We start from the raw sequence: 109,348 nt of genomic DNA on the forward strand, positions 1-109,348 counted from the left end.
ACCATCACTCGACGTACGGCGTGCTGACGTGCATACCGACGAACAGCCACTCGTCGCCGAGGCGTTCGAGCGTCCCGCTCCACCGGGTTTCGGGGGCGAATTCGTGGTCGGCCTCCCGATCCGTCCACGACATGAAGACCGCGTCGGAGAAGTACGCGAACCCGTCGCGCTCGGTGACACGCAGGTCCCGGCTTTCGACGGTCCAGTCCTCGGTCGTTCGGGTCTGCTCGCGCAGGCCCTCGGCGACGGCGTCGTAGCCGACGAGTCGTTCGCCGATTCCGAACTTCACCACGTCCGGACGCTCCGCGAAGTAGGGGTAGAGGGGTTCCCCGCGGCGAAGCGCCTCGTAGTACTCCTGGATGGTCCCGGTCGCGTCCATGCGCGGAGCCTCGCTCCGCCACCTGTTAACTCTTTCAGACCCGCGGGCGGTGGGACCGCTCACGTCACCGGTCGACCTCGCCCATGATCGTATCGAGGCTGCCGAGGGACGCGATCAGGTCCGGCACGTACTCGCCGTTGGCTATCTCCGGCAGTGCCTGCAGGTTGGAAAACGACGGCCCGCGGATCTTGAAGCGGGCGGGTTTCTCGGTGCCGTCGGCGCGCACGTAGATGCCGAGTTCACCCTTTGCGGCCTCGACGGCACGGTAGATTTCGGTGTCGTCGTCCGGGCGGACGGTCCGGGGGACGTTCGACTGGATGGTCCGCTCGTCTTCGGGCCAGTCCTCCAGCAGGTCGACGCACTGTTCGATGATCTTCGCGGACTCCTCGATCTCTCGGAGACGGACGAGCAGACGCGAGTAGTTGTCACAGCCGTCCTCGACGGCCACGTTCCAGTCGAGTTCGTCGTAGTAGCCGTACGGGTCGTCACGGCGCAGGTCGTAGTCGATCCCGGACCCGCGAGCGACCGGGCCGGTACAGCCGTACGACTTCGCCACTTCGGGGGGCAGAACGCCCGTGTCGACGGTTCGGGCCTGCAGGATCTCGTTGGCCGTGAGGAGGTCGTGATACTCCTCCAGACGCCGGGGCAGGTTGTCGAGGAACTCCCGAACCGTCCCGAAGAACTCCCCGCGGGGTTCGGGCAGGTCCCAGACGACCCCGCCAAGGCGGAAGTAGTTGAACATGAGTCGCTGGCCCGTGAGTTCCTCGAGGACGTTCTGGACCGTCTCACGGTCGGTGATGGCGTACATGAACGTCGCGGTGAAGTCACCGACCACGTCGAGGGCGTACGTCCCGACCGCGAGCAGGTGCGAGAGGATGCGCGAGAGTTCGGCGCCCATGGTCCGGATGACCTGTGCGTACTCGGGCACCGCGATGTCCGCGAGGTCCTCCGCGACCCGGGCGTACGCCCACTCGTTCAGTAGGCCGCCCCCGCCCCAGTCCCAGCGGTCGGGGTAGGGCATGATCTGGTAGCGATACGTTCCGCTCTGGGCCATCTGCTCCTCACACCGGTGGATATAGCCGATGTCGGGGTCGACGTCGACGACCTGCTCGCCGTCGAGGACGACTTCGAGGTGGAGGACACCGTGGGTGGCGGGATGGTGGGGACCGACGTTGAGAAACATCGTCTCCCCGTGCCGGTCGTCCTCGCCGATCGGGTTGGCGTGTTCGCGGAGGGGGACGATCTGGGGGCGGTCTTGGTCGTAGTCCCGGCCGAGAGGATGACCCTGCCAGGTTTCGGGGAGGAGGATGCGACGGAGATCGGGGTGGTCGTCGTACTCGATGCCGACCAAGTCGTAGGCCTCGCGTTCGTGCCAGTCGGCGGTGCGGTAGACGGGGTCGGCCGACTCGCTGACGGGGTCGTCGGTCGGCGTCGGCACCACCACGCTCACCTCGTCGGTGGGGTCGTCGTACTTTTTCAGGTGGTAGATGGATTCGTAGCGGTCTTCGTACTCCTGTGCCGTGACACAAGAGCAGTGATCGAAGCCCGCCTCGTCGCGTAGCGTGGACAATGCCGCATGCACCTCGTCGGGACGGATGACGAACGCGGGCGCGTTCAGGTGGTCGTCACGGCCGACCGCGTACGGGGAGAGCAGGTCGGCGAGCGACTCGTCGGTCGTGGTCGATTCGGGTCGTGGGTTCGGGTTTCGTACCGTCATGTGTGTGATCGTGGAGCGACGGCCTGACCGGCGTTCGGTGGCCGCCGGGGGTGGCGGGGCGTTCGACCTGCCGTCGTGAGGGCACGCAGGCCGGAAGTCGACCGCGACGGGGCGATCCGTTCGGCGCGGGCAGTCAGTGCGGCAGTTGGTCGTCCTCGACGTCGGAGAGCGTCCGGAGGCCGACGAACCGGGGGACCCGTGCCGCGTACCGCTCGTACTCCTCGCCGAACTCGGCGCGCAGGTGTGGCTCCTCGGCGCGGGGGAGGAGGAGTACCCAGCCGACGTGGGCGGCGGCGAGAACTGCCACGGCCGCCGAGTCGACCGCCAGCGCGAAGCCGCTCACGCCGACGATCATCCCCGCGTACTGCGGGTTGCGGGTGTAGGCGTAGGGCCCGTCTGTGTAGAGGGCGCCGGTCACGCCCATCGTTTCGGCCGAGCGCATGGTCCGGGCACCCCAGACGAAGACGGCGGTACCGAGGAGCGCGAGGACGCCGCCGGCGAACGCCACGGGGCGGGGCAGTCCCCACACACCCCAGTCGAGGGTGGCGGTGACCAAGAGCGCGACGTCGAAGACGCCAACGAGCGTCCAGTGACAGTAGTACGCGGGCGTTCGATCCCCCGGCGGCCACCACTCGTGATCCGTCAGCAACGTTCCGACGATCAGCACGTACACGCCGATGGCCGACAGCACGCCGGCCCCGAACGCGAGTCGTGTCGGTGTCATGCGACCGTCCCTACGTCCGGACGACAGGAGGCATCATTGCCTCACTGACGAGGCTTTTTCTTATATGGACCCGTGATACGGACGATGAAACACGCCCGACTCCGCATCCACCACGACTCGGGAACGCTCCACCCGATGCACGCCTTCGAGATGGCACACGAACGAATCCACCGGGCCGACCTCCTGCACTGGAACACCGTCCTCGACGGAACGAACACGTTCGTCTTCCGGGTCCGAGGGGATCCGGCGCCGTTCCGTGCGAAACTCGACGCGCGGGACGTGACGGTGTCCTACAGCCTCTCGTCCGCCGAAAACGGCGTCTTCTACTGCTGTGTCCGCGACCGGGCGACCGAGTCGGACGAGGGATATATCGACGCCTTCGCCCGGGGGACGCTCGTAGTCGTCCCGCCGATCCGGTTCAACCCCGACGGAACGACCGACCTGGCGCTCGTGGGGACGGCCGTCGATCTGGAGGCCGCCGTCGAGGGGTTACCGTCCGGGTTGCGAGCGACCGTGCGCTCGGTCGGCCCCTACCGACACCGCGCGAGTGCGCCGGCACCCCGGCTCACCGACCGACAGCGCGAGGCCGTCGCCGCCGCCGTGGCGTGTGGCTACTACGAGTCGCCACGCGAGGGATCGGTGACGGACGTGGCAGCCAGCCTCGATGTCGCCCCCGGTACGGCGGCGGAACATCTCCGGAAGGCCGAGGCGTCGGTGATGCGGTCGGTCGTCACCCCCGGTGGTGACGGAGAGAATCAGTACAGCAGTTCGTCGTCGTTCTCGACCATGTAGAGCGTGCGTGCAGCGACGTTGACGGCGTGATCGCCCACCCGCTCTAGGTCGCGGATCGTCAGCAGCAGTCGGGAGACGTCCTGCATGAGCGACTCGATGTCGTCGTCCTCGGCGAGGTAGTCGCTCTCGATCAGGTCGCGGACGACGAGTTCGCTCGCCGCCTCGCACATCGCGTCCACCTCCTCGTCGCGGTCCGCGACCGCGTAACACAGGTCGGTGTCGTCGTCCGCGTACGCGCTCATCGCTTGGTCGAGCATCTCCAGGGTCTCGCGGCCGATACGCTGCATATCCACGTCCGGGAAGAGGTCTCGTTCGGCATCGAGCGTGTAGCCCCCGAGGTTCACCGCGAGGTCGCCGATGCGTTCCAGATCCGTGATGATCTTGAACGAGGCGGCGATGAAGCGCAGGTCGCTCGCGACCGGTTGCTGGAGGGCGATCAGATCCACGCAAGTTCCCTCCAGGTCGAGATACATGTCGTTGATCTCGTCGTCGCCGTCGATCACCTCGCGGGCGAGTCGCTCGTCTTTCCGTTCGAGGGCGTCGAGTCCCGCCCGCAGTCGCTCCGCGACCACTTCGCTCATGTAGAGAACGTCGTCGCGGAGTTCCTCCAGCGACGACTGGTAGTCCGTTCGCGCCATACCACTACACTCGCCTCGACTCCCCTAAGCGTTATCCCCGGTCTACGGATCTCTATGGAGTGATCTATAGGGCTCGGGAGAGATATCTATAGTCGTCACCCGAACTTGCCGGTGATGTAGTCCTCGACGCGTTGGCTCTCGGGGTTCTCGAAGATCTTCTCGGTGTCGTCGAACTCGACGAGTTCGCCGCCGGTGAGGAAGACGGCCGTCTTGTTCGAGATGCGGGCCGCCTGTTGCATGTTGTGGGTGACGATGACGACCGTGTACTCCTCGGCGAGTTCGGAGATGAGATCTTCGATCTTGGAGGTGGCGACCGGGTCGAGCGCCGAGGCGGGTTCGTCCATCAGGATCACCTCGGGGTCGGGGGCGATGGCCCGGGCGATACAGAGGCGTTGCTGTTGGCCGCCCGAGAGGTCGAGTCCGGAGGTGTCGAGTTGGTCTTTGACCTCGTCCCACAGCGCCGCCCGTTTCAGGGACTCCTCGACGATCTCGTCGTAGTCGCCCTCCGTGTTCTGGATCTTCAGCCCGTAGGCGACGTTGTCGTAGATGCTCTTGGGGAAGGGGTTGGGCGACTGGAACACCATCCCCACGCGCCGCCGGAGCGCCACGGGGTCGACGTCGTCGTCGTAGACGTTCTTGCCGCGGAGGAAGAGGTCTCCCTCCACACGGGCGGCGTCGATCAGGTCGTTCATCCGGTTGATACACCGGAGGAACGTGGACTTGCCACAGCCCGAGGGACCGATCATGGCGGTCACCTGGTTCTCCGGGATCTCCAGACTGATGTCCTGTAACGCCTGGTCGTCGTTGTACCAGACGTCGACGTTCTCCGCGCGGACGACGGTGTTTTCCCGCATCGTCGGTTCCGACGGCGAGACGCTCTCGCTGACGTCGGTCTGGACGAGCATGTCGTCGGTCGTCGGGTCGTCGGTCGATTCCTCGGCGTACTCCTGTTGTCGGTCGTCGGTCATGGTTACTGATCAGCCTCGTATTTGTTCCGCAGTACGATCGCGATGGAGTTCATGCTCAACAGGACGACGAGCAAGACGACGACGCCCGCGGGAACGGCCGCCTGGTAGAAGGGTTCGCTGGCGAAGAGACTCGCCCAGGCGTACACCTGCAGGGGCATCGCGCTCACCTTCGAGGAGAGCGCGGTCGGCAGCGAGAAGAGGACGTTCGGCGCGCCGATCATGATGAGCGGCGCCGTCTCGCCGATTGCGCGGCCGAGCGCGAGGATGGTCCCCGTCAGGATGCCCGGGAACGCCCGCGGCAGGACGACGTTCTTGATCGTCTGCCACCGCGTCGCACCCATTCCGTAGGACGCCTGACGCATCTCGTCCGGGACGCTCCGGAGCGCCTCCCGCGAGGAGATGATGACGATGGGGAGGATGAGCAAGGCGAGCGTCGCACCGCCGATGAGGACGGTCCCGGTCGGCTGGCCGAGATACGCGACGAACACGCCGAGGCCGAGCAGCCCGTACACGACGGAGGGGACGCCCGCGAGGTTCGAGATGTTGACATCGATGAAGCGGGTGAGGCGGTTGTCGGGGGCGTACTCCTCCAGATACACCGCGGCACCGACCCCGAGGGGAAAGGAAAGCGCGGCGACGGTCACCATCAGGAGGATGGAACCGCCGATGGCCGGGTAGAGGCCGGCGTCCGATGCGGTTCCGCTGTGCGCGCTGGTGAGGAATCCCCAGTCGACCCAGGACTGTGGCCCGGCGAAGCCGAGCACCTCGGCGAGGACCGCGCCGACGACGGCGCCACCGAGGATGACCGCAGCGAAGCCCAGCCCGGGTCGGCGGCCCGGGTTGCGGCGGACGTGCCCGATGGCGTAACCGCCCGTGGGGACGACGGCGACGGCGAGCAGTACCGTCGCGGGGACCGACGTTACGCCGACGAGGGGACCGACGACGCCGCCGAGGCCGACAGCGACGAGCGCACCGGCGACCGCCAGTAGCCGCCGTCGACGACCGTCGTCGACGGAGACGTAGCGGCCGACGAGGAGCGCGACGGGGGCGCCGAGCGAGACGGTCAACAGGAGGTCGTCGGTCGGATAGACGGGCAACGACTGGACGAGTCCGGGGATGACGAACAGTGCGAGGAGGATGACCGCTCCGGCGCCGACGAAGCGAGCGGTGAAGGGGAGTCGGCGATCGAAGCGTTCGATGGCCACGACACCCGCCAGCGCGAGACAGAGCGCGAGTACGTAGGCGAACCAGGTGATCGGGGAGACGATGTCGACGAAGATCATCGCCGCACCGCCGGCGAACATGGTGCTGACGGCGAGAGTGCCGACGACGGTAGCTCCGAACCGCAGCGACGCCGGGTCCGTTCGAAGCAGGTAGCCGCTGGCGACGAGCGTCGGAAGCACGAGCGTCAGGAGGAAGGTGAGATGCCACCCCGGATCCGCGGTCAGCGGTCGGATCGCGTCGTTCGCGACGTAGATCAGGAGGATTGCCAGCGCGACGATGCCGAACAGCGTCGCCGCAAGCAGGAGATATCTGAAGGCGGTGTCCACCGTTCGGCTGACGTGGCCGAAGCCGTCGATGGTTCTCTCTTCGGTCGCCATCTCAGTACTCCTCCCGGTAGTGCTGGGCGACGAGGTCGCTGATGACGTTCATTGCGAGGGTGATGACGAACAGCGTGAGGCCGATGGCAAAGAGGCTCCGATAGGCGATACCGCCGCCGGTGATGTCGCCGGTGAGCAGGTTCACCATCGCGGCGGTCATCGGCAGCGCACCCTCCAGATACGCGGCCGGGTTCAGCGGGTTGAGGAGGTTCGCCTGCGACCCGGCGGCGACCGTGACGGCCATCGTCTCGCCGATGGCCCGCGAGAGTGCGAGGATGAACGAGGAGAAGATTCCGGAGAGGGAGGCGGGGACGACGATGCCGACCGAGACGTCGAACTTCGTCGCACCCATGCCGTAGCCGGCCTGTCGGAGCGAGTCCGGGACGGCCGACATCGCGTCCTCGCTGATCGAGGCCACCATCGGGATGATCATGATGCCGACGACGATGCTCGCAGAGAGCATGTTGAACGTGCCGAGTCCGGGGATGATCGTCTTGAGTGCGGGAGTGATGTAGACGACGGCAAAGAAGCCGTAGACGACCGTCGGGACGCCGGCGAGTACCTCGAGGGCGGGCTTGAGGAGTGACCGCGCACGCGGGCTCGCGTACTCGCTGAGATAGATGGCGGTGGCGACGCCGAGTGGCAAGGAGACGACGGCCGAGCCGATGGTGATGGCGAGCGTGGCCGACACCAGCGGCAGGACGCCGAACTGCTCGTTGTTGATGATCCACTCCGTCCCGGTGAGGAAGTCGACGACCGACGCGGTAGGTCCCTCGACGCCCATCAGCGGCGCGGTCACGCTGAAGAACTTCGCCGCCTCGGTGGTCAACAGGACGATGATGCTGATCGTGGTGACGATGGACAGCACCGCACACAGGAAGAAAAACGAGCGTGTCAGTAGTTCCTGTGGCGCGTTCTCCGTTCGGCGGGTGAGATCCCGTGCCAGGTCGTCCGTGCTCATCTACTGTGTGGTCGGTTTCGCGTTCGACTGAAAAAACCCTTCGTTCGGTCGCCTCTCAGCCCTGCGCGTTCTCGATGGCCGTTTCGAGGCGGTCCATCGCCTCGCTCTGGTCCTCGTCGTTCAGCGGGACGTAGCCGACTTCCTCGGCGACGATCTCCTGGCTCGTCGAGTTCTCGAGCCAGAAGCGGGCGAACTCGGCGACGTGGTCCTCGGCGAGCGACGCCTGTTTGGCGTAGGTGAACAGCGGTCGGGAGAGGGGGGTGTACTCACCGGAGCGGGCGGTTTCGAGCGACGGATCGACACAGCCGTCGCCGTCGTCGATGCCGAGTGCCCTCACCCGGTCCTGGTTCTGTGAGTAGTACGCGAACCCGAGGTAGCCGATGGCGCCCTCCGAACCCTCGACGCCCTGGATGATCGTTCGATCCTGCTCGGTCGCGGAGTAATCCTGGCGGTGGCCCGCTCCCTCCTCGCCGAGGATGGCCTCGATGAAGTAGTCGTAGGTCCCGGAGGCGTCGGTCGGACCGTAGAGTTCCAGTTCCCGGTCGGGCCAGTCGTCGTTCACGTCGCTCCACGTCGCCGGCGGCGACTCGGCCGACCAGATTTCCCGCAGTTGGTCGACCGTCAGGCAGTCCACCCAGTCGTTGTCGTTGTTGACCACGACCGTCAGGGCGTCCGTGGCGACGGTGAGTTCGACCGGTGTCACGTCGTTCGACGAGCACGCTTCCTCCTCCTCGGGCTGGATCGGACGCGAGGCGTTGTTGAAGTCGGTTCGGCCGGGGCAGAAGTGATTCGCGAACCCGCCGCCGGAGCCGGTAGACTGGAGATTGATGTCGACCTCCGAGTGCTGAGACTGGAACCGCTCGGCCATCGCCGTCGCCAGCGGGAACACCGTCGAACTGCCCGCGATGTCGATGGTTCCGGAGAGGTCGCCGTCGCCCCCGTTCCCGTCTCCGCCGCTCCCACTCTGCGTACAGCCGGCGAGGCCGACTGCTCCGATCGATCCGGTCGCCGTGAGGAACTTGCGCCGTGATACGGAGCTACCCGCGGGTTCGTCGGTCATCGCCCGAAAGTGGTCGACTGTGACGTAAGTACCCTTCTATGATAACTATATAGATATACATACGGGAACCGATGACGAGGGGTCGCCGCCGAGGGGCGACGGTCAGGCACACGTTTCGACTGTCGACCGAACACGGAACTCGAATATCGAAAATACTGGGCGACCAGACCCCGACAAATCGACGTTACCGAAATGATTGTGTCTCGATAGCTCGCGATAGGTGGGTCGGTCACGCCGTGGGTTTCGTGACAGACGGACCGGGATTGACAAGAGTATATAGATATGGATGGTTTTATTTCGCCGAGTCCGTTCTCTCCGTGTATGGTCGAGACCCGCAAGGTGCAGGTGACGGGCGGATCGACGTACACGGTGTCGATTCCGAAAGACTGGGCGACCGACAACGGCGTCTCCGCGGGGAGCGAGGTGGCGTTCTACCCCGAGGGCGACTCGCTGTTCATGACGCCTCGGACCGACGAGGACCGCACGGAGGGGACCCTCGACGTGGGCGATCTGGTCGGGGAGGAACTCATCCGTGCGGTGATGACGATGTACGTCAGCGGCTTCGACATCATCGCCCTGGAGAGTGCGCGGATCACGACCGAGCAGCGACGGACCATCAGGACGGCAACCCAGAGCCTCGTGGGGCTGGAGGTCCTCGAGGAGACGCGGGACCGGGTGGTCATCCGCGACCTGCTCGACTCCTCGGAACTGTCGATCAACAACGCGGTCACCCGGATGCGGCTGATCGCTCTCTCGATGCTCGAAGACGCGGTGACGGCACTGGTCGATCTGGACGCGGACTTGGCGCGGGACGTCATCCAGCGTGACGACGACGTCGACCGCCTCTGGATGGTCGTCTCGCGGATCTTCCGGGCGACGCTCCGGAGCCCCCGCGCCGCGGAGGAACTCGGCGTCACCCGCGAGGTGTGCTTCGACTACCAGTCGGCGGCCCGACAGCTCGAACGCATCGCCGACCACGCGACGAAGATCGCCCACCTCTCGCTCAACTTCGACGAGGAGATCCCCGAGGACGTCGCCGAGGCCCTGTCAGAACTGCACGACGACGCCGCGGCCGTGACGGACGTGGCGATGGACGCGCTCTTCATCGACGGCAGCGAGGAGGCGACCCATCGGGCGAACGAAGCCCGGGAGTCGGTCCAGGACATCGACAGCCACGCCCGCTCCATCGACGAACTCCTGCGTGATCTCGATCCGACCCGTGCACAGTTGCTGGGTCTCGTGGTCGACTCGCTCTCCCGCAGCGCCGACTACGGTGGCAACATCGCGGAGACGGCGCTCCAGAAGGCGGCCCCGACGCCCTGATCGACGTTACCGTTCCAGACCGTCGCCTGACGGGCGGTCGCCCGCGGCATCACGTGGCCGGCGTCCCGGCGTAGTCGAACGGAACACCGATATGGGAGACTCCCGAACCGCCTGCCGATGACGCTGTCCCCCGAGGAACGCGAGCGACTGGCGGATATCGTCCGCCTCCAGCCGACGAAGAACAAGGAACTACAGGAGCGCTGGGGGCTCGACAGCGGCAGCGAGGTCCACGGCTATCTGGAGAACCATCTGAGCGACTACTACTATCGCAACGACGACAGCTACATCTGTGCGACCCCGGAGGCGGCCGAACTCACCGGCGCGGACCCCGGGATGGAGGGCGACGAGGACGGACCGAACGTCATCCGCGTCCCGGAACTCGAAGCCCGGGTGTTCGAGGTCGTCGCGGGGCCGACGGACCGCTCGGAGAGCGTCGTGAGCGTCCTCCAGAAGGTCCGCGAGGCGTTCGACGCCGACCCGGAGGTCGACGCAGTGCGCGAGGCGCTCCAGAGCCTCCGGCGCAAGGGCGTCGTCGAGGTGGTCTACCGAACGGTGCCGACGTTCAAACTCGCGGTCGAGCGCGAGAGCGTCGACGTGGAAGTCGTCTGAGGTGGTGGTGGGGTCACGGGTCGACGTCGCGACGGCGGCGCCGGCGACGCGCCAGTAACCGCTGGATCGCCTTTCCCGGCCCGCCTTCGATGGGCCAGCCGCGGGTGCGCCACGCCGGCGGCTCCGGTTGGAAGTCGGCACACGACCCCGCACACTCGGCGGCCGTCTGGTGGCACTCCTTGGCCCCACACCAGGGGACGAAGGCTCCCGCCTCCCGCCGGAGTTCGAACCACCGGCAGTCGGGGCGCATCGTCTCGACGTAGGACCGCCAGCCCGACCCGTAGGCGCGCTCGGCGAGTTCGAGTCGCTTCGTCGCTTTCTCCGCCGGGGAAAGCGACGTCTCCACGTCCGGGTCGAGCGGGGCGGGATGCCACGCGACCTGTGCCGCGGGTGTCGACTCCTCGAAGTCGAGTGTCAACACGCCGGCCTCCACGGGCAGGTCTTCCAGCAGAGCGGGTTCGACCGTCTCGTCCGTGGCGGCGGTGGCGACCCACACCTCGTCGGCGAGGGCCGTCTCCACGTCGTGGGCGAGTTGCTCGCCGAGCGCGCGCGCCGCACTCGCCGAGAGGTCGGGCTTGTTCTCGACGGCGACGATCCGTCGCATCCAGTCGGGATAGGGGGCGATTCGGCGGATCTCGATCCGGTTGCCGGATCGCCGGGTCTCGACGACGCCGCGGTCCTCGGCACGGTGGACGTCGGCACGGACGTACCGCCAGGGGTAGCCGGGGTCGGGGAGCGCGTCCCGGTACCACGCCCACTCGGCCGGGGCGTTGCGAACCACGTGTAACAGATCGGAGTCGAGGGCGTCCCCACCGAACGCGGCCCGGGCGGCGAGTCCGTTCGGATCGGCCTCGACGACGACGGTGTCCCAGCGGCGGTTCCGGGTGCCGAGTTGCCGGGCGACGACCGGCACGGCGTCGGTCTCGCGGTCGAGCGGCCACGCGCGTTCGGCCCACCGGCAGGTGACGAGTTCGAAGCCGAACTCCGCGTCGCCGGGGTACCCGCTCACGGACGTTGCTGGGTGGCCGGGCGGCTAAGGCGTGTCGGTGGCGCCGTGACTACGGACGGCGAGGTCGGTGACGCCCCCGTCGCTGTTAGCCGACGTACGTCCGTTCGCCCTCCTCGGGGTCGGCTTCGGTCGCGAGGTCGTCGAGATAGTCGTGTGCCTCCTCGAGGATCTCGCGGGGACCGTCCTGGGTGATCGTGTTGATCGCCTGTTCGTAGTCCCGCCACTGGAGGTCGCGGTGTTCGGTCGAGAGTTCCGCACTCGCCTCGAACGAGTGGGCGATGAACAGATGGACCGTCTTGTGAATGGTGTTGCCGCCGGCCTCGAACACGTAGTCGTACTCCTCACGGAAGCCGTCGATGAGCCGGAAATCTTCGATTCCGGCTTCCTCGGTAACCTCTCGGATCGCAGTCTGCTGCAGTTCCTCGTCCCCCTCGACACCGCCTTTGGGGAACTCCCAGTCCCCCGGTCGACTCTTCAGGAGTAGGTACTCCCGGTGGCCGCGGGTGTCGCGGAAGAGGATGGCTCCAGCACTGGTCGCTTCGACCGTCATTACCGGCAGTAAACGGTCACGGGTTAATAGAATGTCGGACGGGACGAGCGGCGGACGGGTGTGTTTTTGAGTGTCGAGCGCACAGGAAGGGATACCGATGGCTTTCGTCACCAAACTCAGTTTTCAAAGTGGGGACCGCGAGGTGCTGGAATCGCTCGTGACGGATCTGAAGCGGATGGTCGAGCGGAAGGGCGCCGAGTGCAAGGGCCCCCACTCCTCGCCGCCGGAACGGCTCACCGTCCCGCAGTATCGGACGCTGGAGTCGGGCGAGCAGTTCGATCCTTGGGAGTACACGTGCTACTCCCGACGGCTGGAGATCCACGGGAGCGACGACGTGGCCCGCAAGGTCGGTCACATGGACTTCCCGGAGCGCGTTCACGTCGAAATCGAGGTCGATCGTAAGAAACCGCTGGGCTACCGAAACGGGTAACGATTACGTCCCCGTCTCGACGACGTCGAGGAGTTCGCCGGTGCCCGCGGCGTCGGCGGCGTCGAACTCGGTGACGCGAAGCCGGACTAGTCGGTCGCCGAGCCCACGCTCCGCGTCCGGCAGCGAGATGTTCGTATCGCCGATACGCACCTGCGCGACGCCGTTTTCGTAGCTCGTGACGAACGCGGTGAGTTCATCCCCCGTCGCGTACGTCGGTTTGTTCGTCCGGAACGTCCAGCCCTCGAAGAACTTGGAGAGGTTCATACGCGGGCCACCTCCTCGCTCTGACGGTCAGGAACGTACTCAAGCCCGTAGCCGGTCCAGGCTGCAGCGAGGAAGACGGCCACGAGGAACCAGCCATGGAAGACGTAGGGCCAGACCGCGGCGGGGTTGGCGAGCATCGCCTGGGTGAACCAGTCGAACTGCTGGGGCAACTGGATCATCGCCGCGTAGCCCGCGAGGACGCCCCCGCCCCACGGGAAGATGTATCCGAGTGCGGAGGTGTTGGCGTCGAGGATGTTGGCCCGGCGGTAGCCGTTGATGTTGAACCGCTGACCGAGCGTTCGGATGAACGGCGCGATGGCGATTTCCGCGGCCGTGTTGATCGTGATGGTGGCGTTGACGATGGCCGTCCCGATGACCATCGTGGTCTCGGCGCGGCGGACGGTCGTGGCGACGTTCTCCAGCAACCACTCCTCGATGGCGGCGAAGCCGCCGCCGGCCCGCATCACCTGTGCGGCACCGACGATCAGGAGGACGAGAACGATCAGCGGGAAGAATCCGAGCGCGCCGGTGTAGAGGCTCCCGCCGACCGCCGCCGACGCGTCGGGCGACACTTCGACGACGCTCCCGACGATCGGAAGGCCGTCGAGGGTCGCCGCGATCCCCGATTCGGCCGACGACCGGAAGACGAGCATCGCCGAGGCGGGCGCGAGGCCGAGCGCGAGGTTCAGCGCGATGGAGGCGATCAGCCCCCACGAGACCGCCTCGATGATGTGTCGGCCCTGCACCGCGGTGCCGATGACGACGAGAATCGAGAGCAGGTGGACGAGGCCGAGCGGCCCGGTACCGGCGCCGGCGCTGGCGGCCACGTCGAGCGGTTCGCCGGCCATCGCCTGCCCGGCGAGGACGTAACTCACCAGGGCGAGCACCGCGGCGACGAGAGCGTACTTGAACCGCGAAGCGACGACGCCCCCGATGTCGGCGTCCTGGGTTACCGCGCTCACGATGGTGGTGTCGGAGACTGGCGCGAGGTTGTCGCCGAAGACGGCCCCCGAGAGGATGGCGCCGAACAGGAGGACGGGATCGGCACCGAGCAAGACCCCAGCAGGGAAGACGAGGCTGGTGAAGGCGACGGCGGTGCCGTATCCGGTGCCGATGCCCGTCGCCAGCAGGGCGGCGAAGATGAACGTGAGCGCCGGGAAGAGCGCCGCGCCGACGTTGGCCGCGCTGGATGCCCACACGAGGCCGTCGACGAACCCGCCCGCCTGGATGGTGTCGGCGAACATGCCGGCCCAGAGCCAGGCGACGACGGCCGTCGCGGCCACCCGCTGGGTCATGCCGTCGAAGATGGTGTCCGCGTAGGTCTTCCAGTCACCTTTCACGAACAGCATGCCGACGACGAGGCCGACGAGCATGCCGATGACGAGCCCCGAGGTGTCGCCGATGCCGAGCAGTCCGCTCTGGACGATCGCCCAGACGATGAACACCGCGAGGGGGAGCGCGCTCATCGCCCGCCCGCCGTAGAACTCGACGCGTGATTCGTCCGCCGGTGGACCGTCAGGAGGGTCGGTTTCGCTCATTCCGTTCGGTGGTCGTCAAGCCCCCGGATTAAACACCGCGGTTCCGTTCCGGTTGGATCGAGATCGTTATAGTAGCCTTTGTAGGTCATCGCACACCCGATCGCACGCAGTCTGGCGATCAGGTGTACAAACAGTTCCACACGCTACCATCGCCGCTGCAACGGCCGAGGACTCCGGACGGACCGCCGAGTCGGCGCACCGCGGGGTCGTCCTGAGTCCGGCGAACCCGTGGACGGCTCCGGGACACAGTGCCGTGGTAACATTTAACACGAAACGAACCGTAGGCGACATCGATGCTGGAACGGTCGTCGTTCGAATGTGAGTCGTGTGACGAACGCGTGAGTCCGACGGCGTATCGAGCCACTTGTCCGGACTGTGGCGGGGCGCTCCGCCGACCGCGGGTTCACTGAACGATACGCTTTCCTCCACCGATCCCCTCGATCGACCGATGTCGGACGACGGATCCGCGGCTACCACCGATCCGACGGCCATCACCCGGATCGCGGTGACCGCCGACGACGTGGTGACCGCTCTCGAGACGAACTGGCGAAGCGACCGCCACACCGTCCTTCGGATCACCCCACCGTTCTCCGCCCGGATGCGTGCGCGACTCCACCGCCGGGTCCCGGACGACGACGGCGACGCCGTTCACGTCGAACCGTCGGCGCTCGTGGCGGCCCCACCGGCCTACCCGCACCCCGACGAGACGGCGGATCGACTCCGTGAGGCGGGCACGTACACGACCGAACGTCATCACGAACGCCACGCCGAGGCCGTCGAGGCCTGGCGCGAGGCGGTTCGGGACGCGTTCGTCGACGCCGTCGAACTGTCGACCCCGTCCGGATCTCACCGCGTCGGCGTCGCGTATCTCGGCTGAGGCGACGCGGACGGACCGCCCGACGACGGGCGTTCGGTGGTGGTTGCTACGGGCCGACGGGCGCCGACCGTCGCCCCGCGAGACTCCGAACCGGCATATTACCATTGGACATTTGCAAAGTATTTAGTATAACCAGAAAATATCCCATAACGAGCATGACACCCACACGGTCCCGGAGGCAGGCGACGGACGGACGGACGGCGTGGGCCCGTGGGGCGGTGGGTCGATGATGGCGACGAAGGCCGGACTCGCCGGACAGCTTGCGGTCGTCGCCGGCTTCGAGAACCCCCAGGCCGCCCTCGAACAGTATCCGACGCCGCCGGAACTGGCCGCACACGTGGTCCACGTGGCGGATCTCAATGACGACATCGAAGGGCGGACGGTCGTCGACCTCGGCGCGGGAACGGGGATGTTCACGCTCGGGGCGGCGCTGCGGGGTCCCGACCGTGCCGTGGGCGTGGAGATCGATCGCGACGCCCTCGATGTCGCCCGCGAGAACCAGCGTCGGGTCGGCACGCGTACGGAGATCCACTGGATCCAGGCCGACGCCACGCGCGTCCCGCTCCGTCCGGACGGCCCGACGACGGTCGTCATGAACCCGCCGTTCGGGGCACAGGCTGGGAACGAACACGCCGACCGTGCGTTTCTGGCGACCGCCGCCGAATTGGCGGACGTCTCCTATTCGGTTCACAACGCCGGCAGCCGGGAGTTCGTCGAGTCGTTCGCCGCCGACAACGCCGGCGAGGTGACCCACGCCTTCGCGGCGCAGTTCGACCTCGACCGGCAGTTCGACCACCACGCCGCCGACCGTCACGAGATCGACACGGAAGTGTTCCGGATCGAGTGGTCCTGACTCATACGGATTATTGTAACTGTTTACCGGTGGTTCGCCGGATCGTCTCGGTGAACCACCGGAACTGACTTACAATAACGTATCACTCGTAGGTCTCCCGGCGCGCCACCCGGACGCGCGTCGCGCCGCTGATCGCGTAGACCCGCCCCTCGACGTTGGTAAACTCGAGTCCGCCCACCGACGCCGTCTCGTTGACTTTCGGCATCGGCGCCCGAGCCGACCGGTTCCCCATCGAGACGTTGAGGCTGAACCCCGTCGGGGTCGCCTCGATGGAGACGTTTCGTCCGGCGACCACGGGGTCGGCCCGCGCCGGCGGCGACGTGTACGCCGTCAGATTTCGTCCGTCGTGGGACAACCGGACCCGGTAGGCGGTGGGGCCGCCGATCGCGTTCCACCCGGTCCGCGTGACCTGGATCGAGTCCCGCCAGCCGACGCCGCCGATGCGGACCCGGGTCGTCCCCGTGAAGTCGAGTCGTCCCTTCGAGACGGCGGTCATCCAGATTCCTCGGCCCCGGTTCCTGACGATCACTCCCGAAGTGTTGACCCGTGTCGTCTCGCCGAACGCGTCCACCTCGATCACCGACACCATGCCGTTCGGCACGTTCTCGGCGTACGTCACCTCGTAGCCCCGGACCGTTATCGGGTCGTTCTGGCCGCCCAAGTCACCGGACTCGGCCGTCATCAGGTTGATGGGGATCGCGGGACCGGCGATAGCGGCGGTACACAGGAGCAACACCGTCGCGCCGACCTGCCACCGCGGCACCGCCCGCAGCCTGCCCGACCGCCCGGGCGTCGCGACGAGCGGGCGGGACGACGCCGCCACCGTCCCGGCGACGAGCGTCGCGAGCAGAACTACCAAGGCGAGACCGGCCGCGCGATAGAGGACGTACGTCTCGCCACCACGGTACCAGTAGACCGCCCACAGCGACTGGGCGACGCCGAACAGCACGACGCCGGCGACGACCCGGGCGGCCGTCGGTCGATCCTCTGCCCGGTGCCGTACGATCCACACGCCGAGGAGGACGCCCGCGAGGAGGCCGATGGCGTGGCCCTGGATGGCGATGTCGGCCCACCAGGGAGAGGAGTAGGAGGGGCCGGCGCTCGCCGATACCGTCGGGGTTCGGAGCGCTCCGTAGATCGTTCGGGCGGCGTTGGCGGCGGTGACCGCAACGACAGTCGTGAGAGGATAGCGGACGAGTGCGACCCCCGCGAAAGCGAAGACGGCACCGGAGAAGCCGATGACTGGGCCCAGCGCGAAGGCCGCGGTGAACAGGCCGACTGCGACGACCGCGGCAGGAAACGCCACGAACGCCCGGACGTAGGGATCGGTCAGCGGCGACGTGAACGTCTGTGCGCCCCGTTCCCGAGGGAAATGCCCCCACGCGTACTCCGCGATCGGTGCCAGCACGACCGTTCCCACGAGGTTGCCCACGAGGTGACCCGGTCCGAAGTGTGCAAAGGCCGCGGTCAGCATCCCCAGCGGGTAGAAGTACGACCACGCCCGGAAGGGGATGGTGACCGGGCTGTACCAGTGGTTCCAGCCGTCCTGGACGAACAGATACACCGCGAGGACGACCCCGACGGTAACGAGCGTTCCCCACGGGACGCCGAGGAGGAACCGGGAGCGGAGGCGTGCGCCCCAACGGCCGCGGGGGCGGTCGAGGACGACGACGACGACGGCAGCGACGAGCAGAGAGAGGAGGACCGCCAGTCGAAAGAGCGTCGCCGAGTTCGGCACGCCGAGCATGTCCCTCGTTCACGCCGCGGCGGTAATGAATCCGACGGGCATCGTCGGCCGTCGCGTGCGCCATCCGGCGTCTGGCCCGGCGGGCGACGACCCTCCAGTTACAGTTTGTTCTCCGCGTCCTCGGCGAGTTCGGCCATCCGCTTGCCGACCCGCCCGGCGTCCGAGAACTCGTCTTCGCTCATCGCCGTCGCCAGGGCGTTACCGAGGACGAACACTGCATGTTTGTGTTCGCTCTTGGACTTGTGGACGTGTGAGGGATCGACGCTCAGGGATTCGTAGGGGTCGAAGATGCTCTCGTCGACGGACTCCTGGCTCCGGAAATAGTTCATGATCGTCACCATCTGTTCGTGCAGTTCGAGGAGTTCTTCCTTGTGCATACACCGGAGTACGGACGAAGGCCCGTTAAGGATTGTTGCGTCTGATTCTCATGCGATCGGGTCGGCGACCAGCGAGGTCCATCTCCCGCCCTTGGGGCCGCTCAGAACACGTACTCGTCTTCATGGCCCATCATACCCTCGTCCTCGAACCCGGGCTCTTCCTCTTCGATCGGTCCGCTGGTCTTGTACGCCCGGAGCCCCGTCGAGAGCAGTTCCTGGATGGCTTCCTCCCGGTTCACGAACTCGCCCTGCTCGATCAGCTGAGCGATCTGCATCTCAAGATGTTCCGGGACCGTTATTTCCACGTTCGGCATTTGAACGTTCGTCGCTTTGGAGGGGGCGTATTTAAATTCTGTGGGGGGTAATTCCGACTGCGAAAAGTAAAACTTTCACGATCCGAGTAAATTCGTCTCGAGCGCGAACTCGACTTCAGATTGGTGTAAGCACTCGCCTCGGCAGTCCCCCCCGACGGCGGCGTCGGTCGGTTCGCAAGCCGAGAGTATAGGTGTCTCGATCCGTCACGAAACGTATGGTCGAGGATCGAACGAAACTCTACCGGGAGTTCGGCGACGAACGCCTCCCCCCGGGACAACACCGGACCGAATCGTTTCCCGTCCTTTCGAAGGGATCGGTGCCCCGAGTGACCCGCGAGGAGTGGTCGCTCACGGTAAGCGGTTCCGTCGAGGAGTCGGTCACCCTCGACTGGGAGGCGTTCACCGATCTGGGCGTCGAAACGCAACGACAGGACTTCCACTGCGTGACCGGTTGGAGTCGCTTTGACTGCGAGTTTACGGGCGTGCCGTTCACAACCCTCGCCGACCACGTAGGTGTCGACGCCGACGCTGAACACGTCCTCTTTCACGCGGCGGACGGCTACACCACCGATCTCCCCCTCGACGCGTGTCGCCGTCCCGAGACGCTCGTTGCCTTCGAGTTCGACGGCGACCCCCTGCCGCGGGACCACGGCGGCCCCGTCCGGGTGGTCACACCCCACCGGTACGCGTACAAGGGCGCGAAGTGGGTGACTGGCGTCGAGTTCCTCACCGAACCGGAACGGGGGTTCTGGGAGCAGCGCGGCTACTCCGTGACGGCGAACCCCTGGAACGAGGAACGCTACGGATAGTTAGGTAAAAGGGTACGGCGGCCTCACGGATTTATAATGGGTGTCCCGCGAAGCGACGAGACGGGAACGCGTCTCGTCAGTCGGTCGGTTCGGACGTCGGTTCCCTCGCTGCGTGCCGCCCTCGACACGTTGCCGGCACCGCGGACGTTCTGGACGGCCCCCGACGAAGCGACGGTCGTTGCCGGCGGCGTCGCCGCCGCCATCACCGCCGACGGACACGACCGCTTCGGTGCGATCCGGACGGGAATCGACCGGGTGCTGCGGTCCGGTGACGTCCACGCCGGCACCGAGGCGGCCTGTCCACGCCTGTTCGGTGGGTTCGCCTTCCACGACGAGGGGGGCGAGGGCTCCGTGTGGGACGACTTCCCCGGCGCGCGCTTCGTCCTGCCGCGCGTCCAAGTGACCGAAACCAACCGCGGGACGTGGCTCACGGTCAACGCCGTCGGTCCCGACGCGACGGCGACGGCCGTCGAGGACCGACTCGACGCCGAGCGCGAGCGACTGGCGGCCCTCGACGACCCCGACCCGGCCACGCCGCCCGATATCGTCGCACGCGAGCGGACGACGCCGCGCGCCGCCTGGCGCGATTCCGTCGAGACCGCCGTCGAGCGCATCCGTGCCGGCGACCTGCAGAAAGTCGTCCTCGCACAGGCACTCGACGTAACGCTGGATCGGCCCCTCTCCGTGCCGGACGTACTCGCCCGCCTCGGATCGACGTATCCCGACTGCTATCGCTTTCTCGTCGAACCGACGGCCGACCCCGACCGCCCGAGTTTCTTCGGTGCCACGCCGGAACGTCTGGTCAGCAGACACGGACGGACGGTCACTACGGGGGCGCTCGCCGGCACGACCGGCCGTGGCGACACGCCCGCCGAGGACGACTGGCTGGCCGCGGAACTGCTCGACGACGAGAAGAACGTCCACGAACACGAACTCGTCGCGGAGACCATCCGGAAACAGCTCGCCCCGTTCGCGTCGTCGATCGGGACCGGCGAGCGCCGTGTCCGCCGCCTGGAGACGGTCCAGCACCTCTCGACGCCGATCACTGCGACCCTCGACCAAGACACACACGTCCTCGACTTGGTCGAGGCACTCCACCCGACGCCGGCGGTCGGAGGGCTGCCGCCCGAACGCGCACTCGCGACCATCCGGGAGACCGAGCCCTTCGACCGCGGGTGGTACGCTGCCCCCGTCGGGTGGGTCGACGCCGCCGGAAACGGAACCTTCGCCGTTGCCATCCGCTCCGCGCTCGCCAGAGACACCTCGGCCACCCTCTTTGCCGGCGTCGGCATCGTCGCCGACTCCGATCCCGACCGCGAGTGGGACGAAGTGCAGCTCAAATACCGCCCGATTCTCGACGAACTGGAGCGATGAGCGCACCCAACCGCAACGTCCTCTGGGGGCGGGCCGTGGTCGACGAACTCGTCCGCGCCGGCGTCGACGCTGCCGTCGTCTCTCCGGGCAGTCGCTCGACGCCGCTGGTCACCGCCGCTGCGGACGAGGACGACCTCCGGGTCTACTCGGTCCTCGACGAGCGGTCGGCGGCCTTCTTCGCGCTCGGCCGCGCGAGGCGAACGGGAGAGGTGACGCCCCTGATCTGCACCTCCGGTACCGCCGCCGCGAACTACCACCCCGCGGTGATCGAGGCCGACCGCGGGCGGGTCCCCCTGCTTCTCCTCACCGCCGACCGCCCGCCCGAACTCCACGACAGCGGCGCCAACCAGACCGTCGATCAGGAGAAGCTCTACGGCGACGCCGTCCGCTGGTACGCCGACCTGCCCGAACCCGAGGCCGACCCGCGAAAGCTCCGATCGCTGCGGACGACGGCCGCCCGTGCCCTCGCCGAGGCGACGGGAACGCCGTCGGGACCGGTCCACCTCAACTGCCGGTTCCGCAAGCCACTGGAGCCGACGCCCGTCGAGGGCGACGTGCCCGCGGACCTCGACACCCTCGCCGCCGCCGGCCGCGACGACGACCGACCATTCGTGACGACGACGGCGGGACCGCCCCGACTGGACCGGGCCGACCTCCGACCGCTCGTCGAGGGGCTGTCGGTGGGCCGGGGACTGATCGTCGCCGGGCCGACAGACCCCCCGGGAGTCGATCCCGAGGCGGTCACCGCGCTGGCCCACGCGACGGGCTTTCCGATCCTCGCCGACCCGCTCTCGGGGCTGCGCTTCGGCGGCCACACCCGCGTGACGACCACCGTCGGCGGCTACGACGGCTACCTCGACCCACGCGTGACCGGGGACTGGCCCGACCCCGAAGCGATCTTCCGGATCGGGGCTTCGCCTACCTCGAAGCGCCTCCGGAAGTACCTGGCACGGACCGGCGCCCGGCAGTTCGTCGTCGACGCCGCCGGCGCGTGGCGCGAGGCGGAGTTCCGCGCGACCGACCTGGTCGTCGCCGACCCCTCGCGACTGGCGGCGCGGCTGGCGGAACTCGTCGGCGGCCCGGACGCCCCGGCGTGGCGCGAGCGGTGGAGCGAGGCCGACCGCGTCCACCGGGAGACGGTCGGCAGCGTTACGGGCGACGGCATGGGGGGCTACTTCGAGGGGGCCGTCCTCGCGGACGTGGCCGACCTCGCGCCGGAACCGTCGACGCTCGTCGTCTCGAACTCGAACCCCGTCCGCGACGCCGACCGCTACGCCTTGCCGGCGGCGGCGAGCTACACCGTCCTCGGCAACCGCGGCGCCTCGGGCATCGACGGCGTCGTCTCCACCGCGCTGGGTGCGGGCAGCGCCACGACGGACGCTCTGACGCTCGTCGTCGGCGACCTGGCGTACTACCACGACGGCAACGGCCTGCTGTCCGCCCTCCGGTGTGACGTCGACGCGACGATCGTCCTGATCAACAACGACGGCGGCGGCATCTTCCACCGCCTCCCCATCGAGTCCTTCGACCCGCCATTCACCGAGGCGTTCAGGACGCCCCACGGCCGCGAGTTCGGCCCCACCGCCGACCTCTACGACCTGTCCCACGTGGCCGTCTCGGACCGCGAGGCGTTCAGGGAGGCCTACGCCGACTCGGTCGGGAGCGACGGTACCGACGTGATCGAGGTGCGGACGGACGCCGAGGCGAGCCAGCGGACGCGGGAGCGGCTGGTCGAGGCGACGGTGGACGCGCTCGACGAGTGAGCGGGCTTTATTTTCGTCGCCGACGCAGGGCATTCCGATGCCCTCCACGACTCGCCAGACGACGCTCCTCGCCGTCGCGGCCGCCGTCGTCGTCGCCGCCGTCGTCGCACAGCGCGCCCTGTTCGGCGTCTTCCTCGGTGCCGTCGTCTACACGGTCGGGTGGCTGATCGGTCGGCTGTCGCCCGGCAACCCGATCGACGACCTGACGCGACAGCGACTCCTCGCGACGGGCGCCGTCGTCCTGATCGTTCTCGCGTACGCGGTGGTCGTCGTGGCGAACCTCCTCCTCGGCGTCGTCGTCGCGCTGACGGTCGCGGTCGCCTCGTGGCTCACCAGCCCGTTCGGCCCCGTCGCGCGGTGGCTCGACCGGACGACGTGACGCCGCCGACCTGTATCTTTTTGCGCGCGCCGCCCCGCGTTCGGGGTATGGTTTCCGACCTCTTCGATCCCGACCGCTGGACGACCGTCACCGACGAGTTCAGCGACGTGACCTACCACCGGGCAGACGACGTCCCCGCGGTCCGGGTCGCTATCGACCGGCCCGAGGTACGCAACGCCTTCCGTCCCCGCACCGTCGACGAACTCTACGCGGCGCTGGATCACGCCCGCCAGCAGGCCGACGTCGGCTGTGTCCTCCTGACGGGCAACGGGCCGTCGCCGAAGGACGGCGGGTGGGCGTTCTCGGCGGGCGGCGATCAGGCGATCCGCGGGGAGTCCGGGTACGAGTACCGAGGGGACGACGCCGCGCCCGACGACGCCACCGCCGCGGCGACCGACGACGCCGAACTCGACGCCGACGCGCCAACGGTCGGCCGCCTCCACATCCTCGAAGTCCAGCGGCTGATCCGCTTTATGCCCAAACCTGTCGTCGCCGTGGTCCCTGGGTGGGCCGTCGGCGGTGGTCACTCCCTTCACGTCGTCTGTGATCTCACGCTCGCGAGCGAGGGTCACGCGAAGTTCCTCCAGACCGATCCGGACGTGGCCTCCTTCGACGGCGGCTTCGGCTCTGCCTACCTCGCCCGACAGATCGGACAAAAGAAGGCCCGAGAGGTGTTTTTCCTCGGCAAGACCTACGACGCCGCCGAGGCGGCCGAGATGGGCATGGTGAACGAGGCGGTGGCTCACGAGGATCTGGAGGACGTAGCACTATCGTGGGCCGAGACGATGACCGACAAGAGCCCGACGGCGATGCGTATGCTCAAGTACGCCTTCAACCTCGCCGACGACGGGTTGGTCGGCCAGCAGGTGTTCGCGGGCGAGGCGACCCGGCTTGCGTACATGACCGACGAGGCCAGCGAGGGACGGGACGCCTTCCTCGAGGGACGGCCACCGGACTTCTCGGACGTCCCGTGGCACTACTGACCGTCGGTACGCCGGCGAAAGCGAGAGGGTATATGTTCGAAGCCCACATTCCGGATAGTAACTGATGACCCCGAATCGTGTGGACTTCTTCGTCGATCTGGTATACGGACTGTTGATCCTTCTCGCGGCGGGCCTCATCCTCGTGGTCGGGACGAACGTCGGCGTCGCGTTCGGTATCGGTGCCCTCGTATCGTACGTAGTTCACGTCGTATGGAAGATGGCTCGTTTCGATCCCGAGTGGATGACCCAAGAGATGACCGAGAAAGTCGAAGAGACGCTCACCGAGGAGGTCACGGAGAGCGTCGAGCAGACCGTCGCCGAAGAGGTCACCGAGGAAGTGACCGAGGAAGTCACCGAGAAAGTCGAGCAGACGGTCACCGAGGAGGTAACCGAGAACGTCGAACGGACCATCTCGGACGAGGTCGACGACATCATCGAACAACTCGAACAGGTGAACCAGCGCGTCGACCGACGACCACGGACGGACCAGATCGACGAGATGACCAAAGAGGAAGGCGAGACTGGCGCCGAGAGTGGCTCTCGATGAACGGGCGACGACAGCTACATGGGCCCACACGACCGAACCCCTGGACCGGTAACGACGCATGATCGGTCCACTCCTCTTGATCGGCTTCGCGGTATCGCTGTTCGTCGGGTTCAACATCGGCGGCTCGAACACCGGGCCGGCGTTCGGCCCGGCGGTCGGTGCGGGCGTCATCTCGAAACTGTTCGCGGGTGCGCTCATGGCCGTCTTCTTCTCGGTCGGTGCGTGGACCATCGGCCGCCGGGTCGTGAACACGCTGGGTCGCGAACTGGTGACGGATCCCGGCGTCTTCACCGTCCAGTCGAGCATCGTCGTCCTCTTTTTCATCGGCGGCGCGCTGTTCGTCGGTAACTACGCCGGCGTCCCGGCCTCGACGTCGATGACGGCCGTGGGCGCCATCGCCGGCCTCGGCGTCGCCGCGGGCGAACTCGACTGGGCGGTCATGGGCGAGATCGCGGTCTGGTGGATCGTCGCCCCTCTCGTCGGCTTCTGGGTGTCGGGCGTCGTCGGCCGGTACTTTTACCCGACCATCAACCGCTGGGTCGCCATCGAGCGCAGCGACGGGGCGCTCCTTACGTTCGATCGCTCCGGTACCGTCCCGGTCCCGCGTTCGGGACCCAACACGACCCGTCGCGAAGTCGTCGGAACGGTCGTCGTCATCGGCATCGGTTGTCTGATGGCCTTCTCCTCGGGCACGTCGAACATCGCCAACGCCATCGCGCCGCTGTACGGTGCCGGCGTCGATCTGAACCTCCTGATCCTGCTTGGGTGTGGCGCCGTGGCCGTCGGGGCGCTCACCATCGCCCGCCGGACGCTCGATACCCTCGGCAACGACATCACCGACCTGCCGCTGACGGCGGCCATCGTCGTCGCCGTCATCTCCTCGGGCATCGTCATCGGGCTCTCGGCCATCGGTATCCCAGCCTCCTTCGTCATTATCGCCACCATGTCCATCGTCGGCCTCGGCTGGGGGCGTGCCACCCGGTCGATCACCGTCTCCGAAGGGGTGCGCGGCGAGAAGACTCCGAACGTCTCCGTGGGGGCGCTCACCACCGAGGACCTGGGCGAGGAGGCCCCCGACATCGGCGAGGAGGCACCCGAGGACACCCCGAGTGCCGCCGAACTGTTCAACCCCGAGACGACGGGTCGGGTGGTACTCATGCAGAACGTGGTGCCGCTCCTCTCGACCATCGGCGCGTACGCGACCTTCCGCCTGCTCTTTGCCGTCTGGTGGTAAGTCGGAAAAACGGCAGTCTTTACGCGCTCGGGTCCCACCGTCCGACGATGAGCACACAGGAGACCAGCCGACGTCGGGCGTGGGTGATGGCCGCACGGCCACAGACCCTCCCGGCGACCGCCGCGCCGGTCGCCGTCGGCACCGGCCTCGCGGTCGGGCGCGGTGTCGAACACCTCCTCGCGGCCGCTGCCGCCCTGATCGGTGCCGCCCTCATTCAGATCGGTACCAACTTCGCCAACGACTACTACGACGCCGTCAAGGGCGCCGACACCGACGACCGCGAGGGGTTCACCCGCGTCACGCAGTCGGGGCTCATCTCGCCCAAGGCAGTCAAACGTGCCAGTTACCTCACCTTCGGGGCCGCCGTCCTCGTGGGTACAGGACTCGTCTACGTCGGCGGCCTCCCCATCCTGATCGTCGGACTGCTGTCGGTTACAGCCGGCTACGCCTACACCGGCGGTCCCTACCCGCTCGGCTACCACGGCCTCGGCGACCTCTTCGTGTTCGTCTTCTTCGGCGTCGTCGCCGTCACGGGGACGTACTACGTCCAGGCGGCCGCCGTCCTCGCGTCGCCGTTTCCCCTCTCGATTCCGTCGGGGACGCTCCCCCCCGTGGCAGTCGTCGCCAGCCTCCCCGTCGCCGCGCTCTCGACGAACATCCTCGTCGTGAACAACGTCCGCGACATGGAGACGGACGCCCGGACCGGCAAGCGGACCCTCGCCGTCAGGCTGGGCTATCGCTGGAGCCGCGTCCAGTACGTCGCCTTGCTCGCGCTCGCGTACCTCGTCCCGCCCGCGATGTGGCTCGCCGGCCCCGCCTCCCCGGTCGTCTGTCTGCCGCTGCTTACCCTCCCGCTTGCCGCGGGCCTGGCGCGCACCGTCAGTACCCGGACCTCGGGCGAGGCACTCAACCCCGCCCTCGAACGGACCGGCAAACTGCTCGCGGCCCACGCTCTCCTGTTCGGCGTCGGTCTGGCGGTGGGAGTATGAACCGCCACGAGTTCTCCCTCGACCTCGTCGCTCCCCTGTCGACCGCTCGCGGCCGCATCGAGCGACGCGAGGGCGTCCTGGTCGGGATCGGCGCCGACGGCGTCCGCGGGGTCGGCGAGGCCACGCCGCTCCCCGGCTGGACGGAGTCGATCGACGACTGTCGGACGGCGCTCGACGCCGTCGCCGACGCGGACGCGATCGGCGGCCTCCGGGCCGTCGACGATCCGCGGGAGCCGTTGGCCGACGCGCCAGCGGCGATCACCGATCCGCTGGCCGACGCACCCGCGGCGAGACACGCCGTCGAGAGCGCCCTCCTCGACGCGACGGGTCGGCGTCGTGACCGTTCGCTCGCGGCCCTCCTCGCCGACCGGCCGGCAGCGACCGTCCCGGTGAACGCGACACTCGGCGACGCTCCGGCGGCGGAGACGGTCGCGGCCGCCATCGACGCGGTGGACGCGGGGGTCGCCTGTCTGAAGGTGAAAGTCGGCGTCGGTAGCCTCGACCGTGACGTGACCCGCCTCCGGTCGGTGAGAGCCGCCGTCGGGTCCGACGTGGCGCTCCGGGCGGACGCCAACGGTGCGTGGGACCGAGAGACGGCGAGGGAGGCAATCGAGGCGCTCGCGACGCTCGATCTGGCGTACCTCGAACAGCCCCTCCCCGCCACCGACCTGTCGGGTCACGCGGCGCTCCGGGGCCGCGGTGTCGACATCGCGCTCGACGAGACGCTGGCCGAGATGCCGCCGGCGGCGATCCTCGGCGCCGACGCGGCCGACGTGGTGGTGTTGAAGCCGATGGCACTCGGCGGTCCGGGACGGGCCGTCCGGACCGCGCGGTCCGCGCGCGCGGCGGGCGTCGACCCGGTGGTGACGACGACGGTCGACGCCGCGCCGGCCCGGACGGCAGCGGTCCACGTCGCCGCCGCCATCCCCGAGATCCGGCCCTGCGGGCTGGCGACTCGCGACACCCTCGCGACGGACCTCTGTCCCGATCCCGTCCCCGTCGAAGACGGGGCGGTCGCCGTTCCCGACGGCCCCGGCGTCGCCGGGTCGGCCTTCGACGACCTCGTCTGAACGCCGCCGGAGCTATACGAACCCGCACCGAACCACGGGGTATGACGACGGGCCGCCTGCTCTACGTACTCGGACTGTTCGCCGTCCTCGTGTTCTGTGCCGGCATCGCCGCCGTCTGGGCGCTGTCCTACGGGCCGCTGTGATCGCCGGTGTCGGTGTCGGTGGCGGCGGTCTCGCCGTGTGAGACCCCTTCGCGACGGTCGGCCTGCATCCGCCTGATGGCAGCCGCCGCGTTGCTCGCGTCGTAGCCGAAGTACACCGCGTCGGCGGAGGCTTCGGCGACCGCCGTCGCACCGACGAGGGCGTCGACGTCGACCTCGACGGCGTAGAGTTCGATCGCGAGGCGAGACTCCAGCCCTGCCAGCCGGCTCTCGAACCCCCTGGCGATGGTCTCCAGCCAGTACGTCGTGCCGTAGGCGGTGTCGTAGAGCGGAACGACGAACTCGTCGACCATCGGCGCCAGCGCCTCGATGTCGACACCACTCCGGGCGCGCAGGTGGCCGGCGTAGGGGTCCGGATAGAGCGTGAGATGGAGGTCGCCGGGGACGCGTTCGTGCACCGCGGACACGAAGTCGGTCACGACTGATGCGCGCCAGTCCGTGCGGTCGTCGAACTCGCTCCCGGCGAAGCGGCGGTCGCACCGCTCACAGCGGCAGTAGCCGTCGCGTGGGAAGCCGACGTCGTCGAGACGGAGGGCCGGTCCGGCCTCGACGCAGTCGTCGACGATCTCGAGCAACCCCTCGCGGTAGCGGTCGTGGGTTGGACAGACGTACGACCAGTCGAAGTAGGAGCGCTCCCGCGTCGCGGGGCGCCCCTCGGCGTCGACGGCCGCCATCGAGGGATCGTCACCGACGGCCGCGTTGTCGCCGAAGGCCGACACCATGTTGACGCCGGTCGAGAGCGGCGCGGCCGCGCGCCCGGTCACGTCCTTCACCTCGTAGAAGCCGGCGTCGAACGCCGACCACTCCAACTCCTCGGCGTTCCGCGTGACGACGCCGTACATACCTCTCGTAACGGGACCGTCGCTGGTAAGAATGTGGGTTATCGCCGCCGACCGGGGATCGAGAGATCTCCGGCCGGATCGGGCGACTCGATCCCCGCAACGACGGGGAGACGTACGCCCGCGTCCGGGGAGGAGGCTTACTCCTCGACGTCGACCTCGACAGGTTCCTTGTCGCCGGAGAGCAGGACGTAGCCGATTGCGATCAGTGCGAGCACCAGGATGAACTTCGTCTTTCCTGACATGGGTCTTCCTTGGACCACCGGTCACAAAGCGGTTTCGCCCGACTGGCGGGCGTCGATGTGCTCGGCCACGTCGCCTTCCCGGACGATGGTGTCACAGTACGAACAGCGGACGCCGTCGGACAGCACCTCGAACTCGGTCCGGATCGGTTCGTCCGCGTTCGTGATGCAGTTGTGGTTGGGGCAGACGAGGATGCCCGTCACCGATTCGGTTCGTTCGACCCGGTTTTTATCGACCACGTCGAAATCGCGGATGATGTTGATCGTCGCCTCGGGCGCGATCAGCGAGAGGACGTCCACCTCGGACTGGCTGAGTTCGCGTCCCTCGACCTTCACAACGTCCTTTCGGCCCAACTTGTCGCTGGGGACGTTCATGCCGATGCTGACGGTCTCGCCGCCGGTGCCGTCGATGCCGAGGATGGCGAGGACGTTGAGCGCCTGCCCGCCGGTGACGTGGTCGATGACGGTACCGTCACGGATCTTGCTGACGCGGAGTTCCTCGTCGGTCATCGACGGTCACCCTCTTCGTCGTCGCCGAGCAGACTGTCGAGCAGAGCCATCCGAACCGGGACGCCGTTGTGTGCCTGACCGAAGTACTTCGCGCGTGCCGTCCCGTCCACTTCCGGGGCGATCTCGTCGACCCGGGGGAGCGGATGCATCACGGTCAGGTCGTCCGACGCGTCGGCCAACACGTCGTTGTCGATGCGGTACTCGCCGGCGACGGCGCGGTACTCCCGCTCCTCGGGGAAACGCTCGCGCTGGATGCGGGTGACGTAGAGTACGTCCAGTTCCGGGAGCACCTCGTCGAGGTCGGTGTGTTCGCGCACCTGTGCGCCCGCCTCGTGGAGGTCGTAGCGGACGTTGCGGGGGAGGCGCAGGCTCTCCGGACTGACGAAGTGCTGTCGCACGTCGAAGTTCGTCAGTGCGTGGGCGAGCGAGTGGACCGTCCGACCGTACTTCAGGTCGCCCATGATCCCCACGGTGATGTCGTCGAGACCGGCGTTCTCGCGGATGGTGTAGAGGTCGAGCAGGGTCTGACTCGGGTGCTGTCCGGCCCCGTCGCCGGCGTTCACCAGCGGTACGTCGACGAACTCCGAGGCGAGTTTCGCCGATCCCTCGCTCGGATGTCGGAGGACGAGGGCGTCGGCGTACCCCTCGATCACCCGGACGGTGTCCGCGAGGCTCTCGCCTTTCTTGACCGACGACGACTCGACCGAGCCCATATCGATGGTCTCGCCGCCCAGGCGCTTCATCGCCGACTCGAAGCTCATCTTCGTCCGCGTACTCGGCTCGAAAAAACAGAGCGCGAGGACGCGCCCCTCGTGTCGGCCGCTGACCACCGACGGGTCGGCGTCGATGGCCGCCGCGTGGTCGAGCACCGCCTCGATGTCGTCCCGGGAGAGGTGGGCCGCGCTGATGAGGTGGTCCTGTAACATTACGTGTGTGAGTCACCCGGGGCGTCTTGAATCCCCCGGCACGCGATGACCTATGGCCAGTTGCCGTGGTCGTCGAACGCGTCCACGACCCGCTCGATGGCGACGACGTACGCCGCGGTCCGGAGGTTCGGCACGTCGACGGACTCGTAGGTGTCGACCAGGCGGTCGAACGCCTCGGTAATGACACGTTCGAGTTCGTCGTTCACCCGCTTTTCGGTCCACGCGAACCGCTGGCGGTTCTGCACCCACTCGAAGTAGGAGACGGTGACCCCGCCCGCGTTCGCCAGGATGTCGGGGAGCACGTAGACGTCACGCTCGGTGAGTACGTCGTCGGCGTCGGGGGTCAGCGGCCCGTTGGCCGCTTCGACGATCACGTCGGCCCGCACGTCGCGGGCGATGCTCTCGTCGACCGCGTTCTCCAGTGCCGCGGGCACCAGCAGATCCACGTCCGCGGTCAGCAGTTCCTCGTTGGTCAGTTCCTCGTCGGCGTCGGGATAGCCCACGACCGACCCGGTTTCGCGTTTGTGTTCTTTGACCGCCTCGGTGTCCAGGCCGTCGGCCGCGTACACCCCACCCCGGGAGTCGCTGACCGCGACCACGGTCGCCCCCTCGGCCTCCAACAGGGTCGCGGTGACCGATCCCGCGTTGCCGTAGCCCTGGACGGCGACCGTCGCGTCCTCGATGCCACGACCCAGGTAGTCGAAGGCCTCACGGGCGGTGAGCATCGTCGACCGGCCGGTCGCCTCGACGCGACCCGCACTGCCCCCGGAAGACAGCGCCTTCCCCGTCACGACGGCGGGTTCGGTGGTCCGCTCCAGCGTCTCGTAGGTGTCTTTGATCCAGTTCATCTCTCGCTGTCCGGTGTTGACGTCGGGTGCGGGGATGTCGCGGTCAGCGCCGATGATCGGCCGGAGTTCGGCCGCGAACGCGCGCGTGATGCGTTCGAGTTCGCGCTCGGAGTACTCCCGGGGATCGAACGCGATGCCACCCTTCGCCCCACCGTAGGGGATATCGACGACTGCGCATTTGTACGCCATCCACCCGGAGAGAGCCGTCACTTCATCCTGCGTGACGTTCGGGTGATAGCGAATCCCCCCCTTGTAGGGGCCGCGGTCGCCGTTGAACTGGACCCGGTAGGCGTGAAACTGCTCGGCGCTCCCGTCGTCCATGTCGACCGAGAGGGTGGTCTCCAAGACGCGTTCGGGCCGTTTGAGCCGCTCGATCACGTCGCCGTCCGCGTCCAGATAGGCCGCGGCGTCGTCGATCTGCTCCTGGAGGCTCTCGAACGGGTTGATTTCCGCCATCTGACCCGCCGGTTCGACCTCCTGTAATACAGTCCTTTCGACCTGCCGTTGGCGAGTCGTGTCACTCCGTCTCCGTCTCCGTCTCCGTCGCCCGATCGAGGATACGCTCGGCGCGGGCCAGCAGTGGCGCGTCGATCATCTCGCCGTCGACCTCGAAGACGCCCCGGTCGTCGTCGGCCGCTTCCCGCGCCGCGAGCACCCGCCGCGCCCACGCTACCTCCTCGGAGTCGGGGGCGAACGCCTCGGCGACGATCGGTACCTGATCCGGGTGGATGACCATCTTGCCGTCGTAGCCGAGCGTCGCGGCGAAGGTCGTCTCGGAGCGAAGCCCCTCGGCGTCGTCGAGATCGGTGTAGACGGTGTCGATGGGTTCGACGCCCGCGGCCCGCGCCGCCACGACGACGCGTTCGCGGGCGTACAACACCTCCGTCCCCTCGGCGGTGCGAGTGGCGCCGAGGTCGGCCGAGAGATCCTCGGCGCCGAACCCGAGGGCGTCGACGACGCCGAGCGCCGCCACCTCGGGTGCGTCGAGGATGCCGGTCGCCGTCTCGATCAGCGCGATGACCGGGACCGACAGATCGTGTGCCGAGAGCGCGTCGGCGACGGCCCTCACGCTCTCGACGGTCGCTTTCGGCATCATCACCGCATCGAGGCGGCGTAGGTCTCGGTCGGTCAGGGCGTCGAGGTCTGCCGTCGCGGCGTCGGCGGCGCCGATCCGGACGGCCACCTCGACGCCCGCGGGATCGAACTCCGGATCCGCGAGCAGGTCGGCGACGGCCGCCCGCGCCTCGGCCTTCCGAGCGGGAGCGACGGCGTCTTCGAGGTCGAACACGACCGTATCGGCGCCGGTGGCCGGTGCCTTGCGGCAGAGTTCGGGGCGGTCACCCGGCGAGAACAGGACGGTGCGGCGAGCCATACCGGGCCCTGGGCGGCCGTGGTGATGAATCCCCTAGATGACGACAGCCCCGACGGTGAATAGGTTGACGAGGGCGGCGACCGTCCAGGGGACTGCCAGTCCGGCTGGAACGAGCCCCCGGTAGTCGGCGGGCATCACGACCCACCCCGCGAGGCCGACGGTTATCGCACCGCCTTTCAGCACCGCTAGTGCGGGCAGCACGCCGATGTCGGCGATGAGGCCGGCAGCGACGGGGTTGAGTTCGGTCAGACCGAGGCGGATACCGACGGCCGTGAGCGAACCGTCGAGAAGCAGTACGACGACCACGAGCGCCCAGAGCCACCCCGCGTACGCCGTGGTTCGGGCGGCGATCCAGTTGGCGTACGCGCCACCGACGGGCGGCCCCACCGGCTCCGACGACCGGGAGCTGCCGGTTTCAGTCCGGTTCGTTGCCATATCTCACGGCTGGATCACCATCCCCGTGAGTATACGGCCCATACGCCGCGTAAATCATCGATTACCGCGCCGAACGCCCGGTCAAGGGGATCAGTCGAGCGCCGCTTCCAGTCGGTCGATCAGGGACGCGTTCCCGAGGTGGACCGGCGTCCGGTCGTGGAGTTCGTCGGGGTCGACGTCGAGCAGCGACCGGGTGCCGTCGGAACTCCGGCCGCCCGCCGACTCGATCACGTAGCCGACTGGGTTGCCCTCGAACTGGAGGCGGAGTTTGCCCGCCGGCGAGGACTCCAGGGCGGGGTAGCCGAACACGCCACCGTAGGTCAGAACCTGGTTCACGTCACCGATCATCGCCCCGCCGTAGCGGAGTTTGAGTTCCGATTCGATCTCTTCGACGTAGGCCGCGAAGTCGGCCGGCCAGTCGGGGACCCGCCCGCCGAAGCCGTAGACCGTCGGCTCGTCGGGGAGGGTCACGTCCTCGCGGAGTGGCGTCGGGACGCCGTCCTCGATCAGGTACTCGGTGACCGAGCCTTGGTGGGCGAAGGCCATGGTGGTGATCGGGCCGTAGAGGATGTAGCCCGCCGCGATCAGCTCGCGTCCGCGCGCTGGCAACGGCGCGTCGTAGACGCCGACGATGGTTCCCATGACGTTGTTGGGTTTGAGGTTCGAGGAGCCGTCGAGTGGGTCGACCGCGACCGAGAGGCCGGTCCCGGTGTCGACGACCGACTGTCGCTCCTCGCTGGCGTACGCGCCGACGCCGTCGAGGCCCCCGAGGCGCTCCTCGAACAGATCGTCGGCGTACTCGTCGGCCGCCAGCCGCCGATCGCCGGTGGGGTTCTCGGCATCCGACTTCTCGCGGCGACCGGGGAGTCCCGCCCGGATCTCCGGAGCCGCGGCGGCCACCGCCTCACGGATCGCGCCGACGGTGTCGTGGTGGGACATCACTCGTCGGCCGCGAGCCCGTCGCTCGTCGCGAGCGCCGCGTCGACGGACGCGTCCTCGAAGATGACGGCCTCCAGTCCGTCGAGGATGGCCTCGGGATTCTCCCGCTGGAAGACGTTGCGGCCGACGGCCAGCCCGTTCGCGCCGGCGTCCATCGCCTCGCGGACCGTCGAGAGGAAGGCCTCGTCGCTGGTCTTCGATCCGCCGCTCATGACGACCCGCATGTCGCCCGCGCTGTCGACCGCCCACTCCATCGCGTCGGCGGAGCCGGGATATTTCACCTTCGCGATGTCGGCGCCGAGTTCCAGCCCCAGCCGGGAGGCGTAGGCGATGGTGCCCGGGCTCGTGTCGTCTTTCAGCCCTTGCCCGCGCGGATAGGACCACATCACGACGCCCATATTGTGGTCGCGGGCGGCCTCCTGGGCTTCCCGGAACTCCTCGGCCATCTCGACTTCGTGGTTCGAGCCGCCGTACAGCGTGAAGCCGATCGCGTCCGCGCCGAGTTCGGCCGCGTAGTCGACCGACCAGTTGACCGACGAGTCGGGCTCGCCCATCCAGAGGTTGCTCGTGCCGTTGAGCTTTGCCAGGAGGCTCACGTCGTCCTCGTAGGAGGGGTAGTACGCCTCGGCGACGCCCTTCTGGACGGCGACGGCCGTCACGGCGTCGTGGGTCGCCACGTCGAACACCGTCGCCGGGTCGGTCGTCTCCGGCACCGGTTCGAAGTCGACCGGGCCGTGTTCGAGGCCGTGGTCGTACGCGAGGATCAGTGCCTTGCCGTCGCGGGTGATCGCGGAGTCAGCGCCGGGGATCATGTGTGTAGACGTACCGGCGAATTCACACATAAAGCGTGTGGTCGGCGGCCACGCAGCCTCGACCGACGGTCGCTCACCAGTCGAACGCCCGGTGAACCGCCCGCCCCTCGTCGTTCAGAACGGGGCCGACGACGTCGGTCACGCCGTCGAGGATCGCGGCCGAGCGGACGGTCGGCTCCCGGCCGGTGAACGCCACCACCTCCTCGCCACCCACGCCGTAGACGACTCGCCCGAACCCGGCAGTTCGCATCCCACCGGCGCACATCGGGCACGGTTCCGTGCTGGTGTACATCGCCATCTCGGCGCGTTCCTCGGGGTCGTACTCCCGACACGCACGATACGCGAGGTGGAGTTCCGGGTGGCGTCGGCAGTCGGCCGCGGTGTTGATGCGGTTCGACTCGGTCATGACGACGGTATCGTCGCGGACGAGCACGGACCCGAACGGCTCGTCCCCGCGGGCGGCGGCCTCGCGGGCGAGGTCGAAGGCCGCCCGCATGTGTGACGGGTGGTCGAAACTGTCGAACTCGGGACGTGGCACGGACCGACCGAACGGCCGAAGCGACATATCGGTTCGGGACGCCGGCGCTCCGGATCGCCACCGGGTCGCTATGCTTACAGTCCTGCCACGCCCAGGAGCGAGCATGCGAACCTTACAGGACATCGACACCGTCGGGGTCGTCGGCGCCGGGACGATGGGCAGCGGCATCGCACAGGTGGCCGCCACGGCGGGATACGACGTGGTGATGCGCGACATCGAGGACGACCTGGTCGCGGCCGGCTTCGACCGCATCGACGACAGCCTCTCGCGGTTCGTCGAGAAGGAGCAACTCACGCGCGAGGAGGCCGACGCCGCCGTCGAGCGCATCGCCGGGACGACCGATCTCGACGACCTCGCGACCTGTGATTACGTCATCGAGGCCGCCGTCGAGAACATGGAGATCAAACAGGACATCTTCGCGGACCTCGACGACGCGGTGGACGACGACGTGATCCTCGCGACCAACACCTCCACGCTCTCGATCACCACCATCGCGTCGGCGACGGAGCGTCCCGAACTCGTCGTCGGCCTCCACTTCATGAACCCCGCGCCGATCATGGAGGGGCTCGAACTCGTCGTCGGGGAGAAGACGGCCGACGACGTGGTCGACGTCTCGCATGCCCTCGCCGAGGACTTCGGCAAGACGACCTGGGAGTCCGACGACAAACCCGGGTTCGTCGTCAACCGGGTGCTGATGCCGTGGATCAACGAGGGCATCCGCGCCTACGACGAGGGCGTCGCCACGAAGGCGGACATGGACGCCGGACTGAAACTCGGGACGAACGTCCCGATGGGGCCGCTCGAACTCGCCGATCACATCGGCCTCGACGTCTGTCTCGATGCCAGCCAGACGCTCGCCGAGGAACTCGGCGACCGGTACAAGCCGCCCTACCTGCTCAAGCGGAAGGTCGACGCCGGCGACCTCGGCCGGAAGACGGGCGCGGGATTCTACGAGTACGACTAGCGCGGTCCTTTTTACCCCCGCGCTCCTCGGACCCGTCGATGGAAGTCGCCATCCTCACCGTGGGCGACGAGGTACTCGCTGGTGACATCGAGAACACGAACGCGACGTGGCTCGCGGAACGGTTGACCGACGCGGGTGCGACGGTCGTTCGCATCCTGACCGTCCCGGACGACCGAGCACTCATCGCCGAGACCGTCGACGACTGGTCGACGGCGTTCGACGCGGTGATCGTCACCGGGGGTCTCGGCGGAACCCACGACGATGTGACCGTCGACGCCATCGCCGACGCCTTCGGCCGCGACCTGGTCGTCCATCCGGCCGTCCGCGAGGACGTGATCGAGACCGTCGCCGCCTACCGGGACGAGAACCCCGACCTGGTCGATGCCCACGACCTCGACATCGACGTCGACGCGTGGGCGGCCCTCCCCGAGGGGAGTCGGCCGCTGGTCAACCCAGAGGGACTCTGCCCGGGGTGTGTCCTCGAGAACGTCTATGCCTTCCCGGGCGTCCCGGCCGAGGTGCGCGCACTCTTCGAACTGGTGGCCGGCGAGTTCGGCGGCGACGCCGTCTCGGCGACGCTGTTGACGCCCCAGCCCGAGGGGTCGATGGTCGAGGCGCTCGCCGGGGTTCGCGAGCAGTTCGACGTGACGGTCGGGAGTTACCCGAGCACCGGCGAGCGAAACCGGCTGAAGCTCACGGGCACCGACCACGAAACGGTCGCCGCGGCGGCAGCGTGGCTCCGCGAGCGGATCGACGTCGTCGACGAGTGAGAATCACGACTGATTCTGCGAGCCGTGCGTTTATTCCCCCGCCGCCCGAGGCTCCGATCGATGATCGAGGCCGACTCCCTCCGGAAGACCTACGGCGAGTTCCCCGCCGTCGTCGGCAGCACGTTCGAGGTGGACCGGGGCGAAATCTTCGGCATCGTCGGCCCGAACGGCGCCGGGAAGACGACGACACTGAAGATGATCGCCGGACTCGTCGAGCCCTCGGGTGGATCGGCGACCGTCGCCGGCTTCGACGCCGCCGACCCAGAGATGCGCCGGTCGCTCGGCTTTCTCCCCGAGGAGTCACCGCTCTACGAGGATATGACTGCTCGCTCGTATCTCGACTTCTTCGCCGACCTCTACGACGTGCCCGATGGCGAGGCGACCGCACGCATCGAGGACACGCTCGACCGCCTCGAACTCGACCACCGCGACCGCCGGCTCGGCGACGTCTCTAAGGGCATGAAACGCAAGGTTGCCATCGCCCGGTCGCTGGTGAACGATCCCGACGTACTCATCTACGACGAGCCCGCGAGCGGGCTCGATCCCCTGACGACCAACTACGTGCTGGAGTTCGTGCGTGAACTCAGCGACGCCGGCAAGACGGTCCTCTTCAGCGCACACAACCTCTATCACGTCGAGAGCGTCTCCGACCGGGTGGCGATCATGAACCGTGGCGAGATCGTCGCCCGCGGGACCGTCCCCGAGATCCGCGAGGCGTACGGCACCACCGAGTACCGGGTGTTCACGTCGGTCGCCCTGGCGGACCCCGCGACCGAACCTGCCGGCGACCGCCACGTCGTTACCGTCCCCGATATGGACGCCGTCGAACGGATACGCGAGGCGGCGGCCGAGGCGGGCGGCGAGGTGGTCGACATCCGCACCGAGGAACCGAGTCTGGAGGAAATCTTTCTGGATCTGGCGGCCGATACGGTCGACGGCCCGCGGGGGACGCGGTGACGGGCCCGCCGCAGTTTGCCGATCGAATCCGTGAGACTCTCCGAGCAGTCGTCCGGATCGCCCGCTGGGAGGTGGGCCGGAGCGTCGGCGTCGTCGATCGGCACACGGCCGCACTTGGCCTCGTCGCCCTCCTGCTTGCGGGCGCGGTCGGCGGCGCGGCCGTCGCCACCGGCGGCGTCGCCCTTGACCGCGACGTCTACCGGATCGGCGTCGCCCCCGACAGCCCCTACTACGAGGTGGTGCGGGAGAGCCCGGCGCTTGCAGCGCGGCCGCCAGACCTCGACTCTGTCGGTCGTAGCGTCGAGGTGGTCGTCAGTGACGGTCGGTTCTACGTCGCCGACTCCCGGAAGGCCGAGGCCGCCCTGTCGACCTTTCGGAGCGCCGTCCGGCGTCACAATCTCGAAGCCATGGGAGACGAGACGAACGCTTCGGCGGCGTTCCCGGTCGTCGTCACGCTCCAGTACGCCGACCGTGGTTCGGGACCGGGGGGGACAGCCGCGAACCCGGCCGACAGCGAGGGAACTACTGACGGCACTGTCGACGTCGGCGACGCCGGTACCGGGGACGCGGGCCACGGATCGACGGCGGGCGGGGGGAGTGCCGTCGACGCCGCGACGGCCGCCGACGCTGGGGCCGGGGCCGGCGGCGGGTCGCTCGGCGTCCCCTTCCTCGGTGGGAGTCTCCTCGGCGGCGGTACCTCCGGTTCCCCGGCCGACATCTCGCCGCCCTTCCCCTTCGGCGCACTCGTCCTCGCCTTCGTCTTTTTCATCCCGATGAACTTCGTCATCCAGCCCTACGGGAGCAGCATCCTCAACGAGCGCATCAACCGTCGAGGTGAACTACTTCTCGTCGCGCCCGTCTCGCCGGCGACCATCGTCGCCGGCAAGACGCTGCCGTATCTCGCGCTCCTCGTCGGTCTGACGGCGGCCATCGCCCTCGCCATCGGCGGCGGCGCGACGAGCATCGCCGCCGTCGCCCCCATCGCCGCGCTCTACCTCGCGGCCACGTTCGTCGGCGGCATGTTCGCCCGATCGTTCAAGGAACTCACGTTCGTCACGGTCACCGTCTCCGTCTTTCTCACATCCTATGCGTTCGTCCCGGCCATCTTCACGAACGTGACGCCGATCGCGCTCATCTCGCCGCTGACGCTCGTCGTCCACGACCTGCAGGGCACCGGCGTCACGGCCGCACAGTACGCCTTCTCGACCGGGCCGTTCTACGTCGGCTCGGCCGTCCTCTTTCTGCTCGGCGTGGGCGTCTACCGCGAGGAGGACATGTTCACCCAGCGGGCGGTGCCGCTGAAGTTCCTCGACGCACTCAACAGCCGGATCTCCGGCCGGCGCTCGATGGCCGTCCTGAGCGTTCTCTCGATCCCCTTCGTCTTCATCGCCGAACTCCTCGCCATCGCCGTCCTCTTCGTCCTCCCGGTGGACGTTTCGATCCCCCTCCTGTTGCTCGTCGTCGCCAGCGTCGAAGAGGTGGCCAAGAGCCTCCCCGTCTACGCGGGGTTTCGGGGAGCGTTCGCCGGCCGGCGTACGCTCCGGACCGCCGTCGTCCTCGGCTCGCTCTCGGGACTCGGGTTCTTCCTCGGCGAGAAACTGACCGCAATCGTCCAGTTCGTCGGCCTGCCTGACCTCGCGCTGGGTCAGGCGGCGTTCACGCCCGTCGGCGTCGGCTCGACGGTCGCCGTTGGCCTCCTGTTTGCCCCGCTCGCACTCCACGCGACGACGACGAGCGTCGCGGCGGTGGGGGCGAGTCGGTCCCGAAACTGGTATTTCGCGGCGCTCGTACCCGCGATACTGCTGCATGCGGCCTACAACCTCGCGGTGGTGAGCGCCCTTGGCTGATCCACGCCTGACGATCGCAAAGCGGGAGTTGGCGACCCTCCGCTCGGAGAAGACCATCGTCCTCGCGTTGCTCATCCAGCTTTTCATCGCCGCCTTCTCCTCGTTTCTCGTCGTCGGCCTGGTCTCGCTGTACGACCCCGGGAGCGTCGACGGGTTCGAGACCGAGGTGGCCGTCACGGGCGACGCGAGCGACGACCTGCTCCGGGTGGTCGACGACCGACCGTCGATCACGGGCACGGCCTATCCCTCACAGGCGACGGCGCGAGCGGCGTTCGAACGCGGAACGGTGGACGCCGTGCTCCTCGCGGACCGCCGGGCCGGACGGGTGTTCGTCACGGCGACGGTGCCCGACGGCAACGTGCGCACGACGGTTATCGTCGTCCAGTTGCGGGACACGCTGTCGACCTTCGAGCGGGTGGAGCGAACCGACCGCGCCGCGCTCCTCTCGGCGACGCCGCTCGAGCTCCCACCCCGAAGCGGCGCGTCGCCGTACTACGGGTTCAGCTACACGGTGTTGCTCCCCTTGCTCTGCTTTCTCCCCGTGTTCATCAGTGGCTCGATGACCGTCGACTCGCTGACCGAGGAGGTCGAACGTGGCACGCTCGAACTCCTGCGTGTCGCGCCCGTCTCCACCGTCGACATCGTCGACGGCAAGGTGTGGGCCGCGGCGGGACTCGCGCCCGTGCAGGCGGCGCTCTGGATCGCCCTCCTCGATCTCAACGGGACGAGCGTCCGCCACCCGCTCGCCGTCCTCGTCGTCGTCGGGGCGCTTGCGATTCTCGTCGTCACGCTCGGCGCGACCATCGCTCTGCTCTCGCCGGACCGCCGGGCGGCACAGTTCCTTTACTCCGTCGGCGTCCTCGTCGCCTTCGGCGGCGCGACGCTCCTGCCGGTGAACCCCGTGAACACCGTGGCCCGCCTCGCCGTCGACAGCGTCGCCCCGACCTACCCGCTTCTCGTCGCCGGCTACGTCGTCCTCGGTGGCGCCGCCTACTCGCTCCTGCGGCGTGCGGTACCGCGGATCGGCGTCGCTCGGTGAGTCCGCCCCGAAACACACTCAAGGCCCGCGTGAAAGGCATACGGTATGGGTCTTGGAAGTACGGCGAAGAAACTCCAGCAGGTCGCCGACATGGCCGAGGACGTGTACGCCCGTCTGAACCAGCTCAAAGAGCAGGTAACCGAGACGCGGGAGACGGTCGACGAGACGAAAGATCGGGTCGACGATCTGGATCGCGAACTGGCAGAACAGCGCGCCATCCTCGACGCCCTCGCCGAGCGCGAAGGGATCGACGTCGAGGCGCTCACCGCCGAAATCCACGTCGTCGACGCCGAGACGGTCGCCGGCGACGACGCGGCGTCCGCCGGGGACGAGGACGCGACCGGCGCCTGATCGGCTCACCCCTCAGCGACGGCGCTCGTGTTCGACCTTCAGACACCGATCCTGCACGACGAGCAGACCGGCATCGCGGGCACGGGCGGCCGCTTCGTCGTCGCGGATGCCCAGTTGGAGCCAGAGCCCCTCGACGTCACCGCGGGTGGCTGCGCGCTCGACGACGGCGTCGACGATCCCGGGGACCTCCTCGCTCGGCCGGAACACGTCGATCAGATCGACCCGTTCGGTCACCTCGTCGAGACGGTCGGCAGCCTGCCGGCCCAGAATATCCTCTCGGTTCGGGTTGATCGGGACGACGTCGTATCCCCGTACCTGGAGGTACGCCGGCACGTCGTGGGCGGCCTTTCCCGGCGTGCCCGAACAGCCGATCACAGCGATGGTGTCGGCGTCGAGCAGCGTCTCGATATCGGCGTCGCTGGTGTTCGCCATCGTCCGTGGTGAGGGTCCACTACCCCAAGAATCGTCCGCTAGCGTCCGGGTAAGGTCGCCGTCGGCTCGCCGTCCTCCGTGGTCTCGATCACGCCGTCGAACAACTGTTTGAGCGTGTTCATCGTCTTGTCGTCGTGCGCCGAGGAGTCGATGGCGTAGAGACCGAGGCCGTCGACGCTCTGTACCCGTCCCGTGAAGACGTGGAGGAAACGAAACACCGTCTGGAGATCCGAGTACATCAGGAGCGTCGACAGCGAATCCAGAAACACCCGGTTCCGTTCCACGCCCTGCGTCTCGTAGAACTCCTGGAGCAGTTCGGAGAATTTGATCCCGACGCCGGTCATGTCGACCGGTGACGAGGTGTACCGAACCTGTGCGTCGTCCCGAGCCTCGCTGACGCCCTGCTGTCGGGTCACACAGTCGACGACGGCGACGGGACGGTCGGTGTAGTCGGTGCGATCGCCGATCTCCTCGAACACGCGCTTGGCGCCGTCCGTGTTGCTGACCACGATGGCCCCGTCGCCGTTTCGGATGCCGGTCGCGAGCGCGTCGAACGCGAGTCCCTTCTTCCCGGTGAGCGCGGGACCGGAGAGGAGCAAGTTGGTCCCCTGCTCGACCTCGACATCGAGCGGCGGACCGAGATCATACATCTCGGACCCTCGCAGGGGACGATAGATGGGAGTCTCTCTTACTCTGCGGACGACACGACTCACCGGAGATCATGAGGTAGTATGAACATATAGTGAGCCGGTAATATTCTTTTTGATTGCGTAGAATCAAGGGATGTGACGCTGATACTGAAGAATCCTGCCGCTGTTGCGTGTCACTCTTCCGATAATGCTTGCTACCCTGACGTGCCGCTTCGAATCGCGTCATTTAACATCCGGCGCCGATTGCTACTCTGACGAGGGCGCTTAGCTCAGCCTGGACAGAGTGTCTGGCTTCGGACCAGATTGTCGCGGGTTCAAATCCTGCAGCGCCCATTCGTTTTCCGAACGATCCAAATCCGACAGACGGCGGTGGGTCACTTATAAAATGACCCCCGGCACGCGGGTTTGATTTCGTTCGGTTATCGAACGATTCTGAAACGCGGCGGTGCTGTCCTGCGGTTCGCTACATCTAAACGGGGCGAAGAAGGGCATAATCATTGGGCCGTTGAACCGAACAGTGGCTGTTGGTGCGGGATCTTGTTCGGGCGTCGTAGAACAACCAAAATAAGATCGAGGTGGAGAACGCGAATCTTTCACCCACGTTCTCACAGTGTCTCGAAATAGGCTGGTATAAGTGGTGGCCAACGAAGCAACCCCCGCTGGTCGGGTCTATCGGCAGGCGTCTTCCGCCAGCTACCACGCGCACAAAGGTGCCGCTCCGGTAGTTACAGACGGTCAATTAGGAGACGAGTGATCATACCACGCTACTATATTCGGTGTGTCGCGGGCTCTGTTGAGGCGAATACGGCCCCGTCAAGTCGAGAGCCCATCTGTTCTGACACCAATCGAGCTTTGGCGTTGACTTGCACCACCGTCGCCGAATCCTCAAACGCTGTCTCGAACCTTGTCCATCTTGCACTGAACGCAGAGATCGTCGAAGACACAACCAACACTATCGTACGGACAGACGTGCTCTTCAGTCTCGACCGAAAGTCGACGTTTTTGTTGTCGCCACTCTATCTCCCAGTCGTCGATCGACATCTCTGCCGAGGTAAACACGATATCACCCTCGCGGTTCTCGATCTTCGCGACGACTCCCGACTCGAGTTCGTCCTTCACGATCGCGATCGCTTCCTCGTACGACGAGCAGTCACGCCGCTCACGGCTATCATCTAACAGAACGACAGTGATCGACCTATCTGTCGTCTCGGTTGGGCCGAGTCCGGACATCACTACAAGAGATCGCGAAGGAAGTGAATATAAATTCGATGGGCTCTGTTGAACCTTCAGTTGGTGATACGTTTCAGAAGTCGTGCTGAATACAGAGCGCGAGTCGGTCAGCGCCATCAGCACCGTTTCACGATCAAACCATACTCGTCTCAGCGGCGGGTACGCGAATCCCCGCAGTATTTGAATATCGCGGGAGACGACACGCTTGGTGCCCTCCATGATCGATGAGATCGTGTTCGGCGAGCCCTCCAGAGGGGTTGGGCTGGTTTTCCTCTGTGGTGCACTTCTGCTGGCCGGGCAACAGGCGTACTACGTCATTGTAGAAGGGGCGACGCCGTTCTATGCTAGCCTGTTTCTGATCGCTGGGATGGCCCTCTCAGGCATTGCCGAGTCCTTGCCGAAATCTCGCCGACGGGCTGCTGGTGCCCTGCGACTTACGGCGATCGCTGTACTGGTGAGTCTTCTCGTAATCGGCTTCGTCACGCCCGAACTCCTCTCAGCGTAATCGAGCCGGTCGGATTGAGTTCACCGCTCTTGCTACGAGTTCATTCCCACGGAGACTCTTTTGGAGTGACCGAAAAGACAAGAGGTGAAGTTGCTACACGCAACCTCTGTATCGGTCACGCTCTTACTGACAGCTATCGGGCAGTTTGTTGATTCCGTGCTGAATAGAGAGTGCATATCTATCAGTAGGATACAGTACTTAAATTAATACGAACCCACAAATGTTGAAGTAAGCATCTCGTATATAAAGAGAACACACCCGTTATTGACTGAATGATTAGCTAGGGGCCCAATTCACTTCTTTAGCTCAGAATTTTCGTTTTCATGTTCCCGTATCTTGATCGTTTTGTAGACCAACGGATAGGAGATGTCGCTGCCAGTCTGAGAGTTAACGCTTTAGTATATTCGCATCTTCTCATCTATCGCAATCCATGCTGGAACTCTATCAGTCCGAAGGCTGTCCACACTGCGCGAAGGTTAGAGCGAAACTGTCGGAGCTCGGTGTCTCGTACGTCGCCCACAATCCCCGTCTCCCCGGCGACGAGGGCGGTGACGTGGCCAACGACGTCACTTACGATGAACTCACGGCAGGCGGCGAAGACCAGATCCCGTATCTTGTCGATACCGAGCGCGGCGTGACCATGTACGAGAGTGGCGACATCGTCGAATATCTCGAAGAACACTACGAATAACGGCTAATGTCGAAACATAGACCAGTACGTACATGATCGAAGGAGAACAGGAGGACCAGTCGGCTGTGTTCGAGGATATCCTAGAAACAACCGACGACGAGATCAAGGAATTGGCGACGTCCGGTGGTATCACGGCAGACACGCGAGGGGACCTGTCGGTCGATACGCTGTTACGCATCGCGCGGTGGCGGTCCGTCCAGAGCGCTGTCCTCTACAGTAACTGGGCCGACCAGCACCACGTTACGGGGCTGGACGCTGATGTCGCACTCGCCGCGGCGTGGAAGGCGGGCCGATCCGTCGATCAGTACGAGGCTGCGACCGATCACCTCAGAAGCCGCGGTGTCGATCCCGAACCCGCCGAATACGAGCTTCACGGCGAAACGTTACAGTTCATGGCCGACCTGACCGACCCGGTCGCCCGGCTCACCGCAGGGTTCGTCGTCGCTCCCAAACTTCGCGTCGTCAAGGACAAGCAGGCGACACTGGTCGCCACCGGTAACGCCGATCCACAAACAGCCAGCCTCTACCGAGATACCATCGTCCCACCCGAGGAAGACGCCATCGAACGTGGGAGACAGCTGCTTTCCCGGTATTTCGAAGCCGACGCCTCTGCCGTGACGACCGTCAAGGAGACCGCCGATGCGTTCCTCAATATCGCGTGGAAAGCCCAAGAACAGGCGATGGACGAGACCGGCGAGGTCGATCCGAAAACGATCTGTTAGCCGTTCTGTTCTGAGACGGCCGCGTCGTCGGCCATCTGGTCAAGCAACACGTCACGCATCGTGTTCATGCCCTCGATGATCCGCTCGTCGGCAATCGAGTAGTAATTATTGAGTCCTGCACCCCGCTTGGTTACGACGCCCTGATCGCGCATCTTCCGCAGGTGTTGGGAAACCGTTGGTTGGGAAACACCGGTCTCATCGCTGATCTCGCCCACACTGTATTCGCCGTCTTTCAGAAGATGGAGGATCCGCAGGCGCTTCGGATTCGAGAACATCTTACAGAACTCGGCGTGGCGCTCGTATAGGGCGTCGTCTGGATCGGTCATAGCTCTATATTCGACCCCACGAATATGTGCGTTCGCTTCTGCCCGTGGGGAATCCACACCCTTATTATATTCGCATATTCAAATATATTCTGTACAGGGACGACACCGTTCAGCGTCCCGTAGGAACTCCCCCTACACCCCGTTCACAAATATGATCTACATGGACCACGCCGCGACGACGTATCCCCACGAGGACGTTATCGAGGCGATGCAACCGTATCTGGAGACGCACACGTTCAACCCGTCGGCGAGCTACGTGAGCGAGGAGGCCGCTGCCGTTGCCAACGCGCGCGAATCCGTTGCCGACCTTCTGGGAGCCGACCCGGGCCACATCGTATTCACCGGCGGCGGTAGCGAAGCGGACAATCTCGCGATCAAAGGTGTCGTCGACACGGTGGATGGGGACCACGTCGTCACGACGACAATCGAACACTCGGCGGTCATCGAGACCGCTGACTGGCTCGAGAATCACGGTGTCAGCGTCACGAGAGTGTCACCAGGACCAGACGGCCGTGTCGACCCTGATGACATCGAGGACGCCATCCGGCTGGACACGGTGATTGTGTCCGTCATGCACGCCAACAACGAGACCGGAGTCATTCAGCCACTCGAAGCCATCGGCCAAATAACGGACGAGTACGATGTGTACTTCCATTCAGATACCGTCCAATCGGCCGGGAAGATTCCGGTCGACGTTGACGACCTCGGGCTGGACCTGGCAAGTCTGAGCGCTCACAAGTTCTATGGGCCGAACGGCGTCGGCGCGCTATACGTTCGCGACGGCGTCGATATCGAATCCCTCATTCACGGTGGGGGCCAGGAACACGGTCTCCGAAGCGGCACCGAGAATGTCGCCGGACTCGTCGGGATGGGGAAAGCCGCTGACCTTGCGAGAGCCGATATGGACGAGCGTCACAGCCGACTGTCGCGACTGCGTGACGAATTCGTCGCCACCGTTCGGGAGACGACGGATGCTGAGATGATTGGCCATCCTGAGCATCGACTCCCAGGTTACGCGATGCTTTGCTTCCCGGGACAATCCGGGGCGCAACTAATCGATGCCCTTGCGGACCACGACATCGCCGTCTCCGGTGGCTCGGCCTGTCACTCGGGCGGCCCGTCACCATCACGGGTCCTCATCGAGATGGGCGTCGACCCGGACTTGGCGATGGGTGCCGTCCGCTTCTCGATGGGCCGAGAGACGACCGACGAAGACGTTGCGTACGTCACCGAAAAGCTACAAGAAGTGCTTCACGAAGTCCCGGCATGAGCGACGTCGAGAGCTTCGTGCGGTTCTGTGAGAGCGAGTTCGGCTCGGCGGTGATGGACCGTGAGGCCGCATACATCGAGCAATATGTAGCTCCCGATGATCAGATCCTCGACGTCGGCTGTGGCATCGGCTCGCTCGAAGAGCGATTCACCGACTACGATATCGTCGGCATCGACATATCAGAGGCGATGGTACGGACGGCACGGCAGCGTACTCCTGCGCCGTTTCTGGTCGGCGATGCGCGAACACTTCCGGTACGAACTGATGCAGTGGACGCCGTCGTCTTCGTGGCGACGCTGGAGTTCATTTCGGAGGTCGATGTTGTTCTCCAGGAAGCAACTCGTGTGCTCCGACCGGGCGGCAGAATCGTCGCGCTGATACTAAATACGCGGTCCGAGTACGTCCAGTCCAATCTCCAGCGAGACGGATCGTACTTCCAGCAGATGGTTCATCGCGACTCCGAGGCGCTGGCCGACAGAGTGCTGGCCACCGTCGACGGAACACAGGAGTACTTCCTGGGCATCGCCGACGAAACCGTCGTCGAGAGCAGCGATCCAACCACCGCTGCGATTACTGCGATTGTGGGGTCTTCTATCGGAGATTCAAAATGACCTTTGCGACAGCATTCCACGGAGAACCTGATGGCTGATTCTGACGAGCGATCTGACTCGCCGCTTTTCGAGGCGAAGCGGTACGATGAACCATCGGTCTTTACCCCGGAATCCCTGATCCGAGAAGCGCGTCGCCAGAAAGACCTCCCTGAGCGATCCGTCCCCGACATCTGTGTCCTCGATCCCGATGGGGACATCGTCCGACACTTGGTATCGACTGGCCGTGCCGAAGCGGACACGACGTGGCCCGGCTATCACACGGAACTCTACAGGTTCGAGCTGAACGGCGAGGAGGTCGGAATAATCGGTTGTGCGGTCGGCGCGTCGTTCGCGGTCCTGGTCGCCGAACAGCTGTTCGCCGCCGGCTGTCAGTTTCTCGTGAGCGTGACTTCCTCCGGCCAAATCGTCCCGAAGGACAACCCACCGTATTTCGTGCTCATCGAAAGAGCACTACGCGACGAGGGGACTAGTCACCACTACCACTCCCCAGCCCGGTATGCAACCCTGGACGCCGATCTCCGTGATCGGGTCGCATCAGCCTGTCAGTCCGCCACCCGCCCAGTCTACACAGGCGCGACCTGGACGACGGACGCGCCGTTTCGAGAGACGGAAACGGCCATCGAGCGAGCTCGCTCGGTGGACATTCTCGCGGTCGAGATGGAAGCTGCCGCGCTCTATACGTTCGCCGATGAACGGAACCAGCCCGTCGTGTGTTTTGCCTACGTGACTAACGAGATGGGACAGGGAGATGGCGACTTCGAGAAAGGCGATGCGAACGGGAGTACTGCAGCCTTAGAGATTATTGAGTCCACCATTAGAGGCTGGAGATCCTCGGACACGAGTGAATGATAGAGCGCACATCACAGGGTGCGGACTAATTTTATCATATTCGCATATTATAATCACTACGCAGCATTGATTCAGCCAGAAGTCGCGTTCCAACGGGAGCTCTGAATTGTGAGCTATGGTCATCAGGGTCGAATCGATTCCCTACAGAGCGATCGAACATCGTCTCAACCTCGACCCTTCACAAGCCGCGGGAGCCAAACGTAGTCACGCTACCAATGATGACAGAACGGAATATCCACATCGAGGAAGCATCGCACAAGCCAGTCGAATCTCAATACACGGAGATCGTTGAGCGAAAAGGAATCGGTCACCCAGATTCGATCTCTGATGGAGTTGCCGAACACGTTGCGCGACGGCTCTCACAAGAGTACCTCGACCGGTTCGGACGCGTGCTCCATTTCAACACCGACGAAACGCAGCTCGCCGCGGGAGAATCCGCTCCGGAGTATGGCGGTGGTGAGATGCAATCGCCGATCCATCTCCTAATCGTGGGACGGGCGACGAAGCGGTTCGAAGGCGAACGAATCCCGACTGAGTCGATCGCCCTCGACGCTGCGCGAGAATATCTCGCCGAACACATCCCGCGACTCGACTTCGGCACCGACATCATCGTCGATACGAAACTCGGTGAGGGAAGTGGCGACCTGACAGGGTTCTTCAGAGAAGATGGCCCCGACGTGCCAGTGGCTATGGACACCAGCTTCGGGGTTGGTCACGCACCGTTGACGGAGACGGAACAACTCGTATTGAATACCGAGCGCCGCTTGAACGAAGACTACGCAGCCGAGAATCCCGAGATCGGCCCCGATATCAAGATCATGGGGAACCGCGAGGGCGATCGGATCGTTCTGACTGTTGCGGCGGCAATCATCGACGAGTACGTAGAAAGTTTTGAGGCGTACAAGGAGGCCGTAGCCGGCGTCCGAGAGTACGTCGAGGGAATCGCCACGGAGTATACAGACCGGGAGGTTGCTGTCACAGTCAACGCCGCAGACGAATACGATTCTGAATCGGTGTACCTCACCGTCACGGGAACCTCGGCAGAGCACGGTGATGACGGGTCGGTCGGACGAGGAAACCGCGTCAACGGCCTGATCACCCCCAATCGCTCGATGTCGATCGAGGCGTCGAGCGGCAAGAACCCGGTGAACCACGTCGGGAAGATCTACAACCTGTTATCAACCGAGATCGCACAGGCCGTCGTTGCGGAGGTCGACGGGATCGAGGATCTCCGAATCCGGCTGTTAAGCCAGATCAACACGCCGATCGACGACCCACAGGTTGCCGACGCTCACGTCGTTCTTGAGGACGGTCTCACCGTCGACGAGGTCGAAGCGGACGTCACGTCGATCATCGACGGCCAGCTGGCAAACGTGACGGATGTGACGGAACGCGTCATCAACGGCGACCTCACGACGTTCTAACGGAGACACCACTGGTACCACTCACATGAGCACCTTCATCCACTTGATCGCCGACTACGGCATCGGCGATCCGGCATTCTCTGAAGTCATCCATCGACTGAAATACGAGGATTCCTCGCTGGAAATCCACCCAACGACGGTTCCACCGCTCTCGACTGTCGCGACCGGGTTCTGGATCGAACAGTTGGGACTTCATAATCCGCCCTTCGATGACCTCCTCATCTACTCGAATACGGCGCCCAGAACTGACGATCCGGGACCGCGTGATGCGAATGAAGGGGGAGACCTCTGTTATGCCCACCTCGAATCGGGTCTGGAGGTCGTCGCTGTCGACGCCGGCTACAACTTCTCGTTCGTCAAAGAGGAGATAGCGACCCTGCGGCGAATCGACGTCGCGATCAGTGGCTCACAATTCCGTTCCAGGGACTATTTCCCGGAGAAGGTGGCCGAGATCGCCAACGGTGATCTGTCGTCGGTTGCCGAAGAGAAACGGCTCGACGAAATCCCGGAGTCACCACACCAGACCGTCTGTCACGTGGACGGATACGGGAACATCAAGACCTCCATCCGGGCGTCCGAGTTCGGTCTCGATCAGGATTGTGTCGAGATCGACCTCGGCGGCCAGAGCCACACGGTCTCGGTTGCCAGTGGTGTCTTCGGTGTCGAGCAGGGGAAGCTCGTCCTCGCTCCCGGGTCGACCGGTGGCGACGATAGTTACCTGGAGATCTCTCAGCGGGGAGGCTCCGCTGCGAACCGCTTCGGGGATCCGTCTCCGGGAGATCAAATCGAGTTCTCGTGATGTGTTCGAGTGACTCTGGGTCGTGATTGTTGAAGCGAGTCGCCAGGGGTGAATTGATGATTGGATGGACGTGGACCAGATTTAACTATATTCGCATAATACAATCTATTATGAGGTGCAGACGAACCGCTCCACGGCATCGTGGACACGGCTGTGGCTGCTGTTGTTGTGGTCCCCAGAGACGCAAGCCGGAACGTCTCGAAGGGCGAAGGGGGATCGACGAGAAACTGGAACGGATCGAACAACGACTCGAAGCGCCAGAGCGCGACGGGTAGCAATGTCCCGAGACCTGCTGGTGCGGGCGATCGACGCGGTCGAGACAGCCCGTGACGCAACCACGAGTAGTGACAAACGAGATCGACTTGAGCAGCTCGGATCACAGCTACAGGCACAGGCTGACCGCGATGCGACCCCGGCACTCGGAGCCCTCGATAGAATTCAGACGAAGCTCCGAGAGATCGAGGATGACACAGACGAGGAAACTGTCACAGACGCCCTAGCAGAAGCGAGGGAACACATCCTCTCGTTTCTCGGAACGCTCGACGACCGCGGTATGAAACAACACTGAGGAGGCACAGGTTCCTCGACCGGCGATTCCTGATCCAGTATGCAACTCGCACTCGTTCTCGAAACGAACGATCCCGAATGGATTTGGAATGTGTTCCGGCTCGCGAACAAGGCGCTTGATGCCGGCCATACCGTCGAGACGTTTCTCGTCAATGATGGCGTCGAAGCTCCCGATGCTGAGCACGAAAAGTTCAATCCCCACGGGGCATTGTTGAAATATACTAAGAACGGAGGCGAGTTGGCTGCTTGTGGAACGTGTATGGATTCGAGAGGGTTGGAGGAAGACGAACTCCGGGCACGATCATCGATGGACGAATATCTTCGAATCAGTGAGGATGCTGATAAGGTCCTCACCTTCAGTTAGACAACTCGGATAGACGGCTAAACGCCGCCATCGTGCTGACTACATACTCTGTATCGGTCACGCTCTTACTGACAGCTATCGGGCAGTTTGTTGATTCCGTGCCGAATAGAGAGCACATATTCAGCAAGTCTACTGTACTCTGGGGAGATCGGTACCTATTCGATATTCTGCCAAATGCTTATTCGGTTTCCCCACCTCCTTCAAACAATGAGTCTATTCAAGAAAGCCGGAAAGACGTTCGAGGAAGCGAAACAGACGTTCGTAGAGGGGGAGGAGGCCGAGTACGTCTGCCGATCCTGTGAGGAGCCAGTAGCTGACAACTATGAGTACTGTTCCCACTGCGGCGAAGAGACGGTTGAACCAGTAGAGTGACCTTCTGGCCCGGAATTTCCCGTCGTTGGGTATCGATCGATCTGTTCATCCCCTCTTAACGCCTGTTTCGGTCATCGTAGTCGGAATATCCAATCGGATTTTGCTGACTAGATCCTCTGTATCTCGCAGCATCTACCTGACAACTTCTGTATAGGTGATACCGGCGTCCGCAAAATGAAGGGCACATATTCAGCGGATACTGACGATGAGTTGGCAGAGGAACTCAGGCGGAACGGATTCGACGTGTGAACTGATCCACTATTCCGTCAGCGTGTGTCGAACGAGTCGATCACGTCACTCGTCGAGTACCGCTCGACTACGTCCTGTTCGTCGAAGTCGGAATCGTCACTCCAGATGGCCGCACCACTGGCGATCGCACAAGCTAGGTAGAGCACGTCGCTGGGGTCGATGTCGCCGATCGCTGCGTTCGCCTCCTCAATAGCCGGATGGAACTCGTCGACGGGAACAATCTCGATGTACTGGAACAGGAGGTCGACGAACTGCGCTACTCGGTTCGGGTCCATCCCTGATTTCTCCGCGATCAACTCCTCGTAGTTCTCGATTTCGTCGTGGACGAACGCGGGAGTCAGGAGGTCCGGGTCTAGCGTGACGATGAGTTCCCACGTTTTCGAATCGGCGACGAGCGCGGAGATGACGACGTTGGCATCGACGACCAGCCTCATTCGTCGGCTCTACGTCGGTTCCTCGTCAACACGCTTCCGCCCGCTCTCGTTGATTTTGTCGGCGATATCCCGAACGTCGCTCTCGGTGGGGTCGCTTTCGCTGGTAAGTTCGTCCATCACTTCGAGCGCGTCGATCTTTTTTCGATAGCCTGCCGCGTGACCTCGCTCCAGTTGATCTCCGGATGCTTCTCCATTCGCTCTTTGAGGTTGTCGTCGACATTGACCGTGATCGAAGGCATACAGGATACTATGAAATCACAGAATACTGTGTCTTTTGATGTGTCCAGAAACCCTCGATTTCGACTGTTTCAGGCCCAGCAAGGGAAATCGTTCAGCGACCGACCGAGCGCCTGCAGCGCCCATCGCCGATTTCTCGTTCGTAATCGCACGACAACGGCGGGGTGGTCGTCGATATCATCGTCTCTGACTACAATGTCGTTGATTTCGTTCAGCTACCGAACGATTCCAACAGACGGCGGTTTCCTCCCGTGGTTCGCTGTCTCTACGGCGTGGTGCACGGCCGCTAATCATTAGGTCGTTGACCATCACTCGGTCACGAGCAACTGGATCCCAGCAACTTCGAGAACTGGAGTGGTTGGTAACGGAACTCCGTACCGTCGCCGAGTGATGGTTCCGACGTAGGGGATCCGAGATACCTGGGTGGTACCTGAAAACGAAGTATCAGAGTCGTGGTTCGATCGTCGGATCTACTGGCAGTTGTTAGTTACGGGCGTTCCACATCGAGAAGCTACTAGTAGACGCAAGTCGGGGTGCACTGGCAATCAGAGCCGATTCTCCAAATCAAATCCCTCGATGTCTGATATGATTTTGGAGGGCTGTTGAATACAGAGCGCATGTCGCGCACCGAGGCAACCACTAGCAGAAGCGTAATCAGTCAATACAGAATCCGGATACAGTAGTCGAGACCAATTCTCTGAGAGTAATTATAAATAGAATACAAAAGGTTATTAGTTTTGATTACAATGACAACACATGGTTAGCTCCGTCCACGTTCTCCATGTGGACGACGACCCCAGTTTTGGAGAGTTGGTGGCGGAGTTCCTCGACCGAGAGGGTGACCAATTCGAGATCAGTACTGCGACCAGCGCCAACGAGGGTCTCGAATACCTCACCGATGACAGTCACGCAGTCGATTGTATTGTGAGCGATTTTGATATGCCACACACGAGCGGGATCGAATTCCTCGAAGACGTCCGCGACGACCATCCCGAACTCCCGTTCATTTTATTCACCGGCAAAGGCTCCGAAGATGTCGCTAGCGACGCTATCTCGGCTGGTGCAACCGATTACCTCCAGAAAGGTGGCGGTACCGACCAATACACGGTACTCGCGAATCGGATTCACAATGCCGTCGATCAGTATCGGTCCCGACGCCGAGCCGCTGAACACGAGCGTATCACTGATGTAATGCGAGATCTCCATCGTGCCCTCGTCTACGCTGACACCGTCGAGAAGATTGAACGTGGCGTCTGCGAGATACTGAGCGACGCTGACCCGTATCTGACAGCCTGTATCGCGGGTGTCGATCCCAACACGATGCAGATTGAGCCACGAACCTGGGCCGGGAAGGATGCCGGCTATTTCGAGACGCTAGATATGTGTATCGACGCGAACTCTCCAGGTCGTCACGCCCCCGGTGGCCGGGCCTATCACGAGCGTGAGATTGCCATCTCTCAGAACATTCCGGACGATCCAGAGTACGAAGAATGGCGCAAACAGGCCATCAAGCGAGGCTTCCGGGCGCTCGCAGTCGTCCCATTAGAGCATAACGATGGCCTCTACGGTCTCTTGGCGGTGTTTGCCGACCGCCGCTACGCGTTCGATGAGCAGGAACAGGAACTACTCGCAGAATTGGGGGACGATATCGCTCACGCGATGCATGCACAACAGGTGCAGGCTGATCTACGAAACCGTGACCGAGCGATCAATGAGGCGCCCGTCGGAGTTACTATCACCGACCCCGAACAACCGGACAATCCGACAGTTTATGTCAACGATGAGTTTACTAAGGTGACCGGATATACACCGAACGATATCCTCGGTGAGAACCACCACCGGATACTGCAGGGGCCGGAGACCAACGAAGAACCGGTGGCGGAAATACGAGAGGCCATCGATTCCAAAGAACGCGTGACGGTCGAGCTTCGAAATTATCGGAAGAACGGAGACCTGTTCTGGAATCGTGTCTCGGTCGCTCCAGTCTACGACAGCGAGGGAGAACTGGCAAATTACATCGGATTTCAAGAAGGAGTCACCGACCGCAAGGAGTCCGAACAACAGTTACGTCGAAACGAACTTCGATTTGAGGCGCTGTTCAACGACCCGAATCTGCTGGTCGGTCTACTGGAAACCGATGGAACAGTCGTTGACGTGAACGAGACGGCGGTAGAGTACATCGAGGCCGACCGAGACGCCGTGATCGGCGAACCGTTCTGGACGACACCGTGGTGGGGCGACGAGATGCGACCGGTCATCAGCGAGAAGGTCGAACAGGCGGCAGCGGGACGATACGTCGAATATGACGCCGATCTGACGAAGCCGAACGGTAACCAATATAGCGTCACTGGCGTGATTCGCCCCGTAACAGACGAGAGTGGTGACGTGGTTTCGCTTATCGTGTCCGCCCGTGACGTGACGGATCGGGTTAGCCGCGAGCGGATACTCGATTCAATCCTCGAACACACAACGGTGCCGATGTTTCTGAAAAGTCGGGCTGGAGAGTACATTTTGGTTAATGACGCGTTCCGAAGTCTGTTCAACCTTGACGGCACAGATGTGCACGGACAGACAGATGCCGATCTCTTTGATCGGGAGATGGCGTCTGAGGTACAAAAGAACGACAGACGAGTCCTCGAAACGGGTGACCCCCTCGAAATCGAAGAGCGAATCATCGTTGACGGGGACGAGCGGGTTTATTTGAGTTCGAAGACACCGGTCTACGATATTGGAACCGCCTCGGATCCGGACAGTCCAGTTGCTATTTTCGGCGTTGCAAGCGATATTACTGACCGAGGCCGACCTCAATCCGATCAGTAGGGGACGACTGAGTTATCGGCCGGATACCGGAATTGCAATTCATTCAGTTCGTAGCCTTAGTGAGTGAACAACTCGGTAGTTACGACGCGAAGCGACGATGGCTGAAGTGTTGACTACATTCTCTGTATCTCGCACGCCACTACTGACAGCGACTGGGTAGCTTGTTAAGGCTGTGCTGTATAGGGAGCGCAAGTCCGTCGATCAGGACTGTCTTATCAAAGGCTTCGGATAGAGCGCAAGTCCAACGACCGCTGATAGACATGCGATGACGTTCCCTTGCCAAGGCGGAGTCCCGGGCGTGTGCTGAAGCACCGACAGTGTCGCCCATAAGTTCGGGAGATAGAACAACAGGATGACTGTAGGCAACGCGTACACAGCCCATTTCCGGTCGTTACGGAATGGGAAAGCCAACAGCAGCAGAATCACAACTCCGACCGTGAACCACCCTCCTCCGGCAACGGTCATCAACGCTGATATCAATACCTGAGTCGCTGCCTCAACCTCGCCCCAACTCCGTGAGAATGCTTCCGCGTGGTATGTCATAAACGTACGCTTGAGCGTGTATAATCCTCCCAGAATGAGACTCACTATGGCCGTAATACCGTACGAGAATCCAGCCGCCCATTTTCTGTGTTTACTGTCACGGATCGGCATGAGATGTCACCAGCAGCGTCGGGTACATATCACCGCAAGGTATCGCCGCGACATGTTTATTTCTCACCGGAATGCTCTAGCGGCGAATCGCTCCCATCGGTGCGTCCAAGCCGGCCCGCTGCCGTGTTGTGCTGATCCGCGGCTGGTATGATTTCCGTCTCCTCGCTCGCTGCCAGCCCGAATGGGGGCATATTGTTGTAGACTGTTTCGTACTCGTCGGGATCGATGAGGTACGTCTCGTGCCAAATTCCGACAGCGGCGTCTTCCTTGGTGCTGTCTTCGTAGTACTCCTGCCAAGCGGGGAAATGGAGATGATCGCTATCCCGTGCGTAGTCACGGAGAGTCTTGAAGGATTCCCAGTACTGGACGAAGCCGACGTTTCGGATGCCGGGACCGAGAACCGTACGATTCCCGATCAGTCCTGACTCTGGCTCCGACACCAGTTCCCGGGCCATGCGCGGGGCAGCGAAAAAATCGGGAGCCATCGGTGAACCTTCCAGAACGCGTTGGTTCGGAGGCCGATGTGGAATACCACGAATTCATCGTCGCGGTTAGCCGCGACTTTCTGTTCGATCACTTCGTCTGTGTTCCGCTGGTTCGTCATTGGTCTGGATCACGAATGATACCGAGACGGTGACACGGCTTTCGTGGACGGGTTGGGTATCCTGTCACGTATGCTATATCGCAACCGTGGATGTTACCCATTCCAGCGCCCGTCAACTCCGACGCCTCACTCACATATTTGCTCAGCAAATCAAAACCTTAGTATAATTATACTATGCGTATCCATTCCGATTTCCTACTGTTTCAATTATGAATATCACTGCCCATTCGAGTGTCTGGTGGCCAATACGAAAAAGCCGATACCGTGGAGACTTCACTACGTCGTCGACGGCTGTGATGCCTCGAAACCGAGGAAACTGAAAACTTTCACCGGGTGATCGCTGGAGTTCGCACCATCCTTGCCACGAGCGCGTGGGGAACTATCGTACGACCGTGACGTCTTCCCAGCAGTGATTTCTAGTGTGTTCAGTACCCTCCGATTTCCACCGTTTCAGGCCCAACAAAAGCTCGTTCATCGAGTGACCGAGCGCCTGCAGCGCCCATCTCGAATTTTTCGCTCGCAATCGCACGACAACGGCGGGGTGGTCGTCGAGATCACTCTCTCGGAGTGCAATGTCATTAATTTCGTTCGGTCACCGAACGGTTCCGACCGGCGGCGGTTTTGTCCTCTGGTTCGCCGTCTCTACGGCGTGGTGCACGACCTCTAATCATTGGGTCGTTGAACGTCACTCGGTCACGAGCAACTGCGTCCCAACAAAATCGGGCGGTGCTGGTCACGGAAACGCGACACTACATAGTTGATGGGAACGAGTATAGAACACGCTCGGTCATCCTGCCCTCGAATCAGTCGAACTCGGGGACGAAATCCTCTGCGAGTTCGGCAGCGAGTTCACTACCGGTGAGCCAAGTGATTTGCTCGTCGTCGAATCCGTAGTTCGGGAGTAGCGATTCGGCTGCTTCGCCGAGTGGAATATCGTTCGTGACGACGAGAACTCGATCCCCAGCCCCATCAAGCAGGGTTTCGAGCGCCAGTCCCACGATTTCCGTATCCGCTTTTTCGACGATGTCCTCCGATCGATCACTGGAGTTCGCGATGAAGTTCCGTGCCCGATCCATCACCGTTGAGACGTCCGAGTCCGAATAGGCCGGACTCTCGGTGACCTTCATCCACCCCTCCCGTACTGCCTCGTCGACAGGAGATTGATCGGGGAAATACGCGTCGAGTGCGGGATCACCAGTCACCTCGGCATACACCTGTGGTGAGATCCGGAAGACAGCATCGCGCTGGCGGGCTTCGCGAGCGAGTGCCTGGAACCGCGTACTGTCACGTCGACCACAACTGATGAGAACCGACGAATCGATGAAGACTATTTCGCCGTCGCGTTCCATACCGGATCAGTCCTCGACGACGGGGCGGAGTGCATCCAGAATGACGCCTGCTTCCAAGGGAGAGAGTTCCTGTTCACGAGCCATAATCCGGTGTGTGACGGACCCGCCGACGTATTCGCGGACGTAGTCAAGTGCGACGGCGAGCCCGTCGAGCCCGTGGCGATCGATGTACGTATCGACGTCGTCATCCCGTATTCGACGGGCGATCGCCTCGACTAGCTCCGGCGTGATTCGTCGTTCGGCATCGCCTGCGACCAGTTGGAGGTCGATCCCGTGAGCCGTATATTCCGCCGGTCGTCCGTCGTTCGACTGTTCGATGAAGCCTGCGGCTTCGAGGTCGTCGACGTATTCGTAGACCGTTCGCTGTGGGAGATCGAGGGTTTCGACGATAGCCTGAATCGTCGTCGCCGGGTGATGGTCGATATAGGTGTAGATCCACGCTTTTCGGGGATTTCCGAGGAGCGCGAACACCTCGCCACCAGTATCGAGTGGGGTATCCCAGTTCGCTTCTCTCGTCGCCATCAGTAATAGCAAGTTGCACGCAAATTGCAATAAGTCTTGTTGAGATGGAGTCGTCACTGACATCAGCCTTCTACGAGCGCGCGGAGGGCTATCGTACGACCGAGATATCTTCCCAGCGGTGTATTCAGTATCCCCCGATTTCGACCGTTTCAGGCCCAGCAAGGGAAATCGTTCAGCGACCGACCGAGCGCCTGCAGCGCCCATCGCCGATTTCTCGTTCGTAATCGCACGACAGCGACGGGGTGAACATTGGTGTCGTCGTCTCTGGGTGCACTGCCGTTAATTTCGTTCAGTCACTGAACGATTCCGATCGGCGGTTATTTTCTCCTCTGGTTCGCTGCCTTTACCGCGTGGCGCATGGCTGCTAATCATTGGGTCGTTGACCATCACTCGGTCACGAGCAACTGGGTCCCAGCAACTTCGAGAACTGGGAGTGGTTGGTAACGGAACTCCATACTGTCGCCGAGTGGTGGTTTCGACGTAGGGGATCGGAGATACTTGGGATAGTACCTGAAAACGAGGTACCCCAGTCGTAGTTCGATCGTCGCATCAACTGGCAGTTGTTAATTACGGGTGTTCCACATTCAGAAACTACTAGTAGACTCGACGCTGGCTGTTCCTGCCAGGAGAATCACCAGATAGCAGTAGATCTGGACGATATGAAAATGAACCGATGCCCGTGCTGAATCCACTCTTTCTGGGTGTTTTAGAGGCGCTATTACCCACTCAGCATGGCATTGCTGAATTCGCGTAGAATTCGTTACGGGTTGTGTTGGGAGTCTTCGCCGGCTGTGATTCGCGTTCCCCGGTTCGGGGACAGGACACACAGCCGCCAGAAAATCAATCGCTCAGTGAGTACGCACTCGGCCAGGCCGCGCCACGCTGCCACACTGGCCAACCGGTCGGGAATTGACAGCCAGATAGCATCGACACCTAGCTCTAACAGTCGTGTCGGACCCGCTCGTCACCGATTGGTGAACTCGACGCTGGTAATTTCGAAGTGTTTATTTTGGTAATATCCGCTCAAGTATTACAGTACGTTGTATACTCTGCATCGAACTCTCGGGGCGGTGGTTGCTGGAATTGTGGACCCATCTCCTTCGATGTATAGGGGTTTTCCAACACGGTCAGTAACCTCTTGAATTTGGATAGATACCGGGTTTCGAGATACTCATCCAGTGCCTCTTCAACTAGGTAGTTGCGGGGGATATACCGCGGATTGGCTTCCTGCATCAACTCCTCATCTAGGCCGACAGCAGCCAACTTATTCCTAAGCCGTTCGAATTCTGCAGTTGCAAACACTGGGTCATCAAACGTACCGGGCGTCTCTAATTCGAGGAACGCATTGGTATAGTCTGCGTTCGATTTGCGAAGCCACTCGAAGAATTCATCGACGAGTTCTTCCTCGCCATCTGAGTTGATCCCCAGTTTCCTCCGCATCATCGTGTAGTATTGCGCATCAAATCGATCCTCGAACTCGTCTAGTTTGCCTTCGATTTCATCATACGTGAGCGCTGACTGTGTACACAGCGGTTGGAGTGCCTCTGCGAACCGTTCGAGATTCCACCGCAAGACGGGTCGCTGGTTTCCGAATGCATATCGCCCGTGCTTATCGATTGAGCTGAACACCGTCTCCTCATCATAGTAATTCATGAAGGCACAGGGTCCGTAATCAAATGTTTCTCCATCGATACTCATATTGTCCGTATTCATGACGCCATGAATGAATCCGACACGTAACCAGTCAACGACCATCTCAATCGACGACTGCATGACTGCATCGAAGAACTCTAGGTACGTACGATCTTTTTCATTTAATTGCGGGTAGTGCCGGTCAATAACGTAGTCAGTGAATCGCCGTAGTTCGTCGGATGCCTGGCCTGCAACGTACTGGAAGGTCCCGTATCGAATGTGACTGTTCATCACTCGGACAAGGGTGGCTCCAGGTTCTGTCTGTCGTCGTTCGACTGCTTCGTCAGTTTCGACGACTGCCAGACCTCTCGATGTTTTGATGTTTAGATTCTGCATCGCATATGAATACAGATACTCTCTGAGCATCGAGCTGACAGTTGCGTTACCATCGCCTCTTCCGGAGTACGGCGTTCGACCAGACCCTTTCAGTTGAATATCGTATCTATTACCATCGTGCACATGTTCGCCGAGTATCATCGCTCTCCCATCGCCCAAGACGGTAAAACTTCCATACTGGTGGCCTGCATATGCTTGGGCGATTGGTTCTTCCAAGCGGTCCTGGCCTGCTAGAATCTTAGCATTGAGCTTCGTTATATCCAATCCAAGATCAGCACATAGCCCGTCATTAAGAACCAAAATTTTGGGATTAGCGATACTTTTGGGCGTTACTCTCGAATAGAGGTTCGAGTCTAAATCCTTGTAAGTGGTATCAAATGAAAAGACCATTTGATTTCATATGTTGTCATGTTGCTTGCTTCAAGAATCTTGTCTTTGGAATATTAATCATCGATCGATTAGAGAGGTTCAAATTGGCGTGTACTGCATAGACGCTCTGTATCGGTCACGCCCCTACTGGCAGACGATGAGGAGATCGGAACGGCGGCGCTGCATACAGTGCGCGAATGCAGCACGGAGTCCGCTATACACACCAGATTTATTCGACTCCCAAGTCTCTCTGGTGATATGAGTACAGACATCGACGACCCCGGCGACGAGGAGTCCACACTACCGGTCAACATTTCACTATCGCTTGGCGAGAGCGGCGACATGTGGGTCGCTCGTGACGAAGACACAGGTGTCACGTCACAAGGACAGACCCGAGAGGCCGCGCTCGAAAACCTCGACGAGGCCGTTGTCGGCTATCACGGTGCCGGAGAGTCACCGAGCGACGAGGAGCTCCGTGCGATGGGAATTGACCCGAAACAGAACACCTCCGGGTCGCTGGACGAGTCTGACGTGTTCCAGTGACCGTATGGCACACGGACCGTTTTCCGGCAAGGAGATCGTGAAGGCGATGGTGAACAGCGGTATCTACGAGTGGGACCGAACGAACGGGGACCACGCGATTCTCCGCTGGGAACCGCCCGCAGACCACGATTCGGACGCGCGCACTGTTCCGGTCCCGCTGCATGACGAGGTCGATATGGGGACCTTGCGGAGCATCGCCGAGCAGGCCGGCGCAAAGGATTTCGAAGAATTCTGTGCGTGGATCGAGCGTAATAGTTAGCTGATACTGGTCTGACGTGGTCCAGTGATGACTGACTGCTGAATAGACGCTCTGCATCGGTCATGCCGTTGCTGACGGGGATCAGGGAGGTTCCGGCGTCGATGCTGCATACAGGGCGCGAATCGGCCACTGGACGGCCCTCAGTTTGGGAACAGCCCAAATCGGCAGACCCCGAGGAGATACGTATCGTACAAAGATACGGTACTGGAATTGGTTTCCGAAAGGACTACCGACAGGATTCAAACGGAGCAGCCATGATGAAACCGCCAATATAACAATGAATTTATATTTGAGGTCGAGGAATATATAAGTCCTAGTCAGCTCATGAAATTATGCAGAAACGTCATCACACCGGCGGAAGTTCCTCTTGACCGCGTCGTCCATTATGACCGCTGGCATCGCCGGATGTTCATCGAGTGATAATTCTGGGACGACATCACGGTCGACCGACACAACGCCGACGGCGAGGGACACACCGACAGCGACCACCCAACCGACGGCAGAGCCAACCGAGACGCCCCAAGGACCGACCACAGGAGAGGTGATCGAAACGTGGGAGGACGAATACACTGTCGGCACGTACGAGCACCCCGACGATATGGATATCGTTGAAGACGCCCAGTACCTCGGCCGGGGCTCGATTCCCGTCCTTCTCAACCATACGGCGCAGGTTGAGTACACGGTCGATCTGAGTGTGCAAGAAGGGTACGAGACGATTCCGCTAAACTTCTATTTCATCGACGCGGCCAATTATTTGTATCTTCAGCAGGCCCCCCACTGCGGACGATTTCGAGACGACCGCTGATGGGACACGAGAAGGAATCGAAGACAGTGCTTCATTCTCGTTCACCAACGACCCAGATGTGTACTTTCTACTCTTCGAGAGCGCAACCGTTGGACGCGAGTCGGAGTTCGGTATCGAGTTCGAGACTCGGCAGTACCTGAACGCAGACGATGGCTGTCCGGAGTCCGAACTGAACGTCCCGCTGCTTACCTTGGAACACGTGGATACGACGCTGAACGTCGAATCTTGGGATGCCTATTACCACATCCAATACGATGGCGAGGCGGAGACAACCTATCAGTCGGAAGTGACGTTTATTTCGTCCGATGACGAGGAGACTATCACGCAGACGCAGACACAACTTGAGGGGTGTGAAACCAATTTTGTACACCTCGACGAAATCACGATGAACGTCGTCGAACTGGGTGAGCCAATCATGGCCGAGGTGAAAGTATTCGATGAGGCTGGTGAGGAGCTACTCGCAGAAGATAGTGGTGAGATCGGATACGTAACAGGTACTGCAGACTGAAAGCCTGTTACCGATGCGAAAAATACCTGTTGTCAAGGCTCAACAAAGAACAGTGGAAGCAAGTACGAGAGGGGGACGCCCAGCTCACACCCATCGTACCCTCTCACACTCCGGAAATCCTCCGTGTTTCGGATTTCATCGGTTGTTAGTGAGAGAAACGGAGCGATGACAGTTCTACACCAAGTGACTGTAAAGCTATATTCCGGTGTGAGCTGTGTGTGGAACAGCATCTCTGTCGGGCGACCCTGGGGTTTTAACCCACTATTTCACAACAGGGTGCTATGGCGACTGAGACGCAGGCACGTGACGGAATCGTGTTGGATACCGGAGTGATTACTCAAGCAATCAAATACTACGCGATCATCGGGGCAGGCCTTGGGGTCCTTGGGGTCGTCCTCTTACTTCAACTCGGCGCTGGTGAGGAAGGCGGCGGGATCATTGGGGGCATCCTTTCGATGGTCGTCTTGGCCTTTGCTGTCCTGAGCGGACCGGTTATTGCAGCGTTCATCGGCTATGCCACCGCCGGAACGGGAATTGGGGATATTCGGACCCGGGCAGTAAACAGCGGCATTGCAAACGGCATCGGCTTCGCGATTTTTGGAATCATCGTCGCCGCAATCCTCTGGACTGGTCTTGCTGTGCTTATGGGTAGCGGTGGTGACGGTGGTGCAGCCAGCGGTGGCGGTGGCAGCTCCGGGCCGATCGAGATTACCAAACTCATCACGCTTATCATCCTGATGATGATTCCAAATTCGATTGTCGGTGGTGCCATTACCTTCTTTCTCGGAGGGCGAGGGCGAGCCTCGCCATAGCGAGTCTGCACACGCACCATCTACAGGACAAGGGACCGCGTCGGGGCATGCGTCGTCCGGCGGCGGCATTAGCCGACGCACAATTGGTGCCGTGATTATCATCGGCCTATTCATGCTTGTCGGGGGCATGGCCGTGTCTGGGGTCCTGCCCGGGCTGGATAGCACTCCACTTACTGGGACAAGCGACTCGGCTGCGGAGGGTGGTGTTCCCGATGGGGCGTTCGGGCCCTCGGTAAATTCGACAGCGTTGCGCCAAGCACACGCCGACAGACTCAACGAAGCCGGCTCGTTCACATTTACTGAGGAGTATAGCGTTGAAAGTACCAGTGCGGACGGGCCATCGAGAGATGAAACGATCACCGCCACGTTCGATCTTGAGAGCGAGCAGTCACTGATTGAAATTTCGACTGCGGACTTCGGGCGGGTCGCATACGGAACGAGTACTGAAAGTTACGAACGAATTGAACTTTCCTCGGAGGAGCCACGGTATCAAGTTCCCGACCGAGATATCGGCCCTGACGCATACCTCGATTCAGGGCTACTGGGCGAGTTGGAGACAATGGAGACGGAGCATCGGGAGATCGAGACGGGCCACGTGTATACGGCGAGCGGTGTTGATGCCGTCTCAGATGGATTCCTTGATGCGGATGTGGATTCGTTCCGATCGTTCGAATTCGAGGCTATCGTGTCCGATCAAGGCGTTCTCACGGAGTTCTCGTATCGAGTGGTGCTCGAGGATGGCGGTGAGGTAATCACCGTTACACGATCGGGCGAAATCACGGATATCGGATCCACTGAAGTGCGCGAACCGGGGTGGCTTGGTGATGCCCGTGCCGCCACGAACTAACAGCTAATCTCTCTTCGAGATCTGCTTTTCGGGAGTACTACTTGTGACTCTTGCAGCGCAGTCCAAGTCTCACACTTCGGCGTTGGCCTCGCTCTTCCCTGTCTGCTCTGAATGGTCATCGTCGCCCGCTACCTCAAAGTCATCAATCGTGTGGTCCCGCCGACTGAGCCGTTCGGCGATCAGAAATTTCCGGAGGCGATCAAGTTGCTCCCAGTGGAGATGTGGAGGTGGATCCGCATCCAACTCATTGAACCGCTCGATAACCACAGTATTGACGAACCGATCGAACTCTCCGCAAACGCCGCATGTGCGGGAAAGATGTGAAACGTCGAATTCGCGCGTGACGGTCTCGTCCATACAGGTGATACAGCGGTACTTCGAGGAGTGGCTCACATCTATTCTTTGAGGAGAGTCGCCTTGTATTCACGGATCGAACCCGGTGCGATGGAAACGGATCCTCGATCTGCGATATGCGAGTCGTCTCTCGGAGTGTCAGCGACCGAGACCGACATATCCTTCTCAGCGGTGTATTCAGAACCCCCGATTTCGACCGTCTCAGGCCCAGCAAGGGACTTCGTTCGCCGACCGAACGAGCGCCTGCAGCGCCCATCGCCGATTCCTCGCTCGTAATCGCACGATAACGACGGGATAATCGTCGGTGTCACCGTCTCTGACTACAATGCCGTTGATTTCGTTCGGCCACTGAACGATTCCGATTGACGGCGGTTTCGTCCTCTGGTTCGCTGCCTCTACGGCGTGGCGCATGGCTGCTAATCATTGGGTCGTTGATGTCTCTCGATTGCAATCAACTGGGCTCCAGCAACTTTGAGAGCTGGGTGTGGTTGGCTACGAGAATCCGTACTGTCGCCGAGTGAGGGTTCCGACGAAGCCTATCCGAGAACCCTCCAATACCACCGATAAACGAAGTTCCTAGGTCGTGGTTCGATCTTGGGATCTACTGGTGGCAGTTAATTACGGGCGTTCCGCATCCAGAACAGACTAGTAGACACACATCTGCGATACACCAGCAATCAGAGCTGATTCTCCGAATCGAACTCCTCGATGTCTGATATAATTTGGAGGATTGCTGAATGCAGAGCGCGTATCTCTCAGACAGAAGCTTCGAATTAGACTGCCCTGCGCTCGGTTTTGATGTGGTCGGCGTACTTCTCTACGACCGTCTCGATGACTATTTCTCCTGCCTCGGCAGTCGCTTCGGTCGGGTCGCCGAGAACACCGTTCTCGGTGATTGACTTGAAGCCCTCGCTGAGCAGGCGTGCTGGGGAGAATTCTCCTTCTGGCCCGGGGTCGAGAGCATCCATCCTGACGAGGTCATCATTGATTGCTAACATTATCGCCGTCTCGGCAGCTCCGGCGTGAATCACGTCTTGATCGTACTCGATGCCAGCCCTACTGAGTCCCTCGTTCAGCAATTGCATGTGTTCATCGAGATCGGCAAGCGGAATCACAGCGGCATCGATTTCGCGGGCGATTTCTGGGGCCACAGTCTTCACCGGACCGAAGTTTCCACCGTGCGTCGGGACGAGAGCGATATGCTCGAACCCGTGCTCGTCGAGAGACCGACAGTACGACCGGATTACGTCCATGAGTGTCTCCGGGGGGACCGTAATCGTCCCGGGAAACTCCATATGATGACCTGAACACCCAGGGCGGATTGTTGGAGCAGCGATGGCATCGCCCAGTTCCGACGCGATGCGACGTGAGAGTTCGTCACCGTCCAGCGTATCCATGTTCAACGGCAGGTGAGGGCCGTGTTGTTCGATCGAACCGACGGCGACAATCGCCGTTCGATTGCCGTTTTCGAGAGTGGATTCGACAGCTGGCCATACCATCTCCTCGAGGGTTACTGATCGGCGAAAAGACATACGCTCCCGCTGGTCACGACGAACGTGAAAATCTTGTGAAATCGTAGAGCTACTGTGCTCGGAGATTCAAGGAATCCGCTGCTGACTACATCCTCTGTATCGATATTGCCGCTACTGGCAGAAATTGAGTAGTTGTCGGAGACACTGTTGCTACACGCGCGAAACGGTCAAACAGTATCAGTAGACCCCTGGTGGTCGGCGAGAGTAATCACTACGAAGCGCACCTTTACTCAAGCTGTTTCAGGAGTTGGTCCATTCAGTTCTCTAGACCGGTCCATTGTTCACGTTGAAACTGTTGTCCCGGATTTAATTATGTCTCCGAGGGTGTCATACAACCCTTCACAAGGTGTTAATTTCATATATAAGAAGTGAAATATTTGTTCGGTGAACTTGCGTATGTCTCAACCCTCCATGTGATTTAACCGCTCTTCCTCGCTATGACCACTATGTCATCCCAGACAACGCTTGGATGGTCGCTTCTGTCATCAGGTGTCGTGACAATTATCTTACACTACTACCCGGGGATGACCTTTGGTGGGGAATTGGCCTCTGTGTGCTCGGCCTCACAGTCTTCTACACGCGTCGTAATCGGGGCTTCTAACGAGTCTGTCAGCAATAATATGAAGCCAGACTGTAACTCAGTCTATGCTACTCTGATGTCCGGATCGCTGTACTGGCCGTTCGCTCGGGATTCGAGTTCGAGGACGTGATGGACTCTACCTCGGCTACGAGAACGTCCGCTAGGCCGAGCGAACAGCTGACATCCGCTTTACTCACCCTTGTCGCCGACACCCGAGTTCTCCCCGCTCTTCGCTTTGGGTTCTCCCCAGTCGAGGTCGCGGGACCGGTCGGTCTCTCGGAGGATGAACGGCCCGATGGAGAGTGTGCGCTTCGTCACGGTGACGATGCGGAGGATGTAGGACAATAGGAACGCGAACGGCAACAGGGAAATGGCCACGCCAGCGCTCACCACCACGACCAGCGTGCGCACGCCGAATACGGTCCCTGGGAACATCGCCGGTTCGAGGTAGAAGACGCCCGCGACCGCCGTGAGGAGCGCGGGTATGGACGCGTACAGCATCGTCCGGGAAAGGTCGATGAGCGCCCACTGGAAGTACAGCGTCTTGAAGTGCTCGCGTGCTGGCCCGAACAGTTCGAGCGCGTTGATGAGTTCGTCGAACGCGTGGTGCGCTTCCTCGGTGAGCAGGTCCTCGTTCTCTGCGCGAATGCGGCGCGCCGCATACAACTTCCACGAGTAGTTGTAGTTTAGCGCGGAGAAGACCACGTCGAACTCCCCGAACTGGGACCCTTCGAGATTATTCTGGACGGCGTCCGCGTTTTTCTTCACGTTCTCTGTGAACGCGGCCACCTGGTCGTTCAGGTTGTCGTTGTCGATGTCTGCGATGGCGTCTTGGAGGGCGTCCGTGTGGCGCTTCGTGAGTTTCACGAGCGACCGGAGGAACGCCGAGGGCTGGGCGGGACTGACGGGGTCCTTGATGACGTCCTCAACGTCCTTCCGGAACGCCATCGCACCCTCCATGCGTTCACGCTGGTCCCCGATCGGCCCCTGTTCCTGGGAGAGTACGAGCTGGCTGAGCGTGAGTACGAGCGTGACAGCCGTGATGATGGACGTGAGCAACCCCTGGAACAGCGTCTCGATAGGGTCCGCCTGGCTGAACAGCGCCAGCGTCCCGATCGGGTGGAGTTGCCCAATGATGGCAAGTGCGAGGAACACGCCGCCCGAGATTCCGGCGGCGACCAGCCACCGGTTCGCATTCAACAGTAGCCAGAATTTCCGACTGCTCTCCGGTACGCGCTCCCGCATCGTGTCGCTTGGGCGACTTCCTTCACTGTCGCTCATACCATCCGTATTCCGCTCACGATTGAAAATTCTGGGCGACGAACTCGTCAGTCTGGCACGCGTCCACGTCCCGTGACGGATAAGCCGCCGGGCGTCGAACCCCCTGGCATACCCCAGCAGACCGTTCTGGTACCTGGCGGCCTGACGTAGAACCGACCCTCGACCCGCTCAAAGGCAGGACGTCGGCAGACGTGGTGCCGTGTCCGCCGAACCCTCAGCACCGGAGCCACTGTGGCGGCGCCCGCCTCGTCGCAGTCTCGGCGTTCATCGCGGTGCGCGCCGGCGCAGGCCTGCGGTCCGACAGCGGTGACTGGGATGGGGGGAGCACGAGGACGCGTTGAACGCGTTCAGGTAGGCCGTACGACGCGGTGGGGTTGTTCGGGTTCTATCTCTGAGAGAGCGTTATCGCGTTTTTGTCGTTGAGCTCGGCAACGTATTTTGTAGTAGCAACTTACAGTCCGGTTTCCTTGACGAGCACGTATAGCCCAGCGGTCCCACTCAGTTGTCAGGTTCGACGGGGATTTCGACGCCGCCGCCTGTCCTGTCGCCAGACCCGTCCGTCTCCACCGCTTCGGCGAGGTCCTCCAGTGCGAGCGCGACGTTGCGTTTGTTCGCCTTCCAGAGCGCGTCGATCACAGTACCGACGTAGGGGATGGATCCACCCGCCACGTCGATGGTGATGTTGGCGAGCATCTCCATAAGTGTCGTGAAGGTGACTCCGAGGTACGCCGACTCGGCGACGATGTACAAGGAGAAGGCGCCACTCACCACGTCGCCAGCAACGGGGAGTGCTCCCAGAACGGGGTCGATTCCGATGCGGAAACCGATGCCGGGAACGCGCACACTCTCGTCGAGTATATACGCGACCGTCTCCATCCGCTTGAGAGCCGCTTCGTCGAGGCTCGCCGGTAGTTCACCCTCGTAGTCGACATCGAAGCGGGATTCGAAGTCCGCGGGCATGGGGAACTGTTTCGGGTTAGTGACGGAAAGTCTGTGTGGTGGGCGTCGTCCCGACGCTAGTCTCGGACCATTCATTTGGTCTAGAGGGTGCCATAGAAGACCTCTCACACCATAATTATGGTACTTCCCGGATTGTCACCACGTTCGTAGTTGGTAATTGCGACGACGAGGCGAAGACACAGCGCAAGGAACACCTGCGCTCGTGCGTGGACGCGGCCTCGAGCGTGAGTGCGCCCGAGGCCGCAGTCCTTGACTGCTTCGTTGGTTCGTTCTACTCCTGTCCGGCGGTTGTACGTCTCGTCTAAAGTCGATTGCTTCAGCTGAACACAGGGTGTCATAGAAGAGTTGGCACGGTGTTTATTTCGCACTCTCACAACTGATTAAGTCGTAAGACCCTGCGTGCACGATGATTAGTTAGAGTGGTAACGAGGAGCGAAAACTTGAGTCGGCACGTTATTGTAATGACCTACTTACAGTTCCGTATGGTTGGTTCTGCAACTCTCATTATTCTAATCACGGTCACTGTTGCGATGGTGCTGGCTCTGGCTATGCTGCTACGGCTATGGAAGTACGCTGATGGCTTGTAACCGGTAAGTCAATTGTATTGAATGAATCCTGTGTGGTGTGCGAAGTCTTCTATGACACCGTCCCATCAATACCAAAATCGGAGCTATCGGTCATCGTAACATCCCGTTCGACAGGCACGAACTGAAGACGATTTGCAAAAGCCACGAAGCCACTGGCGTGCAACGCGCCACGTGGCTCCTGTACTAACCAATCCTCTGCTCTGACAACTCACGGCAGATACGTTGCGAGCAAGTTGATGACCCGATCCAGTCTTTCGTTGATTTCGCTTTCTTCCCGATCCGGATCGTTCCCTCCCTCGGAAGGTGCCTTGCTCATATCTGGCTCGTTGAATCACCGTGCTGTCTCGCCGCGGCCGACGGATCTCGTCCGCCGATCCACGAGCTCGGTGATTGACGGGCGATAGTTGCTGTACATCGGTCAGTCATAGAGGCCCTCAGTCAGGCTGAGAGTTCCATTTCCGATCTCGATAACGGCCGTGTGATCTGGGGACGAATCAATTCGACAGTGTCTAGATGCTTCTTGCACGTCATCAAGGACAGCAGTGATCTTACAGTCGATACTTGGAAGTAGATCACACTCGCTGACGACCGCTCCTGGTGGGAGGTAGTATCGTTTCTGAAACGTCGTGTTATCCGGATGCGTGATGACAGTCAAATGGAGATCGTATCCACTGCGATGATCGTAGTTCCGAATCAGGATATCTTCATTGCTGTCTGCTGTGGAGTCGACGACCCGTTCTGACTCCTGTCGGTTACGAGACGGGTGGTCATCTCTACCTCGTGGGGAGGGCATATCTGAACGTTACATCCAAACAACGAAAGAATAGCGTAGGCTCAAACGCTGATTTTAGCGCACTAATCGGAACTCATCGTACTGAAGTCCTCAACAGTTCGAACGTGTTTTCTCTCTCCCGGTTTCGTATACGTACCGTAGCTGAAGCCGGACCTGATGCTCTCCATCACACGATGGAACGCCGTGACGCTACTCACGGGCGTAGTTGCGATCGGAGCGATCGGCAGTGCCGTAGCACATACCACTCGGAAGGCCCTGACTCACCTCCGACTCTACACTGTCTTTTTCGAGAGCTGACCGCCTTGTGGTACTCGTCGTGGCTGTTTCGTCCGTGAGAATTATCCACAAGTTACGATATGAGAAACAGTGAGATACGTTGAATTGTGTCGGCACACCGACAACTATGCCACTCTCCGATATCGAGTGGGACAGCGGTGCCCGAGCGGACAGCGGATCGGTGGTGGGAACTACCCCTGTCGGCGAATACGACGATGAAAAGCGGTTGCTCGTCGCGTTCCTCTCGGAAAACGCCGACAATGCGTACGGGAAAACCGAAGTCATTCGTGGTGTCGACTTCGGTAACGACGCCCGCCCTGAGAAAATCCGCGACGTACTAACTGAGATTCGGGACCAACTGGCTGACGTCGCGCGCGACATCGTCGCAAGTGGAATGCTGATCGACGATATTCACGGAGCGCTCGATGAACGGGCTGCCGAAGGTGCGGTTGCGACGAAGGATATCGAGACGAGCGATGGAACGACGACACACTATCGACTCGAGACCGACGAAGACAAAGAATGATGTCTCCACGAAAGCCTGCCGACCGACCGGATACTGAATCCGGACGGCTCAAGTCTCAGTCTCCGGTTTCCCGCAGAACTGCCCTCCAGTCCTTCGGTATCCTCTTCGCTGGTATTGGTTCCGGGTGTATCGGTGAGTCTGGCCCATCCTCCGATCGGATCCGCTGGCGCAAGAGTATTCGTGGCCGACCGCTCCTCGACGGGGAGACACTCTACGTCATGGACCGACTGACGCTCCACGCGCCCTCAGCTACCGATGGGAGCTCACAGTGGACAGCCGAGTACAGCGAGAGCGACTTCGATCGGCAGCTCTGTCTCGGCAGTGACATCACCGTCGATACGGACCGAATCTACGTTCCCGGTTGCGACGGACTCCGTGCCCCCCGGCGCTCGGACGGCAAACAGGCTTGGTTCGTCGGATCATCACTCAGACTGGGTGTCGGCCTCGGCGACGGGCAGGTGTACGCCAATGCCGAGGATCTACTCGCCATCGATACCGACAGTGGTGATGTCGTCTGGCGGGCGGATACGAGCGGTGACCGTCTCACGACACCGGCCGCGACGGCAAACGGCGTTGTCTTCACTAATCGTGTCGACGGGGTCGTTACAGCGTTTGACCTCGATGGCGAGCGACGGCGGCAGTATCGGACCGATACTGAGACGCGGAGCCCGACGGTTGCGGACGACACCGTCTACGTGGCTACGTCGACCGAGCCGGGACGGACAGGGAGACTGTTTGCGCTGAACCGTGTGGACGGCTCCGTTCGATGGGCAGTCGACACGCCGTCACCGAAACGTGGAACACGTCCAGTCGTCGACGACGATTCGGTGTATCTCGGCTGTAGCGGACGGGAGCACGGGACGCTCGTCGTGCTCGACCGCTCGGACGGCTCCGAACGGTGGTCGTTCACGGACGAGAACAGCACTGTGTACGAACTCGCCGTGACTGCCGACGTGGTGTACGCTGGATCGAACGACAACCACGTCTATGCGTTCTCGCGGACGGGTGAAACCCTGTGGCAACTTGAGACGAACAGCGTCGTCGGGACGGTCGTCGCGGGGGTGAATCTCCTCTACGCGGCGAACAACGAACGGCTCTTCGCTGTCGACCTGTCGTAATCGCCTCCGGCTTGGCGTACGCTCGTTCCCCGTGGGGGAGATTATGATCGATAACGGTACGACAGTAGTGATTCAGCTACCGGATATTGACTCGACCTAACTGCGGGTACGCGTGCTTTCGCTGGAGACGTCAACGTCGTTCTTCCACCGAACCACTTTCACGACCCGATACAAAATCGTCGATTCGATGGTCTCCGCAAACCGGCGTACTGTCCTCCGGATGATTGGCCTCGTCGGTACGAGTAGCCTCGCAGGATGTGGCGGGCTTAACCCTTCCAGCAGTCCGAACGAACGTCCTCCAAACGCTCTCGGTACGTCGTGGTCTCCTCCAGCCGGGGAGTGGCGATTCCCCCAGGGCGACCTCCGACATACCGCACGGAGTCGACGCACACTTCGTTCTCAGCCTACGGATACGTGGCAGCACCGTCAGGACGCTGCCGCCACAGAAGACGTCGTCTCGGGCGACGTCGTCGCCGCCACTAACGAGATAGTCGTGACTGCGACCGCACGTGATGCGAGTGTCGTCCTGTACGCGTACGATGCGACCGATGGTGCCAAGCGCTGGCGACAGCAGATCGAGTTTTCGCGAGAACGTCGCTATCCACAATTCGGTGGGCTCGTCAATGGAACGGTGTATCTAACGGACACTCGAACAGACGTCGTCGCCGTCGACGTATCGGATGGAACCGTCCGATGGCGAGTAAACCTCCACGAGCGACTCGGTGAGACCGTTCCCGACCGCTTTCTCACTGGATCCGGACGCTCGGCAGATTGGTTCTCGCTGCTCCCGATGGCAACTCCCGACACGGTCTACATACAGTCCAGTTACGGGATTCATGGGCTCAACCCCGAAGATGGGAGCGAGCAGTGGCGAATCTACCTCGGGAATCGAAACGGCGACTCCCACGTGTTGGAGGATCTCGGTGGGCTCGCAGTACGTGCCAATCGGGTGTGGGCGAGCTACGGTGGCCCCACTCCAGCAGTATTCACGATCGAGATGTTCGATGGATCTCCGAGTATCGACCGCGCGACTGCACCACTAGATCTTCCGGGTAGACCGGTCGTGACCAGTGACGGAGACGTCAGTATCGCCCGCAAAGTCGTCTGGTCGACGGATGCACGCGAGACGCTCGCGTTCGGGGTAGCCGGAGGCACAGGAGTTACGTGGCAATTCCCGGGTCTGGCGAGTTCCGGCGCTGCGGCGTTCTCCTCACTCGCGACGGATGGTGAGCGGATGTTCATCTGTGAAGGACACGAGCAACAGGAACTCTTCGTCGTCTATGCATTACGTGCCTCGACCGGCGGGATCGAATGGATCGTCCGAGACTCGCTCTCTGACCGAAACGTTGCAACAGCGTCCCCGGCAGAATTCAGACTCTGCCACCCCGTCGTCGCCGGCGACACCCTGGTCGTCGGGTACGGAATCGCTCCGGATCAAGAAACCGGCCAAGGAGAACTGATTGCACTCTCGACGAGTGACGGGCGCGAGCGCTGGCGAACCGATCTTTCGATTGCTCCCAGGGATGTTGCCGTTACTGTCGATCGTATCTACGTCGGCGGCCAGCAGAGAGGGATCCTCGCCTTCGCTAGGGACTGACCACCTTCCAGCGGTTAACTTCGGATTATTTGAGTTACTGGTCTCGCGTCCCCAGAGCACATAGCCGAGACCGATGTCGCTCAGCGAGACGCCGGCACCGACTCCGGCTCCGACCAGGAACTCCTCGTCCTCGTCTTCGGACGAACTCCGGCCGTACCTCTTTTGGAGGTCACCTTTGCTCTGAACGGAACTACCTCGTGGAGCATAATCTTGGCCACGTCGTCATTATCGGTGTCTCCTTGACTGCGATCAGTTTCTTCTGAGGCAGGTATCCGACAGGAGCCACCTTCAGCGCCGACGTTCGAATTTTCGTTCGCCAGCGCGTACAGTCGCCCCGAATTATCACCGATGTAGATGACGCTGTCGACGACTACGGGCGGTGTGTTGACCCGATCTTCGAGCTGGTGACTCCAATACATCTCGCCGGAGGCGGCGTCGGTACTGAACACGTTCCCCGCATCGCTTCCGATGACGACACTCTGGTCGTCGGAGCCGACGACGGTGGGTGGTTGGCTGAGTCTTTGTCCCCCATCGAATCGCCACTGCTCTTCTCCCGTGTCCCGATTGAGGGCGTACAGGTTTCCATCGGTCGCGGCCACGTACACGGTAGAGTTAGCAGCGCCCCTCGTTTACTTTAAATCACTCAGTGTCGAAACGGCAGTCCAACAAGTGCGCGTGTGTCTCAAACTAGTGATTGTAGCGTCCCGCGATTTTTTGGGTTGAACGAACTTCGGAATAGTATGAGGCGTCGTACGTGTCTCTATCTGTGCGCTGGATCCTCACGAGTGGGTGTCTCGGCCAGACAGACCAGCCGACGACGAAAATTGCCTGGATACACCTCGAGAATAACCGCGACGAAGCCCGTCACGTCACTGTCGTTATCGAGCGAAACGACGAGGAGGTGTTCAGAGCGACCACCCAACTCGGTACCAGCGTTGAGCAATCAACGCGCAGGATAGACGACCCCGTGAAAGGAGCGGGACACTACACGGTTTATTTCGACATCGGCGACCAAGTGGTTCACCTTCGCCCCTCGGAATATGCAGACGTAACCGACCCCTGTGTCGGTATTCAGTACGCGTTTCGTGATCAAGAGACGACGGGATTCGAACTCAAACCCATCGGTGAGTGTTAAGTCTCCCCTCGGTCCGTGACGTCGAGTCCAGGCAAGTCTCGTGGCCGACTCGCGTGCTGTATTCGGCTTCGCCTTGACAGATTATCAGTGGTTGGGGATTCCAATAGAACCGATGGAACGTAAATCGATAGACTACGACGAATGTTATAATCATCCAACCTTTGATAGGAGGATCACCCACAATATCGACTATGCAGATAGAATTCGATGGAACCACTGCTCACAATCGGCTACGAGCAATCTATCGCTACCTGTTCGCCCTGTTTTGGTGGGTATACAGCGGTTGCTCGTGGGTAGCGGGGCAGACCAGAAACATGACTCGGGAGGTGCGACGCTGGGCTGGCTCAGTAACGAGTACTCTGTCTGACTCTTTCAGCGCTGCTCTCGGGGCCGAGAGAACGAGACGTGTGCTGGAACGCGTGACGAATGGTCTCATCGGGATTCGCAGGGAGATCTCGGTCGTGGCCTTCCTGAGTGCACCGTTCCTCGCCTTTGAAACCGAGTGGTGGGTCGTGACCAACTCCAGTTACCGCCATATCGAGTCGATGGCAGTCGGTACGTGGACGGGAGCGAATCCGGAACCGCTCGTCTTCGTAGGTGTTGCCACAATCGTTGCTGTTGCTACTCTGTTCACGGTCTTCAATTCAGGATTGATCCCAGCCACCGTCCTCGCGATGGCACCGACGTTCGGTATCGGATTCGCGCGCTATGGACTCTCGACCGAGTACTATGGCACAGTCGGAATCCCCGATGCGACAGCCATCGGTCTGATGACTGCTGTAGTGGTCGGTCTCCCACTGGGGGTGACGGGTTTCTTGATTGGTACCGTACTTCGACGAATCAGGGGACACTTCGAGGATCAGTCGGGAGCTGGCGAGGCGTCGATGCAGGCCTAGCCCTGAACAGGAAACCGATACACGTCGGAGAATTGCGGAAGACGTAACGAACGCTTCTGCTCACCAGCGTGGATACCAGGCCGCCTGTCCCGGCGTGTGGTGGTGCCACAGGTCATCGTCAAGCAGCCCCGACTTTCGCCACCTGAAGCGTCCATTTACGGTGTAACTGAACTGTTCTTCGACGGTGTCGGTGGTGATGACGGCACGCTGGCACGCCGTGAAGGACTGACGGGCAGCATCACTCTCGGGTGTGACTGCCTGTTCGACGACTCCATCGGAGCGCTTCGAGCGGTCGTCGATGTGGAGAGCGTCCACCGGCACGCCGCCGACTCCAAGGGTAGCAGATTCGACCTGTCCGTCAGCATGGGTGACGAGTCTGATCTGGTCGCTTCGATAGTTGCTTGCGTGTCTGGCTGTCGGGCTTGCGAAAATCGTCCCGGTGATATCGACGACGTAGCCGGCACCGCCGGCGTGTTTCGTTGCGCGAACGCGATACCAGCGATCGAACCCGCCGACGTCGTTCACGCCGCGGATGCGCGAGATGCTGACCGGCTGTGTGTCCTCCGTGAATCGTTCTGAGTGCTCCGAACCGTTCTGCCGAAGCGTGCATTCCGGTCCAGTAGTCAGGAGAGCGTCGTCAAGTGCCCAGAGCAGGTCGTCCGGGACGTCGACACCGACGAACAGGTGGGTGTCGATACGGTCGCCGCTCGGGGTGGCAGCGACGACGGACGTTTCCGGACCCCAACTGTTGCGGGCGAAGCCGTACGAACGGCCATCGGCCGCGCATGCCTCCATCAGGGCTGCCTGTGCGTCGGCTCCAACGACCGCCGTGGCAATCTCAGCCTGAAGAGAGTCGGTGATGGAATCAACGCTCGCATCGGCCGGATAGACCGCAACGTCGGCATTCGATGGGTCGGAGGTTCTGTCGAGGCTCTCGGCTCGTGACAGGGTGACTCCTTCAGCGGCGAATACCGTGTGGTTTCCGAGCTCGGATGGAGTGTTCCCATTCGTCGATGAGCCGTCTATCCATCCAGAACAGCCAGCAGACGTGCCAGCAGCTCCGACTGCCATAGTCGCGAGGAGGGCGCGACGCGATAGCGGGGGCATTCGACTGCGAAAGTCGAGTAGACGACACGAAAGCGTTCGGGTTTCCGAGTAGGCCCCGTCTCGAGGTGCCACTCCTATATCGGCAATCGTCGTTTTTCTTCGATACCGAGACGGATCTGGTACTCGAGCGTTTCCCAGTCGTCACCCCTCGAATACCGTGAGTCTCGTCCATCGAACTTCTCCACGATGTAGTGCGTCCCCGCGCTTGGAAGGTCGTCGCCGCGAAGTTCATATCGTCTGCTGATACTCTCACCGGGATCGAGCGGTCGGGTTATCGGCGTCCCATTCAACGACATCGACGACCCGCCACGGTCGACTTCTACGTGAGTGGATGCCTCGTACGATGGGGAGTACAGCGTCGTCTTCCACGTGTCTTCGCCGGGGGTCGGCGACGGAGCGAGTGCGAGGACGCCGAATGGCCAGACGCCGTAGCTCCGGATTCGAATCGGGTCGTCGGCCGTGTTCTCCAGCGTAAGGATGAGTGCGGCCGGATGTTCGATCGTCGCGTCAGCGACCGCGATGCGTACTGACAGCGAGAGCGAGTCTAGAGGCGTCTCCGTAGCCGTGTTGGTGATTCGATATTCGGTATCACCGAGACACCCGGAGAGACCAGCGATGGACAGCGTACTTGCCGTCAAGAACGTTCGGCGCTTCATCGCGGCTCACCCCCGTCGTCGACACGGGCGTCGGTGAGTTCGACGAACACGTCTTCCATCGTCGCGTCCTCGGGAGATGCAGTCCGATTTCGGAGTTCGTCGAGCGTTCCCTCGGCAACGAACTTCCCCTCGTGGAGGACACCGATCCGGTCACAGACCAGTTCGACCTGCCCGAGAACGTGACTGGAAAAGAACACCGTTGCACCACGCTGGGTCTCCTCGTGGACGATTTCCCGCACTCGCCGGACGCCGTGTGGGTCGAGGCCGCTGAACGGTTCGTCCAAGATGAGTAGTTCGGGGTCACCGACGAGCGCCATCGCGAGCGCCAACCGTTGCTCCATTCCACTGGAGAACTCACCCGCATCGTCGTCGACGGCATCTCCGAGTCCCACGCGTTCGAGGAGTGCTGCTGGATCGTCGTCGACGCGTTTCGTCTCTGCGACGAACGCGATATGCTGACGGGCGGATCGGTCCTCGTAGAGACCAAATCGATCCGGAAGCACCCCGATTCGGTCGTGAACCTCGACGATGTCACGTCGTGGATTGCGACCGAGGACGCGAACCGTTCCTGAAGTCGGTCGCAGATAATCGAGCAACAGTCCGATCGTCGTCGATTTGCCAGCACCGTTCGGGCCGAGAAATCCGTACGTTTCGCCGCGCTCGACTGTCAGGTCAAGGCTATCGACGGCGCGAACGTCGCCGTACTCCTTAGTCACCGCGTTAGCTTCGATTGCGGGCCCTGACGAACTCATACTGCGTCACCTCTGGTGAAGACACGGCGAGCGAGAGCTACCGGCACCACCACCCAGACGAGGAGGACGACCGAACTCAGTGCGGGATGGAGGTACCATGGACCGCCGCCGTCGAATGCTGCCTCAACGACGAAGGCGTTCACAGAGACACCTGGAGCGAGTTTGGTGTAGACGATGTGGAACAGTTCCGTCGAGTTGCCGACGTCGAGAAACCAGTTCGTCAGGACGTTATACGCGCCATCGGGGGTCAGTCTGAGCGCGAGAAAGAGCGGCCCACTCGCCGGCGCATCGTATGGGTCGACCGGAATGCCGGTGACGGCCGTATAGAGCGACGTGACGATCTGACTCCAGAACAGCGTCACGAGAAAATACGCGAATACCCCTGTCGCGGCGGTCACGGTTCGTCGGGTGACCGTCGAGACGAACACGCCGACGGCGACCATCGCGCTGGCGAGTAACAGTGTTGCGACGAGCGTTCCGAGGAAGGGAAGCAGACCGAACGTGCCGTGTTCGACGAGGCCGATTCCGGCGAGAACGAGCGTTGCCGCGACGATCGCCGTCCCGATGCCCACGAACCGCCCAGTCGTCTTCCCGAAGAGGATCTGCGTCCGCGTCAGCGGCAATCCGAGGAGGAATTTGATACTACCAGTGGTTCGTTCACCGATGAGTGACTGATACGATAGGAGGAGGGCACCGATCGGGAGGAACAGGTCGACGCCGATCTGGATGTATCCGATGGTGATATTTCGTCCGACCGCATCCCACCCGGCGTAGGTCGGTCGGAACCCCCAAAGGACGACGAAGAGAGCGAGTATCCACGCTCCCTTGGAGGTGAGGACTGTCCGGTATTCGCTGCGTGCAAGCGGGGACCACCGCATGGCTGGAGAGACAGCAAGCCGTCACAAAAGCTCTGCTCTTGTACGCTCAGTGTCTGCTTTCGGCCCCGTCTTCGCGCGGGACCGCTGCCCCACCCATCACGACAACGTCCAATTCATTTTTACGCCGTCCGTTGGGCTACCCAGTATGCAGAGACGTGCCCTCCTCGCGTCACTACCGACCGTTCTCGCGGGCTGTTCGGTCGCGCCTGCGGGTCCCTCGACGACGGCGTACCCCGCAAGTCAACCGAACATCTTCGTTTCGTTCAATTGGGACAGTGATCGCTCGGAACTGACCGTTCGATTCGAGCGGGGGAATCAGCTGACAGCAGCGAATACCGCGCTCCTCGTGGTGCGAACGGAGGCCGATACACTCCACCGAACGGTCTGGGTCGCGAGCGACGAGGTGTCCGATCGTGGCGACCCTGTCGATACCTTCCCCATTTCGCCGGGAGCGAGGGTGATTCACGAGATGCCAGAACCAGCCGCTGCACGCCTCGTGTGGGTCGCTCCGGACGGCAATCGCTCACGGGCGGTCGCCCAGTGGACCCCGCCGACCCAGTCGGCGACGCCCACATCCAGTTCAACCGACTCGACGACAGTCCCGCGGACGGGGAACACGGAATGAACCGACGGCAGTTTGTGACCGCTTTTGGGGGAACGGCAGCACTGGCGACGGGCTACGTCAGTGCCCGGATCGGCGACATCCGTCCATATTCCCCCGAGCGACCGACGGGAGAGACGCCACGCGAGCGCATCATCGCTGCGGCCACCCACCGATTTGCGGTCGACCACCGGGCACTCACTAGTATCGAAATCCGACGGGATTGGACTGACCAGGCACCCTACGAGTTGGGTCGCCACCAGCAGTGGCACGAACACTCTCGACGTCGGCATCTGCACGCGCTCACCACCTTCGACGCACCACTGCTGGCGAGCGTGACACCTGAACGGGCGCCCGGCCTAGAGTACCTCTCTCCGCATGGAACGCTGCCAGCCCTCTTGCACTACAACCGTGCGTTCGGTGCTGACTCGCTGCCGCTGACCTACGTGATGTACGTCACGGATGGGACGATACTGTACGATTTCGACGCACCGACGCCGAGTGGGGGCACAGCTGCAGGGGACATCCAGGTCACAGACCAGACTGGCCGGAGTGGCGTCGGAGTCAATCACGACAGCTCTGATCCGCTACTGCAAGAGTATATTCGCCCCCACCGGGCCACGTGGGAGCGTGTGCGTGAGAACGAAGCGACGGTCACGTTCCGTATTACTGCCCCCGATGCGTACGCCCAGGTGGTTCCACTGGCACTCACCGCCGTTACGGGATTTGTAGGCCCGTTCATTGAGGTCACGCTCGATCGTGATACGGGTCGCCTTCGAAAGGTGGTCGATCATCGAGACGTCTTCGTCGACGTCTGGCCTGACGAAGCGAGAGGGTCACCACAGACCCATGCTTCACAGGACACTAACTCTGCAGAAAAACGGCTAACCTATCGAATCGAAACCGTGTTCGACCAGTATGGTACTGCGAGTGCTCCTCGCCCTTCCGGTGAATTCGATGTTGCTCTCGAAACGAAAGTGAAGGGATTCCTGTCCGATCTCCTGCGATACTAGCCTCTGCGATCCTATTGAGTGGACTGTCGAATCTTGCCCCTCAATCGCTCGCTTGTGAGGCCTCCTGCCGTGCCGGCGTGACGGAGATTCCGGCGGATTCGGTCACGTATGCGGTCACGAGTACGAACAAGATGATCGAAGCGTACTCGATAATCCCCACGAGGAGGTGTAGGTTCGACGGGATCTGAATCGTCAGGAGGAACGGTGGCTGGTTCATCGTCGCGTGGAAGAGGGCGACGAGCCAGAGATTCCTCGTCACTGCGTACACAAGCCCGTAGGCGAGGCCCGCAAGGGTCAGCCCGAGGAGATGACCGGCCAGTGCGGGGCCGATTCCGTGATTCGACATGAGAAACCACCTTGGTAAATGAAAGAAGGCAAACAGGACTGCTCCGACCGCGACGCCGATAGCGACCGCACGTCGGACATTTCCCTCCGTGAGTGCGACTGCTTTTGACTGGAGATATGCGCGAAACACGAGTTCCTCTGGAATGGCAGTGAAGACGAGGGAGCTACCGAGTGCTGCCAGATACGGCAAGGGGTGGGCAACAACCCTTGACGAGGCGATGTCGAATCCGGCGACTCCGGAGAGGGCGAGACCGTACGCAACGAGATTGTAGAGCGCCCAGAACGTGATGAGAACGCCCAACACTGGCACGAGAGATCGAGTTGGCGGTAGGAGTGAGCGAGGGGAGACGCCCTCGACTGTGAGTGCAGCGAGTCCGACTAGGATGAGGAACATGCCCCACGCCATTCCCAGAATGGGTGACGGAGACTCACCTGTAGAGATGAGTGTAACTCCAGATAATACAATGAGTATCAGGAGATACGTTACGATGGGGACCAGATGTCCGCTCTCGAACACGGGCGAGTCGCTCACAACACGCGACATTCGGGTGAATTTCAAATAGTCCGGTTAAATTATCTTCCATTCGTCAGTTCCCTCCCTCAATCACTCCGGTGTAGAGAGCTGCTGTCGACGGGGACGATCGCAGCTATTCGATCATGGATGCGGTGCTTCAATTCTGGATACAGGGAGGAAGTCAATCACGACCTGTTCAGAGAGAATCAAGGGACGCCAATCTTATTGATTCTCCGACTGAATGTGGGGATATGAACTCTGCTGTACTAACGTCTATTTCCATTTTTGCGGCTCTTTTCCTCGGATTCACCGTCTCCTTTGTCGTTACCCCCGACCCAACAGGTATTCTCCCAGTCGTCGTAGGAGTCGTTCTGACTGGTGTATTGATTCCTGCTATTTACTTCGGAATCCCGCGGCTATTCGATCCAAACGAGCGTTCGACGTGACCGACACACCCTCGTATTCAGCACGCCAGTTCAATCAGGTTCCAAGGATGTCAACAGAGCCACCGAACCATGAATGTACATTTGCTGGACATATGTAGGTATGGGAGCACTCCCAATACTGGGGAAGCATCATCGGCGTTGGTTTGACAATCTCTCGACTTGCGAACTGCAATGCAACGGTCCCCAACCCGCAGACAACTCCTCCGCAGCACCGCTCTCGCTGGTATCGTGGCGATAGCTGGGTGTAGCACAACAAATCGGACAGCAGACACTCCGAGCACCACATCGCCGACAAGTACGAACACCCCCGAAAAAACGGCGACGACTGCCACAGAGGCTACTCTGACGCCACCCGCGTCAACCGACGACTGGCTGACGAATGCCAACGGGTACCGAGAAGAGACGCCTCGATACGGGCCTGGCGAGCAACCGACGATCGACGTCGGCCACCCGGTTGAGGACGGGTTGTCGTTCGATCCCCCAGTGATCGAAGTCGCTCCCATGACGAACGTGACCTGGGACTGGACTGGTCACGGCGGCCTCCACAACGTCGTCGCGCTTGATGGGACGTTCGACAGCGGCCGACCGAACGCCCAACCGGGTACGGCCTATCACTACATCTTCGAGGAACCGGGAACGTACCCGTTCGTCTCGGAACCGCACCGAGAGGAGGGAATGCGTGGCGCCGTGATCGTTAGAGAGCCTCCGTCGACGGGGAATCAGACCGTCGATATGTGGGTCGTCGACAGCAGTAACTTCGACGGCACGGTGGTCGATCGAACCGATTCCGACGTGGCGAGAGTCACCGTTGGGTCACGAGGTAACAGGGGTCACTTGGCCTTCGACCCGCCAGTCCTGAAGATTTCGACGGGCACGACGGTCGAGTGGAAGTGGACTGGAAGCGGTGGGGGGCACAACGTGGTGTTCCTGAACGCCGACATCCACTCCGGGCAGGTGACCCACGAATCCGGTGTCCACTTCCAGCACACATTCGAGCAGTCCGGAACGTATCGCTACGCCTGTCAGCCTCACAGAGCACTCGGACAGAAAGGAGCAATTATCGTCGAATGACTGTTGCCATCTAATTGAGACAGCGACGAGTGAGACAGCACGGGATTTTTCAATTGATGCGGTAGCACGGAATCCCCTTCCTCGAGCGCGAGCGCAGCGAGCGTCAGAGCGGAGTCGTTGACCAAGGTTGTTCAAGCTACTCGTCGATAGAGCTCCCAGCCCACAGCGATACTGACACAGATGACCCCGAGAGCGAACGCGATCGTGCTATCAGTTTCCCCGAATCGCCAGCCGAATACGACGTATCCGATCACACCGACGATTGCGGCGATGACTCCGACATACCGGAGAACGTTCGACGACGAGGTGCGCCCTGGCATCGGTTTCTAGTGAGACGAGTCTCGGACAAATACCTCCGGAGAGACGGTTACGTTCGTTGGCGGAGGGAAAGCCAGACAAGGTTTCCGAGGTCCGTTACGAGAAACGCCCCGGCCGAGGCGTAGAGCGGTGTGAGATCAAGGTACTCAGTCCCGACGATGTAGAGACCAATGAACTCGATGGTGACGACGACACAGGCGGTGAGTATCCAGCCGATTGCTTTCCACGTCTGGTCGTACTGGGGCCAGTACTCGTCGTAGGCTGTCGGTACACCGACCGCCAGCGTGACCAACAGAAGGAAGCTCCCCGCTGATGCACTCCCGGAAACTATTGATTCGAACGCGTAGGACAGTGGAAATGCGGCGAATATCGAGACGAAGATCGTGAGGTTTCGTTGGCTCGTTGCCCAATTCATCACTCTGGATCCAAAGCTTGTGGAGGGCATGTGCGTGAGTGGTGCTACCGAAACGTAAAATAAGTCAGGTTGAACGTGTCCCGAGACCTGCTACCGCAGGCGACCGCTACCGATGTATGCGAGATTGAGGCTGCCTAGGAGAATCAACCCACCAATACGATATCCGGGAGTGAGAAGATTCGGTCTCGCGGCCTCAAAGAAGTAGGAGTGGGATACTCCGAATCAACACCTGTGGAGACTGCGCTCCCTGTGGATGCGTCCACATCTGCAAAGCGCGTCGTGGAAGTTGTGACTGGTCCACAGAGCGTCTATGGTCCGGTGGCGCTTCAGTTAGTGTTGTTCCGTTCGGAAGTGGACTCGTAGCGGCGAGCACCCCGGATCATTCGGACGGCGATAACAACGATGGCGAGCACGAACACGATCCAGTACCACTCGCTGTCGACGGTCGACGGCTGAAGTTCCAGCACACCGACGCAGACCGTTAGGACCGCCACGTAGAGTGCGTTCATGCCAATAAAGTCAGCTAGACCCTCTTCGTCTGCAACCTTCTCGGGGTCGTATCCAGCGATCAAGCCCACCACACCCACGTACTTGATCAGTACGCCGAGGACACCAACGAAGATTCCCGCTCCGATCGCAGACAGTGCGTCTTCAGTCATGGGACTGCTGAGACACCACTTTCTCTCGGAGTCGTTCGATACTTGATCTGCCGAGATATCCAACGGCGAACCCGACGGTTCCGATGATGAGGGTCGCGACGCCGAGCACCGTCAATCCGACCGGGTCGAAGAGGAAGGCGAACTGCCCGTCGAGCGAGTGACTCGAGAGCCCGAGGAACGCCCAGTCGGCCCGAAAGCCGATGTAGGCCGCGAACAGGCCGAGCCACGCGATGACCAGTCCACCACGTCGAGCCCCGACGCCAACGGCGACGAGGAAGCCGACGAGTGTCGCCGCTGCCGGCAGGACGATCACACCACCAGTCACCTGAAAGATTCCGAGCGCGTACGCACCGAATGTCCCGGTGAGGATCGTGAGGATAACGAGGACATTGAGCAGTCGCTGAAAGCGGCTGCGTGGACGGCCGACGAGTACTCTACGGAGGGGGACCATATTCCCGGTTCCAGAGCGAACGGGAAAAGTGCTGTCTCGTCTATTGTTCGTTCGTGTGGCATCCACTTTTTGACACTGATCGTGTTTCTCCCGGTTAGTCGATGATCCGGTACTGAATTCTGGTCGTGATCCGATCGGTTCTCGGCTCATCTTCGTTCGTGACTCATCAAAAATTGTTTGTCAGTCCCGATTGACGACTCCGTATGGCCCTCCCCGCAGTGCTCGGAGTTCCAGATTCGACACTCGGTATACTTCTTGGACTCGCCTGGTTGGTCGTTCTCGTTTTCGCCGTGTACCAATACGCGAGCGGCAATCGATCACAGCAACAGTTCTATATGGTGGCGTGTATGGGTTCGTTCTGGCTGGCGTACAGCCTGTTACAGGTTTCGACTGCCCTCTCGGGGACAGCGGAGATCGGTGTCGTGGGTTTCGCCGCTGGAGCGTTCCTCGTCGGTGTCGTTGCCGGTCTGCGATGGCGGGACAGTCGCAGTTCGGATACGGACGACGATGTCGTTGTTTGAGAGAGTCGAACCGAGAGTGGATGACCCACCGTACAAGAGGGCGGGGGATGTTGGTCGTAGTGCCGCGTCTCCTGTCGACCTGAAGCAGTTTTGGCCAAGTCTGCACCTATACTGTCCAACCGTGCAACTTCAGGCATATCACAATCGTAATACTATCTGATACATTAACCAGATCATGGACCGGACGGAATTCTTTCTCGCTCTGATCGTTTTCTTACTGGCCGTGCAGATCTACGAAAGGGGGGACGGTCATACGCCTGAATTCATCGTCATTCCAGTGATGATGATACTTTTCCTACTCCCGATTTACGTCGTCAGTGCTGCGATAACCGAGAACGTTCTCGACGGATGATTCCTCTGTACTGGCTCTGTTGAAATCCTTGAGAGGTGATATGTTTTGGAGTGCGTGCTGACTATAGAGGATGAGTTCAGCACGAAGTCCGTGTTTATTTCACGGTGAAGCTACTGAACCACCTGCCCAGTGCGCTGTTTACCGTTCACGATACCATTCGAACATCTGTATACTAACTCCGAGAGCGAGACCGCCGAAGGTCAGTATCCCAGCTACTGTTGCTGTGAAGCCACTACTAACAGAGAGTTGCCATCCAACCACGACAGCAGTCACAAATAAACTCAAAACCCAATCAGTCGATGTGAGTGATGTGTGAGATTCCACAGCCCTCACCTCCTTGATTTGCATTTTAGTGTAAAATATATTAGGACCATCTGTTTAATTGCCCGATACGGAATTCCTCTTCTAGCAAAGCTTTCCTGCGAGATACGCGCCCCCTATTCAGCACGATTTGGCGGTACTCATTTGCTAGCAGGAGAACGACGACGGGTGTCTCATCACAAGCAACCCGGAACCGAATGGGCTGACCAGCATCGACGAGCACTCACGACCCGGTACCCTCTGTTTTACCTGCAAAGCACTGCGAAACTACCCACCTCGTTCCCATTCAAGCTGTTTTGACTCTTCCAAGTTCGCTCTTGGGAAGCAGGTTGTTGGTCGCGTAGATCTGGCACTGTCGATGCGTAGCGGGCAAGGGTGACGCGAACGCGTCACCCGATGCAATGTTCCCAGTTGAATTGCTGAACTCAGAGGCGAGTGCCGCGAACCTGCTCCAGCAGGTTCGCTGGCGTGATGGCCTCTACTGCCCGCGCTGCCGGTCTGAGTCGGTGATCAAACACGGCAGCTACCGAGAGTATCAACGGTACTTCTGTAAGGATTGTGACCGTACGTTCAACACCAGGACCGGCACGACCTTCGCGCACGCGAAGATCGGCCTCGACAAGCTCTTGTTCGCGTTCTACACGTTGCTTCGGTTCAACACGAGTATTCGCCAGCTAGACGCTGAACTCGATGTCTCCTACCGGTCGCTCCGGCGGCGCGTCGAGCAGTTCGCCAGAACGCTCGACGCGCCAGCCATCAACCTCGTTGGCCCAGTCGAAATCGACGAAGTGTACGTGACTGCAGGCCTGAAAGGCCGCGAGCGCGACCAAGAGTCGCACTCGCGTGGTCTTTCGAAACGTGGTCGTGGAAGCTATGCCGAGGACAAGCCACCAGTGTTCATACTCGTTGATCGTGGGAGCGATCAGCAATACGTCGTGCCAGCGAAATCCGCTGACGAATCGACCGTGCGACTCCTCCTCGGCGACCACGAGGAGGAGTCGCTGACCGTCTATACTGACGGATTTCGAGCGTACGATCCACTCGAAGATGACGAGAACTTCCAGCGAGAAGCAGTGATTCACAGCGACGGCGAATACGTTGATGACGACGCACACGTGAACACCTGCGAGAGCCACGCGTCGCTGGCGCGACGGTGGCTCTCGCCGCACCGAGGCGTCTCAAAAGACAAGCTGACGCCGTATCTCAGAGCCTTCCAGCTTCGCCGACGAATCTTCCGCAAACCTGGTCGAGATGCTCTCAAAGAAATCGTCCGAACCGTTCTCTAACTCACCAACAAAGTGCTTCGCATGAGCGCAGGATCATATTGATTCCGGCGATGTGGGCAGTGCACGGGTGACTATGATAAAGAATCTGCCTGACTCGCTCTACGAGAGACTCACGCAGGACAAGCTTGTACTCAAGCCGTTGTACGCCGCACAGCATCCGCAGTTGGAGAAGACTTGTGTCTCCGCCTACCCTGCTGGGGAGTATGATCGTGGAGCCTCCCGAATGTTGATCACAACCGAATCTCAGCTGTCAGTGACGAAACATCGGACGTAGTCGGAACGTACGGCGGCCACGCTAATTCGATCTAAGTTCAAATATCACATAATTAAGCCCAGATTCATCTGTTTGTGGGAGTTGTACCGAATTGGCCTCTCACCGCGATGTGATCCCCGTGAACTCTCGACTTGTCCAAATTCTTAGCATACTACAATCAAATATGTTCGATTTATAAAATTCGGTACTGCGAAGGGTTACACACACTAGACTACACACGGTTGTTTCAGGGTTCTACGAAACCAGGCGACGGGGAGGGGTTGACTTGCTGAGGGAAGAATGCGTTTGACGGTCTCAGAACCGCTATCAAGGAGTGAGTAAACGAGATAGAGCGGGACGGCAATCGTGAGCCCCATCCAGAGGAGTCCCCAGAGCCCCATCGCTCCGCCGAAGAGGCCCCAGCCGCCGCCCATCATGCCGCCGCCGCCGTAGCTCCCATTACCGTGGGCAGCAGCCGTTCCAGTCGCCGCGACCAGCAGCAGGACGGCGAGCATCGCGAGTCGACGAGCAGTGCGTCCGATGTGAGTGGTGAGTTGTGTCCTTGTCTTGAATTGATGAATCGCGGTGTTCAGCCGGAGCGATCGGAACGGTCAGGACCGTCAGCAGTGGCCTCGCCCGTACATCCCGCCGTGGTACTCGTCGTCAGCCTCGTCGTGGTATTCCTCGTTAGCCATGTTCTGGGCCATCTCGTCGACGGTCACACCCATGTGCGACTCCATCCACTCGACAGCACCCGGACCCATGTGGTCGGTCATCTGCGTTTCCATCCAAGTGGCCCATTCATCTGCGGTGGCATCGTCCGTGGGCGCGTCGTCAGCGGTCGTGTCGTTGCCGTGCGCGCTGACAACGGGCGCGGCAAACACGAGTCCGAGGATTGCGAGGGCCACGAGCAGCCAGCGGCCGAGTTTGAAGTTGGTCATTGTCTTTCTCCTCGGTTACTCGTAGGACCCCTCTGGAGTTATCGGCGTGGGTATGAACCCACGCATGAGAGCGTTCGAGAGCGTGTATCAATCGTTCTAATCGTTTCTCAGAGACACGGCCGTTCACGAGTGCCGAATTCGACGGTGTCGGGGGGAGCGCCCCCACACGGCCACTGTAGACGTTCACGTGTGCCCTCACGGACGAGTTTCCAGCGATGCGAGGATCGTACGAACCACACGGGAGAGCCCCCATGCGAGAAGGACGAGGAAGCCGAGCGCGATGACGTGCGCTCGGAGACGGGGGGTGACGGGCGTGTGGACGACCACGACGCCGAGCTCGGGGACGCGTTCGGTGAAGTGAGCGCTTCCGAGGAGCGTCTCGACGACGCCCATCACCACCAGTCCGAGGAGGACGAGACCAAGACCGGTGGCAAGCGCTGCGTCGTCGAGCCAGCCGTAGTCCGAGTGTGGTGGTGTCGTGTCCATTATCCCCTCAGCCGAGTAGGTACCGCAGCCACGGTCTGTTTCGCACGAGATCGGTCGTCTCCAGATAGGAGTCGACGCCCCAGACACGCCCGGCCCCGAAGACGACGATCGTCACGAACAGGACGAGCCCCATCAACTCGCCGTTGACGAGGCCGCGGCGCCAGTGTTCGGACCCGAAGTAGAAGAAGAAGAGCATGAACGTGCCGAAAAACGCGGCCGTTCGCGTCAGGAGACCGAGAATCACCCCGAGACCGATCAACACCTCGCCGGCCGGGACGACGAGTTCGACGGCCGCTTCCGTCGCGCCGCCCGCGAACGCGTTGAGAACGGGCGAGACGACCGTGCCCGTCTTCTCCAGAAACCAGCCGGCCCGGAACCGGCCCGGAGCGACGTACTTGTTCAACCCCTCGTGGAGGAACCACCAGCCCACGAGCAACCGGAGAAAGACGAGCCAGTAACCCGTCAGCGTCCCCGAGAGCTCGAGCGTGTACTCTCGACCGAGGATAGTCGTCTGAATCTGTTGTCTCATGGGTGAGAGGGTCGTCGGTCGGCGAGGCGAGTCACGCCCCGAATCGGAGGGCGGTTTCGCTCCGAATCTCGACGAGTGTCGTCTTATTTACGCTTGGGTGTGTGTGTCTCATCGTCGTGACCGTGGCCGTCGTCGGTATGGGTCTCCTCTTCCGTGTGTGTCTCTTCTTCGTGACCGTGGCCGTCGTCGGTATGGGTCTCCTCTTCCGTGTGTGTCTCTTCTTCGTGACCGTGGCCGTCGTCGGTATGGGACTCCTCTTGGGTGTGCGTCTCCTCCTCGTGAGGGCCCTCCCCCATGATCTCTCGGACCATCGTGTTGAGCTCCTCGAGTTTTCTGTGGACTTCCTCGGGTTTGTTCTCCGGCATCGTCTGGAGCGCCCGCTGATCTTCGAGGTGCGGCTCCCCGACGATGACGGTGGCTATCATCCCGAACTGCTCGTGGGGCGTACAGAGGTAGTGGTAGACTCCCTCTGTCCCGAAGGTGTGTTCGAACGTCTCGCCTTCCTCTGATATCGTTCCGCTATCCCAGGCGTCCGTCCCCTCGGGAACGAGTCGCGGTTGGTCGTTACCTGGGTGGTACGCGGTTGCGGTGTGCGTGCCGCTCTCGAGTCGCCACGTGACCGTCCCGCCGACCTCGACCCACGTGACGTGGGGGTCGAAGTGATACTCGGTCGACCTCTCGGTTCGCGCCGTGTTGACCGCCACCTCGCGTGACGCTTTGGGTTCGCTCACCGTGTCGTGGCCGTGTTCTTCTTGTCCATGGCCGGGTTGGTCGTCTCCCCCGGATTCTCCCTCCTCTGTGGGAGTATCCCCCGCTGCCTGTTGCCCCGACCCGCTCGGAGCGCCGGTACAGCCGGCCAGCCCAGCAACAGCTAAACCAGCGGTTCCTTCGAGCAGTCGCCGTCGCGTGAGTCGTGGTTGGCTCATAGCACCGGTCACCTTACAGTTCGAGATAGGCGGACTGGAGACATAGCGAGCCTCCTGTTTTGCACGCGACGCAAAACTGTTCCTCATTTAAGCATCTCCGAGTACGTACCTCGTATTGCGAGGAACAGTCGTGTCCACTGACGACCGCTCCGACGAGCTTCTGGAGCTGCTCGGTCAGGAGCGCGTCCGGCAGATTCTGGCCGCGACGAGCCGTACTCCCAAGTCGGCGAAGGAACTCAGCGAGGAGTGTGACGTCGCTCTCTCGACCGTCTATCGCCGGGTCGAGGACATGATTGCAAGCGACCTGCTCGTCGAGCGGACACGCATCGAATCAGACGGAAGTCACCACAGCGTCTACGAGGCGAACGTCGACCACCTCGACGTCGATATCGAGGACGGAACCATCGACGTCAGCGTCCACGTTCGTGAGGACGCCGCCCAGCGGTTCTCGCGCATCTGGAGCGACATCCGGGAGAGTTGAACAAACCATGCACATCGAACTCGTCATTGCGAAGCTCGTCACGGTCGGACTGGGGCTGTTGATAACGTACCAGGCGTACAAGGGGTATCGAACGTACGGCAGCGAGCCGATGCGCTACGTCGCCATCGGTTTCCTGTTCATCAGTATCGGCTCCGTCATCGAGGGCGTCCTGTTCGATGTCGTCGGCCTGTCGATCTTCCTAGCAGGGACCATCCAGACGGCCATCGTCGCAGTCGGGATGCTCGTCATTCTGTACTCGCTGTACGGCCAGATACCACAGCAATCGAAGGGGGTGGAAGGTCCATGACCAGTCACTGGGACCTCGCGTTAGTCGGTGTTCGTGTCCTCTTACTCCTGATAGGCCTTGCGACGACTACGATCAGTTTCCGCGCCTACCGCCGAGACAGGACCCGATACCTCCGTGACGCGACGATCGGATTCGGATTTATCACGTTTGGTGTTCTCATCGAGGGATTCCTCTACCAGTACACTGAATTGACGCTCACGCAAGTCCATATTGCTGAATCCGTGGCTCTTGTCTTCGGGCTCGGTGTGCTTCTCAGCTCGTTTCTCGATTAGCCCGGCAGTCAGCGATCGATTCTGGCTGTATAAATACTGACGAGGGACGTGTATGGAAGAGGTGAAAACCACCATCAAGAAGATCGCAGAGAAAGCCGAGTTGAGCGATTCCCTGAATGCTCCCCTTCCGATTCCGATTTTCCACCGGGTCTGGACTGCTATCTCTATGACTAGTGTCTGATTTTACCGCAGATCATCGCTCGGATAGATGCGATACGTACGGCCCTGGCGTTCCCGATACAGCAGACCGCGCTCCTCAAGGGAACTCACGGTCTGGCTCACCTTGCTCTTCGAGAAATCGGACCGATCCCGGAGTTCGATCTGCGTGATTCCGGGGGAGTTCAGGACGGGCTCGAGGACGCGTCGTTCATCATCCGGTAAGATATCGAGAACCCTCCCCTGTGGGTCCGATTCAGGATTGATAGACGTCGGTGGCGAGGCCTCACCGTCCACCGACGTAGCCGTTGCCGCCGATGTCTGTGCGGGATCGACAGGCGCCGTTGTGTCGACCACTTCTGGATCGGTGAGTTCTTTCCGGACCACATAATAGACGCCACCGATAACACCTGCGACCAGCAGGGTGCCAACCACGTACCAGAGCGGGTCTGGGCCGTGCATCGTCCCCATAGATGAATCCATCATCGGCCCCATCGATTGCTCGATAGCCCGATGCTGTTGATAGGCCCGCCAGCTGAATGCCCCGCCGGCTAGGAGGACGAATCCGAGGAGCACACCGACGACAGTATCTGCTCGACGGCGATTCATATGGCGACCCCGAATTGCGAGATTTGACTATTCATACCGTCTGTTTGGGCGCGTCAGGTGTGACAATTGCGGGTTGAAACTGTGATGATGAACCCCTTCACAGCGGAATAACCACAGTGCGATCATCAGTGGTCATGGTCGTGATCGTGACTTGATATCTGCGGGGTTTGATCAGCAAATTCCGTCGGTTCTTCTTCGAACTGGCGCTTGCAAGTCTTCGAGCAGAAATAGTACGTCGTCCCATCATGGGACGCACTCGGGCCCTCATCGTCGGTTCGCATCCCGCACACCGGATCACGATACTGACCCGGTGCGCCGAGTCCCCGCCGGTAAACGTAGAGAAGGAATCCAGAGAGCGCGAAGGCGATGAGGTTGAGGTAGAACGTGTAGTTGAGTTCGAAGTACGTCTGCTCGGTCGCAGTTTCACCGCCGGCCAGATCCGGGACGATGCCGAGCGCGTCGAATAGCAGTTCCATGAGGAAGCCGGTGAACGCCATCGTGACGAAGAACACACCGAGGATGTAGAGCATAATCTTCCAGCCGTAGTACTTCCGGTAGACGTTCAACACGGGAATCGTGATGAGGTCGGCGTAGACGAACGCGATGACGCCCGCGAAGCTGATGCCACCGCCCCAGAGCGCGACGGCGAACGGGACGTTACCCATACTGCCGACAAAGCTGATGACAGCGATTGCGACGCCCATGATCGCGTTCTCGGCAGTCACGAGCAGGCCGTCGCCCTGGATGAACAGGGTGCTCCACACCCACTGGGGGACGAAGACGATGACGAACCCGGAGATGAGAAAGCCCGCGACGACGTCCTTCCAGATCATCGACCACTCCTTGCGGTACTGGTTCCCGATCTTATACCAGCCACCCCACGACAGTAGCTCCTCGCGCCACCCGCCGCTACTTGACGCCTCCTGACGGTAGGTCTCCATACAGCCCTCCGAGCAGAATTTGAGCGTCTCGCTGCCGTCAGTCGTGAGGGTGTACTCGTCTTTCCCCTCCATCCCGCAGGTGGGGTCTTCCGTGACGGCCGACGTGTGATCGCGCTCGTTGAGCGTTTCTCGAACTTCGCTGAACAGGTTCTCGGGCAGCGTGAGGTGAACGATGACCGCCATGACGGCGATGAGGATGAGGCCGCCGAGCAACTCCGCGAGAAGAAATTCCCACCCTAGCAGGATCAGGATCATCAGCCCGAGTTCGACGATGAGGTTCGTCGAGGCGAACATGAACGCGAGGAAGTTCACCGCGTGGGCACCCTTCTTGAACAAGCCTTTCCCGATGGCGACGGCCCCAAAACTACAGCCACTACTCGCTGCTCCGAGCGCGGTCGCTTTGGTGAGACCGCTCAGATCGCCATCACCCAAGACCTGGGCCATTCGCTCCTTGGAGACGTAGACTTGGACGAGACTCGTGATCGTGAGCCCCATGATGATCGCCCACGCCGCCGTCCAGAGGAACCCGACACCGATGCGGAGGGATTCGAGAACGCCGTCGAGTATCGTCGCCTGCATAGTTGAATCATCGTGGGGATCATCTATTGCAATTGTCTTTAGAAAACGTCCGCTTCCAGGGTGTCCAAACTATGGAAGCAAAAGTATGAACTGGTCCAATCACGCGAAAAGAGGGTGACAATCAAGCTCTCGCTACCTTCGCAGACAGTGCGCGCGCTTCGACTATCCTGAGCCGACGTGCGAGTATCGTCGTCTGTTCCCAGAGAGATCCAAGTTCAACGCTTTGTCGGGTAGTTACTACCGGTGTTTCTCGAATCTACGAGTCGGTTCTGAGCGTCTCTAACAGAAAGTCAGCGACATCAGCCCGTGAAATCGGCCGGGCACTGGCGTCAATATCGAAACCACGGATGCGCATTCACGGACTGCAGTCGTCAGAGCCCATGGAACGCGTGCCATCTGGACGGTCTCAAATTCTCCGAACATCACGAAGTGTGCCATCTCTTCCCCATCTTCGGGAGCAGTAGCGTTCGGCGTACTCAGGGGCCGAAGAACAGAATACCGAACTCGATCAACCGGACTATTCGATGACTGTACGACGATTCGATAGCTGGACGCGAATGCACTTTACAACCGTGTGTCTCTGCTCGATTGCAAACGATGCGTCTTCCCGTTCCGAACAACCGACTCGTCGCGTTCACCCTCGTCGGCGCACTTCTAACCACGCTCGTCGCTGGAGGACTCGCGTTCCCTGGCCTCGGCCTCGGGCGGCCGACCGACCAAGTCAGTGACGGCACTAACGGGCCACGGCAGGCCGGAACTGACGCTCCAACGCCCAATCAGGACTTTACGCCCGCTGTGCAGACACAGTCCGGGTCCGACGAGGATCACGAGGAAGAGTACGAGAAACATGAGGCCGAAGAGTACGAAGACCACGAAGAGGAGCACGAAGAAGACGAAGCGGAGCACGAGGACCACGAAGAGGAGCACGAAGAAGACGGGGAGGAGTAAGTGCAGAGAATGGCCGCTCTCGAAACAGCGTACGAACGAGTGGGAGCCGCGCACCGTGATTTTCGGTGTTGTGACACGTCGTTTCACATCGAAGTGAAGGGAATCCGCGCCGCCGCTGCGGCGGACGCCGCCCGGCGCACAGTCAAGGAGCTTGAAAACCAGTTAAACGCGTTCGACGCCGATAGCGCAGTCGGTCGACTCAACAGCCACGGCGCAGTCGAGAACGAACACGTCGCTCGCCTCGTGCATCGTGGACTCGAATACTACGACCGAACCGAGAACGTCTTCGACGTTCACCAGGGCCGTGTCGAGCACTCGCTCAAGGCGTATCTCCGCGGGGACGATGACGCCGTCCCAGAAACGTTCGATACCGGGACGATCAGTATCTGCGGTCACCACGTCAGTACCGAGGTTACCCTCGATCTCAACGGGCTCGCCAAGGGGTACATCGTGGATCGAGCGGCGGAGACGCTCGCCGGACTCGGCCGACGTGGCTTCGTCAGCGGCGGTGGCGATATGTCGCCCCCAGTCGGGCCGGTCGCCGTCGAAAGTCCATACAGTGACGCGAAACCGCTCAAGACCCTCGAGACGGAGTGGGCGGTCGCCACCTCCGGAAATTATCGCCGCGAGCGGGCTGGTACTGACCACATCTACGATCCGGCGACCGGACGGCTTGGCTCCCGACACGAATCGGTGACCGTCCTCGCTGAGCGGGACTGTATGGAAGCGGACGCACTTGCGACGACGCTCGCCGCCCTCCCGCTCGATGAGGCCAATACACTCGCTGATGACTGGGATGGACTCGAGGCGCTCATCGTTCACGACGGCGTCTTCCACCCGACAGACGGCTTCGACACCCATGTCCTGGACGCGTAAACAACGCATCACGATCGCCGCCCTCCTCATGCTAGTCGTCGCGGTCCCCCTGCTCTGGCAGATCGGGAACGTCCGGGCGACACAGGCGACCGAACAGAAACAGGCAGACCTCGTCAACCAGACCGTCGCGACGCGCCACGCACCCGACGACTACGACGGGGACGGCATCCCCGACTCACAGGACCAGTGTCCGACGCGGCCGGAAACGGATAACAACTTCCAGGATGCGGATGGCTGTCCTGATGTCGTCGCCACGACGGGGGCCTCGTGATGTCCGAACTCGTCTGGCTCCTCGACCGCGGCGCTGCGCTGATCGCGTATCCGGCATTGTATCTCGCGGTTCTCACCGGTATTCTCTACAATACCGAATCGTTCGGTATCCTCCACCGGGCGGCACGACGCGTTCACGTCGAACTCTCTGTGTTTGCGATGGTCGTCACCCTCCTCCACGCCGGCCTGGGATTCCTCGACACCTGGTTCGTCGTCACCGGCCAGGCTCCGACACCGGCGTACTCGCTGTCGTACTTCCTCGAAGGGGTCGCCATCGGTGTCGGCGCACTACTGTTGCTCGTCGTCGCCGTGCTTGGATTCACGGATGCGACGCGGTTCGACCAGCCGTGGGGGCCTCGAGTCGTTCACGCGTTCGCCTACGGCGGGTTCGTGTTCGCTACGCTTCACGCGGCTGCCGTCGGCACCGATCTGGCGGGTCTCATCGTCCCGTTTCTCGGACCGACGATCATGTTTCTCGTGTACGTACTCCTGTTGCGGTTGTTCGTGCTCCGTGAGACGGTCACGGTCGGGACGTCCGCTCAGTAACCCTCCCAGAGATCCAACAGCCGGTCGACGACGCGGTCCGTGAACGACTGCCGGTGTACCGTGTAGAGATACGTGACGCGGTCCGCGTCGGTAACTTCGTAGATGACGCGCCGGCCATCCCGCTCTTTCGTGACGAGGCCGGCATCGGCAAGGTTCGAGAGATGCCAGGAGACGGTCGACTGGGCTTTGTCCAGCCGCTCGCTCAGTTCGCTCGTCGTGAGCGGCTCGGCCGCGAGGAGATGGGCGAGGATCCGACGGCTGTACCCGCGTCGGAGGGCGTTCATTACGGTCCGGTCGGCCTCGTCGAACTCGGCGGCCGGGTAGTAACGGGTATACTGGCCGTCGTCGGACACCTCTATGAGCCCTTCGTCGACGAGCCACCGGAGCTGGTACTGGAGCGTCCCCTGCGCGTACTCGAGTTCGTCGAGAATCCGGCGGAAGTGGACACCCGGGTTGTCGGCGACGTACTGGTAGATTGCGCGACGGGACGATAGCTCCAGCTCTGGCTCCGACATTGCTCACGTTCTGGTGAGGGCGACGAAGAACGTCAGCAGGCCGCCCAGAATGAGTAGCGCACTGGCGTGTTCGAGCAGTTCGAGGGTCGCGTAGGGGAGGTACGGAATCAAGAGATATTCGAGGAAGACGACGAGCCCGTAGAGGCCGAACATCCCGTATCCGACTGCAACGATCCGCATTCGCGAGTCGCGCTCGCGACGCCACGCACGATAACTGAACGCGCCGAGTGAGGCAGCAACCAGGAAGACGCCGAGGCTGACGTACTGTTCGAGGAGTTGTGCGAGTTCGAGGAGTTGTGCCGATTGCATAGAGTTCCCACCGGGTGGGCGAACACGATGTAGTGGTCCCATTCCCAGAGTGGGGAAGGTGCGGGGAAAACGGTTGGCGTCCAATCGTCGAATCCACGTTCAGTCGGTCGTTTCCCGTCGGATGGGCCACCAAAGGTGAGTTCGGAGCTTAGTTTCGGGACGAACGGACGAACGCACGCCGCAGGACAGTCAGGAGGACGTACGTCTCGTATTTCTGGGTCCGGCAGTGTTCGCAGGGCTGCATGTCCGCGACGATTTCCTCGATCGCATCGTCGTACTCGTCCGTGAGCGTGGTGAGTGCGTCCGTAATCTGGGGCTGGATAGCGTCGATCATCTCCTCGACGGCGGCGTCGGCCGAATCCGGTAGTGAGTACGAGAGAACGATCGTGTTCGCGTGGTAGTACTTCGTCGTCCCACCGCGCCCCTCCTCGAAGCGAACGACATCGACGAGGCCCGCGTCCCGGAGCTCGTTGATGTGGTGGCGAACCGTGTTCTCAGTCCGGTCGATGCCGCGATCTTCGAGGCGTTCGTGGACCTCGGTCGCGGTCAGGGCCTTCTCGGCCAGAATATCGAGGATCATCGCCCGCATCGGCTCGTCGATGGCGTCCGAAACCCGAGTGTCTCGCACCGCGATGTCCTCGAGACGGTGGTCGGTGTCGGAATCACTCATACGAGAACTGAGCGCGAGCACGCGGGAAAAGGTAGCGGGACAGAGGTCAGGCAGGTGTCTATCGTGGAATCGAACACGGAATGGATCCGCGATAGCGAAAGCCCTAGACGACCTGTTTGACCGTTCCAACCCCCTGTTTCCGTATTCAAACATATCATTTAAAAAATACTTATTGGGGTATGGCCACTACTTCAAACTGTGATGAGCGACACCACCCAGTTCCGCGTCCTCGACTTCGACTGCCCGACCTGTGCGAGTACGGTCGAACGCGCCCTCGACAACGTCGACGGCGTCCAGTATGTCGAAGTCCACTACGCGACCGGCCGCGTCGAGATCGAGTACGACGACGGCGTCGCCGACCCCGACGCCTTTGCAGAGACCATCGAAAAGCAGGGCTACACGCCCCAGCCCGCCTAACCCATGAACAAACGAGCGATCACGCAGTACTACCGGAAACACCGGAAGGCTATCGTCACGGCGACGAGCGGCCTCCTCTACGGCGGCGGCTGGAGTCTCGGCTACCTCACGAGTTTCGAGATAGCAAGCGCCGCCATCCTCGTCCTCGCGACGACCGTGGGTGGCTACGACATCGCCAAGACCGCCTACCACGAGGTCACCAACCGGACGCTCGGCATCAAGACGCTGGTGACGCTGGCCGCGATCGGGGCCATCGTCATCGGGGAGTACTGGGAGGCCGCAGCCGTGGTCTTCCTGTTCAGCCTCGGCAGCTACCTCGAGGGCCGGACGATGCGGAAGACCCGGACGGCCCTCCAGGAGCTACTGGAGATGACACCCGACACGGCGACCGTTCGTCGCGACGGGGACCTCCAGGAAGTCCCCGCCCGCCAGGTCGAAGAGGGCGAGATAGTTATCGTCAAACCGGGCGGGAAGATTCCGGTCGACGGGACCGTCGTCGACGGCGAGAGTGCGGTCAACCAGGCGCCGGTCACGGGCGAGAGCGCACCCGTCCACAAGGCCGACGGCGACGAAGTCTACGCCGGGACGGTCAACCAGGAAGGCGCACTGGAGATCCGGACGACGGGCGCAGGCTCGGACACGACGCTCGAACGCATCATCCGCCGCGTCGAGGAGGCCCAGGAGGCCCAGTCGCCCACGGAGAGTCTCATCGATCGGTTCGCGAAGTACTACACGCCGGCCGTCGTCGTGCTCGCCATCGGCGCGTTCGCTGTCACGGGGAACGCGATCCTGTCGCTGACGCTGCTGGTCATCGGCTGTCCCGGGGCGCTCGTCATCGGGCCGCCGGTCAGCATCGTCTCGGCCATCGGGAACGCCGCCCGGTCGGGCGTGCTGATGAAGGGCAGCGAACACCTCGAACGCGCCGGCAAGATCGACCTCGTCGCCTTCGACAAGACGGGGACGCTCACGAAGGGCGAGACCCGCGTGGCGGCTTCGCAGCCACGGAATGACGAGGGCGGCGGAGCCGCCCTCGCTGTCGCCGACGTCGAGGGGTTCGGCGTCACCGACGACGAGGTCCTCTCGCTCGCGGCGACCGCCGAGAAGAAGAGCGAGCACCACCTCGCCGACGCCATCGTCGACGCGGCCCGCGAGGGCCCGACCGCTGCGACGGATGGCGGTGCGACGGTCACCCAGGTAGACGATACGGACGCGGGACGCCAGTCGATTCCCGATCCGGACGACTTCGACGTCGTCGCCGGCAAGGGCGTTATCGCCCATACCGATAGCCACGAACTCGTCGTCGGCAACCGCGCGCTGCTGGACGACCGCGACATCGACGTCCCCAGTCGAGTCACCGAATACGTCCGCGAGCGGGAGGAGCGCGGCGAAACGGTCGTCCACGTCGTGCGGCGGGCGGTCGGAGCGACTAACGGGAGCGAGACCGCCGAACGCGCGAACGGGGAGCGGGAGCGACCCGTGAGCGGCGACTGGGACATCATCGGCGCGATCGCGATGCGGGACGAACTCCGAGAGGCCGCTCCTGGCGTCGTCGCGTCACTCCAAGACGCTGGCATCGAGACGGTGATGCTCACCGGCGACAACGAGCGGACGGCCGCCGCCGTTGCCAAGGAGGCCGGTTTCATCGGCCTCCGAGAACGTGGCGGCGAGGCCGCCACGCAGGAGGTCGGCATCGACGAGTACCGCGCCGAACTCCTCCCCGAAGACAAGCAGTCCGTCATCGAAGCCTACCAGGCCGACGGCCACGTCGTCGCGATGGTCGGCGACGGCATCAACGACGCGCCGTCGCTGGCGACCGCCGACGTCGGCATCGCGATGGGTGCTGCGGGGACGGACACCGCCATCGAGACGGCGGACATGGCGTTGATGGCCGACGACCTCGAACGGATTCCGTACGCGGTCAAATTGAGCAAGGCGACGCGTTGGAACGTCCTCGAGAACGTCGGACTCGCGGTGCTGACCGTGACCGTTCTCCTCGCGGGCGTACTCACGAGCTACGTCACCCTCGCTGCGGGAATGCTCGTCCACGAGGCCAGCGTCCTCGCGGTGATCCTCAACGGGATGCGACTGCTCCGCTACTGACCACTAGATACGATCACCACTACTACTCATGACATCGAATTCCACTGCGACTGACGCGACTCAGACGAGAACCAATTGGCAGGTCGACTACGACGTCGATCCGGTCGAAATCCGCGATCCCGTCGCGGAGGCTCTCGGCGTCCTGGAACCGGGCGACCCGTTCGTCATCACCTATAGAGACGCGGTGAAAGAGGCGGGACACTCCTGTCCGACGGCCTCGGGTGCCTACCGGATCGTCCAGTTCGGGCTCGACGCCCTGTATCCCGACGACTATCCAGTCCGAAGCGAAATCGAGGTCCAGGCGGCCGGCCCACGGGACGATGCTGCGTACGGCGTGATGAGCCGCATCATCTCGTACGTGACTGGTGCGGCCAAGGACGACGGCTTCGGCGGTCTCGCCGGCGGCTACGGCGGCCGCCGCGATCTCCTGCGCTTCGACGCCTTCGACCCGGACACGGCGGAGCCGACGTTCCGGTTCCGGCGAACCGACACGGATGAGATCGTCGAAGTGGTCTACCACGTGAGCGAGATCCCGGACGGTGGGCCCGCGACCGGAAATCTCCAGCGGATACTCGACGGGTCGGCGAACGAACAGCAGCGCGACACCTTCGCCGACGCCTGGCACCGCCGCGTTCAAATCGTCCTCATGGACGACTCCCTGTTTACCGTCGGAGCAATCGGTACTGTGTGACGATTCCGTAGCCCAATCATAAACGGAACTAACATCTGTTCGATATTACTTCCGTTATCGATACTATCGAGCGCTTCAGTAGCAACATTCCCGAACTCGCCAACTTCGATACGTGAGCACCGCTCCAGCGGCAGTACGCAGAATCGCTGCGTTCGGTCCGCTTTCGGTGAGTCCCGAGTACTCCGAAGAGACACACGAGCATCAGGAAGCAGTGTTCCGGCTCGGCGGGGTGGTCCTCCCACAGTCGGAGCCTCCCTGCCCATGATGGTAGTGTACGGCATAGTTTTGTCGAATCGATCTCGTAGTGTAATCCGTTCATTCCGTCTCAGACGTTCGGATGGGTTCAACCGCTCGACTGCGACCGTCTTACGGCCCAAAGGACGATTCGTTCACCGATCGAACGAGTGCCAAGCGCCAATCGCCGATTTCTCGTTCGCAATCGCACGACAGCGATGAGATGAACGTCGACGTCATCCGCTCTGAGTGGAATGGCGTTGCTTTCGTTCAGCTACTGGCCGATTCCGAACGACGGCGGTTTCGTCCCGTGGTTCGCTGTCTCTACGGCGTGGCGCTTGGCCTCTAATCATTTGGTCGTTGAGCGTCCCCAAGTCACGGTCGACTGCCCTCCCAACAAAACGAGAGTCAGTCGTCTTTGGTCACAGGAACTCGGCATTGCCGTTGTTGAGCGGACCGACCACGGTAGGAACACATGATCTTCGCCGATGTGCTAACTGCAGGACGATAACAACGCCAGAGACAGCGGGTTTCTGCGAGCAATCATGAATTCGACCCGGCCCATTGGCAGAACGATTTCCGAGAGGTAGAATCCCGAAGGGGGTAGCGAGACGTCCCGCCGCTCAGAACAGTCGTTCGAGGAGGCCACGGTCGCGGTGTTTCTCCGCGAGCAGGACCGAACACTCCACATCGTCGATAACGTCCAATACGAGCGATCCAGAGACGAGGCGGCGAAGGAGCCCTTCTTCGGTCGCCCCGAGGAGCAGAAGCGTCGCATCGTCCGCAGCGTTCCCGATAGCCGTCTCTACGTCTCCGGATTTAACGAGCAGGTCGGCATCCTCCAATCCGTTGTCTGCAGCCCACTCTTCGAGGAACTGCTCGCCCGCGTTGCGGTCCTCCGCGACGTTGAGCAACGCCACCTCGGCGTCGAACTCCGACTGGAGATATTTCGCGATGGTGGCCGAGAGCTCCGAATCCGGGCCACCGGCCGTCGGGAGTAGAACCCGCGAGGGATCGAACCCACGGTCGCGGAGAATCAGGAAGTCACAGGGGACTGCCTCGGTGAGTTCATCGAGTGCCGACTCCGCTCGCCCGGGTGAGCCATGCGAATCGGGTCCCCAACCCATAACGACGAGGTCGGCCGTGTGGGTTCGGGCCGCATCGAAGATGGCCTCGTAGGATTTGTGCGACAGGATGGTGTGTGTCTCGACGTCGACGCCGAACGTTTCGGCGTCCTCGCGGGCGTTGTCCAGCAGGTGCTGTGAGCTCTCGTCGATGTCGTCGGACCGGTCGGCTGCGGCCGCCAGCGCCGTCTGATCGGGCACCGTGACGATGTGGGTGGCGACGACGGTTCCACCGCGCTGTTTGGCGATGGCGCTGGCGAGTGTGATGAGTTCTTGCTGGTGTGCGGGGTTGGCCAGTGGCACCATCACGCGGTACTGGCCGCCATCAGGCTGAACACCGGTAGCTGCGCTAACGGCAGCGTCGGGCATCTCTTCGGACTGTGAGACGATGTGCTTCGAGAGGATCCCCTGTTTTTCCGTTCGTGTCCGAGCGTAGAGGAAATACCACAGTATCGCTGCTATTGCGATGCCGAACGACAGGATCAGTGCGTCACTGGCGACGAAGATCAGTAGCGCAAAGGAAAGCACGGCGCCCAAGATCGGTAATATCGGATACAACGGAACGACGAAATCCGGGGTGTACTCCTCGGGAGCGACGTAGCGCATCACGATGAGCGCCAAATTCAGCAGGCCGTAGATGATGAGGTGCAAGCCCGACGCGGCCCCGGACAGCAGCGTCAGGTCGCCGATGACGATGAACAGGAGAATGAGGCCGCCAGTGATACCGATAGCGCGGTAGGGGGTTCCGAACCGCTCGTGTATCTGGTTGAGTGCCGGCGTGACGATACGGTCACGACCCATCGCGAAGTTGATCCGCGAGGAGGCGAGGATGGAGGCGTTCGCACTCGAGGCGGTCGCGAGGAGGCCACCGAACAGCAATGCACCGCCCATCGCGGCACCCTGAATGTAATCGCCCACTTCGACGACTGCGATGGGGTTCTCGGCGTCGGAACTGATGATATCCGCGATGAATCCTGGGGGCACGGCAGCGCTCATAATCACCAAAACGAGCGCGTAGATGACCGTCACGATGACGACGCTGCCGATGACCGCCCGCGGGAGGTTCTTGCCGGGATCTTTGATCTCCTCGGCGACGCTCGTGATCTGGACGAAGCCGAGATAGGAGACGAAGATGAGGCCCGTCGTCTCCAAGGTGGTGACCACGTCGGTCGCGGCCGGAAGGTTCGACGGTTCGGCTCGGAGCGTTCCGAGGAACGTGAACACGGTGAGGATACCGACCAACAGGACGACGATGATGTTCTGGAGTCGTCCCGTCTCCTTCGCGCCGACGTAGTTGACGAGGATGAAGAAGGCACCCCCGACGAGCGCGATTATCTTCACGACGGTGATCGATACCGGGCCGGCACCGATACTGCCCGAAAGACCGAAGATGCGGGCGATGTACCGGCCGAACCCGACCATGTAGAACGCGCTGGCGAAGGCCAATCCGAGCCAGTTGGCCCAGCCGGCGACCGACCCGAACAGGGGTCCCAGCGCGTGGTTGACGTAGTAGTAGGCCCCGCCCGATCGGGGCATCGCGGTGCCGAGTTCGCTGGCCGACAGCGCCGTGAACATGGCGATGACGCCACCCAAAACGAACGCCACGGACGCCAGCGATCCGGCCTTGAGGATGGCTTCACCCGGTAGAACGAAGATACCCGCACCGATCATCGTCCCGACGCCGATGGTCAGCGCCGCGAGCGGTCCGAGGTCCTTGGCGAGGTCTTCCTCGCTCATGTCTCGTCCTCACGGGGGAGGGCGATGACCGGACGATCTGCCTGGGTCACCAGTTTCAGTGAGATGTCGCCGGAGAGGAACTGCATGAGTCGGTTCCCCCCGCGAGATCGGAAGGCAATGGCGCTGGCGCCGACCTCGTCGGCGGCTTCGAAGATCGTAGCAGCCACGTCCCGTCCATAGGCGGTGTGTTCGTCGGCATCGGGGAATACCGACCGGACGGCGGCGTACGATTCCCTGGCCAAGTCCTCGGACTGCTCGACCGGCGTTTTGTCCGGCACGCCACCGCCCTTCTCTACGACGTGAAGAGCGGTCACGTGGGTCGGCCCGTAGGGTTCGAGTTTCTTCGCCGTCGCTAACGCGTCGGATTCGTGAGCGACGGGAAGAAGGACATGGGTGAGGATGTCTTCGTCGTCCGTCTTACTGCACATACTCATAGATCCATCCACTATCTGTTAAGCGTGTGTATCCGATCGTGGATCGTGAGCGAGCGGATCCCAGTGATGCCGTATCGTGCGGCTGAGAGTTCAGCATCCCGAAGAATCGAGACGGGACACTCGATGTGCCCGTCCGGGGTCAGTTCTCGGGTTCGATCGCCGAGACGTCGAACTGCTTCCGAAACTGTTGTACCGCTTCGTCGGACCCGACGAGGACGATGTGTTCGGGTCCCACGAACTCCCGCTGTGGATCGACCGTGGTGGTGAGCCCGGATTCGTCTTCGATGGCGATGACGCGACAGCCCGTCTTTTCGTAGATGCCCGACGCTGCGAGCGTCGACCCCGAAAGCGGTGTCGCTGGAACGCGGAGGAGCCGAATCTGGCTCGCCGGAGCGAGGACATCCTCACCGCGGAGTTCCCTGGCGACCATCCGAGCACTCACCCGTGGGACGGAGAGTACGTAGTCCGCTCCGGCACTCAGTGCCTTCCGGGTCGTGCCTGGGTCACTCACCCGGGCGAGAATCTCGATATCGCGGTTCAGCGACCGGGCTAACACCGTCGTCAGCAGTGATGCGGAATCGTCCGGCAGTCCGACGATGATCGCACCGGCAGTCTCTATCTCTGCCTCTTCCAGGATTTCGTCCGATCTGGAGTCGCCCACGACGTCCACCTCCTCGCGGTCTTCGATATCGATAGTCACGACGTCGATTCCTTGCTCGGAGACGAACTCCCGTGCGGCTTTGCCGACTTCGCCCTGTCCGGCAACGACGATGCGCTCGTGGGTCCGAAGCATGCGGGACGGCTGAGTGAAATCACTGAACGCCTCCAACGCATCGTGTGCGCCCGTGAGGAGCAGTACCGTATTCGAGCGGATGATGGCGTCCGGATCCGGGGGGAGCTGTAGTTCCCCGTCGATCCACGCACCGATGATGTTAGCCCCCGTTTCCTCTCTAATTTTCGAGTTACGGATTCGTGTTCCTATCAGTCGGTTTCCCTGCTGGATGGGGACCTCCGTGACTTCTAGTTCACCCCCGAGCTTGATCGTGTCCGTCAACTCCGATTTGAACGAAGAGACCGCTTTCTCGGCGAGTCTCTGTCCGAGCACTCCATGCGGAGACAGGACGGTATCCGCACCCGTGTCCAACAAGATGTCCCGCATCTCGCTGTCGTCGGTCAGCGTGATGACGTCGATATCCGAATCGAGTGACCGCACGGTCAGGATCGTGTTGACGGTTGCATCCCCGGTATCCGTGATGACTGCTCGTGCCGTCTCGATGCTGGCTCGTTCGAATGCCGACGCGTCCTGTGGAGAGCCGTGAATGACTGAATACCCGTCGTCGGACAGTTCTTTGGCGTTCTCTTCGGACGAGGAAATCAAGACGTAGTCGATACCCAGTTCTCGGAGTTCATCGAGGAGGATGGCGGAGTCACGCCGGTATTCACAGATGATGACGTGATCGGATTTGGGAGAGAGCCGGTTGTCGAGGTTGACCTCGGCTCCCGTGAACAACGGGATGATGATGAGCCTGAGCGTGAAGAACCCCAGCGCGATACCGGAAATCTGCGTTCCAGCGACGAACAAGAACATCAGCGGATGACTCCACAGCCCGGAATCCTGTCCGTATCCGGTCGTAGTCATCGTCTGGACGACGAACTCGAACGATGCGAATATCGACTGGTCGACCCCTTCCAGCCGAGCCAGTGCAACGTTGTACGTGACTGTGTACACAGCGATCAGCACAGCTAGTCCGGTGAGATAGTAGACGACGATCCGATCCCGACGAGAGAGTTGAATATCGAACGGGTGTTCTGGAAGATCAGGCATTGGTCGGTCGTCTACGCCGATTCCTCGTCGATGCGCTCGCGTCCGCGTTCGTTGATCTTGTCGGCGATATCCCGCACGTCGCTCTCGGTGAGTTCGCTCTCGCTCGTGAGTTCGTCCATCACTTCGAGGGCGTCGACCTTCTCTTCGATCGCTTGCCGCGTGACCTCGCTCCAGTTGATCTCCGGGTGCTGCTCCATTCGCTCTTTGAGGTCGTCGTCCACGTTGACCGTGATCGATGGCATACAGGATACTATAAAATCACAGAATACTGTGTTCTTTGGTGTATACATCATCCGTCGATTTCGACCGTTTCAGGCCAAGCAAGGGGGTTCGTTCGCCGACCGAGTGCCTGCAGCGCCCATCGCTGAATTTTCGTTCGTAATCGCACGACAACGGTGTGGCGAACGTCGATGTCATCGTCTCTGGGTGCACTGCCGTTGATTTCGCTCAGCCACTGACCGATTCCGACCGACGACGGTTCCGTCCCGTGGTTCGCTACCGCTACGGCGTGGCGCTTGGCCGCTACTATTGGGTCGTTGAACGTCACTCGGTCACGAGCAACTGTGTCCCGGTAAAATCGGGAGGTGTTGGTCACGGAAACGCGACACTACCTATAGTAGCGTTTGGAACTGTTTGCACACCTGATCGCCAGACTGCGTGCGATCAGGTGTGCGATGACTTACAAAGGCTACTATAGTTGATGAGAACCAATATAGGACACTCAATCATCTTGCCTTCGAATCAGTCGAACTCTGGGACCAAATCCTCGGCGAGTTCGGCAGCGAGTTCACTACCGGTGAGCCAGGTGATTTGCTCGTCGTCGAATCCGTAGTTCGGAAGTAGCGCTTCGACTGCTTCGCCGAGTGGAATATCGTTCGTGACGACGAGAACTCGATTCCCGGCCCCATCAAGCAGGGTTTCGAGCGCCAGCCCCACGAGTTCCGTATCCGCTTTTTCGACGACATCCTCCGATCGATCGCTGGTGTATCAACGATCTCAACCTCTTTAGGGTTTCTAACGGGAATCCGTTTTGCTGTCTTCGTGGGGGCCCAGACAGAGAGATAGTCCTTCCGTGTGGCCGATACCTATACTGGGAACGCGAAGCACAGGTTCTCCACCTCCGGGGCGAGTGAGACTATCTGCGCCTTTCGTTCTAACTCCTGGCGACGACTCTCGATACGCTGTTCAAGTCTATTGAGACGCTCCTGTTGGCCGCGAATTGCGATGTCCATGTTCGACCCCGTCTCAGCCTTCTGTTCGTAGTTCTCGATGAATTCTTGGATTCGCTGACGCTCTGCTTCAGCATATTCTTCGAGATCGTTCAGTTCCTGTTGAGTTTCCTCGCGGCGACGTTCATACAGTTCTTCTTTCAGAGAGGCAACTCTCTGACTGACATAGCGATCAGCAGCCGCTCGCAACTGCCCTTGGTGCTCAATCAGAGATCGTGCGCGGTCCGCATCGGGCGAACCTTTGATGCTCTCTCCATCGACAACTCGTTGACCGAGGCGCCCTCGGGGATCTCGGTGGTTCGCATCGACATACACCGAAAT

At 61.8% G+C, this 109,348-nt stretch carries 126 protein-coding genes, 1 tRNA gene and 5 pseudogenes (2 of these 132 only partly in view); 64 read left to right on the forward strand and 68 right to left on the reverse strand.

Going from position 1 to position 109,348, the window contains the following annotated elements; genetic code table 11:
- The 4 genes from NBT82_RS05385 to NBT82_RS05400 all read right to left on the reverse strand — a co-directional run.
- A protein-coding gene (locus NBT82_RS05385) for a hypothetical protein (RefSeq protein WP_251330540.1) crosses the window boundary here: on the reverse strand, positions 1-5 show its beginning. It extends 226 nt beyond the left edge of the window; only the first 5 of its 231 coding nucleotides appear in the window; the start codon lies at positions 3-5; its stop codon lies beyond the left edge, outside the window.
- Positions 5-379 (reverse strand): nuclear transport factor 2 family protein, encoded by a 375-nt coding sequence (locus NBT82_RS05390; RefSeq protein WP_251330541.1) that lies wholly within the window; start codon positions 377-379, stop codon positions 5-7. Before NBT82_RS05390 ends, NBT82_RS05385 begins: the two co-directional genes overlap by 1 nt.
- A gap of 64 nt (positions 380-443) precedes the next feature.
- Positions 444-2,096: an NADH-quinone oxidoreductase subunit D gene (locus tag NBT82_RS05395; protein ID WP_251330542.1), complete on the reverse strand. Its 1,653-nt coding sequence runs from the start codon at positions 2,094-2,096 to the stop codon at positions 444-446.
- Positions 2,097-2,229: 133 nt separating this feature from the next.
- Positions 2,230-2,820, reverse strand: coding sequence for a methyltransferase family protein (locus tag NBT82_RS05400; RefSeq protein ID WP_251330543.1), 591 nt, complete (start codon positions 2,818-2,820; stop codon positions 2,230-2,232).
- 84 nt (positions 2,821-2,904) lie between these two features.
- On the opposite strand from NBT82_RS05400, the gene NBT82_RS05405 reads away from it, so the two are divergent.
- Complete coding sequence (locus NBT82_RS05405) at positions 2,905-3,612, forward strand: helix-turn-helix domain-containing protein (RefSeq protein WP_251330544.1); 708 nt, start codon at positions 2,905-2,907, stop codon at positions 3,610-3,612.
- Here NBT82_RS05405 and phoU read toward each other — a convergent pair.
- From phoU to NBT82_RS05430, 5 genes are all read right to left on the reverse strand, one after another.
- On the reverse strand, positions 3,576-4,250 hold the full coding sequence (gene phoU / locus NBT82_RS05410) for a phosphate signaling complex protein PhoU (RefSeq protein WP_251330545.1): 675 nt from the start codon (positions 4,248-4,250) through the stop codon (positions 3,576-3,578). The two genes, NBT82_RS05405 and phoU, sit on opposite strands and share 37 nt — an antisense overlap.
- Before the next feature lie 95 nt (positions 4,251-4,345).
- Positions 4,346-5,218, reverse strand: a complete 873-nt coding sequence (pstB, locus tag NBT82_RS05415) for a phosphate ABC transporter ATP-binding protein PstB (RefSeq protein WP_251330546.1) — start codon at positions 5,216-5,218, stop codon at positions 4,346-4,348.
- A gap of 2 nt (positions 5,219-5,220) precedes the next feature.
- Positions 5,221-6,819: a phosphate ABC transporter permease PstA gene (gene pstA / locus NBT82_RS05420; RefSeq protein WP_251330547.1), complete on the reverse strand. Its 1,599-nt coding sequence runs from the start codon at positions 6,817-6,819 to the stop codon at positions 5,221-5,223.
- 1 nt (position 6,820) lies between these two features.
- A complete protein-coding gene (gene pstC / locus NBT82_RS05425; protein ID WP_251330548.1) occupies positions 6,821-7,780 on the reverse strand; it encodes a phosphate ABC transporter permease subunit PstC in 960 nt (319 codons plus the stop codon).
- 55 nt (positions 7,781-7,835) lie between these two features.
- Positions 7,836-8,840 carry a PstS family phosphate ABC transporter substrate-binding protein gene (locus tag NBT82_RS05430; protein WP_251330549.1) on the reverse strand — a complete coding sequence of 335 codons (1,005 nt, stop codon included), beginning with the start codon at positions 8,838-8,840 and terminating at the stop codon, positions 7,836-7,838.
- A 321-nt stretch (positions 8,841-9,161) separates the two neighbouring features.
- Here NBT82_RS05430 and NBT82_RS05435 point away from each other — a divergent pair, with 321 nt between their 5' ends.
- Together NBT82_RS05435 and NBT82_RS05440 are read left to right on the forward strand one after the other, a co-directional pair.
- Positions 9,162-10,163, forward strand: coding sequence for a phosphate uptake regulator PhoU (locus NBT82_RS05435; protein WP_251330550.1), 1,002 nt, complete (start codon positions 9,162-9,164; stop codon positions 10,161-10,163).
- A gap of 117 nt (positions 10,164-10,280) precedes the next feature.
- Positions 10,281-10,772, forward strand: a complete 492-nt coding sequence (locus NBT82_RS05440) for a DUF5797 family protein (RefSeq protein ID WP_251330551.1) — start codon at positions 10,281-10,283, stop codon at positions 10,770-10,772.
- 13 nt (positions 10,773-10,785) lie between these two features.
- On the opposite strand, the gene NBT82_RS05445 is transcribed toward NBT82_RS05440, so the two are convergent.
- Both NBT82_RS05445 and NBT82_RS05450 read right to left on the reverse strand, forming a co-directional pair.
- Positions 10,786-11,781 carry a DUF5787 family protein gene (locus tag NBT82_RS05445; protein WP_251330552.1) on the reverse strand — a complete coding sequence of 332 codons (996 nt, stop codon included), beginning with the start codon at positions 11,779-11,781 and terminating at the stop codon, positions 10,786-10,788.
- An 85-nt stretch (positions 11,782-11,866) separates the two neighbouring features.
- Complete coding sequence (locus tag NBT82_RS05450) at positions 11,867-12,331, reverse strand: bis(5'-nucleosyl)-tetraphosphatase (RefSeq protein ID WP_251330553.1); 465 nt, start codon at positions 12,329-12,331, stop codon at positions 11,867-11,869.
- A gap of 97 nt (positions 12,332-12,428) precedes the next feature.
- Here NBT82_RS05450 and NBT82_RS05455 point away from each other — a divergent pair, with 97 nt between their 5' ends.
- Positions 12,429-12,761 (forward strand): uS10/mL48 family ribosomal protein, encoded by a 333-nt coding sequence (locus tag NBT82_RS05455; RefSeq protein WP_251330554.1) that lies wholly within the window; start codon positions 12,429-12,431, stop codon positions 12,759-12,761.
- Between the two features lie 3 nt (positions 12,762-12,764).
- Here the strand turns inward: NBT82_RS05455 and NBT82_RS05460 are convergent, their stop codons facing one another.
- Together NBT82_RS05460 and NBT82_RS05465 are read right to left on the reverse strand one after the other, a co-directional pair.
- On the reverse strand, positions 12,765-13,025 hold the full coding sequence (locus NBT82_RS05460) for a DUF7513 family protein (RefSeq protein ID WP_251330555.1): 261 nt from the start codon (positions 13,023-13,025) through the stop codon (positions 12,765-12,767).
- Positions 13,022-14,563 carry a Na+/H+ antiporter NhaC family protein gene (locus NBT82_RS05465; RefSeq protein WP_251330556.1) on the reverse strand — a complete coding sequence of 514 codons (1,542 nt, stop codon included), beginning with the start codon at positions 14,561-14,563 and terminating at the stop codon, positions 13,022-13,024. Before NBT82_RS05465 ends, NBT82_RS05460 begins: the two co-directional genes overlap by 4 nt.
- A 293-nt stretch (positions 14,564-14,856) precedes the next feature.
- Between NBT82_RS05465 and NBT82_RS20155 the strand changes: the two genes are divergently transcribed.
- The 3 genes from NBT82_RS20155 (at position 14,857) to NBT82_RS05475 (ending at position 16,293) form a co-directional block, all read left to right on the forward strand.
- On the forward strand, positions 14,857-14,973 hold the full coding sequence (locus tag NBT82_RS20155; protein ID WP_345780676.1) for a rubrerythrin-like domain-containing protein: 117 nt from the start codon (positions 14,857-14,859) through the stop codon (positions 14,971-14,973).
- Between the two features lie 38 nt (positions 14,974-15,011).
- Positions 15,012-15,440 (forward strand): DUF8009 family protein, encoded by a 429-nt coding sequence (locus NBT82_RS05470; protein WP_251330557.1) that lies wholly within the window; start codon positions 15,012-15,014, stop codon positions 15,438-15,440.
- Positions 15,441-15,669: 229 nt separating this feature from the next.
- A complete protein-coding gene (locus tag NBT82_RS05475) occupies positions 15,670-16,293 on the forward strand; it encodes an METTL5 family protein (protein ID WP_251331357.1) in 624 nt (207 codons plus the stop codon).
- A gap of 82 nt (positions 16,294-16,375) precedes the next feature.
- Here NBT82_RS05475 and NBT82_RS05480 read toward each other — a convergent pair whose 3' ends face one another.
- The 3 genes from NBT82_RS05480 to NBT82_RS05490 all read right to left on the reverse strand — a co-directional run bounded on the left by NBT82_RS05480 (position 16,376) and on the right by NBT82_RS05490 (position 18,731).
- Positions 16,376-18,040: a rhomboid family intramembrane serine protease gene (locus tag NBT82_RS05480; protein ID WP_251330558.1), complete on the reverse strand. Its 1,665-nt coding sequence runs from the start codon at positions 18,038-18,040 to the stop codon at positions 16,376-16,378.
- Between the two features lie 98 nt (positions 18,041-18,138).
- Positions 18,139-18,417 carry a UPF0058 family protein gene (locus NBT82_RS05485; protein WP_251330559.1) on the reverse strand — a complete coding sequence of 93 codons (279 nt, stop codon included), beginning with the start codon at positions 18,415-18,417 and terminating at the stop codon, positions 18,139-18,141.
- A 101-nt stretch (positions 18,418-18,518) separates the two neighbouring features.
- The gene (locus tag NBT82_RS05490; protein WP_049936177.1) at positions 18,519-18,731 is read right to left on the reverse strand and encodes a ribbon-helix-helix domain-containing protein; all 213 of its coding nucleotides are present in this window, start codon (positions 18,729-18,731) and stop codon (positions 18,519-18,521) included.
- A 215-nt stretch (positions 18,732-18,946) separates the two neighbouring features.
- On the opposite strand from NBT82_RS05490, the gene NBT82_RS05495 reads away from it, so the two are divergent.
- From NBT82_RS05495 to NBT82_RS05535, 9 genes are all read left to right on the forward strand, one after another.
- Positions 18,947-19,540 (forward strand): sulfite oxidase-like oxidoreductase, encoded by a 594-nt coding sequence (locus NBT82_RS05495; RefSeq protein WP_251330560.1) that lies wholly within the window; start codon positions 18,947-18,949, stop codon positions 19,538-19,540.
- 36 nt (positions 19,541-19,576) lie between these two features.
- Positions 19,577-20,914, forward strand: a complete 1,338-nt coding sequence (locus NBT82_RS05500; protein ID WP_251330561.1) for an isochorismate synthase — start codon at positions 19,577-19,579, stop codon at positions 20,912-20,914.
- On the forward strand, positions 20,911-22,677 hold the full coding sequence (menD, locus tag NBT82_RS05505; protein WP_251330562.1) for a 2-succinyl-5-enolpyruvyl-6-hydroxy-3-cyclohexene-1-carboxylic-acid synthase: 1,767 nt from the start codon (positions 20,911-20,913) through the stop codon (positions 22,675-22,677). The genes NBT82_RS05500 and menD overlap by 4 nt, the downstream gene beginning before the upstream one ends.
- A gap of 37 nt (positions 22,678-22,714) precedes the next feature.
- Complete coding sequence (locus NBT82_RS05510) at positions 22,715-23,056, forward strand: hypothetical protein (protein ID WP_251330563.1); 342 nt, start codon at positions 22,715-22,717, stop codon at positions 23,054-23,056.
- Between the two features lie 47 nt (positions 23,057-23,103).
- Entirely contained in the window at positions 23,104-24,039 is a 936-nt protein-coding gene (locus NBT82_RS05515; RefSeq protein ID WP_251330564.1) for a 1,4-dihydroxy-2-naphthoyl-CoA synthase, read from the forward strand.
- Between the two features lie 64 nt (positions 24,040-24,103).
- Positions 24,104-24,586 carry a hypothetical protein gene (locus NBT82_RS05520; RefSeq protein ID WP_251330565.1) on the forward strand — a complete coding sequence of 161 codons (483 nt, stop codon included), beginning with the start codon at positions 24,104-24,106 and terminating at the stop codon, positions 24,584-24,586.
- 58 nt (positions 24,587-24,644) lie between these two features.
- Positions 24,645-25,820: an inorganic phosphate transporter gene (locus NBT82_RS05525; RefSeq protein WP_251330566.1), complete on the forward strand. Its 1,176-nt coding sequence runs from the start codon at positions 24,645-24,647 to the stop codon at positions 25,818-25,820.
- A 47-nt stretch (positions 25,821-25,867) separates the two neighbouring features.
- Positions 25,868-26,809, forward strand: coding sequence for a 1,4-dihydroxy-2-naphthoate polyprenyltransferase (locus NBT82_RS05530; protein WP_251330567.1), 942 nt, complete (start codon positions 25,868-25,870; stop codon positions 26,807-26,809).
- The gene (locus tag NBT82_RS05535) at positions 26,806-27,879 is read left to right on the forward strand and encodes a mandelate racemase/muconate lactonizing enzyme family protein (RefSeq protein ID WP_251330568.1); all 1,074 of its coding nucleotides are present in this window, start codon (positions 26,806-26,808) and stop codon (positions 27,877-27,879) included. Before NBT82_RS05530 ends, NBT82_RS05535 begins: the two co-directional genes overlap by 4 nt.
- A gap of 127 nt (positions 27,880-28,006) precedes the next feature.
- Here NBT82_RS05535 and NBT82_RS05540 read toward each other — a convergent pair whose 3' ends face one another.
- The 9 genes from NBT82_RS05540 to NBT82_RS05580 all read right to left on the reverse strand — a co-directional run bounded on the left by NBT82_RS05540 (position 28,007) and on the right by NBT82_RS05580 (position 35,501).
- Complete coding sequence (locus NBT82_RS05540) at positions 28,007-28,882, reverse strand: hypothetical protein (RefSeq protein WP_251330569.1); 876 nt, start codon at positions 28,880-28,882, stop codon at positions 28,007-28,009.
- A gap of 263 nt (positions 28,883-29,145) precedes the next feature.
- Positions 29,146-29,631 carry an aspartate carbamoyltransferase regulatory subunit gene (gene pyrI / locus NBT82_RS05545; protein ID WP_251330570.1) on the reverse strand — a complete coding sequence of 162 codons (486 nt, stop codon included), beginning with the start codon at positions 29,629-29,631 and terminating at the stop codon, positions 29,146-29,148.
- Complete coding sequence (gene pyrB, locus NBT82_RS05550; protein ID WP_251330571.1) at positions 29,628-30,557, reverse strand: aspartate carbamoyltransferase; 930 nt, start codon at positions 30,555-30,557, stop codon at positions 29,628-29,630. Before pyrB ends, pyrI begins: the two co-directional genes overlap by 4 nt.
- A gap of 50 nt (positions 30,558-30,607) precedes the next feature.
- Positions 30,608-31,861, reverse strand: coding sequence for a Glu/Leu/Phe/Val family dehydrogenase (locus NBT82_RS05555; protein ID WP_251330572.1), 1,254 nt, complete (start codon positions 31,859-31,861; stop codon positions 30,608-30,610).
- A 61-nt stretch (positions 31,862-31,922) separates the two neighbouring features.
- Positions 31,923-32,777 (reverse strand): HpcH/HpaI aldolase/citrate lyase family protein, encoded by an 855-nt coding sequence (locus tag NBT82_RS05560; RefSeq protein ID WP_251330573.1) that lies wholly within the window; start codon positions 32,775-32,777, stop codon positions 31,923-31,925.
- Between the two features lie 33 nt (positions 32,778-32,810).
- Positions 32,811-33,212 carry a hypothetical protein gene (locus tag NBT82_RS05565; protein WP_251330574.1) on the reverse strand — a complete coding sequence of 134 codons (402 nt, stop codon included), beginning with the start codon at positions 33,210-33,212 and terminating at the stop codon, positions 32,811-32,813.
- 90 nt (positions 33,213-33,302) lie between these two features.
- On the reverse strand, positions 33,303-34,151 hold the full coding sequence (locus tag NBT82_RS05570; protein WP_251330575.1) for a class 1 fructose-bisphosphatase: 849 nt from the start codon (positions 34,149-34,151) through the stop codon (positions 33,303-33,305).
- Positions 34,151-34,963, reverse strand: coding sequence for a class I fructose-bisphosphate aldolase (locus tag NBT82_RS05575; RefSeq protein WP_251330576.1), 813 nt, complete (start codon positions 34,961-34,963; stop codon positions 34,151-34,153). The genes NBT82_RS05570 and NBT82_RS05575 overlap by 1 nt, the downstream gene beginning before the upstream one ends.
- A 73-nt stretch (positions 34,964-35,036) precedes the next feature.
- Entirely contained in the window at positions 35,037-35,501 is a 465-nt protein-coding gene (locus NBT82_RS05580; RefSeq protein ID WP_256476678.1) for a nucleoside deaminase, read from the reverse strand.
- A 103-nt stretch (positions 35,502-35,604) separates the two neighbouring features.
- On the opposite strand from NBT82_RS05580, the gene NBT82_RS05585 reads away from it, so the two are divergent.
- Genes NBT82_RS05585 through NBT82_RS05610 form a run of 6 tightly spaced genes read left to right on the forward strand, consistent with a single transcriptional unit; the run spans position 35,605 to position 41,429 of the window.
- The gene (locus NBT82_RS05585) at positions 35,605-36,465 is read left to right on the forward strand and encodes a 3-hydroxyacyl-CoA dehydrogenase family protein (protein WP_251330577.1); all 861 of its coding nucleotides are present in this window, start codon (positions 35,605-35,607) and stop codon (positions 36,463-36,465) included.
- Positions 36,466-36,503: 38 nt separating this feature from the next.
- A complete protein-coding gene (locus tag NBT82_RS05590; RefSeq protein WP_251330578.1) occupies positions 36,504-37,235 on the forward strand; it encodes a competence/damage-inducible protein A in 732 nt (243 codons plus the stop codon).
- 60 nt (positions 37,236-37,295) lie between these two features.
- On the forward strand, positions 37,296-38,192 hold the full coding sequence (locus NBT82_RS05595) for an ABC transporter ATP-binding protein (RefSeq protein WP_251330579.1): 897 nt from the start codon (positions 37,296-37,298) through the stop codon (positions 38,190-38,192).
- Positions 38,189-40,039 carry a PrsW family glutamic-type intramembrane protease gene (locus NBT82_RS05600; RefSeq protein WP_251330580.1) on the forward strand — a complete coding sequence of 617 codons (1,851 nt, stop codon included), beginning with the start codon at positions 38,189-38,191 and terminating at the stop codon, positions 40,037-40,039. The genes NBT82_RS05595 and NBT82_RS05600 overlap by 4 nt, the downstream gene beginning before the upstream one ends.
- Positions 40,032-41,078: an ABC transporter permease gene (locus NBT82_RS05605; RefSeq protein ID WP_251330581.1), complete on the forward strand. Its 1,047-nt coding sequence runs from the start codon at positions 40,032-40,034 to the stop codon at positions 41,076-41,078. Before NBT82_RS05600 ends, NBT82_RS05605 begins: the two co-directional genes overlap by 8 nt.
- 45 nt (positions 41,079-41,123) lie before the next feature.
- Entirely contained in the window at positions 41,124-41,429 is a 306-nt protein-coding gene (locus NBT82_RS05610) for a DUF5798 family protein (RefSeq protein WP_251330582.1), read from the forward strand.
- A 12-nt stretch (positions 41,430-41,441) separates the two neighbouring features.
- Here the strand turns inward: NBT82_RS05610 and NBT82_RS05615 are convergent, their stop codons facing one another.
- Both NBT82_RS05615 and NBT82_RS05620 read right to left on the reverse strand, forming a co-directional pair.
- Complete coding sequence (locus NBT82_RS05615) at positions 41,442-41,861, reverse strand: CoA-binding protein (RefSeq protein WP_251330583.1); 420 nt, start codon at positions 41,859-41,861, stop codon at positions 41,442-41,444.
- A 38-nt stretch (positions 41,862-41,899) separates the two neighbouring features.
- On the reverse strand, positions 41,900-42,511 hold the full coding sequence (locus NBT82_RS05620) for an RAD55 family ATPase (protein WP_251330584.1): 612 nt from the start codon (positions 42,509-42,511) through the stop codon (positions 41,900-41,902).
- Between the two features lie 258 nt (positions 42,512-42,769).
- Between NBT82_RS05620 and NBT82_RS05625 the strand changes: the two genes are divergently transcribed.
- Positions 42,770-42,844: transfer RNA gene (locus NBT82_RS05625), tRNA-Arg, on the forward strand.
- Between the two features lie 552 nt (positions 42,845-43,396).
- Here the strand turns inward: NBT82_RS05625 and NBT82_RS20255 are convergent.
- A complete protein-coding gene (locus NBT82_RS20255) occupies positions 43,397-43,960 on the reverse strand; it encodes a hypothetical protein (RefSeq protein WP_251330585.1) in 564 nt (187 codons plus the stop codon).
- On the opposite strand from NBT82_RS20255, the gene NBT82_RS05635 reads away from it, so the two are divergent.
- From NBT82_RS05635 to NBT82_RS05645, 3 genes are all read left to right on the forward strand, one after another.
- The gene (locus tag NBT82_RS05635) at positions 43,950-44,246 is read left to right on the forward strand and encodes a DUF8011 family protein (RefSeq protein WP_251328488.1); all 297 of its coding nucleotides are present in this window, start codon (positions 43,950-43,952) and stop codon (positions 44,244-44,246) included. The two genes, NBT82_RS20255 and NBT82_RS05635, sit on opposite strands and share 11 nt — an antisense overlap.
- A 430-nt stretch (positions 44,247-44,676) precedes the next feature.
- A complete protein-coding gene (locus NBT82_RS05640; protein WP_251330586.1) occupies positions 44,677-44,937 on the forward strand; it encodes a glutathione S-transferase N-terminal domain-containing protein in 261 nt (86 codons plus the stop codon).
- A 32-nt stretch (positions 44,938-44,969) separates the two neighbouring features.
- A complete protein-coding gene (locus NBT82_RS05645; protein WP_157688184.1) occupies positions 44,970-45,659 on the forward strand; it encodes a hypothetical protein in 690 nt (229 codons plus the stop codon).
- Here the strand turns inward: NBT82_RS05645 and NBT82_RS05650 are convergent.
- Positions 45,656-45,985 carry an ArsR/SmtB family transcription factor gene (locus NBT82_RS05650; RefSeq protein WP_157688183.1) on the reverse strand — a complete coding sequence of 110 codons (330 nt, stop codon included), beginning with the start codon at positions 45,983-45,985 and terminating at the stop codon, positions 45,656-45,658. The two genes, NBT82_RS05645 and NBT82_RS05650, sit on opposite strands and share 4 nt — an antisense overlap.
- Before the next feature lie 160 nt (positions 45,986-46,145).
- Between NBT82_RS05650 and NBT82_RS05655 the strand changes: the two genes are divergently transcribed.
- The 8 genes from NBT82_RS05655 to NBT82_RS05690 all read left to right on the forward strand — a co-directional run bounded on the left by NBT82_RS05655 (position 46,146) and on the right by NBT82_RS05690 (position 52,241).
- A complete protein-coding gene (locus tag NBT82_RS05655; protein WP_256476679.1) occupies positions 46,146-47,255 on the forward strand; it encodes a cysteine desulfurase family protein in 1,110 nt (369 codons plus the stop codon).
- Entirely contained in the window at positions 47,252-47,866 is a 615-nt protein-coding gene (locus tag NBT82_RS05660) for a class I SAM-dependent methyltransferase (protein WP_251330587.1), read from the forward strand. Before NBT82_RS05655 ends, NBT82_RS05660 begins: the two co-directional genes overlap by 4 nt.
- Before the next feature lie 30 nt (positions 47,867-47,896).
- A complete protein-coding gene (locus NBT82_RS05665; protein WP_157688180.1) occupies positions 47,897-48,715 on the forward strand; it encodes a nucleoside phosphorylase in 819 nt (272 codons plus the stop codon).
- A 218-nt stretch (positions 48,716-48,933) separates the two neighbouring features.
- Positions 48,934-50,139: a methionine adenosyltransferase gene (locus tag NBT82_RS05670; protein WP_251330588.1), complete on the forward strand. Its 1,206-nt coding sequence runs from the start codon at positions 48,934-48,936 to the stop codon at positions 50,137-50,139.
- A gap of 25 nt (positions 50,140-50,164) precedes the next feature.
- Positions 50,165-50,938, forward strand: coding sequence for an SAM hydroxide adenosyltransferase (locus tag NBT82_RS05675; RefSeq protein WP_251330589.1), 774 nt, complete (start codon positions 50,165-50,167; stop codon positions 50,936-50,938).
- Between the two features lie 277 nt (positions 50,939-51,215).
- A complete protein-coding gene (locus NBT82_RS05680; RefSeq protein ID WP_251330590.1) occupies positions 51,216-51,506 on the forward strand; it encodes a DUF7553 family protein in 291 nt (96 codons plus the stop codon).
- Between the two features lie 39 nt (positions 51,507-51,545).
- Positions 51,546-51,869, forward strand: coding sequence for a DsrE family protein (locus tag NBT82_RS05685; protein WP_251330591.1), 324 nt, complete (start codon positions 51,546-51,548; stop codon positions 51,867-51,869).
- A 207-nt stretch (positions 51,870-52,076) separates the two neighbouring features.
- Positions 52,077-52,241 carry a hypothetical protein gene (locus NBT82_RS05690; RefSeq protein WP_251330592.1) on the forward strand — a complete coding sequence of 55 codons (165 nt, stop codon included), beginning with the start codon at positions 52,077-52,079 and terminating at the stop codon, positions 52,239-52,241.
- A 266-nt stretch (positions 52,242-52,507) separates the two neighbouring features.
- Here NBT82_RS05690 and NBT82_RS05695 read toward each other — a convergent pair whose 3' ends face one another.
- Together NBT82_RS05695 and NBT82_RS20165 are read right to left on the reverse strand one after the other, a co-directional pair.
- Positions 52,508-52,924: a PIN domain-containing protein gene (locus NBT82_RS05695; RefSeq protein ID WP_251330593.1), complete on the reverse strand. Its 417-nt coding sequence runs from the start codon at positions 52,922-52,924 to the stop codon at positions 52,508-52,510.
- A 9-nt stretch (positions 52,925-52,933) separates the two neighbouring features.
- Positions 52,934-53,163: pseudogene (locus tag NBT82_RS20165) on the reverse strand (hypothetical protein).
- A gap of 754 nt (positions 53,164-53,917) precedes the next feature.
- On the opposite strand from NBT82_RS20165, the gene NBT82_RS05710 reads away from it, so the two are divergent.
- Complete coding sequence (locus NBT82_RS05710; protein WP_425601765.1) at positions 53,918-55,981, forward strand: GAF domain-containing protein; 2,064 nt, start codon at positions 53,918-53,920, stop codon at positions 55,979-55,981.
- A gap of 710 nt (positions 55,982-56,691) precedes the next feature.
- Here NBT82_RS05710 and NBT82_RS05715 read toward each other — a convergent pair.
- From NBT82_RS05715 to NBT82_RS05730, 4 genes are all read right to left on the reverse strand, one after another.
- A complete protein-coding gene (locus NBT82_RS05715; protein WP_251330594.1) occupies positions 56,692-57,120 on the reverse strand; it encodes a monooxygenase family protein in 429 nt (142 codons plus the stop codon).
- A gap of 922 nt (positions 57,121-58,042) precedes the next feature.
- Entirely contained in the window at positions 58,043-58,588 is a 546-nt protein-coding gene (locus NBT82_RS05720; RefSeq protein ID WP_251330595.1) for a PIN domain-containing protein, read from the reverse strand.
- Between the two features lie 6 nt (positions 58,589-58,594).
- A complete protein-coding gene (locus tag NBT82_RS05725; protein WP_251330596.1) occupies positions 58,595-59,110 on the reverse strand; it encodes a winged helix-turn-helix domain-containing protein in 516 nt (171 codons plus the stop codon).
- Between the two features lie 1,023 nt (positions 59,111-60,133).
- Positions 60,134-61,528: a protein adenylyltransferase SelO gene (locus NBT82_RS05730; protein WP_251330597.1), complete on the reverse strand. Its 1,395-nt coding sequence runs from the start codon at positions 61,526-61,528 to the stop codon at positions 60,134-60,136.
- A gap of 237 nt (positions 61,529-61,765) precedes the next feature.
- Between NBT82_RS05730 and NBT82_RS05735 the strand changes: the two genes are divergently transcribed.
- Both NBT82_RS05735 and NBT82_RS05740 read left to right on the forward strand, forming a co-directional pair.
- Entirely contained in the window at positions 61,766-62,050 is a 285-nt protein-coding gene (locus tag NBT82_RS05735) for a type II toxin-antitoxin system HicB family antitoxin (protein ID WP_251330598.1), read from the forward strand.
- Between the two features lie 4 nt (positions 62,051-62,054).
- Positions 62,055-62,309, forward strand: a complete 255-nt coding sequence (locus NBT82_RS05740) for a type II toxin-antitoxin system HicA family toxin (protein ID WP_251330599.1) — start codon at positions 62,055-62,057, stop codon at positions 62,307-62,309.
- Between the two features lie 330 nt (positions 62,310-62,639).
- On the opposite strand, the gene NBT82_RS05745 is transcribed toward NBT82_RS05740, so the two are convergent.
- On the reverse strand, positions 62,640-62,783 hold the full coding sequence (locus NBT82_RS05745) for a hypothetical protein (RefSeq protein ID WP_251330600.1): 144 nt from the start codon (positions 62,781-62,783) through the stop codon (positions 62,640-62,642).
- A gap of 67 nt (positions 62,784-62,850) precedes the next feature.
- Here NBT82_RS05745 and NBT82_RS05750 point away from each other — a divergent pair, with 67 nt between their 5' ends.
- The 4 genes from NBT82_RS05750 (at position 62,851) to NBT82_RS05765 (ending at position 65,281) form a co-directional block, all read left to right on the forward strand.
- Complete coding sequence (locus NBT82_RS05750) at positions 62,851-63,114, forward strand: hypothetical protein (protein ID WP_251330601.1); 264 nt, start codon at positions 62,851-62,853, stop codon at positions 63,112-63,114.
- A 58-nt stretch (positions 63,115-63,172) separates the two neighbouring features.
- The gene (locus tag NBT82_RS05755; RefSeq protein ID WP_251330602.1) at positions 63,173-63,622 is read left to right on the forward strand and encodes a hypothetical protein; all 450 of its coding nucleotides are present in this window, start codon (positions 63,173-63,175) and stop codon (positions 63,620-63,622) included.
- 281 nt (positions 63,623-63,903) lie between these two features.
- Positions 63,904-64,434 carry a hypothetical protein gene (locus tag NBT82_RS05760; RefSeq protein ID WP_251330603.1) on the forward strand — a complete coding sequence of 177 codons (531 nt, stop codon included), beginning with the start codon at positions 63,904-63,906 and terminating at the stop codon, positions 64,432-64,434.
- A gap of 91 nt (positions 64,435-64,525) precedes the next feature.
- The gene (locus NBT82_RS05765) at positions 64,526-65,281 is read left to right on the forward strand and encodes a DUF7537 family lipoprotein (RefSeq protein WP_251330604.1); all 756 of its coding nucleotides are present in this window, start codon (positions 64,526-64,528) and stop codon (positions 65,279-65,281) included.
- 69 nt (positions 65,282-65,350) lie between these two features.
- Here the strand turns inward: NBT82_RS05765 and NBT82_RS05770 are convergent, their stop codons facing one another.
- From NBT82_RS05770 to NBT82_RS20400, 6 genes and pseudogenes are all read right to left on the reverse strand, one after another.
- Positions 65,351-65,638, reverse strand: coding sequence for a hypothetical protein (locus tag NBT82_RS05770; protein ID WP_251328576.1), 288 nt, complete (start codon positions 65,636-65,638; stop codon positions 65,351-65,353).
- 770 nt (positions 65,639-66,408) lie between these two features.
- Positions 66,409-67,167 (reverse strand): creatininase family protein, encoded by a 759-nt coding sequence (locus tag NBT82_RS05775; protein ID WP_251330605.1) that lies wholly within the window; start codon positions 67,165-67,167, stop codon positions 66,409-66,411.
- 769 nt (positions 67,168-67,936) lie between these two features.
- Positions 67,937-69,028: a DUF7972 family membrane protein gene (locus tag NBT82_RS05780; RefSeq protein WP_251330606.1), complete on the reverse strand. Its 1,092-nt coding sequence runs from the start codon at positions 69,026-69,028 to the stop codon at positions 67,937-67,939.
- Between the two features lie 498 nt (positions 69,029-69,526).
- The gene (locus NBT82_RS05785) at positions 69,527-69,988 is read right to left on the reverse strand and encodes a DUF4112 domain-containing protein (protein WP_251330607.1); all 462 of its coding nucleotides are present in this window, start codon (positions 69,986-69,988) and stop codon (positions 69,527-69,529) included.
- A 104-nt stretch (positions 69,989-70,092) separates the two neighbouring features.
- Positions 70,093-70,314, reverse strand: a pseudogene (locus tag NBT82_RS05790) (transposase); the annotation flags it as partial.
- A gap of 679 nt (positions 70,315-70,993) precedes the next feature.
- Entirely contained in the window at positions 70,994-71,368 is a 375-nt protein-coding gene (locus NBT82_RS20400; protein ID WP_486617151.1) for an Ig-like domain-containing protein, read from the reverse strand.
- Between the two features lie 403 nt (positions 71,369-71,771).
- Between NBT82_RS20400 and NBT82_RS05795 the strand changes: the two genes are divergently transcribed.
- The 3 genes from NBT82_RS05795 to NBT82_RS05805 all read left to right on the forward strand — a co-directional run bounded on the left by NBT82_RS05795 (position 71,772) and on the right by NBT82_RS05805 (position 74,885).
- Positions 71,772-72,170, forward strand: a complete 399-nt coding sequence (locus tag NBT82_RS05795; RefSeq protein ID WP_251330608.1) for a hypothetical protein — start codon at positions 71,772-71,774, stop codon at positions 72,168-72,170.
- Positions 72,170-73,288, forward strand: coding sequence for an outer membrane protein assembly factor BamB family protein (locus NBT82_RS05800; RefSeq protein ID WP_251331361.1), 1,119 nt, complete (start codon positions 72,170-72,172; stop codon positions 73,286-73,288). The genes NBT82_RS05795 and NBT82_RS05800 overlap by 1 nt, the downstream gene beginning before the upstream one ends.
- A 493-nt stretch (positions 73,289-73,781) precedes the next feature.
- Entirely contained in the window at positions 73,782-74,885 is a 1,104-nt protein-coding gene (locus tag NBT82_RS05805) for an outer membrane protein assembly factor BamB family protein (RefSeq protein WP_251330609.1), read from the forward strand.
- An 80-nt stretch (positions 74,886-74,965) separates the two neighbouring features.
- Here NBT82_RS05805 and NBT82_RS05810 read toward each other — a convergent pair.
- A pseudogene (locus NBT82_RS05810) lies at positions 74,966-75,493 on the reverse strand (outer membrane protein assembly factor BamB family protein); the annotation flags it as partial.
- Positions 75,494-75,651: 158 nt separating this feature from the next.
- Between NBT82_RS05810 and NBT82_RS05815 the strand changes: the two are divergent.
- Positions 75,652-76,020 carry a hypothetical protein gene (locus NBT82_RS05815; RefSeq protein WP_251330611.1) on the forward strand — a complete coding sequence of 123 codons (369 nt, stop codon included), beginning with the start codon at positions 75,652-75,654 and terminating at the stop codon, positions 76,018-76,020.
- Positions 76,021-76,427: 407 nt separating this feature from the next.
- Positions 76,428-76,916 (forward strand): DUF8071 domain-containing protein, encoded by a 489-nt coding sequence (locus tag NBT82_RS05820; protein WP_251330612.1) that lies wholly within the window; start codon positions 76,428-76,430, stop codon positions 76,914-76,916.
- A 60-nt stretch (positions 76,917-76,976) separates the two neighbouring features.
- Here the strand turns inward: NBT82_RS05820 and NBT82_RS05825 are convergent, their stop codons facing one another.
- The 4 genes from NBT82_RS05825 to NBT82_RS05840 all read right to left on the reverse strand — a co-directional run bounded on the left by NBT82_RS05825 (position 76,977) and on the right by NBT82_RS05840 (position 80,309).
- Positions 76,977-77,711, reverse strand: coding sequence for a hypothetical protein (locus NBT82_RS05825; RefSeq protein WP_251330613.1), 735 nt, complete (start codon positions 77,709-77,711; stop codon positions 76,977-76,979).
- A 386-nt stretch (positions 77,712-78,097) separates the two neighbouring features.
- On the reverse strand, positions 78,098-78,679 hold the full coding sequence (locus NBT82_RS05830) for a DUF8130 domain-containing protein (RefSeq protein WP_251330614.1): 582 nt from the start codon (positions 78,677-78,679) through the stop codon (positions 78,098-78,100).
- A complete protein-coding gene (locus NBT82_RS05835) occupies positions 78,676-79,431 on the reverse strand; it encodes an ABC transporter ATP-binding protein (protein WP_251330615.1) in 756 nt (251 codons plus the stop codon). The genes NBT82_RS05830 and NBT82_RS05835 overlap by 4 nt, the downstream gene beginning before the upstream one ends.
- On the reverse strand, positions 79,428-80,309 hold the full coding sequence (locus NBT82_RS05840; RefSeq protein WP_251330616.1) for an ABC transporter permease: 882 nt from the start codon (positions 80,307-80,309) through the stop codon (positions 79,428-79,430). The genes NBT82_RS05835 and NBT82_RS05840 overlap by 4 nt, the downstream gene beginning before the upstream one ends.
- Positions 80,310-80,454: 145 nt before the next feature.
- Between NBT82_RS05840 and NBT82_RS05845 the strand changes: the two genes are divergently transcribed.
- A complete protein-coding gene (locus tag NBT82_RS05845; protein WP_251330617.1) occupies positions 80,455-80,934 on the forward strand; it encodes a hypothetical protein in 480 nt (159 codons plus the stop codon).
- On the forward strand, positions 80,850-81,923 hold the full coding sequence (locus NBT82_RS05850; protein ID WP_251330618.1) for a hypothetical protein: 1,074 nt from the start codon (positions 80,850-80,852) through the stop codon (positions 81,921-81,923). The genes NBT82_RS05845 and NBT82_RS05850 overlap by 85 nt, the downstream gene beginning before the upstream one ends.
- A gap of 40 nt (positions 81,924-81,963) precedes the next feature.
- Here the strand turns inward: NBT82_RS05850 and NBT82_RS05855 are convergent, their stop codons facing one another.
- Positions 81,964-82,800, reverse strand: a complete 837-nt coding sequence (locus tag NBT82_RS05855) for a CPBP family intramembrane glutamic endopeptidase (protein WP_251330619.1) — start codon at positions 82,798-82,800, stop codon at positions 81,964-81,966.
- Between the two features lie 929 nt (positions 82,801-83,729).
- On the opposite strand from NBT82_RS05855, the gene NBT82_RS20260 reads away from it, so the two are divergent.
- Positions 83,730-84,299, forward strand: a complete 570-nt coding sequence (locus tag NBT82_RS20260) for a halocyanin domain-containing protein (RefSeq protein ID WP_251330620.1) — start codon at positions 83,730-83,732, stop codon at positions 84,297-84,299.
- Between the two features lie 367 nt (positions 84,300-84,666).
- Here the strand turns inward: NBT82_RS20260 and NBT82_RS05865 are convergent, their stop codons facing one another.
- Positions 84,667-85,062, reverse strand: coding sequence for a hypothetical protein (locus NBT82_RS05865; protein WP_251330621.1), 396 nt, complete (start codon positions 85,060-85,062; stop codon positions 84,667-84,669).
- A 147-nt stretch (positions 85,063-85,209) separates the two neighbouring features.
- Between NBT82_RS05865 and NBT82_RS05870 the strand changes: the two are divergent.
- Positions 85,210-85,395: pseudogene (locus NBT82_RS05870) on the forward strand (hypothetical protein); the annotation flags it as partial.
- Here NBT82_RS05870 and NBT82_RS05875 read toward each other — a convergent pair.
- Both NBT82_RS05875 and NBT82_RS05880 read right to left on the reverse strand, forming a co-directional pair.
- Positions 85,359-85,691: a DUF3784 domain-containing protein gene (locus tag NBT82_RS05875; protein WP_251330622.1), complete on the reverse strand. Its 333-nt coding sequence runs from the start codon at positions 85,689-85,691 to the stop codon at positions 85,359-85,361. The pseudogene NBT82_RS05870 and the gene NBT82_RS05875 sit on opposite strands and share 37 nt — an antisense overlap.
- Positions 85,684-86,142 (reverse strand): hypothetical protein, encoded by a 459-nt coding sequence (locus NBT82_RS05880; protein ID WP_251330623.1) that lies wholly within the window; start codon positions 86,140-86,142, stop codon positions 85,684-85,686. The genes NBT82_RS05875 and NBT82_RS05880 overlap by 8 nt, the downstream gene beginning before the upstream one ends.
- A 203-nt stretch (positions 86,143-86,345) precedes the next feature.
- Here NBT82_RS05880 and NBT82_RS05885 point away from each other — a divergent pair, with 203 nt between their 5' ends.
- From NBT82_RS05885 to NBT82_RS05895, 3 genes are all read left to right on the forward strand, one after another.
- Entirely contained in the window at positions 86,346-86,663 is a 318-nt protein-coding gene (locus tag NBT82_RS05885; protein WP_251330624.1) for a hypothetical protein, read from the forward strand.
- Positions 86,664-86,838: 175 nt separating this feature from the next.
- The gene (locus NBT82_RS05890; protein ID WP_251330625.1) at positions 86,839-87,015 is read left to right on the forward strand and encodes a hypothetical protein; all 177 of its coding nucleotides are present in this window, start codon (positions 86,839-86,841) and stop codon (positions 87,013-87,015) included.
- Between the two features lie 722 nt (positions 87,016-87,737).
- Positions 87,738-88,622 (forward strand): IS1595 family transposase, encoded by an 885-nt coding sequence (locus tag NBT82_RS05895; RefSeq protein WP_251330626.1) that lies wholly within the window; start codon positions 87,738-87,740, stop codon positions 88,620-88,622.
- A gap of 480 nt (positions 88,623-89,102) precedes the next feature.
- Here NBT82_RS05895 and NBT82_RS05900 read toward each other — a convergent pair whose 3' ends face one another.
- The 5 genes from NBT82_RS05900 to NBT82_RS05920 form a co-directional block, all read right to left on the reverse strand.
- Entirely contained in the window at positions 89,103-89,390 is a 288-nt protein-coding gene (locus NBT82_RS05900) for a hypothetical protein (protein ID WP_251330627.1), read from the reverse strand.
- Between the two features lie 105 nt (positions 89,391-89,495).
- Positions 89,496-89,816, reverse strand: coding sequence for a hypothetical protein (locus NBT82_RS05905; protein WP_251330628.1), 321 nt, complete (start codon positions 89,814-89,816; stop codon positions 89,496-89,498).
- 195 nt (positions 89,817-90,011) lie between these two features.
- A complete protein-coding gene (locus NBT82_RS05910; protein WP_251330629.1) occupies positions 90,012-90,302 on the reverse strand; it encodes a hypothetical protein in 291 nt (96 codons plus the stop codon).
- Between the two features lie 7 nt (positions 90,303-90,309).
- On the reverse strand, positions 90,310-90,831 hold the full coding sequence (locus NBT82_RS05915; protein ID WP_251330630.1) for a DoxX family protein: 522 nt from the start codon (positions 90,829-90,831) through the stop codon (positions 90,310-90,312).
- Positions 90,832-90,914: 83 nt separating this feature from the next.
- Entirely contained in the window at positions 90,915-91,757 is an 843-nt protein-coding gene (locus NBT82_RS05920; RefSeq protein ID WP_251330631.1) for a cupredoxin domain-containing protein, read from the reverse strand.
- A gap of 130 nt (positions 91,758-91,887) precedes the next feature.
- Between NBT82_RS05920 and NBT82_RS05925 the strand changes: the two genes are divergently transcribed.
- The 4 genes from NBT82_RS05925 to NBT82_RS20015 are packed head-to-tail and all read left to right on the forward strand — an operon-like array spanning position 91,888 to position 92,998.
- Positions 91,888-92,238, forward strand: a complete 351-nt coding sequence (locus NBT82_RS05925) for an ArsR/SmtB family transcription factor (protein WP_251330632.1) — start codon at positions 91,888-91,890, stop codon at positions 92,236-92,238.
- 7 nt (positions 92,239-92,245) lie between these two features.
- The gene (locus NBT82_RS05930; RefSeq protein ID WP_251330633.1) at positions 92,246-92,545 is read left to right on the forward strand and encodes a DUF7521 family protein; all 300 of its coding nucleotides are present in this window, start codon (positions 92,246-92,248) and stop codon (positions 92,543-92,545) included.
- Complete coding sequence (locus NBT82_RS05935) at positions 92,542-92,817, forward strand: DUF7521 family protein (protein WP_251330634.1); 276 nt, start codon at positions 92,542-92,544, stop codon at positions 92,815-92,817. Before NBT82_RS05930 ends, NBT82_RS05935 begins: the two co-directional genes overlap by 4 nt.
- Positions 92,818-92,869: 52 nt before the next feature.
- Positions 92,870-92,998 (forward strand): hypothetical protein, encoded by a 129-nt coding sequence (locus NBT82_RS20015; protein ID WP_256476683.1) that lies wholly within the window; start codon positions 92,870-92,872, stop codon positions 92,996-92,998.
- Positions 92,999-93,000: 2 nt separating this feature from the next.
- Here NBT82_RS20015 and NBT82_RS05940 read toward each other — a convergent pair whose 3' ends face one another.
- A complete protein-coding gene (locus tag NBT82_RS05940) occupies positions 93,001-93,582 on the reverse strand; it encodes a helix-turn-helix transcriptional regulator (protein ID WP_251330635.1) in 582 nt (193 codons plus the stop codon).
- A 125-nt stretch (positions 93,583-93,707) separates the two neighbouring features.
- Positions 93,708-95,102 carry a permease gene (locus NBT82_RS05945; protein WP_251330636.1) on the reverse strand — a complete coding sequence of 465 codons (1,395 nt, stop codon included), beginning with the start codon at positions 95,100-95,102 and terminating at the stop codon, positions 93,708-93,710.
- Positions 95,103-95,699: 597 nt separating this feature from the next.
- On the opposite strand from NBT82_RS05945, the gene NBT82_RS05950 reads away from it, so the two are divergent.
- From NBT82_RS05950 to NBT82_RS05965, 4 genes are read left to right on the forward strand one after another with little or no spacing between them, the layout of a single operon-like run.
- Positions 95,700-96,050 (forward strand): hypothetical protein, encoded by a 351-nt coding sequence (locus NBT82_RS05950; RefSeq protein ID WP_251330637.1) that lies wholly within the window; start codon positions 95,700-95,702, stop codon positions 96,048-96,050.
- A 9-nt stretch (positions 96,051-96,059) separates the two neighbouring features.
- Positions 96,060-96,926: an FAD:protein FMN transferase gene (locus NBT82_RS05955; RefSeq protein WP_256476684.1), complete on the forward strand. Its 867-nt coding sequence runs from the start codon at positions 96,060-96,062 to the stop codon at positions 96,924-96,926.
- A complete protein-coding gene (locus NBT82_RS05960; RefSeq protein ID WP_251330639.1) occupies positions 96,910-97,197 on the forward strand; it encodes a thrombospondin type 3 repeat-containing protein in 288 nt (95 codons plus the stop codon). Before NBT82_RS05955 ends, NBT82_RS05960 begins: the two co-directional genes overlap by 17 nt.
- Entirely contained in the window at positions 97,197-97,742 is a 546-nt protein-coding gene (locus NBT82_RS05965; RefSeq protein WP_251330640.1) for a hypothetical protein, read from the forward strand. The genes NBT82_RS05960 and NBT82_RS05965 overlap by 1 nt, the downstream gene beginning before the upstream one ends.
- Here NBT82_RS05965 and NBT82_RS05970 read toward each other — a convergent pair.
- From NBT82_RS05970 to NBT82_RS05980, 3 genes are all read right to left on the reverse strand, one after another.
- Positions 97,736-98,257 (reverse strand): winged helix-turn-helix transcriptional regulator, encoded by a 522-nt coding sequence (locus NBT82_RS05970; protein ID WP_251330641.1) that lies wholly within the window; start codon positions 98,255-98,257, stop codon positions 97,736-97,738. The two genes, NBT82_RS05965 and NBT82_RS05970, sit on opposite strands and share 7 nt — an antisense overlap.
- Positions 98,258-98,260: 3 nt before the next feature.
- Positions 98,261-98,566 (reverse strand): hypothetical protein, encoded by a 306-nt coding sequence (locus NBT82_RS05975; RefSeq protein WP_251330642.1) that lies wholly within the window; start codon positions 98,564-98,566, stop codon positions 98,261-98,263.
- 148 nt (positions 98,567-98,714) lie between these two features.
- Entirely contained in the window at positions 98,715-99,236 is a 522-nt protein-coding gene (locus tag NBT82_RS05980; RefSeq protein ID WP_251330643.1) for an ArsR/SmtB family transcription factor, read from the reverse strand.
- A gap of 201 nt (positions 99,237-99,437) precedes the next feature.
- Here NBT82_RS05980 and NBT82_RS05985 point away from each other — a divergent pair, with 201 nt between their 5' ends.
- Genes NBT82_RS05985 through NBT82_RS05995 form a run of 3 tightly spaced genes read left to right on the forward strand, consistent with a single transcriptional unit; the run spans position 99,438 to position 102,444 of the window.
- A complete protein-coding gene (locus tag NBT82_RS05985) occupies positions 99,438-99,653 on the forward strand; it encodes a heavy-metal-associated domain-containing protein (RefSeq protein WP_251330644.1) in 216 nt (71 codons plus the stop codon).
- 3 nt (positions 99,654-99,656) lie between these two features.
- Complete coding sequence (locus tag NBT82_RS05990; protein ID WP_251330645.1) at positions 99,657-101,753, forward strand: heavy metal translocating P-type ATPase; 2,097 nt, start codon at positions 99,657-99,659, stop codon at positions 101,751-101,753.
- 28 nt (positions 101,754-101,781) lie between these two features.
- On the forward strand, positions 101,782-102,444 hold the full coding sequence (locus NBT82_RS05995; protein ID WP_251330646.1) for a hypothetical protein: 663 nt from the start codon (positions 101,782-101,784) through the stop codon (positions 102,442-102,444).
- Positions 102,445-103,301: 857 nt separating this feature from the next.
- Here NBT82_RS05995 and NBT82_RS06000 read toward each other — a convergent pair.
- The 7 genes and pseudogenes from NBT82_RS06000 to NBT82_RS06030 form a co-directional block, all read right to left on the reverse strand.
- Entirely contained in the window at positions 103,302-105,539 is a 2,238-nt protein-coding gene (locus NBT82_RS06000; RefSeq protein WP_251330647.1) for an amino acid permease, read from the reverse strand.
- Positions 105,536-105,967, reverse strand: coding sequence for a universal stress protein (locus tag NBT82_RS06005; protein ID WP_345780678.1), 432 nt, complete (start codon positions 105,965-105,967; stop codon positions 105,536-105,538). The genes NBT82_RS06000 and NBT82_RS06005 overlap by 4 nt, the downstream gene beginning before the upstream one ends.
- Positions 105,968-106,112: 145 nt before the next feature.
- Positions 106,113-107,798: a potassium channel family protein gene (locus tag NBT82_RS06010; protein ID WP_251330649.1), complete on the reverse strand. Its 1,686-nt coding sequence runs from the start codon at positions 107,796-107,798 to the stop codon at positions 106,113-106,115.
- An 11-nt stretch (positions 107,799-107,809) separates the two neighbouring features.
- Positions 107,810-108,040 carry a hypothetical protein gene (locus NBT82_RS06015; RefSeq protein WP_251330650.1) on the reverse strand — a complete coding sequence of 77 codons (231 nt, stop codon included), beginning with the start codon at positions 108,038-108,040 and terminating at the stop codon, positions 107,810-107,812.
- A 47-nt stretch (positions 108,041-108,087) separates the two neighbouring features.
- Positions 108,088-108,345 (reverse strand): hypothetical protein, encoded by a 258-nt coding sequence (locus NBT82_RS06020; protein ID WP_251330651.1) that lies wholly within the window; start codon positions 108,343-108,345, stop codon positions 108,088-108,090.
- 194 nt (positions 108,346-108,539) lie between these two features.
- Positions 108,540-108,767, reverse strand: a pseudogene (locus NBT82_RS06025) (PIN domain-containing protein); the annotation flags it as partial.
- Positions 108,768-108,883: 116 nt separating this feature from the next.
- A protein-coding gene (locus NBT82_RS06030; protein ID WP_251330653.1) for a helicase-related protein crosses the window boundary here: on the reverse strand, positions 108,884-109,348 show its 3' portion. It continues 2,442 nt past the right edge of the window; only the last 465 of its 2,907 coding nucleotides appear in the window; the start codon falls outside the window, past its right edge; its stop codon occupies positions 108,884-108,886.

It is taken from the genome of Haloplanus sp. HW8-1 (genome assembly GCF_023703795.1).
Taxonomy (GTDB): domain Archaea; phylum Halobacteriota; class Halobacteria; order Halobacteriales; family Haloferacaceae; genus Haloplanus; species Haloplanus pelagicus.

Bases quoted from the DNA above. Each gene is read 5' to 3' on its own strand.
- NBT82_RS05670 (WP_251330588.1), top strand. From the start codon at position 48,934: ATGACAGAACGGAATATCCACATCGAGGAAGCATCGCACAAGCCAGTC.
- NBT82_RS06000 (WP_251330647.1), bottom strand. From the start codon at position 105,539: ATGAGCGAGGAAGACCTCGCCAAGGACCTCGGACCGCTCGCGGCGCTG.
- NBT82_RS05795 (WP_251330608.1), top strand. From the start codon at position 71,772: ATGCCACTCTCCGATATCGAGTGGGACAGCGGTGCCCGAGCGGACAGC.
- NBT82_RS05905 (WP_251330628.1), bottom strand. From the start codon at position 89,816: ATGACCAACTTCAAACTCGGCCGCTGGCTGCTCGTGGCCCTCGCAATC.
- NBT82_RS05845 (WP_251330617.1), top strand. From the start codon at position 80,455: ATGCAGAGACGTGCCCTCCTCGCGTCACTACCGACCGTTCTCGCGGGC.
- NBT82_RS05500 (WP_251330561.1), top strand. From the start codon at position 19,577: ATGGGTGTCCCGCGAAGCGACGAGACGGGAACGCGTCTCGTCAGTCGG.
- NBT82_RS05970 (WP_251330641.1), bottom strand. From the start codon at position 98,257: ATGTCGGAGCCAGAGCTGGAGCTATCGTCCCGTCGCGCAATCTACCAG.
- NBT82_RS05985 (WP_251330644.1), top strand. From the start codon at position 99,438: ATGAGCGACACCACCCAGTTCCGCGTCCTCGACTTCGACTGCCCGACC.
- NBT82_RS05615 (WP_251330583.1), bottom strand. From the start codon at position 41,861: ATGGCGAACACCAGCGACGCCGATATCGAGACGCTGCTCGACGCCGAC.
- NBT82_RS05885 (WP_251330624.1), top strand. From the start codon at position 86,346: ATGGCCCTCCCCGCAGTGCTCGGAGTTCCAGATTCGACACTCGGTATA.
- NBT82_RS05640 (WP_251330586.1), top strand. From the start codon at position 44,677: ATGCTGGAACTCTATCAGTCCGAAGGCTGTCCACACTGCGCGAAGGTT.
- NBT82_RS05955 (WP_256476684.1), top strand. From the start codon at position 96,060: ATGGCCGCTCTCGAAACAGCGTACGAACGAGTGGGAGCCGCGCACCGT.
- NBT82_RS05895 (WP_251330626.1), top strand. From the start codon at position 87,738: ATGTTCCCAGTTGAATTGCTGAACTCAGAGGCGAGTGCCGCGAACCTG.
- NBT82_RS05735 (WP_251330598.1), top strand. From the start codon at position 61,766: ATGAGTACAGACATCGACGACCCCGGCGACGAGGAGTCCACACTACCG.
- pyrB (WP_251330571.1), bottom strand. From the start codon at position 30,557: ATGTTACAGGACCACCTCATCAGCGCGGCCCACCTCTCCCGGGACGAC.
- NBT82_RS05440 (WP_251330551.1), top strand. From the start codon at position 10,281: ATGACGCTGTCCCCCGAGGAACGCGAGCGACTGGCGGATATCGTCCGC.
- NBT82_RS05585 (WP_251330577.1), top strand. From the start codon at position 35,605: ATGCGAACCTTACAGGACATCGACACCGTCGGGGTCGTCGGCGCCGGG.
- NBT82_RS05785 (WP_251330607.1), bottom strand. From the start codon at position 69,988: ATGCCCGCGGACTTCGAATCCCGCTTCGATGTCGACTACGAGGGTGAA.
- NBT82_RS06005 (WP_345780678.1), bottom strand. From the start codon at position 105,967: ATGTGCAGTAAGACGGACGACGAAGACATCCTCACCCATGTCCTTCTT.
- NBT82_RS05560 (WP_251330573.1), bottom strand. From the start codon at position 32,777: ATGGCTCGCCGCACCGTCCTGTTCTCGCCGGGTGACCGCCCCGAACTC.
- pstA (WP_251330547.1), bottom strand. From the start codon at position 6,819: ATGGCGACCGAAGAGAGAACCATCGACGGCTTCGGCCACGTCAGCCGA.
- NBT82_RS05665 (WP_157688180.1), top strand. From the start codon at position 47,897: ATGGCTGATTCTGACGAGCGATCTGACTCGCCGCTTTTCGAGGCGAAG.
- NBT82_RS20260 (WP_251330620.1), top strand. From the start codon at position 83,730: ATGACGAACGTGACCTGGGACTGGACTGGTCACGGCGGCCTCCACAAC.
- NBT82_RS05990 (WP_251330645.1), top strand. From the start codon at position 99,657: ATGAACAAACGAGCGATCACGCAGTACTACCGGAAACACCGGAAGGCT.
- NBT82_RS05590 (WP_251330578.1), top strand. From the start codon at position 36,504: ATGGAAGTCGCCATCCTCACCGTGGGCGACGAGGTACTCGCTGGTGAC.
- NBT82_RS05510 (WP_251330563.1), top strand. From the start codon at position 22,715: ATGCCCTCCACGACTCGCCAGACGACGCTCCTCGCCGTCGCGGCCGCC.
- NBT82_RS05770 (WP_251328576.1), bottom strand. From the start codon at position 65,638: ATGGACGAGACCGTCACGCGCGAATTCGACGTTTCACATCTTTCCCGC.
- NBT82_RS05455 (WP_251330554.1), top strand. From the start codon at position 12,429: ATGGCTTTCGTCACCAAACTCAGTTTTCAAAGTGGGGACCGCGAGGTG.
- NBT82_RS05960 (WP_251330639.1), top strand. From the start codon at position 96,910: ATGTCCTGGACGCGTAAACAACGCATCACGATCGCCGCCCTCCTCATG.
- NBT82_RS05840 (WP_251330616.1), bottom strand. From the start codon at position 80,309: ATGCGGTGGTCCCCGCTTGCACGCAGCGAATACCGGACAGTCCTCACC.
- NBT82_RS05405 (WP_251330544.1), top strand. From the start codon at position 2,905: ATGAAACACGCCCGACTCCGCATCCACCACGACTCGGGAACGCTCCAC.
- NBT82_RS05995 (WP_251330646.1), top strand. From the start codon at position 101,782: ATGACATCGAATTCCACTGCGACTGACGCGACTCAGACGAGAACCAAT.
- NBT82_RS05535 (WP_251330568.1), top strand. From the start codon at position 26,806: ATGAACCGCCACGAGTTCTCCCTCGACCTCGTCGCTCCCCTGTCGACC.
- NBT82_RS05400 (WP_251330543.1), bottom strand. From the start codon at position 2,820: ATGACACCGACACGACTCGCGTTCGGGGCCGGCGTGCTGTCGGCCATC.
- NBT82_RS05575 (WP_251330576.1), bottom strand. From the start codon at position 34,963: ATGATCCCCGGCGCTGACTCCGCGATCACCCGCGACGGCAAGGCACTG.
- NBT82_RS05610 (WP_251330582.1), top strand. From the start codon at position 41,124: ATGGGTCTTGGAAGTACGGCGAAGAAACTCCAGCAGGTCGCCGACATG.
- NBT82_RS05460 (WP_251330555.1), bottom strand. From the start codon at position 13,025: ATGAACCTCTCCAAGTTCTTCGAGGGCTGGACGTTCCGGACGAACAAA.
- NBT82_RS05950 (WP_251330637.1), top strand. From the start codon at position 95,700: ATGCGTCTTCCCGTTCCGAACAACCGACTCGTCGCGTTCACCCTCGTC.
- NBT82_RS05540 (WP_251330569.1), bottom strand. From the start codon at position 28,882: ATGTACGGCGTCGTCACGCGGAACGCCGAGGAGTTGGAGTGGTCGGCG.
- NBT82_RS05490 (WP_049936177.1), bottom strand. From the start codon at position 18,731: ATGCCGAACGTGGAAATAACGGTCCCGGAACATCTTGAGATGCAGATC.
- NBT82_RS05645 (WP_157688184.1), top strand. From the start codon at position 44,970: ATGATCGAAGGAGAACAGGAGGACCAGTCGGCTGTGTTCGAGGATATC.
- NBT82_RS05465 (WP_251330556.1), bottom strand. From the start codon at position 14,563: ATGAGCGAAACCGACCCTCCTGACGGTCCACCGGCGGACGAATCACGC.
- NBT82_RS05865 (WP_251330621.1), bottom strand. From the start codon at position 85,062: ATGCCCTCCACAAGCTTTGGATCCAGAGTGATGAATTGGGCAACGAGC.
- NBT82_RS05725 (WP_251330596.1), bottom strand. From the start codon at position 59,110: ATGGCGACGAGAGAAGCGAACTGGGATACCCCACTCGATACTGGTGGC.
- NBT82_RS05740 (WP_251330599.1), top strand. From the start codon at position 62,055: ATGGCACACGGACCGTTTTCCGGCAAGGAGATCGTGAAGGCGATGGTG.
- NBT82_RS05930 (WP_251330633.1), top strand. From the start codon at position 92,246: ATGCACATCGAACTCGTCATTGCGAAGCTCGTCACGGTCGGACTGGGG.
- NBT82_RS05690 (WP_251330592.1), top strand. From the start codon at position 52,077: ATGAGTCTATTCAAGAAAGCCGGAAAGACGTTCGAGGAAGCGAAACAG.
- NBT82_RS05695 (WP_251330593.1), bottom strand. From the start codon at position 52,924: ATGAGGCTGGTCGTCGATGCCAACGTCGTCATCTCCGCGCTCGTCGCC.
- NBT82_RS05595 (WP_251330579.1), top strand. From the start codon at position 37,296: ATGATCGAGGCCGACTCCCTCCGGAAGACCTACGGCGAGTTCCCCGCC.
- NBT82_RS05395 (WP_251330542.1), bottom strand. From the start codon at position 2,096: ATGACGGTACGAAACCCGAACCCACGACCCGAATCGACCACGACCGAC.
- NBT82_RS05775 (WP_251330605.1), bottom strand. From the start codon at position 67,167: ATGTCTTTTCGCCGATCAGTAACCCTCGAGGAGATGGTATGGCCAGCT.
- pyrI (WP_251330570.1), bottom strand. From the start codon at position 29,631: ATGACCGACGAGGAACTCCGCGTCAGCAAGATCCGTGACGGTACCGTC.
- NBT82_RS05485 (WP_251330559.1), bottom strand. From the start codon at position 18,417: ATGCACAAGGAAGAACTCCTCGAACTGCACGAACAGATGGTGACGATC.
- NBT82_RS20400 (WP_486617151.1), bottom strand. From the start codon at position 71,368: ATGCCCTCCCCACGAGGTAGAGATGACCACCCGTCTCGTAACCGACAG.
- NBT82_RS05390 (WP_251330541.1), bottom strand. From the start codon at position 379: ATGGACGCGACCGGGACCATCCAGGAGTACTACGAGGCGCTTCGCCGC.
- menD (WP_251330562.1), top strand. From the start codon at position 20,911: ATGAGCGCACCCAACCGCAACGTCCTCTGGGGGCGGGCCGTGGTCGAC.
- NBT82_RS05710 (WP_425601765.1), top strand. From the start codon at position 53,918: ATGGTTAGCTCCGTCCACGTTCTCCATGTGGACGACGACCCCAGTTTT.
- NBT82_RS05435 (WP_251330550.1), top strand. From the start codon at position 9,162: ATGGTCGAGACCCGCAAGGTGCAGGTGACGGGCGGATCGACGTACACG.
- NBT82_RS20255 (WP_251330585.1), bottom strand. From the start codon at position 43,960: ATGGAGGGCACCAAGCGTGTCGTCTCCCGCGATATTCAAATACTGCGG.
- NBT82_RS05660 (WP_251330587.1), top strand. From the start codon at position 47,252: ATGAGCGACGTCGAGAGCTTCGTGCGGTTCTGTGAGAGCGAGTTCGGC.
- NBT82_RS05430 (WP_251330549.1), bottom strand. From the start codon at position 8,840: ATGACCGACGAACCCGCGGGTAGCTCCGTATCACGGCGCAAGTTCCTC.
- NBT82_RS05675 (WP_251330589.1), top strand. From the start codon at position 50,165: ATGAGCACCTTCATCCACTTGATCGCCGACTACGGCATCGGCGATCCG.
- NBT82_RS05800 (WP_251331361.1), top strand. From the start codon at position 72,170: ATGTCTCCACGAAAGCCTGCCGACCGACCGGATACTGAATCCGGACGG.
- NBT82_RS05715 (WP_251330594.1), bottom strand. From the start codon at position 57,120: ATGGCTCCCGATTTTTTCGCTGCCCCGCGCATGGCCCGGGAACTGGTG.
- NBT82_RS05875 (WP_251330622.1), bottom strand. From the start codon at position 85,691: ATGACTGAAGACGCACTGTCTGCGATCGGAGCGGGAATCTTCGTTGGT.
- NBT82_RS05835 (WP_251330615.1), bottom strand. From the start codon at position 79,431: ATGAGTTCGTCAGGGCCCGCAATCGAAGCTAACGCGGTGACTAAGGAG.
- NBT82_RS05730 (WP_251330597.1), bottom strand. From the start codon at position 61,528: ATGGTCTTTTCATTTGATACCACTTACAAGGATTTAGACTCGAACCTC.
- NBT82_RS05980 (WP_251330643.1), bottom strand. From the start codon at position 99,236: ATGAGTGATTCCGACACCGACCACCGTCTCGAGGACATCGCGGTGCGA.
- NBT82_RS05555 (WP_251330572.1), bottom strand. From the start codon at position 31,861: ATGGCGGAAATCAACCCGTTCGAGAGCCTCCAGGAGCAGATCGACGAC.
- NBT82_RS05890 (WP_251330625.1), top strand. From the start codon at position 86,839: ATGGACCGGACGGAATTCTTTCTCGCTCTGATCGTTTTCTTACTGGCC.
- NBT82_RS05910 (WP_251330629.1), bottom strand. From the start codon at position 90,302: ATGGACACGACACCACCACACTCGGACTACGGCTGGCTCGACGACGCA.
- NBT82_RS05915 (WP_251330630.1), bottom strand. From the start codon at position 90,831: ATGAGACAACAGATTCAGACGACTATCCTCGGTCGAGAGTACACGCTC.
- NBT82_RS05530 (WP_251330567.1), top strand. From the start codon at position 25,868: ATGAGCACACAGGAGACCAGCCGACGTCGGGCGTGGGTGATGGCCGCA.
- NBT82_RS05450 (WP_251330553.1), bottom strand. From the start codon at position 12,331: ATGACGGTCGAAGCGACCAGTGCTGGAGCCATCCTCTTCCGCGACACC.
- pstB (WP_251330546.1), bottom strand. From the start codon at position 5,218: ATGACCGACGACCGACAACAGGAGTACGCCGAGGAATCGACCGACGAC.
- NBT82_RS05975 (WP_251330642.1), bottom strand. From the start codon at position 98,566: ATGCAATCGGCACAACTCCTCGAACTCGCACAACTCCTCGAACAGTAC.
- NBT82_RS05515 (WP_251330564.1), top strand. From the start codon at position 23,104: ATGGTTTCCGACCTCTTCGATCCCGACCGCTGGACGACCGTCACCGAC.
- NBT82_RS05720 (WP_251330595.1), bottom strand. From the start codon at position 58,588: ATGGAACGCGACGGCGAAATAGTCTTCATCGATTCGTCGGTTCTCATC.
- NBT82_RS05945 (WP_251330636.1), bottom strand. From the start codon at position 95,102: ATGCAGGCGACGATACTCGACGGCGTTCTCGAATCCCTCCGCATCGGT.
- NBT82_RS05470 (WP_251330557.1), top strand. From the start codon at position 15,012: ATGTCGGACGACGGATCCGCGGCTACCACCGATCCGACGGCCATCACC.
- NBT82_RS05880 (WP_251330623.1), bottom strand. From the start codon at position 86,142: ATGGTCCCCCTCCGTAGAGTACTCGTCGGCCGTCCACGCAGCCGCTTT.
- NBT82_RS20155 (WP_345780676.1), top strand. From the start codon at position 14,857: ATGCTGGAACGGTCGTCGTTCGAATGTGAGTCGTGTGACGAACGCGTG.
- pstC (WP_251330548.1), bottom strand. From the start codon at position 7,780: ATGAGCACGGACGACCTGGCACGGGATCTCACCCGCCGAACGGAGAAC.
- NBT82_RS05685 (WP_251330591.1), top strand. From the start codon at position 51,546: ATGCAACTCGCACTCGTTCTCGAAACGAACGATCCCGAATGGATTTGG.
- NBT82_RS05620 (WP_251330584.1), bottom strand. From the start codon at position 42,511: ATGTATGATCTCGGTCCGCCGCTCGATGTCGAGGTCGAGCAGGGGACC.
- phoU (WP_251330545.1), bottom strand. From the start codon at position 4,250: ATGGCGCGAACGGACTACCAGTCGTCGCTGGAGGAACTCCGCGACGAC.
- NBT82_RS05780 (WP_251330606.1), bottom strand. From the start codon at position 69,028: ATGAGCGACAGTGAAGGAAGTCGCCCAAGCGACACGATGCGGGAGCGC.
- NBT82_RS05650 (WP_157688183.1), bottom strand. From the start codon at position 45,985: ATGACCGATCCAGACGACGCCCTATACGAGCGCCACGCCGAGTTCTGT.
- NBT82_RS05920 (WP_251330631.1), bottom strand. From the start codon at position 91,757: ATGAGCCAACCACGACTCACGCGACGGCGACTGCTCGAAGGAACCGCT.
- NBT82_RS05525 (WP_251330566.1), top strand. From the start codon at position 24,645: ATGATCGGTCCACTCCTCTTGATCGGCTTCGCGGTATCGCTGTTCGTC.
- NBT82_RS05940 (WP_251330635.1), bottom strand. From the start codon at position 93,582: ATGAATCGCCGTCGAGCAGATACTGTCGTCGGTGTGCTCCTCGGATTC.
- NBT82_RS06010 (WP_251330649.1), bottom strand. From the start codon at position 107,798: ATGCCTGATCTTCCAGAACACCCGTTCGATATTCAACTCTCTCGTCGG.
- NBT82_RS05565 (WP_251330574.1), bottom strand. From the start codon at position 33,212: ATGGCAACGAACCGGACTGAAACCGGCAGCTCCCGGTCGTCGGAGCCG.
- NBT82_RS05830 (WP_251330614.1), bottom strand. From the start codon at position 78,679: ATGAAGCGCCGAACGTTCTTGACGGCAAGTACGCTGTCCATCGCTGGT.
- NBT82_RS20015 (WP_256476683.1), top strand. From the start codon at position 92,870: ATGGAAGAGGTGAAAACCACCATCAAGAAGATCGCAGAGAAAGCCGAG.
- NBT82_RS05495 (WP_251330560.1), top strand. From the start codon at position 18,947: ATGGTCGAGGATCGAACGAAACTCTACCGGGAGTTCGGCGACGAACGC.
- NBT82_RS05480 (WP_251330558.1), bottom strand. From the start codon at position 18,040: ATGCTCGGCGTGCCGAACTCGGCGACGCTCTTTCGACTGGCGGTCCTC.
- NBT82_RS05900 (WP_251330627.1), bottom strand. From the start codon at position 89,390: ATGCTCGCCGTCCTGCTGCTGGTCGCGGCGACTGGAACGGCTGCTGCC.
- NBT82_RS05520 (WP_251330565.1), top strand. From the start codon at position 24,104: ATGACCCCGAATCGTGTGGACTTCTTCGTCGATCTGGTATACGGACTG.
- NBT82_RS06015 (WP_251330650.1), bottom strand. From the start codon at position 108,040: ATGCCATCGATCACGGTCAACGTGGACGACGACCTCAAAGAGCGAATG.
- NBT82_RS05760 (WP_251330603.1), top strand. From the start codon at position 63,904: ATGGCGACTGAGACGCAGGCACGTGACGGAATCGTGTTGGATACCGGA.
- NBT82_RS05655 (WP_256476679.1), top strand. From the start codon at position 46,146: ATGGACCACGCCGCGACGACGTATCCCCACGAGGACGTTATCGAGGCG.
- NBT82_RS05680 (WP_251330590.1), top strand. From the start codon at position 51,216: ATGTCCCGAGACCTGCTGGTGCGGGCGATCGACGCGGTCGAGACAGCC.
- NBT82_RS05965 (WP_251330640.1), top strand. From the start codon at position 97,197: ATGTCCGAACTCGTCTGGCTCCTCGACCGCGGCGCTGCGCTGATCGCG.
- NBT82_RS05825 (WP_251330613.1), bottom strand. From the start codon at position 77,711: ATGGAGGCATGCGCGGCCGATGGCCGTTCGTACGGCTTCGCCCGCAAC.
- NBT82_RS05935 (WP_251330634.1), top strand. From the start codon at position 92,542: ATGACCAGTCACTGGGACCTCGCGTTAGTCGGTGTTCGTGTCCTCTTA.
- NBT82_RS05475 (WP_251331357.1), top strand. From the start codon at position 15,670: ATGGCGACGAAGGCCGGACTCGCCGGACAGCTTGCGGTCGTCGCCGGC.
- NBT82_RS05570 (WP_251330575.1), bottom strand. From the start codon at position 34,151: ATGTCCCACCACGACACCGTCGGCGCGATCCGTGAGGCGGTGGCCGCC.